This window comes from Microvirgula sp. AG722, assembly GCF_003269145.1.
Taxonomy (GTDB): Bacteria; Pseudomonadota; Gammaproteobacteria; order Burkholderiales; family Aquaspirillaceae; genus Microvirgula; species Microvirgula aerodenitrificans.
The window spans coordinates 171,332-286,674 of sequence record NZ_QLTJ01000001.1 but is presented as its reverse complement, the minus strand read 5'-3'; the positions used below and the strand labels follow the sequence as shown (position 1 = coordinate 286,674).

Here is a 115,343-nt window from a genome sequence, read left to right as displayed (position 1 = left end):
TCGAAGTGCTGGAGCACCGCCTGCGCGGCCGGGGCAAGGACGACGAGGCCACCATGCAGAAAAGGCTCGCCGCCGCGCGCAGCGAGATCGACCATGTGGCCGAATTCGATTATGTTGTGGTCAATGAAGAACTCGATGAAGCGGTCAGGGACCTGGTGTCCGTGGTTCGCGCCGAGCGCCTGACGCAACTGCAGCAGATGGAGCGCCGTGGCCGGCAGATCGCCGCCATGCAGTCGCTGGACTGATCCGCCCACCCTTACACGACACGAACAGGACAAACAGATGGCACGAGTAACTGTAGACGATTGCCTCAAGCGCATCCCGAACCGCTTCGACCTGACGCTGGCCGCGGCCTACCGCGCCCGCCAGATCGCCAACGGCGGCCAGACCCTGATCGACGGCGCCAAGGACAAACCGACCGTGGTGGCCCTGCGCGAGATCGCCGCCGGCCATGTCGGTCGCGAACTGCTCGACCGCGCCCGCAGCTGATCACCGACCGCGAACGATAACAGCATGAACAGCGCCGACGCCCACACCATCGACTATGACGCCATGGTGAATGCCCAGGCGGAAGCGCTGCTTTCCACTGCCGCGACCTACCTGAAGCCGGACGACGTACCGTTCCTGCGTACGGCCTTCGAGTTCGCGCGCGACGCGCATACCGGCCAGACCCGCAAGAGCGGCGAACCGTACATCACCCATCCGCTGGCGGTGGCGCAGATCCTCACCGAATGGAAGCTGGACGCGCAGGGCCTGGCTGCTGCGCTGCTGCACGACACCATGGAGGACACCGGCGTTGCCAAGGCGACGCTGGCCGAGCGTTTCGGCAAGCAGGTGGCCGAACTGGTCGACGGGCTGTCCAAGCTGGAGCGGCTCGAATACCAGAGCAAGGAATCGCGCCAGGCGGAAAACTTCCGCAAGATGGTGCTGGCGATGGCGCGCGACATCCGCGTGATCATCATCAAGCTGGCCGACCGGCTGCACAACATGCGCACGCTGGATTCGATGCGCGAGGAAAAACGCCGGCGCATTGCCCAGGAAACGCTGGACGTCTATACCCCGATTGCCAACCGCATCGGCCTGAACAAGGTGTACCGCGAACTCGAGGACCTGTGCTTCAAGCACCTGTACCCGAACCGCTATCACGTGCTGTCCAAGGCGGTGAAGGCCGCGCGCGGCAACCGGCGCGAACTGGTCGGCAAGATCATGCAGTCGCTGGCGCGCAAGCTGCTGGAAGCGAATATCGAGGCCACCATCCGGGGCCGCGAAAAGAACCTGTACAGCATCTATCACAAGATGCAGGAAAAGCACCTGAGCTTCTCCGAGGTACTGGACATCTACGCATTCCGCGTCATCGTCAACGACGTGCCCGGTTGCTACCTGGCGCTGGGCGCGCTGCACGGGCTGTACAAGCCGATTCCCGGCAAGTTCAAGGATTACATCGCCATTCCGAAGTCGAATGGCTACCAGTCGTTGCACACCACGCTGTTCGGTCCGTACGGCACGCCGATCGAAGTGCAGGTGCGCACGCGGGAAATGCACAAGATCGCCGAAACCGGCGTGGCCAGCCACTGGATGTACAAGTCCGGTGGCCCGACCATGGACGCGGCGCGTCAGCGCACCCACCAGTGGCTGCAGGACATCCTCGACATCCAGGCCGAAACCGGCGATGCGGTCGAGTTCTACGAACACATCAAGATCGACCTGTTCCCGGACGAGGTCTACGTGTTCACGCCGAAGGGCAAGATCCTGGTGCTGCCGCAGGGGGCGACGCCGGTCGATTTCGCCTATGCGGTCCACACCGACATCGGCCATCGCTGTATCGCCGCCAAGGTCAATCACGAGCTGGTGCCGCTGCGCACCGAGCTGAAAAACGGCGACACGGTCGAAGTGATCACCGCCGCACACTCGAAGCCGAACCCGAGCTGGCTGAACTTCGTCGTCAGCGGCCGGGCGCGCTCGGCGATCCGCAGCTATCTGAAGACCCTGCATCGCGAGGAAGCGCGCGTGCTGGGCGACCGCCTGCTGAAGCAGTCGATCCATTCGCTGGCCGCGCAGCCGTTCGTGCTGTCCGATGGCGTGTGGAGTGCGTACCTGAAGGAAGTCGGCGACAAGAACGTCAAGTCGACCGACGTGCTGGCCAGCATTGGCGCCGGCAAGCAGCAGGCGATGGTCGTCGCGGCCCGGCTGCTGGAACTGGCCGGCGAAGTGCTCGGTGGTCCGGCGCGCAGCGGGCCGCTGGTGATTCGCGGCAACGAGGGCAGTTCGATCCAGTACGCGGCCTGCTGCTCGCCGCTGCCGGGCGAACGCATCGCCGCCGCGCTGACCAAGGGCCAGGGCATGGTGCTGCACACCCGCGACTGCGCCCAGCTCAAACGGCTCGACCCGGACCGGGTGCTGGATGCCGAGTGGGAAATCCGCACGCCGCGCCTGTTCAGCGTGCCGGTGACCATCCTGGCGCAGAGTGCGCGTGGCGCACTGGCCAGCGTTGCCGCCGCCATCAGCGAGGGCGGGGCGAATATCGAGAGCGTCGACATGCAGGACGCGCACCATGGCGAAGGCTATGTGCAGATTCATTTCCGCCTGCAGGTCGGCAGCGCCCAGCACCTGAACGAAGTACTGAACCACATCCTGGCGCAGCCGCTGGTCGAGCGCGCCGTGCGCGGCTGAGCCGGCGCGGCGACAAAACGCTTGGGTTGCGCTGCACCGGTGATTACACTTTCCCGCTTTCCATCGTCCGCCAAGTCACACTACCCATGAATATCCTGGTGCTTACCGTCAACGGTGTCCGGCGCGAAGTGTCTGCGCCGCAGACCGTGGCGACATTGCTGGCCCATGAGTCCTTGCGGGAACGCCGCGTGGCGGTCGAGGTCAATGGCGAACTCGTGCCGAAAAGCCGCCATGCCGACACGGCGCTGGCCAGTGGCGATGCGGTCGAGATCGTCGTCGCCGTCGGCGGCGGCTGACCTGCCGCCGCACCCGCATTCGCCCATTTCATTCCGAGGACAGCATGGATTCACTCGTTATCGCCGGCCGCAGCTACGCTTCGCGCCTGCTGGTAGGCACAGGGAAGTACCGGGACTTCGACGAAACCGCCAGGGCGCTGGATGCGTCCGGTGCCGAGATCGTTACCGTGGCCATTCGTCGCGTCAATCTGGGTCAGGACCCGAGCCAGCCGAACCTGCTCGACGCCCTGCCGGCCGACCGCTACACGCTGCTGCCGAATACCGCCGGCTGCTACAGCGCCGACGACGCCGTGCGCACGCTGCGGCTGGCGCGCGAACTGCTCGACGACCACCGGCTGGTCAAGCTGGAAGTGCTGGGCGACCCGAAAACGCTGTTCCCGAACGTGCGCGAAACGCTGAAGGCGGCCGAAGTGCTGGTGGCGGAAGGCTTCGACGTCATGGTTTATACCTCGGACGACCCGATCGTTGCCCGCGAGCTGGAACAGATCGGCTGCTGCGCGATCATGCCGCTGGCCAGCCTGATCGGTTCCGGCATGGGCATTCTCAATCCGTGGAACCTGCAGATCATCATCGACGAATGCAAGGTGCCGGTACTGGTCGACGCCGGGGTCGGCACGGCCAGCGATGCGGCCATCGCCATGGAGCTCGGCTGTGACGGCGTGCTGATGAATACCGCCATTGCCACCGCGCGCGAGCCGGTGCGGATGGCGCGGGCAATGAGGCTGGCGGTCGAGGCCGGGCGCGAAGCCTGGCTGGCCGGGCGCATGGCGAAGAAGCCGTACCAGGCCAGCCCGAGCTCGCCGGTTGACGGCCGCATCGGCAGCGGCAACTAGCGCGGGCGCAGCTCGTGGACCGTCTGAAAAAACAATGTTTTACATTTTGGACGGTGCCCGGCTACAATTACGGACTCAGCCGAATTCTTCGGTTGTTTTATTTTGATCAAACACATCCAAAGGATTGGTGATTCTTCATGCCTAGCGTTCGCGTGAAAGAGAACGAGCCGTTCGAAGTGGCAATGCGCCGCTTCAAGCGCTCCATCGAAAAAACCGGTCTGCTGACCGAACTTCGCGCCCGCGAGTTCTACGAGAAGCCGACCGCAGAGCGTAAGCGCAAAAAAGCTGCTGCCGTAAAGCGCCACTACAAGCGCCTGCGCAGCCAGATGCTGCCGCCGAAGCTCTACTGATTTTTTCGGTACCGCGAGAAGCAAAGCAAGAAACCGCGAGCGCAAGCTTGCGGTTTCGCCGTTTCCGGGCTGGCAAAATCAGCGATGACCGTCGTCTTGTCGTCGCGCTGCATTGGCCCCACATTGTCCTCATTGTTGAATGATCGAGACCGCCATGACGCTGAAAGCACGCATTACCGAAGACATGAAAACCGCGATGAAGGCCAAGGACACCGCCCGGCTGGGCGCGATCCGCCTGTTGCTGGCCGCCATCAAGCAGAAGGAAGTCGACGAGCGCGCGGACATGGACGATGCGGCGATCATCGCCGTGATCGACAAGCAGATGAAGCAGCGCCGCGACTCGGTGTCGCAGTACGAAGCGGCCGGCCGCCAGGATCTGGCCGACAAGGAAAAGGCGGAAATGGATGTGTTCGCCGCCTACCTGCCGCAGCCGCTGACCGATGCCGAGATCGATGCACTGATCCATGACGCGATCGCCGCCACCGCTGCCGCCGGCATGGGCGACATGGGCAAGGTCATGGGCGTGCTGCGCCCGCAACTGGCCGGTCGGGCCGATATGGGCGCCGTGTCGGCCCGCATCAAGTCCGCGCTGGCCGGCCGCTGAGCCGGGCGCCGGGCATGATCCCGCAGGATTTCATCGACCAGCTGCTGTCGCGCACCGATATCGTCGATGTGGTCGAGCGCTACGTGCCGCTGAAGAAGGCCGGGCGTGACTACATGGCCTGCTGCCCGTTCCACAAGGAGAAATCGCCGTCGTTCTCGGTCAGCCAGACCAAGCAGTTCTACCACTGCTTCGGCTGTGGCGCCCACGGCACGGCGATCACCTTCATGATGGAACATGCCGGCTACGGCTTTGTCGATGCGGTCAAGGAACTGGCGCAGCTGGCCGGCATGCAGGTGCCGCAGGTCGCGGCCGAGCTGGCGGCGAAAGAGGCGGAAACCCGCCGGACCGTCGACTCGCTGTCCGAGGTCATGGTCGAGGCGGCCCGCTTCTACAAGCAGCAGCTGAAGTCGTCGCCGGTGGCGGTCGAGTACCTGAAGCGCCGCGGGCTGACCGGTGAAATCGCCGGCCGCTTCGGGCTTGGCTATGCGCCGGCGGGCTGGAACGGCCTGCAGGCGGTGTTTTCCGACTACCTGGACCCGAAGCTGGACGAGGCCGGGTTGCTGATCGTCCGCGATGACGGTACCCGCTACGACCGTTTTCGCGAACGGGTCATGTTCCCGATCCGCGATGTGCGCGGACGGGTGATCGCCTTCGGCGGCCGCATCCTCGACAAGGGGGAGCCGAAGTACCTGAACTCGCCGGAAACGCCGCTGTTCGAGAAGGGGCGCGAGCTGTACGGCCTGTTCGAGGCGCGCGAGGCGATCCGCGAGGTCAACCGGGTGCTGGTGGTCGAAGGTTATATGGACGTGGTGGCGCTGGCGCAGCACGGGGTGTCGTACGCGGTGGCCACGCTGGGCACCGCGACCACGGCCACCCATGTGCACAAGCTGTTCCGCCATGCCGACCGGGTCATTTTCTGCTTCGACGGCGACAAGGCCGGCCGGCGTGCCGCATGGCGGGCGCTGGAAAACGTATTGCCGGAACTTCGTGACGGAAAACGGGTCGACTTCCTGTTCCTTCCGAGCGAACACGATCCGGACAGCTATATCCGTGAATACGGGCGTGAAGGTTTCGAGGCGATCCTGGATGCCGAAACCGTGCCGCTGTCGGCCTACCTGACGCGCGAGCTGTCGCAGCGGGTGGACCTTGGCAGCGACGAGGGGCGGGCCGAGTTCCTGAACCTGGCCAAGCCGCTGGCACTGGCCGTCAAGGCCCAGGCGCTGTCCATCCTGCTGCGCAAGAAGCTGGCCGAGATGGCCCACCTCGACGTCGACGAACTCGACCGCCTGTGGGGGCTGCGGCGCGGCCTGAGCGGGCGGCAGGGCGTGCGCTCGAAGGCAATCGGCAGCCGGCGGGTGGAAGTGTCGCTGCCGCGCTGGCTGCTGCGCGCGCTGATGCTCGACCCGGCGCTGGCCCGCGACACCGTATTGCCGCCGCCGGCGCAACTGGCCGGCGATGCCCAGTTGCTGGGCGAACTGGTGTGTTTCATCCAGACAACAGGCGCAAGCGACAGTGCAGGTCTGCTGGAGCGCTTGCGCGATACTGATCTTGGCCAGCGCATCGAGCCGCTGGTTGCCGAGCTGCTGGTCGATCCGGCTGCGCTGCAGGCGCCGCCGGCGGAGGAATTTGCCGGGGCGATCGACCAGCTCGGTGCACGAATCGCGGGCGAACGCTTTGACCGGCTGAAGCAGAAAGATGCCGAGCAGGGCCTGAGTCCGGATGAAAAGCGCGAGCTGCTTGACTTGCTCGTGCGGATTCGTCCCACGTCCTGACGTGAGACGAGAAATCTGATACAATTTGATGTTTTTCCAGCTCAATTTTGCAGGATTGCACAATGGCGGCCACTCCCAACAGCAACAAAGATTCTGACGCGAAGAATCCGGCGGCAGCCCAGGACAACACCGAAGAGCGCCGCAAGCGGCTCAAGCAGTTGATCGTTCAGGGCAAAGAGCGCGGCTTTTTGACCTATGCCGAGATCAACGACTCGTTGCCCGAGGACGTGCTCGATGCCGAGCAGATCGAAAGCATCATCGGCATGATCACCGACATGGGCATCCAGGTGTACGACGAAGCGCCGGATGCCGAGCAACTGCTGATGTCGGACTCGACACCGGTGGTCGCCGACGAAGACGCGGTGGAAGAAGCCGAGAGCGCGCTGTCGACCGTGGATTCCGAATTCGGTCGCACGACCGACCCGGTGCGCATGTACATGCGCGAAATGGGGACGGTCGAGCTGCTGACGCGTGAAGGCGAAATCGAAATCGCCAAGCGTATCGAAGACGGCCTCAAGCACATGATCCAGGCGATTTCCGCCTGCCCGGGCATCATCCGGGACCTGCTTGCCCAGATTGATCGCGTTGCAGCGGAAGAAATCCGCATCGACGAAGTCATCGACGGCATCATCGACCCGAACGCAGAGGCGGAAGCCGCCGCTGCCGCCGCGCTGGCCGAAGCCACCAAGGCCGAGGAAGCGCTCGCCGCCGCCGAAACCGAAGGCGACGAGGAAGTCGACGAGGAAGAAGAAGAGGAAGACGACGCCGAGGCCGCTGCGGCCGTGGCCGGCGCCAACCTCGAGGAACTCCGTCGTCAGGCGCTGGAACACTTCAGCGGCGTGCAGAAGAACTTCGACAAGCTGATCAAGCAGCTGGAAAAGCATGGCCCGCAGTCGAAGCAGTACCTGGAAGTGCAGCAGGAAATCACCGATGCCTTCATGCTGGTGCGTTTCTCTGCCCGCCAGGTCGAAGGCCTGTGCGACATGCTGCGTACCGAAGTGGACGAGATCCGTCGCCATGAGCGCGAGATCCTCGACATCTGCGTGACCAAGTGCCGCATGCCGCGTGACCTGTTCATCGCCACCTTCCCGGGCAACGAAAGCAACCCGCAGTGGGTCGAGGACGTGATTTCGAGCGGCAAGCCGTTCGTGTCGACGCTGGAACGCTACAAGCACGCCGTGATGGAAAAGCAGCAGAAGCTGTGCGATCTGCAGGACCGCACGATGCTGCCGATCAAGGAAATCAAGGAAATCAACCGGCAGATGGCCACCGGTGAAGCGAAGGCCCGCAAGGCCAAGCGCGAAATGATCGAGGCCAACCTGCGTCTGGTGATCTCGATCGCCAAGAAGTACACCAACCGTGGCCTGCAGTTCCTCGACCTGATCCAGGAAGGCAACATCGGCCTGATGAAGGCGGTGGACAAGTTCGAGTACCGTCGCGGCTACAAGTTCTCGACCTATGCGACGTGGTGGATCCGTCAGGCCATCACCCGTTCGATCGCCGACCAGGCGCGCACGATCCGCATCCCGGTGCACATGATCGAAACGATCAACAAGATGAACCGGATCAGCCGTCAGATCCTGCAGGAATCCGGCCTGGAGCCGGATCCGGCCGAACTGGCCAAGCGCATGGAAATGCCCGAGGACAAGATCCGCAAGATCATGAAGATCTCGAAGGAGCCGATCTCGATGGAAACGCCGATCGGTGACGACGACGATTCGCATCTGGGCGACTTCATCGAAGACCTGCAGACCATGGCTCCGTCGGACGCGGCCATGTACTCGAGCCTGAAGGAAGCGACCAAGGAAGTGCTCGACAGCCTGACGCCGCGCGAGGCGAAGGTGCTGCGCATGCGCTTCGGCATCGAAATGAACACGGACCACACGCTGGAAGAAGTCGGCAAGCAGTTCGACGTCACCCGCGAGCGTATCCGCCAGATCGAAGCCAAGGCCCTGCGCAAGCTGCGTCACCCGACCCGTTCGGAACGCCTGCGCAGCTTCCTCGACGCGGATCCGAGCACGCCGTAAGGCGGGCCGGGGCGGCGGTCGGCATGGCCGTCGCCATGCTGCACACGGAAACAGGGGATTGCCGACACACGGCAATCCCCTGTTTCATTCATGTCTGCCCGGGGGCGCGGACACGGGAATGCCCTGATGCCACGGCGTGCAGGCGGGTTTTCCCGGTAATCCGGTCAGGATTATTGACTTTTCAATCAAGGCATTACTCACCAAACTATGCAAATATTGTAATTTTTTTGCAAAGTGAGCATGTCGACATGGCTGGCAGATTCTCGCTGGAAAACCTGACCGTAAGCCGCAAGCTGGCACTGGGTTTTGGCCTGCTGCTGGCACTGGCCGTGTTGCTGGCCCTGACCGGGCTGTACGGATTGCGCAGTGACGGGCAGTCGCTGACACGCATCAACCGGCTTGGTGCGCTGTTCGACGAGACCGTTTACGCGCGGGAAGCCAACTACGCCTATGCGCTGACGGCGGATCCGGCCCGGCGCGCGGCCCAGGACAAGCATGTGCAGACCCTGCGCCAGGCCCTGATGGCGGTGAGGGCGGAGATCGACAACGGCAGCTGGCCACGGGAAGACCTGGCGGCGATCGATCACCTGCGCGGCGCCCTCGACCGCTATGTCGACGCCCGCCAGCGCGCTCTGGATGCGACCGGTGCCGGTCCGCAGGCGGTCATCCGGCCGAATGCGCTGTTGTCGACGTTGCAGGCCGATATCAACACGCTGTATCTGGCCGAAGAAGCGCGGGCCGCCGTCAGCGTGCATCAGGTGCAGATCGTGCTGCTTGCCGTTACCGCGCTGGCCCTGCTGCTGGGCGGACTGATCGCCTGGCTTATCGGACGCCAGATTACCCGGCCGCTGCAGCAGACGCTGCTGGCCGCCGAGCGCATCGCCAGTGGTGACCTGACGGTGGAGCTGCATAGCCGGCGCACGGATGAGCTCGGGCAGTTGCTGCGCGCCATCGGGCACATGAACGACCGGCTGCGCGAGGTCATCGGCCAGATCCGGGGCGGCTCGCACCAGCTTGCAGCGTCTGCCACCCAGCTGGCCACCATCACCAGCCAGACCCGGGCCGGCATCGACAGCCAGAAGAACGAAACCGGCATGGTGGCGGCGGCCATGGGCCAGATGACCGCCAGCGTGCGCGAGGTGGCGCGCAGCGCCGAGGAGGCCGCGCTGGCTGCCCGTCAGGCCGATGACGAGGCCTGCAGCGCGCTGGCCGTATCGCGGCAGGCGGTCACGCAGATCGAGGCACTGGCCGGCGAGGTCGGCCAGTCGGCGGCGTCACTGACCCGCTTGCACCGTGAGAGCGAACGCATTGCCGGCGTGCTCGAGGTGATCAAGGAAGTGGCCGGACAGACCAATCTGCTGGCGCTGAATGCGACCATCGAAGCCGCGCGGGCCGGCGAGGCCGGCCGCGGCATTGCCGTGGTTGCCGACGAGGTGCGCAAGCTGGCGCTGCGCACCCAGCAGTCTTCGGAGGAGATCGATGCGCTGATCACCGGGTTGCAGCACATTACCGAGGAAAGCGCGCGCATGATGCAGGCCAGCGTGGCCCAGACCCGGGCCACGGTGGATGGCGTGCGCAATACCGGCGAGGCCCTGACGACGATCACCCGCCAGGTGGCCGACATCCAGTTGATGAGCACGCAGATTGCCACCGCGGCAGAACAGCAGAGCTGTGTGGCCGAGGAGGTCAACCGCAGCGTCCTGAACGTGCGCGAAACCACCGACCAGTCGGCGCAGGCCAGTGTCGAGATTGCCACTTCCAGCGTCGAACTGGCGCGGCTGGGGACCGATTTGCAGCAACTGGTCGGGCATTTCCGTACCTGATGCGGATGGCGCATGCCACCGGCCCGCGCGAAACGCATGTTGCCGACACGTATGCTAGAATCACGCCGTGCCCGGCTTGATGCCGGGCCATCCGGTTTTCGGGCCTCTAGCTCATGCCTGGTTAGAGCAGCGGACTCATAAAATTTGTGCCATGCGCGTGGAAACTGCGCATGGGATGGTGTCAAATTCGGTGAAACCTAAGCGCAGCGATGCGTATGGCAATGCCGAGCCAAGCTTCAGGTCGAAAGTCCTGTTGAAGGTGTAGAGACTAGACGGCACCCACCTAAGGCGAAAGCTATGGTGAAGGCATAGTCCGGGGAGTGGCGAAAGTCACACAAACCAGAATCCGTTGGTGCCGAGTTCGACTCTCGGGGGGCCCACCAGACAGCAAAGCCAACCTCTGCACGGGGTTGGCTTTCTTTTTTGTGCCGGCGGCAGGTCAGGGGCAGTGGCTTGCGCAGCCCCCGGCCCATCTCCCTGCCCCCGGTACCGACCTTCCTACAGCGCCGCGCGCTGCGTGCCGCGACCGGCCGGGCAGTAGTCGTTGTTCAGAAAGCGCGAACTGTTGATCCACTGCTGCGACGGGTAGTAGGCGAAGACATAGCTGCCCTGCTGCAGCGTGTCGATCAGCGGCTGGGCCACGGCCGGGCGTACGGCCGGGCAGCCCTCGCTGCGGCCGAGGCGGCCGAGGCTGGGGATCACGCTCGGATCGGCATAGGAGGCCGAGTGGATGACGATGCCGCGCGCTTCGCTGTTGCTGTTGATGCCCTGTTCGAGACCGGCCAGCCGCAGCGACTTGCCGTGCTTGCCGTAGTAGGTTTCCCCGGTGCGGTACAGCCCGAGCGAGGTCTGGTAGCTGTTCGGCTGGTTGGAGAAGTCGGTGGCGACGTCGCCGCCGCTGTTCTTGCCGTGGGTGACCCATTCATCGAATACCAGCCGCATGGCGCGCAGGTCGAACACCCACAGCCGCTTTTCGCGCGACGGGCGGGAAAAGTCGATGACGGTCAGGAAGTTCTCCTTGTCGCCCAGGGTGGCATTCGCGCACTTGACCGCGCCCATGGCCAGTTGCAGCACGTTCAGGCTGATGTCCGGCGCCAGTTGCTGCAACTGCTCGGGCGTCGGCAGGCCGCCGGCGGAGGCCTGCAGCGGCAGCAGCAGCAATGAGGCCATGCCGGCCAGGGACAACAGGGTTTTCTTGCAACGACTCAGCGTCATGTTGGCAACGCTCCAGAAAAAGCCAGAAAAAAAACCGCACCCGGTTCAGGGGGCGGACTGGATGGAATCAGCGGGTGGGAACCGGCGTGGCGGCGGCCGGGCTCTCCTCGACTTCATCGGTGGTGATGACGGTCATGTCCTGGCCGCGTCCGCTGTCGCGGGAAGCCGGCCAGTCGGTCACGATCAGCGTGCTGCCGGTGCCGAGGGTGGACAGGATCCTGCTGGCCAGCGCTTCGGGCACATGGACGGTGCCGAGCACGGCGGCCGGGGTGTCGCCGCGCGCCGGCGCGCCGACGCTGACCGTGGACCAGCGCAGGGCCTGCGCGGCCTCGCCGAGGGACATGCCCGGTGTCGGCTGGTTCAGCAGGGTGAAGACCGAAGTGTTGCCGCTGCCGGTACTGTCGTCGAAGCCGACGACGGCCTCGCCGACCTGCTGGCCGTTGCGATAGGCGTACAGGCGCTGGTCGGCACGGCTGACCAGCAGAGACAGCGTGCCGGAAGCCGGGTCGGGATCATTCCAGAACTCGCGCCCCTCGTTCGGTGCGACCGGCTTGCCGTCGACCACGGTCGGTGCCAGCCAGCCCGGGCTGCCGATATTGCTCGGCGCCGACCGGGTGTTGGCGATGATGACCGTGGTCGACTGGAAGCCGGTGACGCTGAACAGCGCCCTGGCGAAATCCATCGGCAGGCGGATGCAGCCGTGCGAGGCCGGATAGCCGGGCAGGTTGCCGGCATGCATGGCAATGCCGTCCCAGGTCAGTCGCTGCATGTACGGCATCGGTGCGCTGTTGTACAGGCTGGAACTGTGGGTCACTTTTTTCTGCAGGATGGTGAACACGCCGGTCGGCGTGTCCTTGCCCGGCTTGCCGGTGCTGACGGTCGACACGCCGATGCTGATGCCGTTGCGATACACATAGGCACGCTGCTCGTCGAGGCTGACAACGATGGTGACCGGACCGTCCGGCGAGAATTCCGGATGCCACAGGAACTGGCCCGGCTTCAGCGCTTCGACCGGTGTCGGCTCGGCCCGGGTGGCCGGCGTCGCGCGTGCGGCATGGGCTGGCACCACGGCGGTCAGTGACAGCGCGGCGATGGCGGACAGGGCCAGGGCCCGGCGGGGAAAGGACCGCGTGCAGCGGCGGGGGGCAGCAATGAGGCAAGACGTCATCTGGAAAAACCATTCCCGATGGAAGTGAAACGAATCAACCCCGCCAGCCGTGCCAGGCAGATTGCCCGACAAAAATACGGCATGAATGAAAGCGCGACGGGATCAGGGGGGACAGCGGCGATACTAGCATGATTTATCAGGCGGTTTTTCCTGAACGGCTGGCCGGTCGATCCCCTCGCCATCGGCGTGGCCGGAAGGATATTTCAGTGATCCTGCATCAGGCCGGGCCGGCAATCCTCCCCGGCCGGCCATGGCGCTTGCGGCAATGCAACATAAACGGTCGGGCCGGTGCGCCGCAGTGCGGCCGGTCATGCTAGGCTGGCGCCTTGTTCCTGCCGCCCGATCGTCCGATGTCTGCCGTTTCCGTTCTGCTGATAGCCCTTCTCGCCGCGCTGCTGGGCGCAGTGCCGGTTTTCCTGACCCTGCGCAGCCGCACCGCCCAGGCGCTGGCCGAACAGGAGGCCGACTTCGTGGCCGAACTGGCCGCTGCCCGCGAGCGGGTGACGTCGCGCGAGGCCGAATGCGCACGTCTGCGCGAGGCGCTGCTGAACCGTGACGAGGATCTGGCCGCCAGCCAGGCGGTAATCGACACCCTGCGCATCGAGCATGCGCAGCTGGTCGAGCGGGCATCGCGGCTGCCGCAGCTGGAAGCGCAGCGGGTCGCGGCCGAGCAGGCCCGGGCGACCCGCGAGCAGGATGTCGCCCGGCTGATGGCCGAACTCAGCGAATTGCGGACCCGGCTGGAAGGCGAGCGCAATGCGCACGACGACAAACTGCAGACGCTGAACGATGCCCGCTCGCAGATGGGCGAGCAGTTCAAGAATCTGGCCAACGAGTTGCTGGAGGAAAAGTCGCGTCGCTTTACCGAGCAGAACCAGCAGAACATCGGCGCCTTGCTCGGCCCGCTGAAGGACAAGCTCGGCGAGTTCCAGAAGCAGGTCAGCGACAGCTATGCGCGCGAATCGAAGGAGCGCTTCTCGCTGCAGCAGGAAGTGATGCGGCTGGCCGATCTGAACCGGCAGATCAGCGAGGATGCGGTCAACCTGACCCGTGCGCTGAAGGGCGGCAACAAGACCCAGGGCAACTGGGGCGAAGTGGTGCTGGAAAGCGTGCTGGAGTCGTCCGGGCTGCGCCGGGGCGAGGAATACACCATCCAGGAAAGCTTCAATCGCGAGGATGGCAGCCGCCACCAGCCCGACGTGATCCTGCAACTGCCGGAAGGCAAGCAGATCGTCATCGACAGCAAGGTCAGCCTGAACGCCTACCTGCGCTATACCGAGGCCGACGATGATGCCGGCCGTGCGCTGGCGCTGCGTCAGCATCTCGATTCACTGCACGCCCATATCAAGGGGCTGTCCGGCAAGAACTACCATGACCTGTACCAGCTGAAATCGCTCGATTTCGTGCTGCTGTTCGTGCCGGTCGAACCGGCCTTCATGCTGGCGGTGACCTCGGACCGCAATCTGTTCTCCGATGCCTACCAGCGCAATGTGCTGCTGGTCAGCCCGAGCACGCTGCTGGCAACGCTGCGCACCATCGCCAACCTGTGGCGGCAGGAGCAGCAGACCCGCAATGCCCAGGATATCGCCCGCCAGGCCGGGCAGCTGTACGACAAGTTTGCCGGCTTCGTCGGCGATCTGGACGAGGTCGGTCGCCGGCTGGCGCTGACGCAGAAGTCGTACGATGCCGCCCGCAACAAGCTGGTGGCCGGACGTGGCAATCTGGTGCGCCAGGCCGAGCGCTTGCGCGAGCTGGGCGTCAAGCCGAACAAGACGCTGCCGGCCGGGCTGCTGGAAGCGGCCGATGATGCGAGCGCCGACCTGCCGGCGCCGACACCGGACGCGCTCGACGACTGACCCCCGGTTTCTCCATCCCGCGATCTGCCCGGCGCCCGCTTCGCCGGGCAGATCGTCTTTGTGTGTCCCCTCGCTGTAAAAATATCCGCGTGCCGTCAGCTGCGATGCCCGGGCCGACAAACGGTACGCCCTGCGCCGCGCCGGTAAAACGGACCGGCCCGTCATGGTTTTCCATACTCGCGGCATGGGTTTGGCGCGTGCATTTCTGCGCGCCGCACGGACCGTCCGCCGGCATGATCTTGCCTCGTTCTGGCCGGTGGCTTAAAGCGAAAAAAGCGCCGGGCGAGGTGGCCGGCGACGACGATGGCATCCGGTCGCCGACGGCCGGACGACAGGGCTGGCGTGGCAGGGGAGAGACAAATGTCGTGGAAACTGGACAGTGTGACAACGCTGCTGATGGCCGTGCTGATCCTGCTGCTGGGGGCGGCGATCAACCGTCGTGTCGGGCTTCTGGCCCGCTGCAACATTCCGGAGCCGGTAACGGGCGGCATTGTGTTCGTTGCGCTCGTCAGCCTGTTTTTTTCCGTTTCAGGCCACAGCATCGTGCTGGATCCGTCGGCGCGGGGGCCCTTGCTGCTGGCCTTTTTTTCTACCGTCGGGCTCGACTCGGACTGGACGCTGCTGAGGCGTGGCGGGCCGCGCCTGCTGCTGTTCCTGTCGCTGATCGTGCCGTACGTGCTGCTGCAGAACCTGATCGGGCTCGGCCTGGCCTGGGTGTTCGATCTGCCGCCGGCAATGGGGCTGCTGACCGGCTCGATCACCCTGGTTGGCGGCTACGGCAGTGGCGAGGCGTATGCGCAACGCTTTCTTGACCAGTTCAATCTGCAGGGCGCCGAGGAAGTGGCCATGAGCATGGCGACATTCGGGCTGCTGGTTGGCGGGCTGACGGGCGGGCCGGTGGCGCGCTGGCTGATGAAGCGCCACCGGCTGCCAGGTGCCAGCCCGGCCGCCGGCGACCATGAGCGGCCCGACGGTGCGCGGGTGCTGGTCACGCTGGCCCTGGTGCTGGCCTGCGTGGCGGGCGGCCCGGCTGTGGCGCAGCAGTTTGCCGACCGCGCCTTCGAGGTGCCGGCCTTCGTCTGGTGTCTGCTGATCGGCGTACTGCTGCGCAACACCGGGCCGCGCCTGCATCTGTTCCGCGTGCACGGGCCGACGCTGGAGATGTTGTCAGCGCTGTTTCTGTCCCTGTTCCTGGCCCTGTCGATGCTGTCACTGCAGCGCTGGGCACAGCTCGGGCTGACCTTCCCGCTGCTGCTGATGGTCGTGATCCAGACCGGCGTGGCAACCCTCTACGCGATCCGGGTCTGCTTTCGCTGCATGGGGCAGCAGTACGATGCAGCCGTGCTGTCGGCCGGTTTCTGCGGATTCATGGTTGGATCGACCGCGACCGCCGTGGCCGGCATCCAGGCGGTCACCCGCCACTACGGACCGTCGCCGCTGGCGTTCCTGATCGTGCCGCTGGTTGGCGAGTTCTGCGTCAGCCTGGTCAATGCGCTGGTCCTGACCGGTTTTCTGTCCCTGCCTGCCTTCCGGATGCCATGAAACCCGTCTGCCTGCTTCTGCTCCTGCTGCTGGCCGGCTGTTCGCCGTCACCGCCACCGGCACAACTCGTCCACGATCTGCAGCAGCGGCTTGACCGGGACTTTGGCGAGCGGCGGCTGGTGGTGGAGACGCTGGACCGGCTGGGCAGTGCGCCGGACCGCATGGCTCCCGCGCAGCGGGTGGTCTACTTTCGCGTCGCGCTCCGGCTGGGCCAGCCATACGACTTCGGCGCCTGGCGGACGCACAATGTGGCCCGGCTGGCCGAACTGATCGGCTGCGGTCCGCGCGGGCTGTACGGGGTGCGCGCCGGTGGCAACTGGGCCGGCGATACGCTGCGCGCCTTTGGCCGCATCAGCTATCGCCGTGCCGGCAAGGGCTGGCAGGTCGTGGCCACGCCGGTGGCGGAGAGAGCCATGCCGCCAGCGGGCAGGCCGGTACCGCCCGACACCGTCGAGCGGCTGACCCATGCGCTGTCGACTGCCGTACATGCGCTGTCCGGGCCGGCGCGACCGGCATCGGACCGCATTGTCGAAGAGGAGCTGGGCTCCGCACTGCAGAATATCGAGAACCGGCTGGCCCGGCTGCAGCAGGGACTTGCCCTGGCCAGCGGCGAACGCGGCGGCGAATACTGGCGCATCGGCGAGGCCATGGCGACCGTGCGTGGCAGCGCACCGGCAGTGGTCAATATCGCCACCAGTGGCAGCGTGGCGAACCTGGAACTGCTGGATGACGGGACGGTCGGCGTCGCCATTGTCCAGGCCGACGTGCTGCTGGCGGCCGCCAGGGGCGAGGGCGTGTTCAGCGGGCGGCGGCCGGATGGCGGGCTGCGCCTGCTGGCGCGGCTGTATCCGGAGGCGGTGCATGTCATCGTGCGTGACGGGTTGCCCGTGTACCGGATCGCCGACCTGCGCCAGCGACGGGTGGCGATCGGTTCGACCGACTCCGGCGCCCGGCAGACGGTGGTGGAAGTGCTGCGCCGGCATGGCCTGACCGCGGCCAATGGACTGAAGGCCGAATCGATGGCGTTGCGCGATGCGCTGACCCTGTTCGCCGCGGGCCGGCTCGATGCCATCATTCACACCATCGGGGTGCCGTCCGCCGATCTGGCCGTGCTGGCGCGCAGCCAGCGCATCCGTCTGCTGCCCCTGGACAACGCGGTGATCGAGGCGATGCGGCGGGACAATCCGGTGTATCTGGCGTTTTCCATTCCGGCCGACAGCTATGACGGGCAGCGGCAGGCAGTGGCGACACTGGCGGTGCCGGCGCTGCTGGTGGCACGCGACACCCTGAGCGGTGATGCGGTGCAACGTGTGCTCGACCTGCTGTACCGGCAGGCGGATTTCGCAGCGCTGGGCAGTCGCCAGGGGGCGTGGATCCCGCGCGATGCCGCCGGGCAGGCCGGCGGACCGGTGCCGATGCATGTGGCCGCCGTGCCGGCCGTCGAAGGGCCGCCATGAAAAAGCGCCCGACGGCGAGAATCCGTCGGGCGCTTTCTGCGTCAGCCAGCTACGCTCAGCCCGGAATCATCCAGGTGAAGTAGTAGGCCTGCAGGTAGGTGATGATGCCGATCACGGTCGCGAACAGCAGGCTGTGCTTGATCGTGAAGCGGAACAGGTCGGATTCCTTGCCGACCAGGCCCACGGCGGCGCAAGCTACGGCGATCGATTGCGGCGAGATCATCTTGCCGGTCACGCCACCGGTGGTGTTGGCGGCGACCAGCAGCGTGTCGTGGACACCGATCTGGTGCGCGGTGGTGGCCTGCAGCGAGCCGAACAGCGCGTTGGACGAGGTATCGGAGCCGGTCAGGAACACGCCCATCCAGCCGAGGAACGGCGAGAAGAACGGGAACGCCGCGCCGGTACCGGCCAGCACCAGGGCCAGCGTCGACGACAGGCCCGAGTAGTTGGCGATAAAGGCGAAGGCCAGCACCATCCCGATCGAGAACACCGGGCGCTTGAGTTCGTTCAGCGTTTCGCCGAAGGTCTTCAGGCCATCGGCCGGCTTCATCTTCAGCACGAGCATCGAGATGAGGGCGGTCAGCAGAATGGCGGTACCGGTGGCGGAGATCACGTCGAACTTGAACACCGCATCCATCGGCTTGGCTTCGGCGACGATCGGCGCGGCCTTGATCACCAGATTGTGCAGGTACGGCATTTCAAACTTGATGGTCAGGCCGGCGAGTACGCCATCCTTGTCGAACAGGGCCTTGAACGGCTTCAGGCTCCAGATGGTCACCACGGCGGTCAGGATGATGAACGGCGACCAGGCCTTGATGACCTGACCCATCGTGTACTGCAGCTTCGGCTTGTCGGCCTTCGGACGGCTGGCGCTACTGCCGCCCAGCGTCGCGGCGCCCCCTGCCGACACCGACATGGTGGCGAAGGAGAAGGTGTTCTTCGGCTGCCAGACCTTCAGGAAGGCGGTCAGGCACACCAGGCTCACCAGGGCGGAGGTGATGTCCGGCAGTTCCGGCCCGAGGTAGGTGGCGGTCAGGAACTGGGTGACGGCGAAGGTGGCGCCTGCCACCAGCACGGCCGGCCAGGTTTCGCGGATGCCCTTGAGGCCGTCCATCATGAACACCAGCCAGAACGGAACCAGCAGCGACAGCAGCGGCAACTGGTGACCGGCCATCTGGCCGATCAGGTGCGGATCGATGCCCGTCACCTTGCCGGCGACGATGATCGGCACGCCCATCGCGCCGAAGGCCACCGGTGCGGTGTTGGCGATCAGGCACAGGCCGGCGGCGTACAGCGGGTTGAAGCCCAGGCCGACCAGCAGCGCGGCGGTGATGGCCACCGGTGCGCCGAAGCCCGCCGCGCCTTCCAGGAAGGCGCCGAACGAGAAGCCGACCAGAATCATCTGCAGCCGCTGGTCATCGGTGATCGATACCACCGACGCGCGGATGATCTCGAACTGACCGGTCTTGACCGTGATCTTGTACAGGAACACGGCCGTGATGATGATCCACGAAATCGGCCACAGGCCGTAGAGGAAGCCGTAGCCGATCGAGGCCAGCGCCATGCCGACCGGCATGTTGTAGGCGAAAATCGCCACGGCCAGAGCGATCAGCGTGGTCAGGGTGGCGGCGATGTGCCCCTTCATGCGCAGTACCGCCAGCGCGATGAAGAAGAACACGATCGGCAGCACGGCGACGGCGGCCGAAAGGCCGAGGCTGCCGAGCGGCTCGTAGATTTGCGTCCAGGTCTGCATCTTGAAAATTTCTCCCTGGCTGCGGGGCAGGGCCGCGCAGCGCAGTCATTTGGTCATTTAAGTCGTTGAAGCCGCCTGTTGTGATCTTGTGTGGCGGCAGTCGACGTGTTCGTCATCGGGTGACGTCGTCAGCGGCTGTCCGGGTATGACTCTGATGCCATAGGGCGGTGTTCTCCTTTGTAGGTCGTGTAGTGGCGGGGCGCGAGGCCTCTTGTTATCGTCAGGCAGGGAGGGTGTCGGTCTGCCGTGTACAGCTGCACTGGTCGAGCAGTGCTTCGATGCTCTGGTATTCGATGTCGCCGTGCGCCGTCAGTCCGATCTGGCAGGTACGACTCATCGACACGCCGGAATCACAGCCGCCAATGGCCGGCTTCAGTCGTTTCAGGCTGTTGGCGTTCAGTTCCGGGGTGGTGAAACCCTTGTCGCCGGCAAAACCGCAGCAGGCGATGTCCGGCACGGTCACCCGCTCGGCGCACTGCCGGGCCAGCGCCACCAGCTGAGGGCCGACCCCCATCTTGCTGGCGTTGCACGGTACATGGACCGCCAGGCTGGCGACCCTGTGCGGGAAGTCCAGCTTTGGTACCACGAACTTGGTCAGGAAGCTGGCGGCGTCGTACAGCTTCAGTCGCGGGTCGACCAGACCGGCTTTCTGTGCGTCGAGCAGGCGCAGCGCGCACGGTCCGTTGTCGACATAGACCGGAATTTCGCCATTGCGCGACGCGGCCAGCAGCGCGGCGTTGGTGTCGGCGCTGGCGCGGTTGGCGGCCTGGGTGGCGTTCTTGGAATCGAAGGGCTGGCCGCAGCACAGGCTGGCCAGCTGCTCGGGGTAGATCGCGCGCAGGCCGGCCTTGGCGAACAGGCTGACGGTGCTGGCGGCCACGCTGTCGCGACCGTGGCTGCCCTCGGCCAGGGTGCGGTTCACGCAACTGACGAAGTACACGACCGGCTCACCATGCGCGGCCGGGGCCGGCAGGGCGGCGGCGGGGCGCGGTGTCGACGCCGGCAGGATCGGGATGGTCGGGAACAGCTTGTGCGCCAGCCGGGTGGCGCCGATGGCAGTGTCGTCGCCAAGCACGCTGCGGGCGGCATGGAAGGCGCCGAGCCCGGTACGGGCGGCAGCGGTCAGCGTGCGCATGTGGGTGGCCGACCAGGTCGCCATGCCCGGACTGCGCGTCGGTCCCTTGAGCTTTTTCATCAGCTCGCCGGTGTTGATGCCGACCGGGCAGCGGGTCGCGCACATGCCGGTCGCGGCGCAGGTGTCGATGCCGTAATACGGGTAGTCGCGCTCGAAGGCTTCCAGCCGTTCGGCGTCGGCGCCGCTGCGGCGCAGGTCGTTGATCGCCCGCCACAGCACGATGCGCTGGCGTGGCGTCAGTGACAGGCCGTTGCTCGGACAGGCCGGTTCGCAGAAGCCGCATTCGATGCAGCGGTCGACCAGCGGGTCGGCGGCCGGCATCGCCTTCAGGTTCTGCAGGTGGACCTGCTCGTTGGCGCTGATGATCACGTCCGGGTTCAGTACGCCATGCGGATCGAACAGGCGCTTGATGGTCAGCATGATGTCGTAGGCATCGCCGCCCCACTCCAGCCTGACGAACGGGGCAACGTTGCGGCCGGTGCCGTGCTCGGCCTTCAGCGAGCCGCCGAATTCGACCGCAACCAGTTCGCTGACCGCGTCCATGAAGTCGCTGTAGCGGCGGACTTCGTCAGCGGTGTCGAAACTCGGGGTGAAGACGAAGTGCAGATTGCCTTCCAGCGCATGGCCGAACAGCAGCGCCTCGTGATAGCCATAGCGCTCGAACAGCACGTTGAGCCGGCGCACGCCATCGGCCAGGTGCTCGATCGGGAAGGCGACATCCTCGATCACCACCGTGGTGCCGACCGGGCGTACCGCGCCGACCGCCGGGAACAGCCCGGAGCGCACCGACCAGTAGATGGCGGTGACGCCGGCATCGGTGGCGAAACCGCTTTCCGCCGCCGGGGTAAATCCGGCCACCAGCCCGTTGATGGCCGCGCACTGGTCGGCGAGGATGGCGGCGCTCGGCGCGCGGGTTTCGATCAGCAGCGCGGCGGCTGCATCGGGAATCTCGCCGTAGAGGAAGTCCGGCAGACCGGCCTTGTCCTGCACGGCGCGGATGCTCTTGGCGTCGATCAGCTCGACCGCGTCGACCGGCGCCTGCTCGCGCAGCGCCGTCACCGCACGGCAGCAGGCATCGAGATCGTGGAACAGGGTCAGCGAGCTGGCCTTGTGCGGATGATCCGGCACGGTGTCGTAAGTGATGCTGCTGATAAAGGCCAGCGTGCCTTCCGAGCCGATCATCAGGTGGGCCAGCATGTCGACCGGGTCATCAAAGTCGACCAGGGCGTTGATGCCGTAGCCGGTGGTGTTCTTCAGCCGGTACTTGTGGCGGATCTTCTGTTCCAGCGCCGGGTTGGCGCGGATGTCGGCCGCCAGCTGCGCCAGCCCGGCCAGCAGGACGGCATGCGATTCGCGGAAGGCCGCAACGCTGAGGGCGTCGCCGGTGTCCAGCACGGCACCGTCCGGCAGCACGACCCGGATTGCCGACAGCGTGTGGTAGCCATTCTGCTTGGTGCCGCAGCACATGCCGCTGGAGTTGTTGGCCGCCATGCCGCCAATCTTTGCGGTGGCGATCGATGCCGGGTCCGGGCCGATCTTGCGGCCCAGCGGCGCCAGGGTGTTGTTCGCGTGCTGACCGATCACGCCCGGTTGCAGCCGGATGCGCGCGCCGCCATCGAGGATCTGCTGGCCGTTCCAGTTGTCGCCCAGCGTGACCAGCACCGAGTCGCTGACCGCCTGACCGGACAGCGAGGTACCGGCGGCGCGGAAGGTGACGGCCACGCCGACCGCATGCGCCTCGCGCAGCACGGTGCGGATTTCGCTTTCGCTTTCGGCGCGGATGACGATCTTCGGCACCAGCCGGTAAAAGCTGCCGTCGGTCCCGTAGGCCAGGGTGCGGGTCGGGTCGGTAATCAGCCGTTCGTCGGGGATCGACTGGCGGACGGCGGTGTAAAACGCCTGATGCGAGGCGGACATCATCGGATCGGCTTCCTTAACGACGGTTGGCCATGCGCTCGGACAGGGTCCGGGCAGCGGGCTTCAGCGGAACGTGGTTCTGGGTCCAGCCCAGCTGCTTTGCCGGCGTCAGCATGCGGAAACGGGTCGCCAGCCAGCTGAACACCCGGTAGCGGGCGGGACTGGTGAGAATGAAGCGCCACAGGCGCCAGGCGGCGAGCTGGCGCGTATCGCGCCCTGCGCCCTGGCCGCGCAGCGGATGGGCCGGGTGCTCGTGCGGATCGCGGATGGCCTCGGTGCGCAGGCGGATCAGCAGGTCGGGAATCGGAATCCGGACCGGGCAGACCTCGCCACAGGCGCCGCACAGGCTGGAGGCGGTCGGCAGGCTGGCGGTCGCTTCCAGGCCGAGCAGGTGCGGCGAAATGATTTCGCCGATCGGACCCGGGTACACCGTGCCGTAGGCGTGACCGCCGACGCGGGCGTAGACCGGGCAGTGATTCATGCACGCGCCGCAGCGGATGCACTGCAGCGTCTTGCGCAGCTGTTCGTCGGCGTAGGCCTGGCTGCGGCCGTTGTCGAGCAGCACCAGGTGGACTTCTTCCGGGCCGTCGAGCTCGCCGGGCTTGCGCGGGCCGGAGATCATGTTGAAGTAGGTGGTCACCGGCTGGCCGGTGGCGGAGCGGGTCAGCAGCGTATACAGCGGCGGCACGTCGGCCAGCAGCTCGACCACTTTTTCGATACCGGTGATGGCGATGTGCATCGGCGGCACCGTCGTGCACATGCGGCCATTGCCTTCGTTCTCGACCAGACACAGCGTGCCGGTCTCGGCCACGGCGAAGTTCACCCCGGAAATGCCGGCGTCGGCGCTGACATACTTGTCGCGCAGCACATGGCGGCCGATCTGGATCAGTTCGTCGACGTCAGTGGTATACGGGGTGTCGGGAATGTGTTCATGGAACAGGCCGGCAATCTGCTCTTTGGTCTTGTGGATCGCCGGCATGATGATGTGGCTGGGCTTTTCGCCGGCAAGCTGGACGATGTACTCGCCCATGTCGGATTCGATCGCCTCGATGCCGTGTTCGGCCAGATGATGGTTGAGCTCGGTTTCCTCGCTGACCATCGACTTGCCCTTGACCGCCAGTTTGCCGCCACGGCGGGCGATCAGGCCCTGGATGATCGAGTTCGCTTCTTCCGGCGTTTCCGCCCAGTGCACCTGGACGCCGTTGCGGGTCAGGTTGGCTTCCAGCGTTTCCAGCAGTTCGGGCAGTTTGGCCAGGCAGCGCTGGCGGATGGCTTCGCCCAGCGTGCGCAGCTGCTGCAGCTCGGCCTCGTCCGGGAACATGGCCGCGCGCTTGCTCATCAGGAAGTCCATCGCGCCACGGAAACTCTGGCGCAACAGCGGATCGTTCACCGCTTCGTGCGAACGTGAACGGAAGGCGGTGCCGGGATAGACCGTAATCGGCTGGGCGTTCATTGCGCGGTTCCTTCCACGTCGTTGACGGAAACGTCAGTCGGCAGCACGCACAATACAATCAGTTCGCGCGGACCATGGGCGCCGTAGGCGACGGTCTGCTGGATGTCCGAGGTCTTGGACGGACCGGAGATCAGCAGCGAGTTGGTCGGCAGGCCGTTTTTCCAGCCTTCGACCTGCATGGCCTGGTACAGGGTGTCGTACATGCGGCTGGCGTCGAACAGCGCGATATGGACCGGTGGCACCAGACTCATGGTGCGCGGCTCGTCCGGCGTCGGCCAGGCGATCAGGCTGCCGGTACTGCAGATGCCGGCGCGCACGCTGGTGAAGCCGGCATCGACCTCGTTGAACAGTTCGGCCTTCCATTCGTCGATGGCGCGGTCGTAACCGTGCATGCGCGGCGGCTTCGGCTGTGCGGCGAGGGTGTCCATCGCCCGTTTGCCGTGCGCCGTCGCCGGTGCCAGCAGCAGGCGGCCGATCTGTTTGTCGCTGACTACGCGCACCAGTGCGGCGTCCCAGTCCGGTTCGCGGCAGAACACCACCTCGGTGCGCACGGCACGCATCATCATCGCCCATTCGGCAATCATCGCCGTCAGCGGGCGTTGCGGGCGGGCGGCGTAGAACGCCGCAATATCGGGTTCGACCGCTGCGGCTGCCGGGGCGGCGCGCAGCTTGCCGAGAATGCTGTTGCGTGCGCTCATGCCTTGCCTCCGGTGCGTTCGAGCAGGAAGGTGGCCAGGTGCTTGCCGTTGAACGGGGCATTGTCCTTGCACAGCTTGCCGTTGATGTTCATCAGACAGCCGGCATCGGCGGTGACGAACTCGGTGGCGCCGCTCTGCTGCAGCGAGGCGGCCTTGTCCTCGACCATCGCGCCGGCGATATCCGGGTGACGGATGCTGAAGGTACCGCCGAAGCCGCAGCATTCCGACTCATGGCCATGGACCACGCGCTCGACGTTGGCGAGGCGGTCGACCAGCGCCCAGCTGTTCAGGTGGGTGCCCATCTCGCGGCGCGCACTGCAGGAGGTGTGGACCGCGACTTTTGCCGGCGCGCCCTGGTCCTGCGGATGCCAGTCGAGCACATTGAGCAGGAAATCGGACAGCTCGACCACGCGGGCCGACAGCGTACAGGCCAGGGCCTCGTCGCGGTCGCCGGCGAACAGCGTTGGCCAGTGATGCCTGATCATGCCGCCACAGGAACCGGACGGCACCACGATCGGCCAGTCCTGCGGAAACAGCCCCAGCTGCGCCCGGGCCACTTCGCGCGCCTCGTCCGGCACCCCGGTGGTGTAGGCCGGCTGTCCGCAGCAGCTCTGGCCCTGCGGATAGTGGACCCGGATGCCTTCGCGCTCGAGCAGGGCGACGGCATCGACGCCGGCATCCGGCAGGAACAGGTCCAGCAGGCAGGTGCCGAAGAAATACACGTCCTGCGGCCGGGGACAGCTTGCCGTCATGATAGGTTCCTCTGTGGTTGGCTAATTGGTATGACCAATTATTTATTCTGGTTTGGCAATCTATTAAGATTCGCAGGGTCTTGTCAATCGGGATCTACCCCATTTGGCAGTGAATAAGTTATTGTTTATGTAAAGGTAAGACCAATTTCAATGTCCCTCGTCGGGGTGCGGATATGTCGTTACAATGCGCCACCACGCGACGGGCGTCGGACCGACTGGTCGGCTTCGCGCCGCCTGTGGCTGAAAATGCGAGAAAAAATGAGTCATCTGCCCATCAACGTGCCCCGGCTGGCCGATGCGATCGTGCGCGAGCTGGAGGCCAGCATCCTCGATGGCGTGTACAAGCCCGGTGATCGTCTGCCGCCGGAACGGCAACTCGCCGACGAGTTCGGCGTATCGCGCGCTTCGTTGCGCGAAGCCATCAAGCAACTGTCTGCGCGCGGCATGGTCGACAGCCGGCAGGGCGGCGGCACTTTTGTGACCGACCGGCTGGAGCGCAGTTTCAGCGGCCCGTGGGAAGAGCTGCTTGGCCAGCATGTCGATCTGCGCGACGACGTGCTGGAGTTCCGGCGCATGCTCGAAGGCGAAGTCGCCGCGCTGGCGGCGGTGCGGGCGACCGATGCCGACCGGACCCGGCTGGCGCAGCTGTTCGCCGAGCTGGAAGCCAGCTACGCGACCGGTGACCTGGTGCTGCAGTCGACGGCCGACGTCGCCTTCCACAGTGCGCTGGCCGATGCGGCGCACAATGTGCTGCTCGCCCACCTGACCACCAGCCTGCTCGGCATGCTGCAAAGCAATATCCACGACAACATCGCCAATCTGTTCAATATCAAGCCGGTGGCCAGCGATCTGCTGGCCCAGCACCGGGCGATCTGGCATGCGATCGACGGCCGGGACCCGGCCCGTGCCCGCGCTGCGGCAGAGACGCATCTGGACTTTGTCGCCAATACCCTGGCGGCGATGCGGGTCGAGGCGCGCCGGGTCGAGCGGGCGACGCGGCGTCTGGCCGCGCAGTGACTGCTGCAGCGTGAGTGGCGCCTGCGGGGCAGGCCGCTGCTTTACTTGTCCGTTCCCGGTGGCGGAATTCCCGGCTGTCCAGACCATCGGGGACCTCCTTTTGCCATGCCCGCCATGGGCAGACCGCATGCCATAGCTCTTTCGGTCTAGTCCCGTTTAGTTCTCTTGCCTTGGCCCGGACCACCGTCCGGCCAGTTATCGCTGGCGCCCGGCCCGCGTAGCCTTCTGTTCGTCATCAAAGTCATTGGACGGCCTGCTGTGGCGGTGTCGTTCGGCGAATGCGCACGGAGGCAAGATGAGTCACTTTCTCGACCGGCTGAAGTTCCTCAGCAAAACAAAAAGCACCTTTTCCAATGGTCACGGCGCCGTCGTCGACGAAGACCGGACCTGGGAAAACGGATATCGCAGCCGCTGGCAGCACGACAAGATCGTGCGCTCGACCCATGGCGTGAACTGCACCGGCTCCTGTTCGTGGAAGGTATACGTCAAGAACGGCCTGATTACCTGGGAAACCCAGCAGACCGACTACCCGCGTACCCGTCCCGACCTGCCGAACCATGAGCCGCGCGGCTGTCCGCGCGGTGCGTCGTATTCCTGGTATGTGTACTCGGCACAACGGGTCAAGCACCCGATGATCCGTGGTCGCCTGGCGCGACTGTGGCGCGAGGCACGCAAGACCATGGGACCGATCGAAGCCTGGGAGGCGATCAGCCAGGACCCGGCCAAGAGCAAGACCTACAAGCAGGTACGCGGCCTGGGTGGCTTCGTGCGCTCGAACTGGGAAGAAACCAACGAGATCATCGCTGCCGCCAACGCGTTTACCGTCAAGCGCTTCGGTCCTGACCGGGTGATCGGCTTCTCGCCGATTCCGGCCATGTCGATGGTGTCGTATGCGTCCGGTTCGCGTTACCTGTCGCTGATCGGCGGCGTGCCGCTGTCGTTCTACGACTGGTACTGCGACCTGCCGCCGGCCAGCCCGCAGGTCTGGGGCGAGCAGACCGACGTGGCCGAATCGGCCGACTGGTACAACAGTACCTACCTGATGGTCTGGGGTTCCAACGTTCCGATGACGCGGACGCCGGATGCGCACTTCTATACCGAAGTCCGCTACAAGGGCACCAAGACGGTCGCCGTCAGCTCCGACTTCGGCGAAATGGTCAAATTCGGCGACATCTGGCTGGCGCCGAAGCAGGGCACCGACGCCGCGCTGGCGCTGGCAATGGGCCATGTGGTGCTGAACGAATTCCACAAGACCGGCAAGAGCGAATATTTCCGCGATTACGGCAAGCAGTACACCGACTTCCCGATGCTGGTCCGCATCGAGGAAAAGGACGGCAAACTGATCCCGGGATACTTCCTGCGCGCGTCGAATCTGGACGGCAACCTGGGCGAGGACAACAACCCGGAATGGAAGACGCTGTGCTTTGACGAGCGCAGCGGCGAAATCGTCGCGCCGAACGGCTCGATCGGTTTCCGCTGGGGCGAAAGCGGCGACAAGGTCGGCCGCTGGAACCTGGAAATGAGGGATGGCGGCACGCCGCGCGATATCGATCCGCTGCTGTCGCTGGAACACGGCCGCGACGACATGGTGGCGGTGTCCTTCCCGTATTTCGGCAGCGAACATGAAGAACTGCTCGAACGCAATGTGCCGGTGCGCAAGCTGCGCCTGGCCGATGGCGAAGAAGCGCTGGTTGCGACCGTCTATGACCTGATGCTGGCCAACTATGGCATCGACCGCGGCTTTGGCGGCGGCAATGTAGCGCTGAGCTATCAGGACGACGTACCGTACACCCCGGCCTGGCAGCAAAAGCACACCGGTGTCGATCCGCAACTGGTGATCCAGGTGGCGCGCGAGTTCGCCGACAACGCCGATCGTACCCATGGCAAGAGCATGGTCATCGTTGGCGCCGGTCTGAACCACTGGTACCACATGGACATGACCTACCGCGGCATCATCAACCTGCTGGTGATGTGCGGTTGCGTCGGCCAGTCCGGTGGCGGCTGGGCCCACTATGTCGGCCAGGAAAAACTGCGCCCGCAGACCGGCTGGGCCCCGCTGGCGTTCGGCGCCGACTGGCACCGTCCGTCGCGGCAGATGAACGGCACCAGCTTCTTCTATGCCCATACCGGCCAGTGGCGGCACGAAAAACTCGGCGTGAATGAAATCCTTGCGCCGACCGCCGGTGGCGAGATGCAGTCGATGACACTGATCGACTACAACGCCAAGGCCGAACGCATGGGCTGGCTGCCGAGTGCGCCGCAGTTGTCCGCCAACCCGCTCGACGTGACTGCCGCCGCCGAGGCCGCCGGTCGCGACCCGATCGCGTATGCGGTCGACCGGCTCAAGAACGGCAGCCTGGACATGGCCTGCCATGATCCGGACGATCCGCAGAACTTCCCGCGCAACCTGTTTGTCTGGCGCTCGAACATTCTCGGTTCCAGCGGCAAGGGGCACGAGTATTTCCTGAAGTATCTGCTCGGTACGCAGAACGCGGTGCTCAGCAACGAGGCCGACTGCATCAAGCCGCACGACATCAAGGTCCGCCCGGCGCCGGAAGGCAAGCTCGACCTGCTGGTGGTGCTCGACTTCCGCATGTCGACCACCTGTCTGTACGCCGACATCGTGCTGCCGACCGCTACCTGGTACGAGAAGGACGATCTGAACACGTCCGACATGCACCCGTTCATCCATCCGCTGTCGGAAGCAGTGCAGCCGCTGTGGCAGTCGAAGAGCGACTGGGAAATCTACAAGGGCATCGCCGCCAAGTTCAGCGAACTGGCCGGTGACTATATCGGTACCCGCAAGGATCTGGTGCTGACGCCGCTGATGCACGACACGCCGCAGGAACTGGGCCAGGCCTTCGATCCGAAGGACTGGAAGCTCGGCGAGTGCGAACCGGTGCCGGGCAAGACCATGCCGGCGATGACGGTGGTCGAGCGCAACTACGGCGACATCCACCGCAAGTTCACCTCCATCGGCCCGCTGCTGGAGAAGGTCGGCAACGGCGGCAAGGGCATTGCCTGGAAGACCGGTCACGAGATCGACATCCTGCGCGGCATCAACAAGACCGTGACCGAGCCGGGTGTGTCGCAAGGCCAGCCGCGGCTGGATACGGCCATCGACGCCGCCGAGATGATTCTGTCGCTGGCGCCGGAAACCAACGGCCATGTCGCGGTCAAGGCCTGGGATGCGCTGAGCAAGATCACCGGTCGCGACCATACCCACCTGGCCATCGGTCGCGAACACGATTCGATCCGCTTCCGCGATGTGCAGGCACAGCCGCGCAAGATCATCTCGTCGCCGACCTGGTCCGGTCTGGAAAGCGAGGAGGTCAGCTACAACGCCGGCTATACCAACGTCCACGAGTACATCCCGTGGCGCACGCTGACCGGTCGCCAGCAGTTCTACCAGGATCACAAGTGGATGCGTGATTTCGGCGAGGGCTTCTGCGTCTACAAGCCGGCCATCGACCTGAAGACCACGCGTTCGGTGCTGGGCCAGCATGGCAACGGCAATCCGGAGATCGTGCTGAACTTCATCACGCCGCACCAGAAGTGGGGCATCCACAGCACCTACTCCGACAACCTGCGCATGCTGACGCTGTCGCGCGGTGGCCCGCACGTGTGGGTGTCCGAGGTCGATGCGCGCAAGGCCGGCATCGTCGACAACGACTGGATCGAGGTGTTCAACGCCAACGGCACGCTGACGGCCCGTGCGGTGGTGAGCCAGCGCGTGCCGGAAGGCATGACGCTGATGTACCACGCCCAGGAAAAGATCGTGAACGTGCCGGGGGCGGAGGTCAGCGGCAAGCGTGGCGGCATTCACAACTCGGTGACGCGCACGGTGACCAAGCCGACGCACATGATCGGTGGCTATGCCCAGCTCAGCTACGGCTTCAACTACTACGGCACGGTCGGCGCCAACCGCGACGAGTTTGTCGTGGTGCGCAAGATGAAGAATGTCGACTGGCTGGAAGGCCCGCTCAAGGAAGAGGCCTGACCGCCGCCTGATCGCGACTAGTTCTTCCGGCGGACAGGAGTCCCGGAAGGACTAGCGCGAGCGGCGAATGGTGGCGGGCGCCGCCGGACTGCACACTGTGCATACGTACCGGCGCCCCTTGACGCCCTTCCGTACAAGGAATCGCAAATGAAGATCAGAGCCCAAATCGGCATGGTGCTGAACCTGGACAAGTGCATCGGTTGCCACACCTGTTCGGTCACCTGCAAGAATGTCTGGACCAGCCGCGACGGCGTCGAATACGCCTGGTTCAACAACGTCGAAACCAAGCCCGGCATCGGTTATCCGAAAGAATGGGAAAACCAGGAAAAATGGCAGGGTGGCTGGCGCCGCCGCGACGATGGCCGCATCGAGCCGCGTCAGGGCGGCAAGCTGAAGATCCTGGCCAATATTTTCGCCAACCCGAATCTGCCCGAGATCGACGACTACTACGAGCCGTTCACCTACGACTACGAGCGGCTGCAGAACGCGCCGCTGTCGGAAACGCCGCCCACCGCACGTCCGGTGTCGGTCATTACCGGCAAGAAGATGGACAAGATCGAGTGGGGCCCGAACTGGGAAGACGACCTTGGCGGCGAGTTCGCCAAGCGCAGCAAGGACGCGCTGTTCGAAGGGGTGCAGAAGGACATGTACTCGACCTTCGAGAACACGTTCATGATGTATCTGCCGCGGCTGTGCGAACACTGTCTGAATCCGGCCTGCGTGGCCAGCTGCCCGTCCGGCTCGGTGTACAAGCGCGAGGACGACGGCATCGTGCTGGTCGACCAGGACAAGTGCCGTGGCTGGCGCATGTGCGTGTCCGGCTGCCCGTACAAGAAGATCTACTTCAACTGGAAGAGCGGCAAGGCCGAGAAGTGCACGTTCTGCTATCCGCGCATCGAAGCGGGTCAGCCGACGGTGTGCTCGGAAACCTGTGTCGGCCGCATCCGTTATCTGGGCGTGGTGCTGTACGACGCCGACAGGATCGAAGCCGCCGCCTCGGTCGAGGACGAACAGGATCTGTACGAGGCGCAACTGGGCTGCTTCCTTGACCCGAACGCCCCCGGCATTGCCGAGGAAGCGCTGAAGCAGGGCATTCCGCAGTCGTGGATCGACTCGGCCAGGCGCTCGCCGGTCTACAAGATGGCGATGGAGTGGAAGATCGCCTTCCCGCTGCATCCCGAATACCGCACGCTGCCGATGGTCTGGTACATCCCGCCGCTGTCGCCGATCCAGTCGGCGGCCGAAGCCGGCGTGATGGGCATGAACGGCATCATTCCGGACACCAAGAGCCTGCGGATTCCGGTTCGCTACCTGGCCAACCTGCTGACGGCCGGCAAGGAAGCACCGGTGCTGAGTGCGCTCGACCGCATGCTGGCGATGCGCGCCTGGATGCGCTCGAAGACGGTGGACAAGGTTGACGACACCGCCGTGCTGAAGCAGGTCGGGCTGACGCCGGCGATGGCCGATGACATGTACCAGACCCTGGCGATCGCCAACTACGAGGACCGTTTCGTGGTGCCGTCCAGCCACAAGGAAATCGTCGAGGACAGCTTCAACGAGAAGGGCTCCTGTGGCTTCAGCTTCGGCAACGGCTGCTCGGATGGCGTGTCCGAACCCAGCCTGTTCGGCAGCCGCAAGAAGGGCTCGGTGATCCATGTCGATATGCCCAGGTCGCGCAAGAAGCGCGATGCGGCCTGAGGACGGGAGAAATCATGACTGATCACTTTCGCGTGATGTCCGCGCTGCTGAGCTACCCGAGCGCCGAGCTGGTCGACGCGCTGCCGGAACTCGATGCGGTGCTGGACGCGCAACCGGCGGTGAAGGCGCAGCTGCGCCCGCTGTTTGCGCACCTGGCCGGGCACGACCTGATCGAGCTCGAAGAGACCTATGTTGCCACCTTCGACCGCGTGCCGGTCCACAGCCTGCACCTGTTCGAGCATATCCATGGCGAAAGCCGCGATCGCGGCCAGGCGATGGTCGACCTGATCGAAGAGTACCGCAAGCACGGGCTCGAACCGGCGGTCGACGAACTGCCCGACTACCTGCCGCAGTTCCTGGAACTGCTCGGCGTGGTCGAGCCGGCCGTAGCGGACGTGCTGCTGGGCGATGCCGTGCATGTGGTGGCCTATGTCGCCGGCAAGCTGGCCGGCAATGACAGCCCGTATGCCTGTGTACTGGATGCGCTGGCGCAGCTGTCGCCGGTCGCGCCGCTGCCGCTGGCCGAGCCGCCGATTCGCGACATGGATGAAATGCTGGAGACCTTCGGACCGGGTGCGGATGGCACCGAGCCACTGCTTAAACCCGCCGCCGACCCGTCCGGGGTCAGCCCGCTGAACTTCCACCCCCGCCGGACCGCCGCTGCGGCGACCCCGCGTCCCTGAGGAGTGAATGATGGATTACCTGCACAACTTCCTGTTCGGGATTTACCCGTACATTGCGCTGGCCGTGTTCCTGCTCGGCAGCCTGATCCGCTTCGACCGCGAGCAATACACCTGGAAATCCGATTCCAGCCAGTTGCTGCACCGTGGCGCGCTGCGCATCGGCAGCCCGCTGTTCCACGTCGGTATCCTCGGCGTGTTCTTCGGTCACCTGGTCGGCCTGCTGACGCCGCATGCGCTGTACGCGCCGTTCATGGCGGCAGAGACCAAGCAGCTGATCGCCATGGTCGCCGGCGGCGTGATGGGCGGCGTGGCGCTGATCGGCCTGCTGATCCTGCTGGTGCGTCGCTTCGGCAATGAGCGTCTGCTGGCGGTCACGCCGATGCGCGACCGGATCCTGCTGCCGTGGCTGCTGTTCACGCTGCTGCTCGGCCTGTCGACGATTTTCGCCAGCAGTCATCACATGGACGGCAGCGTCATGCTGCTGCTGTGCGACTGGGCCCAGGCCATCGTGACTTTCGACAGCAGTGCCGCCGGTTACATTCGCGGCGTCAGCCTGGCGTACAAGCTGCACATCTTCTTCGGCATGACCTTCTTCCTGATCTTCCCGTTCACCCGCATGGTTCATGTGTGGAGCGGGTTCGGTTCGGTCGGCTACCTCGGTCGTGCCTGGCAATTGGTACGCACGCGCTGAGGAGCGCCTTGCTGCAACGGCTGCCGATGGAGAACATCCACCGGCAGCCGTTTTTTTGTTTTCCCCGCCATCCACGGCTCTTTGTCAGTTCAGTCCGGCCCCTTTTCTCCGGCACGCAGGGTCAGGACCCTGACTCCGTTGCGGGTGACGGCAACGGTATGTTCGAACTGGGCAGACAGCTGTCCGTCGCAGGTGACCACTGCCCAGCCATCGCTTTCGGTTTCCACGTCACGCCTGCCCTGGTTGATCATCGGTTCGATGGTGAACACCATGCCCTCCTGCAGCAGCAGACCGGTGTGCGGCTTTCCCCAGTGCAGTACCTCGGGCGGTTCGTGCATGTCCCGCCCGATGCCATGCCCGCAGTATTCCCTGACGACCGAATAGCCGTTCCGCCGCGCATGCCGCTCGATGGCGTGGCCGATATCGCCCAGTCTGGCACCCGGACGCACGGCCCTGATGCCTTTCCACATGGCTTCGCAGGTCACCTGCACCAGTCGCTTCGCCTGCGGTGACACTTCTCCGACAAGACAGGTCTTGCTGGAGTCGGCGATATAACCGTTTTTCTCCAGCGTGATGTCGAAATTCACGATATCCCCGCTTTGCAGGATCTCGGTCGCGGCCGGTACGCCGTGGCAGACCACATGGTTGCGGGAGGCATTCAGGGCGTAGGCGTAGCCGTACTGTCCCTTGCTGGCCGGCCGTGCGCCAAGTTCATTCACGATGAAGCTGTCGACCAGATCATTGACCTGCAGGGTGGACATGCCGGCCAGGTCCAGTTGATCCAGCCGGGCAAACACGCTGGCCAGCAAGCGGCCGGATTCCGCCAGCAGGGCGATTTCTTCCGGTCGCTTGATCATGTTGCCGCCACCTTGACCGCTTGCGCCTCGACGCCGGCGGCGCGCAGTTCGCGAGCAATGATTTCATTGAAACTCAGCGTCGGATCCATCTCGCACAGCAGGCCCACCTTGATCCAGAACGCTGCCTGCGCATTGATCGATCGGCACGATACGGAGCTTGCCTTGCGCAACTGGTCGTGCAGATCATCGTCGATATTCACAATACCCATACTGGTCACCATATATGAATCATATATGGATCATGTATCCAGTTTGGCCGCAGGGCAAGAGGGAACGTTACCGACCCGCCAATCGGGCGGTGCGTCATCCGCCGCCGTTTCGCTACCGTCCATCCAGCACCCTGATGGGATGAAACCCGGCCTGCCTACACTGAAATCGCACCGGAGCGAATAAGGGGAGGTGTTCCGTGAATCTCAATCTGCTGTATTGCCGCAGCGATACCGTTCATGTTGCCGGTGATCTGCCGCAGGCCGGCATGCAGTTGCCCGGCTTCATGCTGGTCAACGAGCACTTCAACGATATTTCGCTGGAGAGCTTCCGCGACCGGATCAAGGTGATCATGACCGTGCTGTCGGTCGAGCTGGAGGACAGCGCGCGGCTGGTCGACGAACTGGTGGCGAGCAGTGTGCCAGCAGCGAGTGCGCCGGCACTGGTGGCACCGGTGCTGATCGTGGTCAGTGCGGATACGCCGCTGACGCTGAAACGGGTGGCGGCACAGCGCGGCTGGCATGGCGTGGTGCTGCTGTCGACCCTGCGCGGGCGCGATTTCCATCGCGACTATGGCGTAATGGTGGTCGAACACCCGTTCGCCGGACTGACCGCGCCGGCGGTGCTGGTGGCTGACCCGTTCGATGTCGTGCAGTACTCGGCACGACTGCCGGACACCGGCGGGAGTTTCGACTGGAGCGAGGTGGCGCTGGCGCTGGAAGCCCAGCCGGAGTGGATGACGCAGATGACACTCAGATGAAAACCATCGCTGGAAACGACGCCGCAGAAGCGGCGTCGTTCAGGCTGTCCATCAGGGGTTTTCGACCTTTGGCGCCCGGCCGAGCAGGGTTTCCACGACCTGCATCGGGGCCTTGCCATGGAACAGCATCGCGCAGACTGCGGCGGTAATCGGCATGTCGACGCCGAGGCGCTCGGCCTTGGCCTGGACTTCGCGCGTGGTCGGCACGCCTTCGGCGACATGGCCCAGCTCGAGCAATACCTGCTCCAGCGGCTTGCCTTCGGCCAGTTTCAGACCGACCTGGCGATTGCGCGACAGGTCGCCGGTCGTGGTCAGCAGCAGATCGCCGAGCCCGGCCAGTCCCATCAGCGTGGCCGGCTTGCCGCCCAGTGCGGTGGCCAGCCGGGTGATTTCAGACAGACCACGGGTAATCAGTGCGGCGCGGGCATTGTGACCGAAGCCGAGTCCGTCGCTGACGCCGGCCGCGATGGCCATGACGTTCTTGACCGCACCGCCGACCTCGACGCCGATCAGGTCGTCGTTGGCGTAGACGCGGAAGCGCGGGCAGTGCAGGCGGGCGGCAGTGGCAATGGCGAAGGCGCTGTCATCGGAGGCCAGCGTGATGGCGGTCGGCTGACCCCGGGCGACTTCACGGGCAAAACTCGGGCCGGACAGCGCGCCATAGGGCACGCCGGGCGGCAGGATGCCGGCGACGACCTGATGCGGCAGCAGGCCGCTGTCGGCCTCGAAGCCCTTGCAGGCCCACAGGACCGGCGGCGGCACCGGCCGGCGCTCGCAGACGGCGGTCAGCGTGGCGCGCAGGCCGGCGATCGGCGTGGCGATCAGGATCAGGTCGGCATGTTCGAGCGCTGCATCCAGGTCCGACGTCAGTGCCAGCGCATCAGGAAACGGTTCGCCAGGCAGGTAGCGCGCGTTTTCGCGCCGGGCCGCCATGTCGGCAACCTGGGCTTCATGGCGTGCCCACAGTACCGTCGGTTGCTGGCGGGAGAAGGCGATGGCGAGCGCGGTGCCCCAGGCACCGGCGCCCAGTACCGCCAGCCGGGAAGCGGTCTGTCCGGTCATTACAGTCCCCACAGCGCGGCCAGCGGCGCGTAACCGCTGACGCCATCACGATGCCTGACCTTCACCCAGCCGGATTTCGGCGGCTCCAGCAGTTGCAGTGCCACGTCCCTGGTCGCCTTGAACGACACCGACGACTTGACGTCGGGGCTGGTGCGGATCACCGCTTCCGGCGCGGTGACCACCACGGTGCGGGTCGGCGACAGGCTGGCGTACTGGACCCAGGCAATTGCGCCGCTGGCATCGCGGATGCGCGCCCATTCGTTCTGCCGGGTCAGCACTTCCACCGGATAGTAGCGGCTGACCAGGAACAGCTTGCGGCCGGCCAGGCTCGGCGAGTCGTAGAACGCCACGCCGGTGTCCTTGACCGAACGGAATTCCAGCGCCTGCACCGCGCTGGCCACCAGGGCCAGCACGGCAAACAGGGACAACCTGGTCAGGCCGGCAATACCGGTGACGCGGGTGGTCTTAGTGGGTTTCATTGCTCGCTTCGGCAGTCTGGGCGCGCTGCTGGGCGAAGAGGGCGTCGAAGTTGATCGGCGACAGCAGGACCGGCGGGAAGCCGGCGCGGTTGACGATGTCGGACACGGTTTCGCGCAGGTACGGGAACAGGATGTTCGGGCAGGCGACGCCGAGGATCGGTTCGAGGTCTTCTGCCGGGACGTTGCGGATCTGGAAGATGCCTGCCTGGCCGGCTTCGACCAGGAACATCACCTTTTCTTCCGCCTTGGCGGTCACGGTGACGGTGATCGACACTTCATAGATGCCGTCTTCGAGCTGCTGGGCCGAGGTGCCGAGCTGCATGTCGATGTCCGGCTGGGCGCGCTCAAGGAAGATGCCCGGTGCATGGGGAATCTCGAGCGACAGATCCTTGACATAGATTTTTTCGATGGAGAAAACGGGCTGCTGATCCAGCTGATCCTGCTGTTCGCTCATGATGATCTTTCGTTGAGTCGTTCGAAAACGTAAGTTGACACTGGGGCGAATGATCGCAGAAAGCCGCGCCGAGTGCCACGCGGCACAGGCTGTTGTGGCGGATATGCCAACACGCCCGGACGGGTGCCGCGTGCGTTCAGGCGCCGGCCAGCAGCAGGTCCAGCTTGCCGGCGCGCTCGAGGGCGGCCAGGTCGTCGTAGCCGCCGACGTGGGTGTCGCCGACGAAGATCTGCGGCACGGTGCGGCGGCCGGTCACGGTCACCATGCGCTGGCGCGCGTCGGCATCGAGGTCGACGCGGATCAGCGTGACATCGGCCACGCCTTTCTGCGCCAGCAATTGCTCGGCGCGATGGCAGTAGGGACAGGTGGCGGTGGCGTACAGGGTGACGGGCTGCATGGGGTCGCTTATTTGGGTTCGGGGAAAAAAACGCGTATCTCGTTGATCGTATTGTGGGTCAGCGGCCGGGACTTGCCGTTGACGGGGGCTGCCGGATAGCCGTCGAGTCGGACATCCAGGAAGCGGCCGAAACGCGCGAACTGGCCGTTCTGCCAGTCGCTGACCTGGACGCCGCCCTGCTCGCCGAAGGCGCTGACGCCGACCGGCCGGGCATTGGTTTCGACCAGCTTGCGGTACGGAGTGCCGAGCGTCACATTGCCGGGCAGACGCCAGAACGAATGGTTGCCACGCAGGATGGCCGCCTTCAGTTGCCGGCGCGCGGCGTCGTCATGCCAGAGCAGGACGACGCGCTTGGCGTCATCGTGCGGAAACAGCACGGTGGCGGGGACGGATGCCCCGTCGAGCGGGATGGTGGTTCGCTCCACGTTCCAGTTGCCGTAGTCGCGCAGCAGGTCTTCTTCGCTGCACGCCGGCTTGATGAAGGCGAGTGAACGTCCGGGGCTGATGTACCAGGTCACATTCTGCGCCTGCACCAGCAAGGGCAGCAGCAACAGCAGTGACAAGCTTAACAGGCGCCGCATTGGCGTTCCTTACAGTGTGCTGAACAGGATGCCGGCCGGAGAGGGCCGGCGCCCTGTTAACGATGGCGGTTGCCGCCGGAAATGCAAGGCGGCTCCGGCCTTATCGGCCCGCGACGGGGCGGTCTTGAACCTGCTGTGCGTCCAGCGCGGCGGCGATGCGTTCAACTAGCGAATCAAGTGCGCTGTTGCGAATGCCCGACGCATTGACAATGGCGACCAGCGCATAGCGGCGACCTCCGGCATCCAGGTAGCCGGCCAGGGCATGCACGTCATTCAGCGTGCCGGTCTTGAAGCGGGCGCGGCCGGCCAGTGCCGGCAAGCGCTGGTGCAGGGTGCCGGCACCACCGGGGCGCGGCAGCAGGGCGGCAAACTCCCCCCAGAACGGCGCGCGCTGGGCGGCGCGCAGCAATTCGCCGAGGGCGCCGGCCGTTACCCGCTCGCGGCGCGACAGACCGGCGCCGTTCTCGAACACGAAGGCGCGGCTGTCGATGCCGTGGCGGGTCAGCGCCGCGCGGACGGCGGCTTCGGCATTGCGCACGGTATCGCCGCCATTGCCGTCGCTGGCGCCAAGGGTCAGGAACACCTGACGTGCCATCACGTTGTTGCTGTAGTGGTTCAGTCCGACCAGCACTTCGGACAGCGGCGGGGATTCGTGGCTGGCCAGCAGGCGTGCATCGGCCGGCGCGTTGCCGCGCCGCACCGGCAGTCCGGTCTGACCGCTGCGCTCCTGCCAGACGGCGTCGAAGGCGGCAGCCTGGAAGGTGTCGTGGTCGAGCAGTGGCACATAGAGCACGCTGCCGTCGCAGCCGGCCGGTACCTTGCCGTTCAGCACCAGATTGCGTTCCTGCGCGCTGGCGCTGACATGGCGGCCGACACCGCCGGTGCAGGCGCCGGGGGTCAGGGTCAGCCGGTTGCGGGTGTCGATGCCGCGCAGCGGCGGGTCGAGCACGACCTGCCAGCCGCTGTCGCCGGCGTACAGGCGGACGGCGGCGGTCTTGTACTGGGTCAGCAGCGGGTCCGGGCCGACCTGATAGGTGCGCCCTTCGTCCGGGTCCTGCTCGCTGGAGCTGCCCAGCGAGGTGAACGCCGACTTGTCCAGCAGCAGGGCGCCGTCGATACGGCGGATGCCGCGATCGCGCAGTTGTCCGGTCAGGTCGGCCAGGGCGTCGAAATCGAACGCCGGGTCGCCGTTGCCGCGCCAGTACAGATCGCCGGCCAGGCTGGTGCCATTGACCGGCGCACTGCTGTACAGACCGGTCTGCCAGTGGAAATCGGGGCCCAGTGTGTCCAGGGCGGCAAAGCTGGTGACCAGCTTCATGGTTGATGCCGGATTGACCGCGGCGTCGGCACGATGGGTGTAGACCGGCGGCCCGCCGTCGAGTGGCGCGACCCACAGCGCCAGCGTGCCGGCATCGATCGGGCCCAGCGGGGGCAGGGGGGCGGACAGGGCCGGCACGGCAAGAAGGGACAGCAGCAGACAGGACGCGCGATGCAGCAGGGACACGGGCAACAGCCAGAAAGCGGAGAAGCGCGTATCTGAACGCAAAGCCGGGACTTTGCCAAGGGGATAGCCGTGCATGTCCGGCAATGCGACATTTATCCGGAGAAAGACTGGTGCATCTGCCCGTGTGCGACGACAATCGCGCGAATCCAATTGCTGATGAATGCCGAGGGCATCCGATGACATGGCTGCGACGCTGACCCGCTGGTACCCCGAGAACCTGGATTTCTGGCTGACGCGCGGCCGTTTCGTCGCCCGCCGCAATCTGGTCTGCTCCATTTTCGCCCTGCATCTGAACTTCAATGTCTGGATGATGTGGAGCATTGTCGTCATCAATCTGCCGGCGGTCGGTTTCCAGCTGTCCGACGACCAGCGCTTCTGGCTGGTGGCGGCGCCGCCGTTGTTCGGCGCCATGCTGCGCATCGTCTACTCGATGGTGTGGTCCTGGGTCGGCGGCGCAACCTGGCTGGCACTGTCCACGCTGATCCTGCTGTTGCCGGCGATCGGCGTCGGCTTCGTGGTGCAGGACATCTCCACCCCGTTCTGGGTACTGTTCGCCATGGCGGCACTGTGCGGCTTCGGCGGCGGTGCCTCGGCGTCGCACCTGTCGCATACCGGCTTTTTCTTTCCGGCCGCGCGCAAGGGCTACGCACTGGGGATGAATGCCGGCATCGGCAATCTTGGCGTCTCGGTCGCGCAACTGCTGATTCCGCTGGCGATCAGCGTGCCGCTGTTCGGCCATCTGGCCGGCGCACCGCAGATCTGGGGCCATGGCGAGGAAGTGCGCCAGGTGTGGCTGCAGAACGCCGGTTTCATGTGGGTGCCGCTGATCCTGCTGGGGGCCTGGGCCGCCTGGCGCTACGGCAACAATATGGCCGGCGTGCGGCTGACGCCGCGCGACCAGTTGAACGTGATCCGCATCCCGCATACCTGGTATGTGTGCCTGCTGTACATGGGCACCTATGGCACTTTCCTTGGCTTCGCCGCCGCTTTCCCGCTGCTGACCAGTCGCATGTTCCCGCTGGAGGACGTCACCGGCTACCTGTTCGTCGGCCCGATGCTGGCAGCTCTGGCGCGCCCGTTCGGCGGCTGGCTGTCCGACCGGATTGCCGGCAGCGTGGTGACCTGCGGTGCCTATGCGGTAATGGCGCTGTCGCTGGTGGCGCTGCTGCTGACGCTGCCGTCCAGCAGCGACGCGGGGCATTTCACTGCCTTTGTCTGCGTGTCGCTGGTGCTGTTCACCGCGGCCGGGCTGGGCAATGGCTCGTCTTACCAGATGGCGCCGAAAGTGTTCCTGATCGAGGCCGGCCGGCGGGCTGCGCGTGAAGGACTGGACGTGAATACCGCTTATGCGGACGGCAGCCGTGCCGGTACGGCTGCCATGAACGTGTCGTCGGTGATGGCGGCATTCGGCGGTTTTTTCATTCCCAAGACCTTTGGCTGGTCGCTGGCGCTGACCCATGGTGTGGCGCTGGCCGTACTGATTTTTCTGGCCTTCTACCTGGTCGCGCTCGGGGTCTGCATCTGGCAGTACGCCCGGCCGCATGCAGTCGTGCGTGTCTAGCACCGATCCGGCAATGTTGATGTCATTGGGCGTGGCATTGCCTGATGACATCCACGCGCCGGCGCGGTCGTCATCCTGCAAAGCTTGACCGGGGTCAACTCCGGGCTGTCACACGATTGCATCAGTGTTTGCTGATAATGAGAATGTGTCCCATCCCACCTCTTTCTGTCGGAATTGCCATGTCATCGCTTGTTGCGCTTGCCCCCGCCACCCCGGCCGCGGTCTCGGCGCTGAATCTTCCCCGGGACGCAGCGGGCCGCCTGCGCTGTTTCGGTATCGAAACCGGCGCCCATATCCAGGTCGTGCGTCGTGCGGTACTGGGCGGACCGCTGCTGGTCCGTATCGGCTGCACGGACGTGATCCTGCGCCGTGACGTGGCGCGCCAGATCGAGGTGACGCCGCTATGAAGCGCTTCGCCCTGATCGGTCTGCCGAATACCGGCAAGTCCACGCTGTTCAACCGCCTGACCGGGCTGTCGCAACGGGTCGGCAACTGGCCGGGACTGACGGTCGAGATCGCCCGCGCCAAAATCCTGCTTGGCGGCCACATGGTCGACCTGATCGACCTGCCGGGCATCAACGACCTGTCCGGCTATGCCGAGGACGAGGCGGTAGTGCGGCAGATGCTGACCGACAGCGATTTTCACGCCTTCGTCGTCATCCTCAATGCGACCCAGCTCGACCGGCAGCTGCGGCTGGCGCTGCAGCTGCGCGCGACCGGCGTGCCCTTGCTGGTGCTGCTGAACATGTCGGACGAGGCGCGCCAGCTCGGCATCACCGTCGACGAGGCCCGGCTGTCGAAGGAACTGGGCGCGCCGGTGCTGATGACCAGCGCGCGGCGCGGCGAGAACTGGCCGGCCGTGCTGGAGGCGCTGGCCCGGCTGGCCAATGGCAGCGACGAGGCCCGTCATGCGGTGCTGCCGCCGCAACTGGCCGACGAAAGCGACGCCGTCGCCTGGTCGCTGGCGCAGCGTGCGCTGGCCGACGCCACCTTCCATGTGCCGCCCCGGCTGTCCGAAAGCACGACCGAGAAGGTCGATCGCTGGCTGCTGCATCCGTGGCTGGGCCTGCCGCTGTTCTTCGTGCTGATGGCCATTCTGTTCCAGCTGACCTATCTGATCAGTACGCCGATCCAGGACGGGCTGGACGAGGGGCTGGGCGCCCTGCGCGGCGCGGTGCTCGATCCGCTGCTGTCCGGTGCGCCGTCCTGGCTGTCGGGCTTCCTGCTCGACGGGGTCTGGACCGGCATGACCACGGTGCTGACCTTTGCGCCGCTGGTGTTCGTGTTCTTCGTGCTGATGGCGATTGTCGAGGATGCCGGCTACCTGGCCCGCGCCGCCTTCCTGATGGACGCAATGATGAGCCGGCTCGGCCTGGACGGCCGCGGCTTCGTCATGCACCTGATGGGCTTCGGCTGCAATGTGCCGGCCATCATGGGGACGCGCATCATGCGCGACCGCAAGATGCGGCTGCTGTCGATGCTGACCATCCCGTTCTCGGTCTGCTCGGCACGGCTGCAGGTATTCCTGTTCTTCTCCACCACGATGTTCTCGCCGCTGGCCGCGCCGTGGGTGCTGTTCAGCCTGTACCTGGTCAGCTTTGCCGTCGCCATGCTGTCGGCCTGGCTGTTCAAGCGCGGTTTCCACAGTCACGAGCTGTTCGTGCTGGAAATTCCGCCGTACCGGCTGCCGACGCCACGCCATCTGCTGCTGCGTGCCTGGGGTGAAGTGCGGGCGTTCCTGAAGCTGGCATCGACCATGATCCTGATCGGCGTGGTGCTGGTCTGGGCGCTGACCACCTTCCATATCGGGGCGAACGGTCCGACCTTTGCCGAAGCGCTGGGGCACTTCTTCCGGCCGCTGCTGGCACCGATCGGCATCGAGGACCGGCTGGCGGTGGCGCTGATGTTCGGCTTTGTCGCCAAGGAAATCCTGCTCGGTTCGATGGCGGTCATCTATGGCGTGCAGGAGAACAACCTCGGTGACGTGGTCGTCCGCCACATCGACTGGATCTCGGCCTACAGCTTCATGCTGTTCACGCTGATCTATGTGCCGTGCGTCGCCACCGTGGCCGCGATCTACAAGGAGTCGAAGAGTTTCGGCTTCACCACGCTGTCGGTAGCGTGGTCGCTGGGCCTGGCCTGGGTGGTCAGCTTCGTGTTCTACCAGAGCGCGCGACTGCTGGTCGGCTAGCCGCGCGCAGCCCGCAACAGCATGACGCCCGGCGCATCCTGCGCCGGGCGTTGTCGTTCCGGCTCCGCCCGGAAAGCGGGGCGGCAAGATTTGCCGTTGGCACGTCCGGCACTGCGGCATTCGCTGTGCCGGATTTTTGTCGCGTTTGAAAACCCAGCAAAATCAGGGGGCTGGCTGGCCCGATACGCCGGGTTGCATCTGGCACGAAACCTGCTTTAATGTGTCCCGTTCATACTGTCATCGCAGCGGATACCCATGCTCGACAAGATCGCCAAACATTTCGAACTGCAGCAGAAGTCACTCGACCTGCGCGCCAGGCGCAACGAGGTCATTGCTTCGAACATCGCCAACGCCGATACGCCGAACTACAAGGCGGTCGACTTCGACTTCGCCTCGGCACTGAAGGCCGAGCTGGCCGGTACCCAGTCGAGCCTGGGCATGAACCGCACCGATGGCCGCCACCTGAGCGGCAAGCAGACCAGCGGCAGCGACGGCGTGGAAGTGCAGTATCGCCAGGCCGTACAGCCGTCGATTGACGGCAACACCGTGGACATGGACCAGGAGCGCTCCGCCTTCATGGACAACTCCATCCACTATCAGTCCACGCTGACTTTCCTCAACCGTCGGATCAGCGGTCTGTCCGACGCCATCAAGGGTCAATAATCATGTCGCTTAGTCGCGTCCTCGATATCGCCGGCAGCGCGCTGACGGCCCAGTCCAAGCGCCTGAACGTCGTCGCCAGCAACATGGCCAACGCCGACAGTGCGGTGTCCAGCAACGGCGAGCCGTACAAGGCCCGGCGCATCGTGTTCACCCCGATCCCGGTCGACAGCGCCGAACCGAAAATCGCCAAGGTGGCAGTGACCGCCATCGTCGAAGACCAGTCGCCGCCGCGCATGAGCTACGACCCGGGCAACCCGCTGGCCGACAAGAACGGTTACGTGACCATGCCGAACATCAACCCGGTCGAAGAAATGACCGACATGATTTCCGCATCGCGCTCGTACCAGACCAACGTTGAAATGATGAACACGACCAAGCAGCTCTTGCAAAAGACGCTGACCATCGGCCAAGCCTGATCCCGGAGCGAACCCAGATGACCACCGCCGTTACCACCAACCCGTACGACAAGTTCAATACGTCGAGCACGACGACCAAATCCGGTTCCAGCGCGATCCAGGACCAGTTCCTGAAACTGCTGATGGCCCAGCTGCAGTCGCAGGATCCGCTGAACCCGATGGACAACTCGCAGGTCACCAGCCAGATGGCCCAGCTGAGCACGGTCGAAGGGATCGAGAAGCTGAACACCACCATGACCTCGCTGTCGTCGGCCTATGCCGCCAGCCAGAGCTTCGCGGCCGCCGGCATGATCGGTCACGTCGCGCTGACCCCGGGGTCCGGCCTGCCGCTGACGGTCAAGACGGCCGAGGACGGCACCAAGAGCGGTTCGTCGGCCGGTGCCGTCGAGCTGCCGAACGGCGCCGATGCCGTCGTGGTGTCGGTCTACGACAGCAAGGGCAACCTGGTCGACAAGGTCAGCATGGGCGCGCAGGAAGCAGGCACCGCCCACTTCGTCTGGGACGGCAAGACCAGCGATGGCACGCAACTGGATTCCGGCAACTACACGTTCAGCGTCAGCGCCACCAAGGGCGGCGCGGCGACCACGGCGACGGCACTGGCCTATTCGCGCGTCGATGCGCTGACCTGGAAGGACGGCAATGTCCTGCTGGCACTGTCGACCGGCGAGAACGTCGATATCAGCAAGGTCCGCGAACTGATGTAAGCGGTCACGACCGTCCACGCGTTACGCATCTACCGAATATCAGGTTTACAAGGGATTCATCATGGCTTTCCAACACGGTCTGGCCGGCATCAACGCCGCAAACAATCAGCTCGGCGCCATCGGCAACAACATCGCCAACGCCTCCACCGTCGGCTACAAGGGCTCGCGTGCCGAGTTCGCCGACATGTTCGCCGCCAACTTCTACGGCGTGGCCGCGACCCAGAACGGCATCGGCGTGTCGACCACCGCGATCGCCCAGCAGTTCAAGCAGGGCAATGTGAGCACCACCGGCAACCAGCTTGACCTGGCCATTTCCGGCAACGGCTTCTTCGTCATGCAGAACGCCAACGGCACGACCTATACCCGCAACGGCCAGTTCCAGATCGACCGCAACGGCTACATCAACAACAACGGCGACTTCCTGATGGGCTGGGGCGTCGATTCGTCCGGCAACGTGATGAAGGGTTCGATGTCGCAACTGCAGGTCGATACCAGCCTGCTGGCGCCGCGTCCCAGCGACTGGAACAACAGCCCGGTCAAGTTCGGCCTGAACCTCGATTCGCGCGTGACGCCGCCGGCCAATGGCACGTTCTCCCCGACCGACCCGAAGTCGTACAACAACACCACGTCGACCGACATCTACGACAGTCTCGGCAACCCGCTGTCGCTGTCGACCTACTACGTTCGCACCGCAACCGGCTGGGATGTGTACGCGTCGGTCAACAACCCGAACCAGCCGGCCAGCGCGACCAACCCGACCCTGCTGAACGGCGGTGTCGCGCAATCGATGAAGTTCAACTCCGATGGTTCGATGTCGACCTCCGGCATCCTCAACTTCGGCACCTATACCAGCCTGGCCGCCGTGGGCGCCAACCCGCTGAAACTTACGCTGGACTTCACCGGCACCACCCAGTACGGTACCGAGTTCGCGGTCAACAGCACGACGCAGCAGGGCTATGCCCCGTCGGTGCTGACCAACCTGCAGTTCGGCAAGGACGGCATGGTGACGGCGCGCTACTCGAACGGCCAGAGCAAGACGCTGGGCCAGATCGCGCTGGCGAACTTCGCCAACCAGCAGGGTCTGCAGCCGATCGGCGGCAACCGCTGGATCCAGTCGTACACGTCCGGCAACGCCGTGATCAACCAGCCGGGCAGCACCAACGTCGGCCTGATCCAGTCGCAGGCGCTGGAAGATTCGAACGTCGACATGACCGGCGAACTGGTCAACATGATTACCGCGCAGCGTTACTACCAGGCCAACGCGCAGACCATCAAGGTCGAAGACGCGCTGATGCAGACGCTGATTTCGCTGCGCTAACCGAAAAGCGGATCTGACGCATGGACAAGATGCTGTATATCGCCATGAATGGCGCCAAGCATGTGGAACTGCAACAGCAGGTCACGGCGAACAATCTGGCCAATGTGCATACGCCGGGCTTCAAGGCCGAGCTCAGCGCGTTCCGCGCGCTGCCGGTCGTCGGCGACGGGACGCCGACACGGGCGTACAGCGTCGATTCGACCATCGGTCACGACAGCAGCGAAGGCGCGATGATGACCACCGGCAACGACCAGGACTTCGCCATCAAGGGGCGGGGCTGGTTTGCGGTGCAGGACTCGACCGGGCAGGAAGCCTATACCCGGGGCGGCGGTTTCGTCGTCGACGAGAACGGCATCATGCGCACGCCGCTGGGCCGGGTCATCCTTGGCGAGGGTGGCGGCCCGATCACCGTGCCGCAGAACACCAAGATCATGATCGGCGAGGACGGCACGGTGTCGTCGGTGCAGACCGACCAGACCCCGCGCACGGTGGATATCCTCGACCGCATCAAGCTGGTCGGCGAGACCAACGGCGAGTTCTACAAGGGGACCGACGGTCTGTTCCGCCGCAATGACGGCCAGCCGGCCCAGGCCGACGACGGCGTGCGGGTGCAGACCGGGGTCATCGAGCAGAGCAATGTCAGCATGGTCGATTCGCTGACCAAGATGATCAGCCATGCGCGTCACTTCGACATGAGCGTCAAGCTGATGCAGACTGCCGACCAGGACGCCCAGCGTGCCACGCAACTGATGTCCGTGAACAACTAAAACCGCTTAATACAGTGAGCGCGTCCGGCAACGGCGCGCTTGCCGGGGATTCCGATGCTACGCTCCCTCTATATTTCCAAGACCGGGATGGATTCGAGCCAGTTCAAGCTCGATGTGGTGACCAACAACCTGGCCAACACCAACACCACCGCGTTCAAGAAGGGCCGGGCGAACTTCAACGACCTGATGTACCAGGTCGTGCGCCAGCCGGGCTCGCAGAGTTCGCAGAACACCATGCTGCCGACCGGCCTGCTGGTCGGTACCGGTGCCACGCCGGTCGCGACCGAGCGGATCTTCACCCAGGGCAACCCGCAGCAGACGTCCAACAGCTTCGACCTCGACATCAACGGCCGCGGCTTCTTCAACGTCCAGCAGCCGGATGGCACCATCGCCTATACCCGCGACGGCACTTTCCACACCAACGATCAGGGCCAGCTGGTCACGTCGCTGGGCTTCCTGGTCGACCCGGCGATCACCGTGCCGCAGGGCGCACAGAACTTCTCGGTGTCGAGCGACGGCATCGTGACGGTGAAAATGCCGGGCCAGACGGCGCCGCAGCAGATCGGCCAGTTGCAGATTTCGGACTTCATCAACCCGCAGGGTCTGGAGTCGATCGGCAACAACATGTATCTGGAAACCGCTGCCAGCGGCACGCCGACGACCGGCAACCCGACGGCAGATGGTCTGGGCACGATCATGCAGGGCTATCTCGAAGCCAGTAACGTCAACGTGACCGAAGAACTGATCAACATGATCGAGGCGCAGCGTTCGTACGAACTGAACTCGCGCGGCGTCAAGACCAGCGATGAAATGCTGCAGCGTCTGGCGCAGCTCTGATCCGGTTTTTTTTGCGGCTGCCGCCTAAACCGGCGGGCCGGATGGTCGACAAAGCAGAGGAAGGGTTTTGCCACGCGACCCGTTCGCGTGGCCGAAACCGGCCGCCACGGGGCCTGTTCCCCGTCATGTTCCTCAATCCCGGCATCGCCGCCGGCCCGTGCACGGGCAGGAAGGCGAGGTTTGTCAGCGACTTGGAGTTGCGCGACAATCTCCGGGTTTGCCTTGTGAAGTGTATCCGAATGAACATTTGCCGCTCCCTGACCACCGGCGCCGTATGCGCGCTGCTTGCCGCGTGCGCGCTGCCGCCCGGCAGCATCGTCCAGCAACCGCTGACGGCGCGTCCGCAGCAGCAGCCGTTGTCGCGGCCGAGCAACGGCGCGATTTTCCAGGCTGCCGGCAACCGGCCGCTGTTCGAGGAAGGCATCCCGCGCCAGGTCGGCGACACGCTGACGGTGGTGATCGAGGAATCGACCACGACCAAGCAGCAGGAATCGTCGCAGGGCAGCAAGGGCGTCGACGCCAAGATGAACATCCCGGGCTTCAACCTGCCGTTCTCCAACGAGTACCTGAATCCGCTGAACACCTCCGGCTCGCTGAGCGCATCGAGCAAGGGCAGTGGCCAGGCGGCGGCGTCGTCGAGCTTCATGTCCACCATCACCGCGACGGTCATCGACGTGCTGCCGAACGGCAACCTGTCGATCAGTGGCGAAAAGCAGGTGCGCATCAACGGCGAACTCGAATTCATCCGCCTGTCCGGCGTGGTCAATCCACGCGACATCAAGCCGTATTCGCGTGACCGTGGCCTGCAGCAGGGCTACTACATCTCGTCAACCCGCCTGGCCGACGCCCGCGTCGAGCAGCAGAACCAGGGCAACAACAACCTGTTCTCGCAGCCTGGCTGGCTGACCCGCTTCTTCCTGACCATTTCGCCGTTCTGATGACCCACGCCTCCCGCCTCCTCGCTTCCCTGTCGCTGGCGCTCATCGTGCTGGCGACCCCGGCCGTTCACGCCGAACGGCTGAAAGAAATCGCCAATATCGGCGGCATGCGCGTCAACCAGCTGGTTGGCTATGGCCTGGTCGTCGGTCTCGACGGCACCGGTGACAAGGCCAACTCGTCACCGTTCATGCGCCAGTCGATGTCGAACATGCTGAACCAGCTCGGCGTGATGGTGCCGCCGGACCAGAAGATCGACCCGAAGAACGCCGCCGCCGTGATGGTGACGGCGGTACTGCCGCCGTTTGCGCGCTCGGGCCAGCAGATCGACGTCGTCGTCAGCGCCATGGGCGATGCCAAGAGCCTGCGCGGCGGCACGCTGCTGCTGTCACCGCTGAAGGGCGCCGACGGGCAGATCTATGCCATGTCGCAGGGCAATATCATGGTCGGTGGCGCCGGCGCCGGTGGCGGCGGTTCCAGTACCAAGATCAACCAGCTGAATGGCGGTCGCATCCCGAACGGTGCCACGGTCGAGCGCGAAGTGCCGACCACCGTCGGCCAGAACGATATCGTTGCGGTTGAGCTGAAGACCGCCGATTTCAGCAATGCCAGCCGGGTGGTGAATGCCATCAACGGGGCGATGGGCTCGGTGGCCCGCGCCGTCGACGCCGGCCGCATCGACGTGCGGGCGCCGGCCGACCCGAATGCGCGCGTCGCCTTCCTCGGCAAGCTGGAAAACCTGGATGTGGCGATGTCGTCGCCGGTGGCCAGGGTGATCGTCAACGCGCGGACCGGCTCGGTGGTGATGAACCAGACCGTGCGCGTCGAACCGTGCGCCGTCGCCCACGGCAACCTGACGGTTACCGTACAGTCGACGCCGGAAGTCAGCCAGCCGAATGCGCTGAGCCAGGGGCAGACCACCACGACCAACCAGACCAGTACCAGCATCCAGAGCGATGGCGGTCGTCTGGTCAGCGTGCCGCGCGGTACCAACCTGAACGAGATCGTGCGCGCGCTGAATGCGGTCGGCGCCACGCCGCAGGATCTGCTGTCCATCCTGCAGGCGATGAAGGCATCCGGCGCACTGCGTGCCGAACTGGAGGTGATCTGATGGCGTCGACGCCGATCAGCCAGGCCGATGTCAGCCTGGCCTACGATACCCAGCGGCTGGGCAACCTGAAGGTCCTGGCCAAGGATGACCCGAAGGTCGCCGCGCGCAAGGCGGCGTCCGAATTCGAGGCGCTGTTCCTGCAGACCCTGCTGAAGACCATGCGCGAGACCCGCTTCGACGGCGAGGAGGACAGCAATGCGCTGGACACCTACCGCGGCATGGCCGACCAGCAACTGGCACAGACAATGGCCAAGGGCAGTGGCATGGGGCTTGGCGAGGCGCTGTACCAGCAGATCCTGAAGGCGTCCGGCCAGGCTGCCGATGCCGATGCGCCGGTCACGCGCAATGCCGAGCCGGTCAAGTTCAATTCGGTGATTTCGCCGCGACTGCAGGCCGCGCTGAGCCGCGCCCAGGGCGAGGAAAAGCGCTACGAGCCGATGCGAGCGCTCGACGCGCTGGAAGCCCCGCTGGCCGCTCCGGTCGGCCGCGAGGACTTTGTCCAGCAGATTGCACCGCATGCGCGCCAGGCTGCCGCAAATCTCGGCGTCACGCCGAACCTGGTGGTCGCCCATGCCGCGCTGGAGTCCGGCTGGGGCAAGCGCAATATCCGCAATGCCGACGGCAGCAACAGCCACAACCTGTTCGGCATCAAGGCCGGTGGCAGCTGGCAGGGCAAGACCACCGACATCGTCACCACCGAATACGAAAACGGCTCGCCGAAGAAGAAGGTCGAACGCTTCCGTGCCTACGACAACTACGGCGAAGCGTTTGCCGACTACGCGAAACTGCTGCAGAACAACCCGCGCTACGCCGGCGCACTGAATACCGGCGCCGACGCGGTGAGTTTTGCCCGCGGCCTGGCGCGCGGCGGCTATGCCACCGACCCGGCCTACGCCGAGAAGCTGGCCCGCGTCGCGACCGGCACCCGTTCCTGATCCGCAATCCGGGTCAAGAGTGCGTTTGCGCGGTCGATAGAACAGTCATACGAGAAAGACCGAGTCCATTATGAGCCTCTTCAACATTGGTCTGTCCGGCCTGAATTCGGCCGCGGCCGGCATGAGCGTCACCGGGCAGAACATCAACGGCATGAACGTCGCTGGTTACACCCGCAAGGACATCATCCAGCAGACCCTGTACCCGCAATCGGCTGGCTATGGCTATCCGGGCAACGGCGTGCAGGTGACCGATGTGCGCCGGGTGTACGACGGCTTTCTCAACAAGCAGGTGCAGACGGCGACCTCGGCGAGCAACTATTACAGCAGCAAGCTCAGCTACCTGAACCAGCTCGATTCCACGCTGGCCAACTCGTCGACCGGCGTGTCCAGCCAGCTGCAGACCTTTTTCAGCGCGATCCAGACCCTGGCGACCGACCCGAACTCGGTGCCGTCGCGGCAGGCGATGCTCGACCAGGCGTCGTCGATGGTCAACAGCTTCAAGGCCGCCAATGACCGGATCGAGGAATTGCGCAATGGCGTGAATACCGAGGTCAAGTCGTCGGTTACCCAGATCAATGCGCTGGCCAAGCAGATTGCGTCGCTGAACCAGCAGATCAGCCAGCTGTGGCAGGGCGATACCCAGCAGCCGCTGGACCTGATCGACCAGCGCGACCAGGCGATCACCGAACTGAACAAGTACGTGAAAGCCTCGTCGGTGCCGAGTGACAGCGGCAAGGTCAACGTGTTCATCGGCAGCGGCCAGAGCATGGTGCTCGGCGGGACCCCGTTCGAGCTGCAGGTGATGCCGGGCTCGGGCAAGGATCTGCAGATCGGCTACAAGGATGGTTCGCCCCTGCCGTCCGACCTGCTGACCGGCGGCTCGCTCGGCGGCGCGCTCAGCGTGCGCAAGACGCTGGTGCAGTCGCAGGAAGAGCTCGGCGCCACGGCGCTCGGCATGGCGATCAACTTCAACAATCAGCAGAAGGCCGGTCTGGACAAGAATGGTGCCCAGGGTACCGACATGTTCACGCTGAACTTCAATTTCCCGCCGTGGAGTGCGGCGACGCCGGCTGCCAACGCGGCGCTGCTCGACAGCTACAGCAAGACGTTCGCCAATGGCGGCATGGATGATGCGACCCGCTCGGCCTTCGAGAGCGACGCGATCAACGCGCTGTCGCTGGCCATTACCCAGCCGGACAAGATTGCTGCCGCATCGCCGCTGAAGGCCACCGGCACGACCGGCGCCGCCACGGTCAGCGCCACCTCGATCAGCCGCGCCACTGCCCAGGACAACACCCTGGCCGACGACCTGATGGCCGGCACCGCCTCGCTGACCATCAACTACACGGCGACCGGCCTGAGCATCTCTGCGCCGGCGGCCTACAGCGGCTATACCGTTGTCGCCCGCCCGGGCGTGACCGGCGGCTACAAGATCATGAGCAACGGCACCCCGCCCGAGGAGACCGGCGTCAACCTCACCATGAACGGCACACTGGCCGGTGGCGGGACGTTCCAGCTCGGCAAGAACACCAGCTTTACCGAGAAAGCCGACAACAGCAACCTGCTGGAGTTCACCAACCTGCAGACCGCCAACCTGGTGCAGGGCACGAATGGCAGCGCTACCGGCACCATGACCCTTCAGGGCGCGCTGGGCCAGACGGTGACCTCGGTCGGCAGCATCACCAATGAAACCAAGGTCATGAACGATGCGCAAACCAACTCGCTGAAGCAGGTGACGCTGGCGCGGGAAAGCGTATCCGGCGTGAACCTGGATGAAGAAACCATCAATCTGCTCAAGTACCAGCAGGCCTATCAGGCATCCGGCAAGGTGATCCAGACCGCCGGGACGCTGTTCGACACCATCCTGAATGCGGTCGGCGGCTAATAGCGGGAGCTAATGAATCATGCGTATCAGTACGGCAACCAACTATATTCTCGGTGGCAGCAACGTCAGCTACCAGCAGGCGCTGCAGAGCCAGATGCAGACCCAACTGTCGACCATGAAGCGGGTCAACACGCCGTCCGATGATCCGGTCGCGGCCTCACGCATTCTCGACATCCGTCAGGCTGACGGGCGCAACGAGCAGTTCATCAAGAACACCAATGCCGCCGATTCGGCGCTGAGTTTCAGCGACGAAGCGATGCAGTCGACTACCGAACTGATTTCGCAGATCAAGACGCTGGCGATCCAGGCCGGCAGCGGCCAGAACAGCGCGGCCAACCTGAAGCAGATCGACGCCCAGCTGCAGGGCATGTTCGGCCAGCTGATCGGCGCGTCCAACCAGGTCGACGGCAATGGTCAGTACCTGTTCTCCGGCACCAACTCGACCACGCCGCCGTATGTGTCGCAGCAAGTGTCCAATACCAGCGGCGGCATGACCTGGGACAGCTGGAACGTCACCTATAACGGCAATGACGGCCAGAAGACCATTCCGATCTCCTCCACGCGGCAGGTGCCGGTGACCGATACCGGTCCGAGCGTGTTCGGCTCGGTAGGCGGCGGTAGCCTGTTTGATGCGGTCAATACCCTGCACAAGGCCCTGCAGCTCGGAACCGACACCCCGGGCTACAACTTCACGGCCGACCTGCAGAGCGCCATTGGCGGCCTGGACAGCGCGATGACCCGGGTGACCACGGCCAATGCCGCTGTCGGTTCGCGGATGAATGAAACCGAGGCGACCCGCAATGGCAACGGCGACCTGTCGCTTGCTTATGCGGCGACGCTGAGCAAGCTCGAAGACCTCGACCTGCCGAAGGCGGTCAGCGACATGGCCATGGCCCAGCTGGCCCTGCAGGGCTCGATGGCGGCGTTCACCAAGACCCAGGGCCTGTCGCTGCTGAATTACCTGTAATCCCGCCCGGGATTGCCATCAGAAAAACCGGCCGCCATGGCCGGTTTTTTCATGCCTGTCTCAGGCGCTGGCCGTCGGTCGTGTGCCTGCCAGTGCACCACCGACGATCAGCAGCCCGCCAGCCAGTGCCCAGCTGTCCAGCGTGCCGCCACCTGCCAGCACCAGGATGACCGTGGACAGCAGCGGCGTCAGGAAGGCCATCAGGCCCATCTCGCGGGCGTCGCCGGTTTTCATCGCCTTGTCCCACAGGAAGAAGGCGCCGCCCATCGGCCCGGCGCCGAGCAGCAGGATCCAGGGCAGATCGCCAGCCTGCAGCGGCGTGGCCGGTTCGAGCAGAAAGTGGCAGCTCAGCGACAGCAGGCCGGACACCAGGCAGAACCCGCCGACCGCCGCGGTCGGGAACGGCGGCACCCGGCGCGTCAGCAGCGAATAGCTGGCCCACAGCAGCGCGGCAAAAGCGGCGGCGCCATATCCACCCAGATAACTGCTATCGAATCCGGCATGTCCTTTGCTGACGACCAGCATGGCACCGACAAAGCCGGTGGCGGCCGCCAGCAGATGGCGGCGGGTCAGCCGGGTGCCAGGCAGCAGCAGCGGCGCCAGCAGCACGATCAGCAGCGGCCACAGGTAGTTCAGCAGATTGGCTTCGACCGGTGGTGCATTGCGGAAGGCGACGAACAGGAAGAAGTGATAGCCGAACAGGCCGGCGACGCCGATGGCGAAGGTCGAAGCCGGCACTCGCCACTGACGGAGGGTCGGCAGCGTGATCAGGCCGGCAAAGGTCAGCGTGGCACCGACCAGCAGGAACGGCGGCAGATGAGCGAGCTTGACGCCCAGGGCGGCAAGAGATGCCCAGATCAGGATCGCGGCGGCGGCATACAGTCGGGCGGATCGGTTCTGCATGGGATTGGATAGTGGATATGACGGCCGCCCAGCGTAGCGGCAATGGGCTGTCATCCGCAATAGCGACACAAACATACAGTCTCTAGTTGCGCATGTCTTATTCAAACGTCAATACTGCTGTCCACCGCACAGGACGCGGCCGTTTTCGCTGCCCGGCCGTGCCCGTGCCATAAAACCCATAACAAATCAGGGAGAAACGCCGATGTATCCACTCAACCGTTTACGCATCGGTGGCAAGTTGATCGTCGTGCAGATGTTGCTGCTGGCGGTGCTGATCGGTGCGGCGGTCGCCGTCCTGTCGGTGCAGATGGACCGCCTGCTGCTGCGCCGCTCCGGCGAAGTGCAGACCCAGCTGGTCAGCGACGCACTGAACATGATCGATGCCTATCACCGGGCGCTGAAGCTGTCGGCCCAGCAATTCGACCGCGCGTTCCAGAGCGAGCTGTCCGGCGTGTTTGCGCTGAGTGGCCAGGCGGTGGCACTGCCCGCTGGCGGTCAGGCGCCGGGTCTGACCCTGGGCGGCCATCTGCTGAACAACCAGAGCGAGCAGGTCGACCGCTTTCTGCTGCGCACCGGCAATGTGTCGACCATTTATGTGCGCGACGGTGACGACTTCGTGTCGGTGTCGACCTCGCTGCTGAAGGACGATGGCGGTCGTGCGCTCGGTGAAAAAATGCCGCATGGCGATCCGGCCTGGCGTCGTCTGCTCGACGGCTCGCCGTATGTCGGCCAGGACGCGTTCTACGGCAAGCCGTACATCACCAGCTACAACCCGCTGCGCGACGGCAGCGGCAAGGTCATCGGTGCGACCCAGGTCGGCATCGACGTCAATCTCGGCATGTCCGAACTGCTGGCCCGCATCCGCAAGGTCAGGATAGGCGACAGCGGCATGCTGGCCATTATTGACGCCGGCGAAGACAGGCAGCGCGGCCACTTCCTGCAGCATCCGACGCGGATGGGCGAATCCGCGCTCGGCGACAAGGATGTCGACGGCCAGCCGGTCTACGCCCCGCTGCTGGGCAAGGACGGTGAAACCCGTGTCACGCTGGCCGAGGGGGGCGAGCATCTGGTGCGCTACGCCAGCTATCCGGACTGGCACTGGACGCTGGTCAGCATGGAGCGGGTCGATGAGCTGGCCGCCGACAACCGGGCCATGCTCGGCTGGGTGGCCGGCGGTGCGCTGGTCATGCTGCTGCTGGTCGGTCTGTCGGTTGCACTGTCGGCACGTTTCCTGGTCACCCGCCCGGTACGCCAGCTGGTCGATGCCGTGGCAAAAATGGGGGCCGAGCGTAATCTGGGTCAGCGGCTGCCGGAGTCGCGACGTGACGAGATCGGCGACATTGCCCGGGCGCTGAACGGCCTGCTCGGGTCGTTCCGCCAGGCGGTGGTGGCGACGCATCAGGGCACCGGGGAAATGAGCACAGCCGTGCACGGCATGGCCGACAATGCCGAGCAACTGGCTCGGGGGGCCGGGGAGCAGAACGACGCCGCACAGGCGATGTCCGCCGCCGTCAGCCAGCTGAATGCCGACAACGACACCATCTGCGGCGAGACCAGCCGCGCGATGGGGGCATCGCGTGCGGCGGCTGATGCGGCCGTATCCGGCCAGACGGCGATCGACACTGCCGTGGCCGAGGTCGGTCGCATCGCCGAGGCGCTGGGCAATGCCACCACCACCATCGAAGGGCTGGAGGCACGTGGACAGGAGATCCGCTCCATCGTCGAAGTGATTCGCGACATTGCCGACCAGACCAATCTGCTGGCGCTGAATGCGGCGATCGAGGCGGCGCGCGCCGGTGAGCAGGGACGCGGCTTTGCCGTGGTTGCCGACGAGGTACGCAAGCTGGCCGAACGTTCGGGGCAGGCGACGGTGGAAATCGGACGCATGATTGCCGCGATCCAGCAGTCGGCCGAAGAGGCCGCCGGCGTGATGCGCCAGTCGGTGCGTCAGGTCGAGAGCGGGGTGCAGACCACGCACGGGGTGGGCGAGACCATGAACGCCATCCGTGCCCAGGTGGTGGGCGTGGCGGAGATCATCGACCATATCAACGCCTGCCTGGACCAGCAGTCACAGACCACGCGCAATATCGGTACCCGTATCGACAGTGTGGTGCGCATGGCGGGCGAGAACGATGCCGCTGCGGCCTACACCGCGAGCACCGCGCGGCAACTGGAACGGCTGGCCGCCGACCTGCGCTCGGAAGTCGAACAGTTTCGCGTCTAGCATGAAGGCAGGCCGGGCCGGGTGCATGGCGGGCCCGGTTTGCCTGTTTGTGCGGCAGATCGCTGCCCGTGGCCTTGAAATGCCCGAAAACCCTACCCATGTATCGGTCATCCGTTGTTGAAAGGGGCAGTCATGCGTTTTGACAAACTCACAACCAAATTCCAGCAGGCGATCGCCGACGCGCAAAGTCTGGCGCTCGCCAATGACAATCCGGCCATCGAGCCGGTCCACCTGTTCGCCGCCATGCTCGACGATGCCGACAGCGGCGCGGTCAGCCTGCTGGCGCGTGCCGGCGTCAACGTCGGCGCGCTGAAGCCGGCGCTGAAGGACGCGATGGCGCGCCTGCCGAAGGTCAGCGGCAACGATGGCGAAGTCACGGTCGGCCGCGATCTGGGCAACCTGCTGAACCTGACCGACAAGGCCGCCATGCAGCGTGGCGACCAGTTCATCGCCAGCGAGCTGTTCCTGCTGGCCCTGGCGGACGACAAGGGCGAGGCCGGCCGGCTGCTGAAGCAGTTCGGCGGCCAGAAAGCGGCACTGGTCGCCGCCGTCGACGCAGTGCGCGGTGGCGAGAATGTCGGCAGCCAGGATGCCGAAGGCAAGCGCGAGGCGCTGGCCAAGTACACGATGGACCTGACCGAACGCGCGCGCGAAGGCAAGCTCGACCCGGTGATCGGTCGCGACGATGAAATCCGCCGTGCCATCCAGGTGCTGCAGCGGCGTACCAAGAACAACCCGGTACTGATTGGCGAGCCGGGCGTCGGCAAGACCGCCATCGTCGAGGGGCTGGCCCAGCGCATCGTCAATGGCGAAGTGCCGGAGTCGCTGAAGAACAAGCGCCTGCTGGTGCTCGACCTGGCCTCGCTGCTGGCCGGCGCCAAGTACCGCGGCGAGTTCGAGGAGCGGCTGAAGAGCGTGCTGGAGGAACTGTCGAAGGATGAAGGCAATACGCTGATCTTTATCGACGAGATCCACACCCTGGTTGGCGCCGGCAAGGCGGAAGGGGCGATGGATGCCGGCAACATGCTGAAGCCGGCGCTGGCGCGCGGCGAACTGCACTGCCTCGGCGCCACCACGCTGGACGAATACCGCAAGTACATCGAGAAAGATGCCGCGCTGGAGCGCCGCTTCCAGAAGGTCATGGTCAACGAGCCGTCGGTGGAGGACACCATCGCCATCCTGCGCGGTCTGCAGGAAAAGTATGAAATCCACCATGGCGTCGACATTACCGACCCGGCCATCGTCGCGGCGGCCGAGCTGTCGCACCGCTATATCACCGACCGCTTCCTGCCGGACAAGGCCATCGACCTGATCGACGAGGCGGCGAGCCGGATCAAGATGGAAATCGACTCCAAGCCGGAATCGATGGACAAGCTCGACCGGCGGCTGATCCAGTTGAAGATCGAACGCGAGGCGGTCAAGAAGGAAACCGACGAGGCCTCGAAGAAGCGCCTGCAGCTGATCGAGGAAGAAATCGACAGGCTGAGCAAGGAATACTCCGACCTCGAGGAAATCTGGAAGGCGGAAAAGGCCCAGGTGGTCGGCACCCAGTCGATCAAGGACGAACTGGACAAGCTGCGCAACCAGATCGAGGATGCCAAGCGTCGTGGCGATTTTGGCCAGGCCAGCGAGCTGCAGTACGGCAAGCTGCCGGAGCTGGAGTCGCGGCTGAAAGCGGCGGAAAAGGGCGAGGGCAGCCTGCAGCGGCCAAACCAGTTGCTGCGGACCCAGGTTGGCGCGGAGGAAATCGCCGAGGTGGTCAGCCGGGCGACCGGCATCCCGGTCAGCAAGATGCTGGAAGGGGAGCGCGACAAACTGCTGCGGATGGAAGACGTGCTGCATACCCGCGTGGTCGGCCAGCATGAGGCGGTGCGGGCGGTGTCCGACGCGATCCGCCGTTCGCGCTCGGGTCTGTCCGATCCGGACCGGCCGTATGGCTCGTTCCTGTTCCTCGGCCCGACCGGTGTCGGCAAGACCGAACTGTGCAAGGCGCTGGCCTCGTTCCTGTTCGACAGCGAGGATCACCTGATCCGCATCGACATGTCCGAGTACATGGAGAAGCATTCGGTCGCCCGCCTGATTGGTGCGCCACCGGGATATGTCGGTTACGAAGAGGGGGGCTACCTGACCGAACAGGTTCGCCGCAAGCCGTACAGCGTGATCCTGCTCGACGAAATCGAGAAGGCGCACCCGGACGTGTTCAACATCCTGCTGCAGGTGCTGGATGATGGCCGGCTGACCGATGGCCAGGGCCGGACCGTCGACTTCAAGAACACCGTGATCGTGATGACGTCGAACGTTGGCAGCCAGCAGATCCAGGCGATGGAGCAGGACGACTACGAACTGATCAAGCTGGCGGTGATGGCCGAGGTGAAGACCTATTTCCGCCCCGAGTTCATCAACCGCATCGACGAGGTGGTGGTGTTCCACGGGCTGGATTCCAGCCAGATCAAGTCGATCGCCGGCATCCAGCTGAAGCTGCTGGAACGCCGTCTGGCGAAGCTGGACCTGAACCTGCAGGTGACCGACGCCGCACTGGCCTTGATCGCCGAAGCCGGCTTCGACCCGGTATACGGGGCGCGACCGCTGAAGCGGGCCATCCAGAGCGAGATCGAAAACCCGCTGGCAAAAGCGATCCTGGCCGGCAAGTACCTGCCGGAAGCGGTGATCGTGGTCGACGCGAAGGACGGCAAGCTGCACTTCGACTGAAGTGGCGCGGATGCCACGGATTTTGTCCGTGGCATCCGCCGCTCTTGCGCCGGATTTGTCACCGCGGGAAGAAGCCGTCTAGACTCATCGTGCGGTCGGGTTGTCCGCGACGGTTTCATTCCACAAGGAGAGAATCATGCGTGTATTTGTCAGTCTGGTGCCCGATGAAGGCTGGGACCTGTAAGGGGGCGCCTGGCGGATGTCTTCCTCCCGGGCGACGGATGTCGCACTTTACCTTGGCGAAACCCTCGGCTTCTGGCTCCATACAGGAGCCGTTTTCCTGTCCGCCGTGGCCACGGCCGGCCTGTGCCTGTACGCCGCGCGTCAATTGCGGCTGCTGAGAATCCAGTCCGACCGCAACGAGGTCCAGGCGCGGCGCCGGGCCACGGTCGATGTGGTGATCAACGAAAACCGTGATGCGGAGCTGAAAGCGGCGCGTGCCGTTTTTGCCGGCATGCATGAGGATCAGGTGAATTTCACCCCGTTTGCCTGCCGGGACCTGGTCGACCATGCGGAGCAGAACCGGACGATCCTGGCGGTGCTGAACCAGTATGAATTCATTGCCGCCGGCATCCGGGAGGGCGCCTTCGATGAAGGGGTGTACAAGCGGATGAAGCGCTCGCTGCTGATTCGCGACTGGGACGCCCTGGCCCCGTATGTGGTCGAGCTTCGCCGCCAGAGCCGTCGCAACCGGCTGTTTGCCGAAATGGAGTGGCTGGCGAACCGCTGGCGGGATGAGCCGGTCACCGATCCGCCGCATGGCGGCGCCTGCTGCCAGTCCGTCTGAGGGCGCCGCCTTTTCCTGTACAAAGGCGGCGCAGTCTTCAGCCTACCCGGCGCATGCACACATCGACGATCAGCCCCGGCAGTTGCAGTGCCCGCCGCGAAGCGGTGTTGATCACCAGCGGAGCGGACAGGTTTGCCTTCAGCGGCGCCAGTGCCGGATGCGTTGCCTGCTGCACGTCCTTGTAGACCATGACCAGCACCACGGCATCCTCGGCCCGTTCGAGCTGCAGCGCGTCGCGCTCGTTTTCCAGATCCAGTTCGTAGCGGATGCCGAAGCAGGCCGGATCGGTCAGGCTGAACGTGACCGCCGGACTGTCGAGCGACTGCATCCAGTACACATGGCGCGACGTGTCGTCGGTCCCTTCGTCATGGAACAGCTTGAAGCGCGTGCAGTCCTCCAGCCCGGCCAGCGGGGCGGCCAGGGTGAGGACGGAATGCTCGTCGATGTCGACCTGGCCGAGAAGTTGGGAATGGAACAGCATGGCAAGCTCCTGAGTCGTCGTGGATGAAGGTAAATCAGCGTGTAAGCAGATCGGCGATGCGGGCTGCCGGAATGGTGAATTGTGGCATGCCATAAGCGTACGCGGCGACTTCATACTGCCCGAACGCCAGTACCAGATCGCCGGCGGGCGAGAACCAGAATGGTTGCTGCGCATTCAGGTCCCGCGGCATTTCGAACGGCTGCCAGTCGGCCGGCATCTCTGGCGCCTTCTTGCGTTCATCGGCGTTGCGGGCCCGGATCTGAAGCGCCAGTTCGCCCATCACGCGCGGCTTCCACTGCACACCGGGTTTGAACAGGCCGGGCAGGCTGACCGGTGCGCCGGTGCTGCTGTCGAAGTGACGGGTGGCCAGATTGCCGTTGCCGTGCGCACCGCCGGTATAGCTCCACGACACCAGACTGACGCTGACCAGTCCGCGCGGATTGGGCCTGGCTGTGTAGTCATACAGGAATTCGTCCGGCGTGCCCCGGCCGTTGCGGCCGGCAGGCTCGGCGCGATAGTCATGGCGGACGGCAGCGATATCGGCGCGCAGCGGCAGTTCAAGCGCCTGGTTGATGCGCTGTCGTGTGCTGTCGCTCAGGCCGATGACGCGCGGAATCCGCGCATCGAGTTTCAGGGCGCGGGTGCGGAGGGTGACGGAATCGGTAACCAGCCGCCATGCCGGCCTGGCGGGGGACACCCTGTTTGCTGGCGGGGCAGCGGGAGTGGCGGCATGGAGAACGGACGGTGCAAGCAGGCACAGCAGTGTCGCAGCGGCAACGCCGGGCAGAGACCCGGCGGGACGGTTTGCCCGGCAGCGTGGCGCACGGGAAAACGGTATCGGCATGATTTCAGGGTCAGTGTGCAGCAAAACGGCATTGTCCCATGCAATCGTGAACGCCGACAGGCTGCGCGCCAGGCGGTCTCGGCTACAATCGTGGTCCTGCTCACCCTGAGACCGCGCGCGAGCGGGCCGGCCTGATCCGGCATCCGCCTCGCGGCTGATCCCCGCCTGATGAAAACACTGATGTTGCGCCTGTCCCGCCTGCCCAGACTGTTGCTGGTGCTGGCCTTTCTCGTCGGCACGCTGCTGTTCGGCTTCAGCGGCGCGGCCCTGCAGACCCCCGAGTGGGGCGCCTGGCGCGTGTTCGCGCTGCCGGCCATGGCCGCGGGCTTTCTGCTGCAGGCCGTGTCGCTGGTGGCACTGCTCGGCCGGCGCGGCTAAACCCCTGTTTGCGTACGGGTTTTTGCCGGGCTGCGCTTGACGCCTGCGCGCCCGGCGCGGATACTCCGCGCGATCGAGCCGGCCCGCAAGCCTTGCGGGCCTTGTCTTTTCCGCCGTTTTCGCCGTTTCCCGCCATGACCACCAAAGCTCCCGAACTGTTGCTGCCCGCCGGCAACCTCGCCAAGATGCGCGCCGCCTACGACTTCGGCGCCGATGCCGTATACGCCGGCCAGCCGCGCTACTCGCTGCGCGCGCGCAACAACGAATTCAAGCTGGACGAACTCAGGCAGGGGATCGACGAGGCGCATGCACGCGGCAAGCTGTTTTTTGTCGCCAGCAACATTCTGCCGCACAACGCCAAGCTCAAGACCTATATGGCCGACATGGAGCCGGTCATTGCCATGAAGCCGGACGCCCTGATCATGGCCGATCCGGGGCTGATCATGATGGTGCGCGAGAAATGGCCGGAGGTGCCGATCCATCTGTCGGTGCAGGCCAATACCACCAATCTGATGGGCGTGAAGTTCTGGCAGAAAATGGGTCTGACCCGGGTCATCCTGTCGCGTGAGCTGAGCCTCGACGAAATCGCCGAGATCCGCCAGGCCTGCCCGGACATGGAACTGGAAGTCTTCGTTCACGGTGCGCTGTGCATCGCCTACTCGGGACGCTGCCTGCTGTCCGGTTATTTCAATCATCGCGACCCGAACCAGGGCACCTGTACCAATGCCTGCCGCTGGGACTACAAGATGCACGATACCCGCGACGACGACGCCGGCGACGTGCAGCGCATCCAGTTCGATTTCGGCCAGGCCATGGACGAGGCAAACCGGAACTTCGCCGCCTGCGGCGGGGCCGAGCGCCACCCGCTGGCCGATCGCACCTATCTGATCGAAGAGGGCAGCCGTCCCGGTGAACTGATGCCGATCATCGAGGACGAGCACGGCACCTACATCATGAATTCCAAGGATCTGCGTGCCATCGAGCAGGTCGAGAAGCTGGTGAAGATCGGCGTCGATTCACTGAAAATCGAAGGCCGCACCAAATCGGTCTATTACGTGTCGCGCACGGCCCAGGCCTATCGCAAGGCCATCGACGATGCGGCGGCCGGCCGGCCGTTCGACCTGTCGCTGCTGGCCGACCTCGATGGTCTGGCCAATCGCGGCTATACCCCGGGCTTCCTCGAACGCCACCAGACCCAGGATTACCAGAACTACCTGACCGGCCATTCGCAGGCGAAGAAAAGCCAGTACGTGGGCGAAGTGCTGGAGATCGCGGCCGACGGCCGCGCGCTGGTCGACGTCAAGAACCGCTTCGCCGTCGGCGACCGGATCGAGATCGTTCATCGGGCCGGCAACCGCACGCTGACCATCACCGCGCTGCACAAGGACGATGGCAGCCCGCTCGACGTGGCCGCCGGCAACGGCATCCGCGTCTGGATGGATCTCGGCGGCCCGGCTGATGGCGCGCTGATCGTCCGCCTGTTCGACTGAATGGTGGCCGGCGTCCGGCCGCGGTAAGCTGGGTGCCGGTTTTTCCGGAGTGCCCGCCATGACCCCCGTCCTGTCCATCCGCCGCTACGATGCGGAAGTGCGCGTGCACGACCATGATCACACCCAGCTGGTGTTTGGCCTCCGTGGTGGCCTGCGGCTGGAACTCGACGGGCACGGCGGCTGCGTCGGCGAGCGGCAGGCGGCGGTCATCCCGCCCGCCTGCCGCCACGTCTATGCCGGCGACGGACTGTGTCTGGTGGCCGATCTGCCGGCCGACGCCATCTGGCTCGGTGCCGCGCTCGGGCCGGAAGCCGATGCCGGCCAGCGCCTGCTCGACCAGCCGCGCGTGCTGTCACTGCCGGCCGGGCTCGACGGTCTGGTGCGCTGGCTGTCGACCCAGCCACTGCACGACAGCACTCTCGGCAGCCATGCCGCCGCCCTGCTGCTGTCCGGCCTGAGCCGGCCGGCCGAGGCGCCGGGTGCGCTGCCGCTGGCGGCCATTGACGCCCATATCGACCGTTGTGCGGCGCGACCGCTGCAGGTTGCCGATCTGGCCCGTCTGGCCGGGCTGTCGGTGTCGCGCCTGCATCAGCGCTTTCTGACCGAAACCGGACTGACGCCGATGGACTATGTGCGCCGCCACCGGCTGGCGCTGGCCATCGACCTGCTGCAGCAGACGACACTGGCGGTCGGAGAGGTCGCCGCCCGGGTCGGCTACGCGTCGCAAAGCGCGTTTACCGCCGCACTGGTACGCGCGCATGGCCTGACGCCGCGCGATATCCGCCGACGCGAGTCTGCCGGCAAACGACAATAGTGGCGCGACAGACCGACCGGCCGTACCCGCACTAGACTGGCCGTTTCCCGTTCCGGAAGCCTTGCCATGACGCCCCGCCTTGCTTTGTCGATGCTGCATGTCGCCGCGCTGCTGTTCGGTCTGACCGGCATCTTCGGCAAACTGGTGGCCGCTCCGGCCGTGGTCATTGTCTGCGGCCGCGCGCTGTTTGCGCTGCTGGCACTGGCACCCGCTTCGGTCTGGGCCGGCCAGCGGCCGTGGCAGAACGTGTCGCGGCGCAGCCTGGCCTGGCTGGCGCTCGGCGGCGTGTTGCTGGCCGGACACTGGCTGACCTTTTTCCATGCAGTACAGACCGGGGGCGTGGCACTGGCCACACTCGGTTTCGCCAGTTTTCCGGCGCTGGTCGTGCTGCTGGAAGGATTGCTGTTCCGTGAGCGCATCCGTCGTGACGAGATGGCCGTGGTCGCCGTGGTGACCTTCGGCCTGATCCTGGTCACGCCGTCGTTCGAGGCCGGCAGCGGGCTGGCGGGGCTGGCCTGGGGCGTGCTGTCCGGCTTGCTGTTTGCGCTGCTGTCACTCAGCAACCGGGTGATCGCGGCACGTGTCGCGCCGCTGGTGGTGGCGTGGTGGCAGAACTGCGCCGTGCTGCTGTGCGTGCTGCCGTTTGCCGCGACCGGCCTGCCGGCGCTGGGCGCGGCCGACTGGCTGTGGCTGGCGCTGCTCGGCGTGCTGTGCACCGGGCTGGCCCACGGTCTGTTCGTCACCAGCCTGGCGGTGCTGAATGCGCGCACGGCCGCTGCCATCTTTGCGCTGGAACCGGTTTACGGCATCGCCATTGCCTGGTGGCTGTTCGGCGAAACACCGACTGTACGCATGCTGATCGGCGGCGGGCTGATCGTGGCCGCCATCGTGCTGTCGGCGCAGCGGCAGGCAAAGCGGCGCGAGTCCGCGGCCATCGCCGCCACACTGCAATGATGGCGTATTCGCTACCGCCAGACTGCTCATGAAGGTGGGCAGCAACGGTCTCAGTCGTTTTTCGCGGGGGGATTGACGGACAGTCTGACGGCATATTCATCGCCGCGGATCCGGCCCTATTGAAAACGGGGTCTTCCGTTCCCATCTGCCTGTGCATTGGCAACCCTACTCCGATGCAAGAGCGACCTATGAGCGAGAAGCAAACTCTGGGCTTCCAGGCCGAAGTCAAACAGCTGCTGCAGCTGATGATCCATTCCCTGTACTCGAACAAGGAAATCTTCCTGCGCGAGCTGGTCTCCAACGCGTCCGACGCTGCCGACAAGCTGCGTTTCGAAGCCATCGCCAACCCGGCACTGTATGAAGACGACGCCGAGTTGAAGATCCGCATTACCTTCGATGCCGACGCCCGCACCCTGACCATTGCCGACAACGGCATCGGCATGAGCCGCGACGAGGTGATCGAACATATCGGCACCATCGCCAAATCGGGCACCCGTGCCTTCTTCGACAGCCTGACCGGCGACGCCCGCAAGGACGCCAACCTGATCGGCCAGTTCGGCGTCGGTTTCTACTCGGCCTTTATCGTCGCCGACCGGGTCACGCTGACCACCCGTCGTGCCGGTCTGCCGGCCGATGCCGGTGTGCGCTGGGAATCCGCCGGCGAAGGCGAGTACAGCATCGAGGCGGTCGACAAGGCCGGCCGCGGTACCGAGATCGTGCTGCACCTGCGCGAAGACGAGGGTGAGCTGCTGAACGACTGGCGCCTGCGCAGCATCCTGCGCAAGTACTCCGACCATATCGCCATCCCGATCGAGATGCTGAGCACGCCGGAAGCTGCTGACGGTGACGAACCGGCGCCCGCTGCCGTGTTCGAGCCGGTCAACCAGGCGTCCGCGCTGTGGGCACGGCCGAAGAGCGAGATCAGCGACGAGCAGTACCGCGAGTTCTACAAGCACGTCGCCCATGATTTCGAAGACCCGCTGGCCTGGACTCATGCCCGCGTCGAAGGCCGCCAGGAATACACCGAACTGCTGTACATCCCGTCGCGGGCACCGTTCGACCTGTGGGACCGCGAACGCAAGCACGGCGTCAAGCTGTACGTCCGTCGCGTGTTCATCATGGACGACGCCGACAAGCTGATGCCGCTGTACCTGCGCTTCGTCAAGGGCGTGATCGACTCGGCCGACCTGTCGCTGAACGTGTCGCGCGAAATCCTGCAGGGCTCGAAGGATATCGACGCCATCCGCGCCGGTTGCGTGAAGAAGGTGCTGGGCGTGCTGGAAGACCTGGCCAGCAATGAGGCGGACAAGTACGCGACCTTCTGGCAGGCCTTCGGCAATGTGCTGAAGGAAGGCATTGGCGAGGACTTCGCCAACAAGGACCGCATCGCCAGGCTGCTGCGTTTCGCGTCGACCAGCAATGACAGCAATGTGCAGAACGTGAGCCTGGCCGACTACGTCGCGCGGATGAAGGACGGGCAGGACAAGATCTACTACATCACCGCCGACAGCTTTGCCGCCGCGAAGAACAGCCCGCACCTGGAAGTGTTCCGCAAGAAGGGCGTGGAAGTGCTGCTGCTGTCCGACCGCGTCGACGAATGGGTAACCGGCCATCTGACCGAGTTCGACGGCAAGGCACTGGTATCGGTCGCCAAGGGCGAACTCGACCTGGGCCAGCTCGAGGACGAGGCCGAGAAGGAAGCGCAGAAACAGGTCGAGGAAACCCTGCAGCCGCTGATCGAGCGTGTGGGCAAGGCGCTGACCGAACAGGTGCGTGAAGTCCGCGTGACCCACCGTCTGACCGAATCGCCGGCGTGCCTGGTCGCCAGCGAGCACGGCATGAGCACCCATCTGGAACGGCTGCTGAAGTCGGCCGGACAGGAAATCGAGCACCAGAAGCCGGTGCTGGAACTGAACCCGGCCCACCCGCTGGTGAAGAAGCTGGACGCGGAGCAGAGCGACACCCGCTTCGGCGAGCTGGCCCGCGTGCTGTTCGACCAGGCCTTGCTGGCCGAAGGCGGCCAGCTCGATGACCCGGCCAGCTTCGTGCGCCGCGTCAACAGCCTGATGCTGGAAATGGCCGCGTAGCATCGGTCAGGATCAGGTCCTTGCCAAGGCCGGTGGAGTCTCCGCCGGCCTTTTCCTTTCGGGAACCGCCTCGCCGCGACGGGAGAGTTGCGGGACAATGGGCGTTCGTTCCCCAATCCACTGACCCGGAAAGCCAGCCATGTCCTTTCGCCTTCTGTCCCTGCCGTTTGCCTCGATGCTGTTGCTGACCGCCTGCTCGGGCGTGGCACCGGCGCAGGTGGAACCGGCCCCGGTCGCTCCGCCCCCGGTGGCATCACGCTGGATCAACCAGAGTGCGCTGGACACGCTGCGTCAGACCGGCTCGCCACGCCAGGCGCTGGCGTCGCAGCCGGCAGCCGAGCTGCTGCTGCAGCCGGATGGCCGCGCCGAGCGCGGAGATGGCGAGCGCTGGACGCCGGTCCGCTGGCAGCGCGATGGCGAGCGGCTGCTGATCGACCAGCAGGCGTGGCCGCTGGCCGGGGGGCAACTGATGTCGCCGGGCGGGGCACGCTTCGTTCCGGCTGGCGATGTGGCGGCCGGGACGGACGGTGCCTTTCGCGCCGCAGCCAATGCGGCGATGTTTCCGGGGCGCTGGGAAGTGCTGACCGCGCGCGGTCGTGGCACCGGACAGATCGTCACCTTCCATCCGGATGGCTCGCTGCAGGGCACCAACAAGTTCCGCCACTACCGTTTGTGCCTGGCCGGCGACTGTCTGGCGCAAACCCGCGGCGACAGCCTGCGACTGGACGATGGCGGCACGCCGACGACCCTGCTGCTGAGCCGTGACAGGGGGCAGTACGTGTTCCGCCAGGTGCGGGCGGGGGCCAGTGCCGGTGCGCTGCTGCTGCCCGGCGTGGTGTACATGCGCCTGCGTGCGGTGCATTGACGGCGGAGTCTGGCAATGATGGATGTTTCCGCACATGTCTGATTACGGTCTGCACCTGCTGCAACCGGCCCGGCATCTGGTGTCGCGCTGGTTTGCGCTGATCTGGCTTGGCGTGATCGTCGTCGTCAGCCTGTACCCGTTCTCCGGCTGGGAGTGGAGCGGCGAGCCGCTGCTCGATTTCCTCACCTACCCGCTGCCTTACTACCAGCGCGACTTCGACAATGTCGTCAATGTGCTGGCCTACCTGCCATACGGTTTTGCCCTGGCGCGAATGTCACGCCGGCGCTGGCTGGGTTTCCTGTTTGCCTGCGTCGCCGCCAGTGCGACCAGCTTTGCGGTCGAGCTGACGCAGAACTTCCTGCCCAACCGCGTCTCGTCCAACCTCGACCTGATCTGCAACGCCCTTGGCGGTGCCATCGGTGCCACCATTGCCACCGTGCCGCTGTGCCGGCGCATCGGCGCCTGGCTGCTGGCACGGCGCTATCGCTGGTTCGTGCCCGACTCGACGGCGGACTATGCGCTGATGCTGCTGGCGGTCTGGTTCCTGACCCAGATCAATCCGGCGGTGCCGCTGTTCGGCGTGGTGGTGATGCCGCGCGGTCTGCCGCAGCCTTTCCTGTCGCCGCTGACCGATCCGGTGCTGTTCCTGATGCTGCTGGAGGCGGGCGGGGCGATGCTGCATCTGACCGCCACCCTGCTGTTCATTACCGCCTTCCTGTCACGCCGGCGCTACCAGTTGCGCGCCGTGCTGCTGTTTCTTGCCGCCGCCTGGCTGGTCAAGATGCTGGCTGCCGGCATGCTGCTGAAGCCGATGGCGTTCTTTGAATGGATGAACCACAACGTGGCGCTGGGGCTGGTATCCGGCCTGCTGGCCGCCTGGCTGTGCACCCGGTTGCCGCGCGGCGGACAATTGCTGCTGGCCCTGCTGGCGCTGGCCGGCAGCATCTGGCTGACCGAGCTGTGGCCGCTGGCCGAAGCCGGTGACAGCGGCGAGGAACTGGCGCTGTTCCGCTGGAACGAGGGCCATCTGCGCAATCTCAATGCGCTGGCCGACTTTGCCTCGCGCTGGTGGCCGTGGGCCGCCATTGGCTGCCTGTCGCTGGCGCTGTGGCGCATCCTGTGGTCGCGCTTCCGGCCGCCGCGCCCGGACCCGATCGGCTAGCCCGGATTGCTCCCCGCCCTCGCGGGGAAACCCCGCTACGGCCGTTTGCTGTTTGCCGTGGCGCTGTGGGGCAGTCCGAGCAACTGGGCGATATGAGCGATGCGATGGTCGACATAGCCCGGTGTCGCTACCTGGCCGGGCGCGATCCATACCGTGCGCATGCCGAGCCGCTTGGCCGTGCGCAGGTTGACCCGTGCATCCTCGACCATGATGCAGCGTGATGCGGGAGCGCGCAGATGGGCCAGCACGGCACGGTAGCCGCGCACATCGGGCTTGGGCAGAAAATCGGCCGACTCGATGGCGAACTGGGCACTGAAATGCCGGTCGATGCCGAGTCGTTCGAGAATACCGGCGCAGTACCACGACGGGCCGTTGGACAGCAGCACCTTGCGGCCGGGCAGGCGGGCAAAGGTGCGCTGCAGCTGCGGGTCGAACCGGACCAGTGGCAGCAACTCGTCAATCGGGTGGGTGGCCTGCAGGAAGTGCAGCGGGTCGACGGCATGGTGGCGGACCAGCCCGGTCAGCGTCGCGCCGTAGCGGCGCCAGTAGGCGGCGCGCAGCCGCTGCGCCTCGTCCTCGGCGATATCCAGGTGACGCATGATATAGGCGGTCATCATGCGGTTGATATGCGGGAACACCCCGGGTGATGCGTGATGCAGGGTGTTGTCGAGGTCGAAGATCCAGATCGGGGGCATACGGCAGACAAAGGCCGCCGACGGGGACGACGGCGGCCGCAATGGGCGGGGCGACATGATAGGAGCGGAGCGGGGCGCGCTGCAATGTGCAACGCGCTGGCGCTACTGACAGCCGAGCTGGCTGCACCCCATCACATACTTGCTCAGCGAGTCGATCGCGATCTGCTGGTCGGCAATGGTGGCATGCACCACGTCGCCGATCGAGATCATGCCGATTACCTGTTCGTTTTCCACCACCGGCAGATGGCGGATGCGTTCCGCTGTCATCAGCGCCATGCACTGCTCGGCCGTGCGGTCGGGGCTGATCACGTGGACCCGCGCGGTCATGATCTCGGACACCAGCGTATTGCTCGACGTCCGGCCCTGCAGCACGATGCGGCGGGCGTAGTCGCGTTCGGAGAAAATGCCGACCAGCCGCCCGTTGTCCATGACCGCCACGGCGCCGATATCGCGCTGGGCGAGCAGTTGCAGGGCTTCGAACACACTGGCATCCGGGGCAATCGAGATCAGGGCGGCGGTGTGTTTCTCTTTCAGCATTTGGCGGGCGGTGGCGCTCATGGTGGTCTCCTGTCGGACAGTAGGGGTGTTTCCACTATAGTGCGCCCGCGCCCGCCGGCCCGGATCAAGCGGCGCGGATCATGGTGCCGATGCCGGCTGCGGTGAGAATTTCCAGCAACAGCGCATGTTTGACCCGGCCGTCGATGATGTGCACCGAGTTCACGCCGTTGCGGGCCGCGTCCAGTGCCGAGCTGATTTTCGGCAGCATGCCGCCGTGCAGCGTGCCGTCGGCGAACAGCAGGTCGACCTGTGCCGGGGTCAGGCTGGTCAGCAGCTTGCCGTCCTTGTCGAGTACGCCCGGAGTGTTGGTCATCAGCACCAGCTTTTCCGCGTGCAGCGTTTCGGCCAGTTTGCCGGCGACCAGATCGGCATTGATGTTGTATGCCGCGCCATCCGGGCCGACGCCGATCGGGGCGATGACCGGAATGAAGTCCTTCTCGTACAGCAGGGCGACCACGGCCGGGTCGATCGAGTCGACCTCGCCGACCTGACCGATATCCACGGCCGGGTTGCCGTCGGCGGCGACATACAGCTTGCGGGCGCGGATAAAGCCTCCGTCCTTGCCGGTCAGTCCGATGGCATGGCCGCCGGCCTGATTGATCAGATTGACGATTTCCTTGTTGACCAGACCGCCGAGCACCATTTCGACCACGTCCATGGTCTCGCTGTCGGTCACGCGCATGCCGGCGACGAATTCGCCGTGCTTGCCGAGGCGGGTCAGCAGGTCATTGATCTGCGGGCCGCCGCCATGGACGACGACCGGGTTCAGGCCGACCAGCTTCAGCATCACCACATCACGGGCAAAGCCTTCCTTCAGCGCCGGGTCGGTCATGGCATTGCCGCCGTACTTGATGACCAGCGTCTTGCCGCTGAACTGGCGGATATACGGCAGGGCCTCGGCCAGAATGGCGGCCTGCTCCTGGGCATCGAATGGCATGGCGAATCCTTGCTGTCGCAAAAATGCAAATTCTAGCCGTATCCCGGCAACTCGTGTCTGCCCGAGGAGCGCAGATTGCTGCATCAATTAATGAACCAGTATTTATTTTTTATGCACAACAGGGAAAAATGCCGGTAGTCTCCCGCGTCATCGTGATTCATGACGGACGTTTCCGACCATGCAAAACCAGAATGGCACACGCTGGCACCGGCGCAAGGACGCGCGGCCGGACGAGATCCTGGCCGCTGCACAGATCCTGTTTATCGAACATGGCTACAAGGCGACCAAGCTTGAGGACATTGCCCGCGCCGCCGGCGTGACCAAGGGCACGCCCTATCTGTATTTCGAGAACAAGGCCGAAATCCTGAAAGCGGTAGTCCGCAACGGCCTGCTGGCCAATATCACCCGGCTGGAGGCGGCGGCCGAGAACGGCGCCGGTCCGGTCGCCGCGCAGATGCGCCTGCTGATGCAGCGCTGGAATGAGGACGTGCAGGCCAGCCAGAGCAGCGGGCTGGTCAAGCTGATGGTGGCCGAAGCGTGCAACTTTCCCGACCTGGCGCGCTTCTATTACGACGAAGTCATCCTGCGTGCCCGGGCGCTGTTGCGCACACTGCTGACGCGCGGCATGGCCAGCGGCGAGTTCCGCGCCGATCTCGACCTCGATGAAACGGTCCAGATCGTGCTGGCCCCGCTGGTGATGGCCCTGCTGTGGGAACACTCGTTCGCCCGTTTCGAAGCCGAACCGATCGATATGGTGCGCCATATCGACCATATCCACGACCTGCTGACCCGCGGCCTCTGCACCCGCGGCTGAGACACCATGCCCAAGCGAACCCTGCTCATTCCCGTCCTGCTGGCCAGCCTGATACTGGCGGCCTGCAAGGACCGACCTGCCGTTGAAGAAGAAATCCGCCCGGTCCGCACCACTGTCGTCGGCGAGGATGCCGTTGCTGCCACCCAGCGCTTTGCTGCCGACATCCGGGCCCGGCATGAATCGCCGCAAGGCTTCCGCGTGGCCGGCAAGGTGACCGAACGGCTGGTGGACCCCGGCGCCATGGTTCGCACCGGCCAGCCGCTGTTGCGGCTCGATCCGGCCGACCTTGGCCTGGAACTGACCGCCAGACAGGCGCAACTGGCGGCGGCGGAAAGCGACTACCGCCAGCAGGAAACCGATCTGGCCCGCTATCAGGGCCTGCTGGCCCAGCACTTCATCAGCCAGGCCGAATTCGACCGCCGCGCCAGCGGGGTGGTGGTTGCCCGTGAAAAGGTCAAACAGGCGCGTGCCGACCTGGCCGTCAGCCAGAACCGCCGCGCCTATGCGACGCTGACCGCCGAACGCGATGGCGTGGTCAGTCGCATCGACGCCGAACCCGGCCAGGTGGTGCAGGCCGGCCAGACCGTCGTGACCCTGGCCGTACCGGGTGAGCGCGAAGCCGTGGTCAATGTGCCGGAGGCGCGGCTGGCCGCATTCCGCACCGCAAGCGCTTACAGCGTGCAGTTGTGGAATGACGGGCGCCGCTACCCGGCGACCCTGCGTGAACTGGCGCCGGTGGCCGATCCGGTCTCGCGGACCTATCAGGCGCGGCTGTCGATTCCCGCCGCCGACGACGCGGTCAAGCTTGGCATGAGCGCGACCGTGTTCGTGACCGGGCGCGACCAGCCGGCGCAGATGCGCCTGCCGCTGACTGCCGTGCTCGACGAGCAGGGCCGGCATGCGGTGTGGGTGCTGGACGGCAAGACGCTGCGGGTGAAAAAACGGGCCGTAACGCTGGCCGGCATCGACAGCCAGACCGTGACCGTGGCCAGCGGGGTGCGGGCCGGCGAAACCGTGGTGACGGCCGGTGTTCACCTGCTGCGCGACGGCATGCGCGTCAGGCGGCTCGATCCGTCGCCGCGCCCCGGCAAGCCGGCACTGGCCCAGGTCGGCACTGACAAGGCGACGGCCAGCGGTGGCCAGCCATGATGCGCGGTCCGAATCTGTCCGAATGGGCGCTGAGCAATGCGCCGCTGACGCGCTACCTGATCGTGGTGCTGCTGATGGCCGGCGTCTGGGCCTATGCCCATCTCGGCCAGAAGGAAGACCCCGAGTTCACCTTCAAGGCCATGCTGGTGCAGGTGGTGTGGCCGGGGGCGACGGCCAGCGAGGTCGAGCAGCAAGTGACCGACCGTGTCGAGCAGAAGCTGATGGAAATGCCCGAGCTGGACTTCGTGCGCAGCTACTCCAAGCCGGGCGAGGCACAGCTGATCGTCAGCCTGCGCGAGGACGTGCGCGGCCGTGCCGTCACTGATGCCTGGTATCAGGTACGCAAGAAGATCGGGGACCTGAAAGCGCAGGGCGGCCTGCCGTCCGGCGTGCGCGGGCCGTTCTTCAATGACGAATTCGGCGATACCTTCGGCAATCTGTATGCGTTCACCTCGGACGGCTTCAGCCCCGAGGCGCTGCGCCGCTACGTCGAGTACGCCCGGCTGGCCGCCACCCGGCTGCCGGATGTGGCCAAGGTGCAGATCGTCGGCGACCAGGCAGAGAAGATCTATGTCGATATCGACACTGCCCGGCTGGCCAACCTCGGCATCGACCTGTCGACGGTGTGGGAAGCGCTGGCGAAGCAGAACAGCGTCGAGCCGGCCGGCACTTACGAAACGGCCAGCGACCGCATTTTCGTCCGCGTCAGCGGTCCGTACGACTCGGTGGCCGCCGTGGCCGGCACGCCGATTGCCGCCGGCGGGCGATCGTTCACCGTCGGCGACATCGCCCGGGTCGGACGCGCCTATGTCGACCCGGCCACCTTCAAGATGCGCTTCAACGGCAAGGAGGCGCTCGGCCTGGCCATCTCGATGAAGCAGGGCGGCGACGTGCTCAAGCTCGGCCAGGCACTGGATGCCTTCGTGCTCGACCTCAAGCGCACCATGCCGCACGGCATCGAGATCCATGCCGTGTCCGACCAGCCTAAAGTCGTGCATGAGGCGGTCGGCGAATTCATGCGTTCCCTGCTTGAAGCGGTGGCCATCGTGCTGGCGGTCAGTTTTGTCAGCCTCGGCCTGCGTACCGGCGTCGTGGTCGCGCTGTCGATCCCGCTGGTGCTGGCCATCACCTTCCTGGCGATGCTGGCGTTCGGCATCGACCTGCAGCGCATCTCGCTCGGCTCGCTGATCATCGCGCTGGGCCTGCTGGTCGACGATGCGATCATCGCCGTGGAAATGATGTCGCTGAAGCTGGAGCAGGGCTGGAACCGTTTCCGTGCCGCGACCTTTGCCTACACCAGCACGGCCTTCCCGATGCTGACCGGCACGCTGATTACGGCGGCGACCTTCCTGCCGGTCGGCCTCGCCCGCTCGAATGCCGGTGAATACACGTTCAGCCTGTTTGCCGTGGTGGGGCTGGCATTGGTGATTTCATGGTTTGTCGCCGTGCTGTTCACGCCGTACCTCGGTTTCCTGCTGCTGAAGGAACACAAGAATGGCGAGGACGCGCCGCACGTCGATGTGTACCGCAAGCCGTTCTACCTGCGCTTCCGGCGCACGCTGGAATGGTGCCTGGAATACCGCAAGACCGTCATTGCGCTGACGCTGGCGGCCTTCGTGCTGTCGCTGGTCGCGTTCAGGCTGTTCGTGCCGCAGCAGTTTTTCCCGGCCTCGAACCGGGTCGAACTGCTGGTTGACCTGTGGCTGCCGCAGGGGGCCAGCTATGCGGCGACCGAGCGCGAAGTGAAGGCGGTCGAGGCGCGCCTGGCCAATGACGAGCACGTGCTGTCGGTCACCAGCTATGTCGGCAATGGCTCGCCGCGCTTCTACCTGCCGCTGGACCAGCAGCAGCCGAACCTGAACTATGCGCAGCTGATGGTGATGACCCGCGATCTCGCTGCGCGTGAAGCGGTGAAGAAGAAGCTTGAACGCGCGTTCGAGACCGACTTTCCGCTGGTGCGCGGCCGGGTGGTCCGGCTGGAGAACGGCCCGCCGGTCGGCTATCCGGTGCAGTTCCGGGTGATGGGTGACGATCCGGTCGAGCTGCGTCGCATTGCGGCCCAGGTCGAACAGAAGGTGCGGGCGCACACCGATACCCGGCACGTCAACAATGACTGGGGCGAGCAGGTCAAGGCGATGCGGCTGACGGTGGATCAGGACCGGGCGCGGGCGCTCGGCATCGACTCGCAGGCGCTGGCGCGACAGCTGGCGATGCAGATTTCCGGTGCCGCCGTCACCGACTTCCGCGACAACGACCGCAGCATCGACGTGATGGTGCGGCTGTCCGCCGACGAGCGACATGATGTGGCCGCACTCGGCGGCCTGACCGTGCAGACTGCCAGCGGGCGTTTCGTGCCGGTATCGCAGGTTGCGCACATCAGTTATGCACCCGAGGAGAGTATCGTCTGGCGGCGCAACCGGCAGCCGACCATCTCGGTGCGGGCCGACGTGCGCGACGGCGTCCAGGCGTCCGATGTGTCGCTGGCGCTGTGGCCGGCCATGCAGGCATTCGGGAAAACGCTGCCACCCGGCTATCATATCGAGCTTGGCGGTTCGCTCGAGTCGAGCATGAAGTCGCAGCAGGCCATCGGCACCATCGCGCCGGTGATGCTGCTGATCGTGGTGACACTGCTGATGGTGCAGCTGAAGAGCTTCTCGCGCACGGTCATGGTGCTGCTGACCGCGCCGCTGGGCATGATCGGGGTGTCGCTGACGCTGATCCTGTTCGGTGCGCCGTTCGGCTTCGTCGCCATGCTCGGCGTGATTGCGCTGGCCGGGATGATCATGCGCAACAGCGTGATCCTGGTCGACCAGATCGAGCATGACCTTGCCGAGGGCATTGCGCCGTGGGAGGCCGTGATCGGCAGTACGGTCCGCCGCTTCCGGCCGATCATGCTGACGGCCGCGGCGGCGATCCTGGCCATGGTGCCGCTGACGCGCAGCACGTTCTGGGGGCCGATGGCGGTCGCCATCATGGGCGGGCTGCTGGTGGCGACCGTACTGACGCTGCTGTTCCTGCCGGCGCTGTATGCGGCCTGGTACCGGGTGCCGCGGCCGGCACCGGCCGCTGACTGAGACAAGGGATTCGTGTGCAAATGCAACACAGAAGGATACTGGAGTGAAAACGAGTTTTTCCCCGCGCTGGCTGGCGCTGATGATCGCCGTGACGACGACCGGCGCCGGTGCCGCCGACCTGATGGATGCCTGGCGGGCCGCGCGTGACTACGATTCCGGCATTGCCTCGTCCCGTGCCCGGCGTGAAGCGGGCGTCGAGGCGCGCGTGCAGGGCCGGGCGCCGCTGCTGCCACAGATCAATGGCAGCTACAGCGCGACCCGCAACTACCCGAAGACCCCGAACGGCCTGCCCGATTACACCACCCGTGTCGGCGGCATCCAGCTGACGCAGACGGTATTCGACTGGGCCAGGTTCGCCGGCTACTCGATCGGTGAACAGCAGGCGCTGATCGCTGACGACCAGCTGAAAGCCGCCGACCAGGACCTGATCGTCCGCGTTGCCCGCGCCTATTTCGACGTACTGCTGGCGGAAGACACGCTGACCTATACCCGGGGCGCGAAGGACGCCTTTGCCCAGTCACTGGCCGAGGCGAAAAAGCGTTTTGAAGTCGGCAGCGCGACCATCGTCGACACCAATGAAGCGCAGGCCAACTTCGACAATGCGGTGGCGGTGGAAATCCAGGCGGTGAACGACCTCGCCATCAAGCGCAACGCCTTCCTGCTGCTGACCAACCTGCCCGGTGACTCGCTGAAACCGCTGGCGCCGAAGCTGCCGCTGGAAACGCCGTCGCCGGCCAATGTCGACGCGTGGATCAGTCGCGTCGATGGCGGCAACCTCGACGTGGCGGTGCGGCGCAAGCAGGTGCTGATCGCCGACAAGAGCATCGACGTCAGCCGGGCCGGTCACTTGCCGACCCTGAACCTCAATGCCGGGTGGCAGAAAAACGACAGCAACCTGTCGCCGCTGTTCGGCGGCAACAAGACCGAGGGCAACAGCGTCGGTCTGACCCTGACCATCCCGCTGTTTGCCGGTGGTGGCGTGCAGTCGCAGGTGCGGGAGAAAGCCGCGCTGCGCGACGCCGCACGCGAGGATCTGGAGACCAGCCGCCGCACCGCCGAGCAGCAGGTCCGGACTGCCTATCTGGGCGTGACCGCCGGCGCCTCGCAGGTGGTGGCGCGGCAGAACGTGGTCAAGTCGGTGGAAACCCAGCTGGCCTCGACCCGCCTTGGTCGCGATGTTGGCGTGCGGACCAGCCTCGACGTGCTGAATGCCGAGCAGAGCGTGTTCCAGGCCCGGCGCGACCTGGCGCAGGCAAAGTACGCGTACCTGCTGTCGCGACTGCAACTGGCGCAGTCGGTCGGCCAGCTGGAGACGCAGGATCTGGCCGAGATCAATCGTTTTCTTGCCAACTAGCTGCGACGGATGCTGACGCCGCTCACAACACGCCATCCAGCCGTGCATCAAGGCAGTACGCCGCGTTGAAACGCAGCCATTCGCTGCCGGTCTGGCCGGGGCGGAACAGCCGTCCCGGCGCCAGCAGCACCCCGGCCCGACCGGCGTGCTCGGCCCGGGCGACCGGATCGTGGCCCGGCCGGCGTGCCCAGATGAACATGCCGCCCGATTCACTGCCGAAGCACTCATAGCCGGCGGCTTCCAGCCTGGCGCGTGCGCGCGGCTGCGCCTCGGCCAGCCTGGCGCGCAGGCGCTCGATCTGACGGCGGGCGCTGCCATCCTCCAGCAGACTCAGCACCATGCGCTCACCGTATTCGCTGGAGGTCAGGCCGGTGATCATCTTCACGTGCGCCAGCTCGTCGGCCCGGGCGCGGTCGGTGGCCACGAAGCCGACCCGCAGCGCCGGGGACAGCGTCTTCGAGAAACTGCCGATATACATCACCCGCCCGAGCCCGCCCTGGGCCGCCAGCGCTGTCTGCCGGCCGGAAACGAAATCGGCCGACACATTGTCCTCGACCACGGTGAAGTCGAATTCGCCAGCCAGTCGCAGCACGCCGAATGCCGTGGCCGGTGTGTATGAGCAGCCGGTCGGATTCTGCAGCCACGGATTGGTGAAGAACGCACGCGGACGATGCAGGGCGGCAAGGCGGGCCAGCTCGGCCAGATCCGGTCCCTGTGGCGTCCACGGCGCGCCGATCACGTTCAGTCCGCGCAGTTGCAGGCAGGAAATCAGGTTGCAGTAGCCGGGGTCGTCGACCAGCACGGTATCGCCGGGCCGCGCCAGCACGGCGGCGGCGAGGTCGATCGCCTGGCTGGCGCCGTGGGTCAGTACGATATCGCGCGGGCTGGCGGTGATCTCCGCATCGCCCAGCCGGTCGGCGATATGCTCGCGCAGCGGCAGCCAGCCCTGCGGCTGGCCATAGCGCGTGGTCGGCATGCCGTCGCGTGCCAGTGCCCGCAGGGCGCGGGCCAGCGGCACTGCCTCGAACCATGCCGACGGCAGCCAGCCGCCACCGACCGGCAGCAGCATGTCGCCGGACTCGTACACATTGCGCGACAGCCAGTAGGCATCGATGGCCAGCTCGCGCACCGGCGGCGGGTCGGCCGGCGTGCTGACCGGGCGGCCGCCGGCGACAAAGTAGCCGGAACCGCGCCGTGACTCGAGCAGGCCGCGCGCGACCAGCCGCTGATAGGCGTCGGTCACGGTGAACGGGCTGATGGCCAGTTCGCCCGCCAGCTTGCGGATCGACGGCACCCGGTGGCCGGGTGACAGCCGCCGGGCCTTGATCGCCTGGTCGAACAGGGCGATGACGCGTTCGACCAGCGTGGCATGCGCCATCTCCGGCAGCACGTAGTGTTCGAGTGTCATGGTGGATTGGCCAGTACAGTACCGTTGCAATTTGTGCGAACTGTCTCTGTTTTTGTCCCGGCATGCAACCTAGATTGCAGGCATTGCCCCGGCAGCCGCTGAGCGGGCAATGCCCGCGCCATCGCAGCGCAAACCGACATGAGAGAGAGAAACATGAAACCCGCCGACCTCGACGCGCTCTGGATGCCGTTCACTTCCAACCGCCACTACAAGGCCAGTCCGCGCCTGCTGTGTGCGGCCGACGGCATGTATTACACCGATGACAGCGGCCGCAAGGTGCTGGATGGCACCTCCGGCCTGTGGTGCGTGAATGCCGGCCACAACCGGCGCCCGATCGTCGAGGCGATCCAGCGTGCGGCTGCCGTGCTCGATTACGCGCCACCATTCCAGATGGGCCATCCGCAGATGTTCGAGGCTGCGACCGCGCTGGCCGGCATGGCGCCGGCGGGGCTGGACAAGGTGTTCTTCGTCAACTCCGGCTCGGAAGCCGCCGATACGGCGCTGAAGATCGCCCAGGCCTATCACCGGGTACGCGGCGATGCGGCGCGGGTCAAGCTGATCGGCCGCGAGCGCGGCTATCACGGCGTCAACTACGGCGGTGTGGCGGTCGGCGGCATCGCCGGCAACCGCAAGCACTTCCCGGTCGGCCTGGCTGCGGTGGACCATCTGCGCCATCCGCTCGATATCGATCGCAACGCGTTCAGCCGTGGCGAGCCGGCCTTCGGCATCGAGCTGGCCGACGAACTGGAGTCGCGCATCGTCACCCTGCATGATCCGTCGACCATTGCCGCGGTGATCGTCGAGCCGATGCAGGGCTCGACCGGCGTGATTCTGCCGCCGAAGGGCTATCTGAAGCGGTTGCGCGAGATTTGCGACAAGTACGGCATCCTGCTGATTTTCGATGAAGTCATTACCGGCTTCGGCCGCCTGGGCGCGCCGTGGGCGTCGCAGCGCTTCGATGTGGTGCCGGACATTCTGACCTGCGCCAAGGGGCTGACCAATGGCGCGGTGCCGATGGGTGCCGTACTGGTCAAACCGGCCATTCACGATGCGTTCATGGCCGCGGCCGTCGGCGAGCGCGCCATCGAATTCCCGCACGGCTACACCTACTCCGGCCACCCGCTGGCCTGCGCGGCGGCGATCGCCACACTGAAACTGTACCGGGACGAGCAACTGTTCGAGCGCAGCGCCGGCATGGCGCCGGCGTTCGAGGAAGCGGCGCACAGCCTGCGCGGCGCGCCGTTCGTCAAGGACATCCGCAACCTCGGCCTGGTGGCCGGCATCGAACTGGAGTCGCGACCCGGCGAGCCGGGCGCGCGCGGCTATGATGTGTTCCTCAAATGCTGGGAAAAGGGCGTGATGGTGCGCTTTACCGGCGACGTCATCGCCTGCTCGCCGCCGCTGATCATCGACAGCGCCGAGATCGGACGGCTGTTCGCCACCATTGGTGACGTGCTGCGTGAAATCAACTGAGAACACTGGAATCGTGGAGAAAACCATGCAGGAAATCCCCCATTACATTGCCGGCCAGCGGACGACCGGCCGCGGCGTGCGGCGCGGCGACGTGTACAACCCGGCCTGGGGTGAAGTGACTGCCAGGCTGTGCCTGGCCGATGCGGGCGATGTCGACGCGGCGGTGGCCGCCGCGCAGGCGGCGTGGCCGGCGTGGGCGGAAACGCCGCCGCTGAAGCGGGCGCGGGTGATGTTCAGGTTCAAGGAGATCCTGGAACGCGAAGCCCCGGCCCTGGCTGCCCTGATCTCGACCGAGCATGGCAAGACCGTGCCGGATGCGCTGGGCGAGGTCACGCGCGGGCTGGAGGTGGTCGAATTCGCCTGCGGCATCCCGCAACTGCTGAAGGGTGAATACTGCGATCAGGTCGGCACCGGGGTCGACAGTTACAATCTGCGCCAGCCGCTGGGGGTGGTGGCGGGCATCACGCCGTTCAACTTCCCGGCCATGGTGCCGCTGTGGATGATTCCGGTCGCACTGGCCTGCGGGAATACCTTCGTGCTCAAGCCATCGGAGCGTGATCCGTCAGCCGCACTGAAACTGGCCGACTATCTGCACGAGGCCGGTCTGCCCGATGGCGTGTTCAACGTCGTGCATGGCGACAAGACCGCCGTCGACGCGCTGCTTGACCATCCCGACGTGGCGGCCGTGAGCTTTGTCGGCTCGACACCGATCGCCCGTTACATCCACAGCCGCGGCACTGCCGCCGGCAAGCGGGTGCAGGCGCTCGGCGGGGCGAAGAACCATCTGGTGGTGATGCCGGACGCCGACATTGCCCAGACCGCCGACGCGCTGATGGGGGCGGCCTACGGTTCGGCCGGTGAGCGCTGCATGGCGATTTCGGTTGCGGTGGCGGTCGGTGATGCGGCCGATGCACTGGTTGCCGAGCTGGCCGGGCGGACCCGTTCGCTGAAGATCGGCCCGGGCAGCCAGGCTGACGCCGACATGGGACCCCTGGTCACCCGCGAGCACAAGGCCAGGGTGGAAAACCATATCGCGGCCGGCGTGGCCGAGGGGGCGACGCTGGTGGTTGATGGCCGTGGCCATGTGGTGGCCGGTCACGAGAATGGCTTCTTTGTCGGCGGCACCCTGTTCGACCACGTCACGCCGGGCATGAGCATTTATCAGGAAGAAATCTTCGGTCCGGTGCTGGCCGTGGTGCGGGTCGCGTCGCTGGACGAGGCCATCGGACTGATCAACGGCCACGCATTCGGCAACGGCACCGCCATCTTTACCCGAGACGGCGGTGCGGCTCGCGAATTTACCCGCCGCATCCAGGTCGGCATGGTCGGGATCAATGTGCCGATTCCGGTGCCGATGGCATTCATGAGTTTCGGCGGCTGGAAGGCGTCGCTGTTTGGCGATCACCACGTGCATGGCCACGAAGGCGTACGGTTCTATACGCGGATGAAGACGGTGACCTCGCGCTGGCCTGCACGGCTGACGGCCGAGTTCTCCATGCCGACGATGAAGTAAGCGGTTTTCGGGCCCGTTGACCCGCCGTTTGCCGGCGGGCCGGCATCATGAGGCTGGTGCGACAGAACATGTCGCGCCAGCCTTTAATTTTTAGTGAATAATCAGCATCCAGATTAAATAAACCCGAGCCGGGTCCGATGTATCTCAGGCTGGCAGCCATTTTTGCCTGCCGTGCAACGCACCGGACCATGGCCCGGTGCGTTGTGGGCGTACCGCTCATGCAGAACACGACAAAGAATCAAGGGGAAAAGATGTCGGCGAAACGAGAATTATCCATGCGCGCCAAGCTGGGCGCGCTGGTCGGACTGGCCTGCGCCGGCATGGTGATACTGAGCGTGATTGCGCTCAAGGGGCAGCGCGACACCATGCTCGAGGACCGGGTTGCCAAGACCCGCAACCTGGTAGAAGCCGCGGTCACGCTGGTCGGGTACTACGAGAACGAGGCCAGAAGCGGCCGGTTGCCGCTGGCCGAGGCCCAGCGCCAGGCCAAGGCTGCCGTGTCGGCACAGCGCTATGACGGGCAGACCGGCTATATCTTCATGCTCGACAAGGACTTCAACTATGCGGCGATCGGGCCGCGTCCGGAACTGCTCGGCACCAGCATCGAGAAGGTCAAGACGCCGGACGGCCAGCCGATGGGCGACATGTTCCGCAATGCGCTGTCGCAGAATCATGGCCGCATGGAGTATGTCTGGGGCAAGCCGGGCGCCGACAAGCCGGTGCCGAAAGTCTCGTTTGTGGTGACCACGCCGGAATGGAAGTGGGTGGTTGGTACCGGCGTCTATGTCGACGACGTGGACGCGGCATTCTGGAAGAGTGCCCTGGAGCTGTTGCCGATTATCGCCCTGCTGACCGGCGCGCTGCTGGCCGCCGGCCTGATGATCTCGCGGCGGGTGATCCGCAGCCTGGGTGGCGAGCCGGCCTATGCCGCCGAAATCGTCCACGCCATTTCCGACGGCCACCTCGGTTACCCGGTGAAACTGGCCGCCAATGACACCACCAGCCTGCTGGCGTCGATTGCCGGGATGCAGAAGAAGCTGCGCACACTGATCTCCGACGTCATCAACAGTGCCGACAGTCTCGGACAGATGGCCGGTGAAATCGAGAAGCATGCCGACGTCAATGCAGAGAACTCGGAAAACCAGAGCCAGGCCGCGGCAGCGATGGCTGCCGCCATCGAGCAGCTGACCACCAGCATCACCCATATTGCCGACAACGCGCAGCTGGCGCGGGAGCAGTCGGCGGCCTCGGGTGAAATTTCCGAGCAGGGCGCGACGGTCATCAACGGCACGGTGGACGAGATCACCCGCATCAGCCAGGAAGTGGAAGTCGCATCGGATTCGATCCGCGAACTGGCCGAGAAGACCGAATCAATCAAGAGCATCATGAGCGTGATCCGCGATGTGGCCGACCAGACCAATCTGCTGGCGCTGAATGCCGCCATCGAAGCGGCACGGGCAGGTGAAAGCGGTCGCGGCTTTGCGGTGGTGGCCGACGAAGTGCGCAAGCTGGCCGAGCGTACGACCCAGGCGACCCAGGAAATCGGCAACATGATCGGTGCGATCCAGACCACGTCGGATGCGTCACGCAACAATATTGCCGATGCGGTGAAGCGGGCGCAGACCGGGGTGCAACTGGCAGGGCAGGGCGGCGAGGCGATCGGGCGCATTCGTGCCAGCTCCGCCTCGGTGGTCGGCGTGGTCAACGATATCTCGCACTCGCTGCAGGAGCAGAGCCAGGCCAGCAACGATATCGCCCAGCATGTGGAGCGGATCGCGCAGGGCGCGGCCAGCAATGCACTGGTGGCCAAGGAGACGGCGACCTCTACTGTCGAACTGCATCAGCTGACCTCGCGTCTGCGGGAAACGGTGTCGCGCTTCCAGGTGTAAGGGGCAGTGCAGCCAGCAACGACAAAGGGGCCCGCGGGTCCCTTTGTCGTTGGGTCAGCATGCAGGCTTAGCGTGCGGCCCGGGCAAGGCGGACATTGTCCGGCAACCGGTGATAGTCCAGCTTGCGTCGGGCCGCATTCAGTACAGTGATGGACGATGGCGGCGCGTAGCAGTCCGACAGCGGTGACGCACAATCCCTGACGCCGGTCCGGATGCCGAGCCAGTTCATCATCAGGTAGTAATTGTCCGCCGTCGAATACGGCGCATTGACCTGTCCGGTCCTGGTCCGGTTACGCGGAACGGCGTCGCTATACCAGATGAACTGCGGGACGCGATAGGCCTCCTGGCTGGGGTACTCGCCACCGTGGTAATAGGTACCGCCATTGTCCGGGGTTCTTTCCTGACCATGGTCCGAGTAGTAAAGCACGGAGGCCCGCTGGCCTTTCAGCCGTGCAAAGACCTGTCCGAGCAGGGAATCGGTATAGCGGATCGAATTCACGTAGCAGCTGTCGTAGCTGCCTTGCTCGTGTAGTACGGCAGCCCCGGACGGAAACCGCTTGCAGGCCGAGTTGTGGCTGCCCATCAGATGCAGAAAAATGACCTTTCTGCCCGGCTGCTGCAGTGCCTTGTCCAGATGTGGAAGGAGATCTGCATCATAGGCACCGGCAATCCAGGCTTTTTCATTCGAGCTCATTGCGACTGCCGTAATGGCGTTGGCATTGTTGCCATTGGTTTCCTGGGCACTTAGCCAGTAAGTCCGGTAGCCTGCCTGATTGGCCAAGTTGATGATGTTGTCGGCATAATCGTTGACGTCAAAGCGGACAGGAGAAGCTGCGCTCAGTGACATCGGTACGGCAAGCATAGTGATCGGTGCGGCTGCGATTGCATCGTTGAACAGCAGCATGTTTTTCCGCTGCGCATTGGCAGCCGGTGTATCAGGCAGGGGATAACCGTACAGGTTCATGCTCTGGCGCCGGGCTGATTCACCGATCACGACTACATAAACACTAATGCCGGTGGACCGCTGCGTGATGTGATGCCTGACCTTGCGCTGATTGATCTTTTCGATCAGCTGGCGGTCATTCAGTGCGGTAATGAAGTAGCTGGCATTGAACAAGGCACTTTTTTCCATCAGGTAAGCACTGGGTACCCAGCGCCTGTTCTGCGACGGATCGTGATACGCCGCCTTGGTGTAGGTGACCGACATAAAGACAGCGAGAAGCAGCGAGCCAGCCTGCAGCGCGCGGCTTGGCAGGTGGCTGGACAGCGTTCGGATCAGAAGAATCAGTATGATGCCAAAGACGACTGTAGCAGCCAGATAGGGCCAATATATCGTCAGCATTTCGAGGGATTCGCTGGGATGGGTTTCGAGAATGCTAACAGCGAAACCATCATTAAACGGCGCCTGGTAGAGACTGTAGCTGAACAGCGAAAGACCGAAATTGGCGGCAAGCAGCGCACACAGCAGCAACGACAGGGGCTGGGTCAGCCTATGCCGCCACAGCAGGGCGCACAGCAGCAGCATGGTGATGCTGGTCACGTAAATTTTCAGGACCACACTGTTGCCGGTATGACCGAGCATGAACAGACAGGGGAGCAGGCTGCAGAACGCGAGCAAGAACAGGGGAAGCAGACGGCCAGGCATCAAGCGCCATACGGATGGGGTAAAGTGAATCAATCATTTTATCATTTTGTCATAGTTTTGAAACAAATCCGGCTGTGCATGTTGACGCGGGTCAGGGAGGGGCGGCCCTCCCTGACTGTCTCAAAGACCGTTGATCCAGATAATGCCGATGGCGACCGGGGCGACCAGGCCGCACAGCAGCCACATGCCGTGCAGCCACAGGGGCCGCTGGCCGGGGCCGGCCAGCTCGTTCGCCAGTCGTGGCCAGGAAATCCAGGCGGTGAACAGTGCGACCCCGGCACCGACGGCCGGCATCAGGATGTTCGAGGCGAGGAAGTCCATGCAGTCGAAGATTGTCTTGTCACCCAGCCGCACGCCGTTCAGCATGCCGAACGACAGCGAAGCCGGCACGGCAAAGCAGAACACCAGTGCGGACACCAGCAACGACGCGCTGCGGCGGCTGAGATGGAACTCATCGATCAGGAAGCAGGACACCAGTTCCAGCATCGATACCGATGACGTCAGCGCGGCGACGATCAGCAGCGCGAAGAAAGCGATGGCGAAGCCCTGGCCACCGGGCAGAGTGGCGAACACCGCCGGCATGGTCATGAAGGTCAGCCCGGGGCCTGCCTGCGGGTCGAGCCCGACGGCGAACACGGCCGGCAGCACCATCAGCCCGGCCAGCAGCGATGCCAGCGTAGCCAGACCCACCACCCAGGCGGCCGAATTTGCCAGGCGCACCTCCTTCGGCAGATAAGAGCCGTAGGCCAGCAGCGTGCCATTGCCCAGCGACAGGGAGAAGAATGACAGGCCCAGCGCGCTGATCAGCATGTCGGCCGTGACCTTGCTGAAGTCCGGGCGCACGAAGTACAGCAGGCCGGCCATCGCACCGGGCAGGGTTAGTCCGCGGACGATCAGCGCCAGCATCAGCAGGAACAGCAAGGGCATCAGCAGCTTGCTCATCTGCTCGATGCCCTTTTGCACGCCGGCGAGCACGACCGCCAGCGTCAGACCGATAAAGGCGCTCAGCGCGGCGATCGGCCAGACCGGATCGGCAATGAAGCTGTCGAGCATGTGGCCTAGCTGCACCGTGTCGCGGGTGATGATGTCACCCTGCAGGGCGCGGACGAAGTAGGCGATGGTCCAGCCGCCGATCACACTGTAGAAACTGAAAACAACGAAACCGCCGAGCACGCCGAGATAGCCGAGCACCGGCCAGCCGCCGCCTTTCAGTGTCCGCAAGGCGCCGACGATGCTTTGCTGGGTGGCGCGTCCAATGGACATTTCTGCCAGCATCAGCGCAAGACCAAGGGTAAAGGTAATGGCAAGGAAGATAAGCAGGAAGGCGCCACCCCCATTTTGCGCGGCGACGAACGGAAATTTCCAGATAGCGCCAAGTCCGACGGCGGAACCGGCAGCGGCGAGAATGAAGCCCAGGCGGGAACCCCATTGCGAGCGGGTCATCAGGTGATCCTTGATACGAGTGGTGTGAAGACGGAAACAGCCGCCGCCCCGCCATGACCGGGGCGGCGGCCGGAAAATCAGCGGGTCAGGCGGGTGCGGCCGGCTTCGAGCAGCGACAGGGCGTCGGCGGCATCGAAGGCCAGGGCGGCGGGGGGCAGGGCGTCAAGCGACAGCAGGTGGAAGGCTTCGCCTTCCGGCAGGTCGATACCGGCTGCGCTCAGGACGTCAATGACATCGAGGCGTTCGCATTCGTCGGCCGGCAGGCCGCCGGCGACCAGCGAGGCTGCGGCCAGGCGGGCGGTGGCCGGTGCCAGGCCGGGCAGGCGGGCGCGCAGGGTATGGGTCAGCGTGTACAGCTCGGGCAGGCGGCTGGTTGCGGCCAGTGCATGGTGATCCGGCTGGTGCAGACCAAGGGTAATCAGGTGGGTGACGGTGCCGAGCAGACGGGCGCGGCACTCGCTGACGCGGTCAGGGGCCTGGTCAAGAAACGCGGCATCGTCGATCAGTACGGTGCGGGCCGGATTGGCACGTAATCGGGACAGGGCCTGCGGTGTTGCCGGCGTCATCAGCCGGGTGAGGATGGGGTCGGTCATGGCGTGCTCCACTTCGGTTTTTGTGAACCGCGCGGTCTGGAGTATTCGCCACTGCCTGAAAACACGAACGCCGCCTGACCGCGGCGGCATTCATGTCGGTTAAATCTGTTGCTCGTGACTTAACGCGGTAGCCGCCCCGGGGAGGTGCGGTACCAATAAAAGGAATAAGTCTGGAAAGTCACGGAGTTCATGACACCCAGTGTGGTCGAAGGCGCAGCCCGCTGTCAAGCCGGAATTGCGGACGCTATCTGGCCCGGGATTGCGCCGTGTCTTTGACCGCTTGGCCATCGGCCTGTATTTTTAGCTATCCTGCCACTTCCCTTTCCTGCGCATGGCACGATCGCCGATTCCCCTTTTTGTCGTTTCGCTCGTCCTGGCCGTGCCGGCAGTCGCCGCGCCGGTGTACGAGGTCGCCGTCACGGCCCCGGGTGATGTCCGCGATCTGCTAGCCGAGCATCTCGACGTCATGAAATGGCGTGAATACGACGATATGACGCCCGAACAGCTCGAACGGCTGTACCAGGCAATGCCGGCTGATGCGAAGGACCTGCTGTCGACTCGTGGCTATTTCAACCCCCGGATCGAGACGGCCTTCACCCCGGCCAGCGGCAGTACGCCGGCCGAAATCACCCTGACGGTCGAGCCGGGCGAGCCGGTCGTCATCGACAAGGTCGACCTGCGTCTCGACGGCCCGATCCGCAATGACGACGATATCGAGCGCCGCGAGCGCCGCGCCCTGCGGGCATGGACACTGAAGGAAGGCGAAACTTTCAGCCAGCCCGGCTGGGACGGTTCGAAAAAGGCCGCGTTGCTGACCCTGCTGGCAGACCGCTATCCGACGGCAAAGCTGGCGGAAAGCCGGGCGGTGGTCGACCCGGGTACCGACAAGGCGCAACTGTCCGCACATTACGACAGCGGGCCGCGCTATGCGCTTGGCGCGCTGTCGGTCACCGGACTCAACAGCTACCCGCGCCAGATCGTCGAACGACTGGCCGGCTTCTCCGAAGGGGACCCGTACCGGCAGCAGACCCTGCTCGATTTCCAGACCCGGCTGCAGAACACCCCGTATTTCGCCAGCGTCTTCGTTCGTGCCGATCTGGACCCGGCCACCGCCGATGCGGCGCCGGTCAATGTCGATGTGGTCGAGGGACCGCAGCAGAAAGTCAGCTTTGGTCTTGGCTACAGTACCGACTCCGGCGAGCGCGGCGAAATGAATTATCGCCACGTGAATGTGCTCGATCGCGGCTGGATCTTCGATGCCGGCGCGCGGCTGGAACGTGACAAGCAGTCGGCTGGCGTGCAACTGGCGTTGCCGCTGGACGAGAAGCTGTACACCTGGGGCGGCTTTGCCCGCTATGAACATGAAGACGCGAACAACCTGACCACCGATCTGTATCGCTATGGCGTCAGCCGTTCGCGTACCAGCAGGGATATCGATCGCAGCATTTCCCTGACCTACGTCGGCGAACGGGCCTCGATCGACAGCGAACCAGGCAGCAATTACCGCGAAGCGCTGATGCTGGGCTGGGCCTGGACAAGGCGCGACCTCGACAATCCGCTGAATCCGCGCCGGGGTTATGCATGGCGGGTCGAGCTGGCCGGGGCGGTTGAGGGGGTACTGACCGATACCTCGTTCATCCGCAGCTACGGCAAGGGCGCGTGGTACCTGCCGCTGGGCAAGAAGATGGGGCGCATGATCCTGCGTGGCGAAGTCGGTCAGGTCTTTGCCCGGGACGGCAACGACGTGCCCAACGACGTGCTGTTCCGTACCGGTGGCTCCGGCTCGGTACGCGGCTACGGCTATCAGGATCTCGGCGTCAAGGAAGGCAATGCCATCGTGGGCGGACGGGTGCTGGGCGTGGTCAGTGCCGAGTACCAGTATCCGGTGATCAAGGACTGGGCCGCCGCCGTCTTTGCCGATGCCGGCAACGCGGCCGAAAACTGGCAGAATTTCGACTTTGCCGTCGGCTATGGCGTTGGCGCGCGCTGGAGCAGCCCGGTCGGACCGCTGGCTCTTGACCTGGCCTATGGCCAGCGTGACGCCAGGATCCGGCTCCACTTCTCGCTGGACATGAGCTTTTGATGCCGACCCTTCCGCCGCCGCCCCCGACCGAATCCCCGGCAGCCGCGCCTGCCCGGCGCCGCCGTCTCTGGCCGTGGCTGCTGGGTGCCATTGCCGTATTGCTGGTGCTGCCGCCGTTGCTGGTGGCCGGACTGGCGTTCAGTGCCCGCGACAGTGCCGGCCTGCAGCGTCTGGCCGGCTGGGCCAGCCGCCTGTCCGGCGACACGCTGTCGATCGGCGGTGCACAGGGCGACTTGCTGTCGCGCTTTACCCTGACCGATATCCGGGTCCACACCCGCTACACCGACGTCGACCTGAGCCGGTTGACGCTGGACTGGCAGCCTCGCGCGCTGTGGCAGCGCGAGTTGCGGATCGACACGCTGGCGCTGGGAGCGCTGAAGCTGGACCTGCGGCCCAGCCCGGACGAACCGCCGAGCCCGCCGCCGGCGTCGCTGACCCTGCCGCTGGGCGTCAGCCTGCAATCGTTCACCCTGAAGTCGCTGGCGCTGTCGTCGACCGCTGCCCCGGTCATGAGCCAGCTGTCACTGCGGCTGGACAGTGATGGCCGGCGTCACCGGCTGGTGATTGATACGCTGAGCACGCCATGGGCGCAGGCGCATGGTGAAGCCACGCTGGATGGTCGCAAGCCGTTTGCGCTGACGGCCAGCCTGTTTGCCCTGGGCCAGGTGCCGGCGCCGGTGGAAAAACCGATCGACACGCGGCTGGCACTGACCGGCTCGCTGACCGAGCTGCATGTCGGCGGCGCGTTTGCCGCCGGCAGTGCCAGTGGTTCGCTGGTGGCCACCCTGGCCCCGTTCGCCACCCTGCCGTACCAGCGCGTGCGCCAGGTCCAGCTGGGGGTCGATCATCTCGACCTGGCCGAATTCCTGGCCAGCGCACCGCACAGTCTGCTGACGCTGGCGGCCGATATCGCGCCGCAACCGGGCAAGTTGCGCGCGGCAGGCCGCATGACGCTGACCAATGCGCAGCCGGGTTCGTTTTCTGCGCAACGGCTGCCGCTGAGTTCGGCGGGGCTGGCATTCACCATTGATGCACAGTCGCTGCAGCTGCAGCCGAGCCATGTCGATGCTGCCGGGGGCCGGATCACGCTTGGCGGTGGCATTCGCGAGCAGAAGCTGGCGCTCGATGTCTCGCTGGCCGGCATTGATGCCGCCGAGGTAGTCGACAGTTATCGCAGCGCGATCGACGGCACCCTGTCACTGCGCGGCACCCTGTCCGAACCGGCCATGCGCGCAGCACTGCGAGACGGGCCGCGCCGGCTGGACATGGAGGTGGCGCTGAGCGGCATCGGTGCCGCGCGTCAGCTGCGGATTCCGAAAATCGCCTTCCATGAAGGCAACAGCCGGCTCGATGCCAGCGGGCAGCTGTCGCTGGTTGACGATCAGCGCTTCACTGCCAGGGCGGCCATGGCGCATCTGGACCTGTCACGTTACTCGCCTGCAGTCCCGCAAACCGACCTGAACGCCCGATTGAATGTCGATGGCGCCATCACGCCGCTGACACTGAAGCTTGCCCTCGACCTGCTCGACAGCCGGCTGGCTGGCGAGTCGCTGACCGGCAAGGGCAAGCTGACCTGGCAGGATGCCCGCCTGTCCGATGTCGATATCGGCCTGCTGGCTGCCGGCAACCGGCTGGCGGCCAAGGGGGCCTTCGGTCGCCGGGGTGACGTGCTGGACTTCCGCCTCGACGCGCCACGTCTGGCCTCGTTCGGCAAGGGCTTTGCCGGCAAGGCGCAGGGGCAGGGCCGGCTGGTCGGCACACTGGATGCGCCGCAAGTCGATGCCACGCTGAAAGCCGACGGCGTCGCCACCCCGTTCGGCATCGGCGTGCGCCATCTGGACCTGAGCGCCAAAGTGGCGCGGGCGGCCACGGCGCCGTTGCTGCTCAAGCTGAATGCCGCCGGTATCGAGGCGGCTGGCCAGCGCATCGACAGTGCCACGATCGACCTGGACGGCAGCCGGCAGGTGCACCGGCTGCGCGCCGCCGTGCGCGGCCGGATTGCCGATCAGCAACTGGATGCCATGCTGGCCCTGCGCGGCGGACTGGACGACAAGGCGCTGCGCTGGCGTGGCCGGGTCGAACAACTGGAAAACCGGGGCAGCTGGCGTCTGGCACTGGCCGCGCCGGCCGAGCTGGACCTGGCCGCCGACCAGGGGCATATCGGGCGTCTGCAGATTGGCGTGCTCGATGCACGGCTGGACCTGGCCGAAACGCGCTGGGCGCCCGGTGGCGTTATTGTCAGCCGGGGCTCGGCGACACGGGTCGACGTCGGCCAGTGGCTGGGCAAGTTGCCGTCACCGCCGCCGGTACGGACCGATCTGGTGCTGGGCGCCGACTGGGATATCCGCATTGCCGAGCGACTGCAGGGACGCTTCCGCATCGAACGCAGCGCGGGCGACCTGACCGTGACAGATCGTGATCTGGCGCGACCGATCGCGCTGGCACTCAGCGCCGCGCGTCTGGATGGCGAGCTGGCCGGCGACCGGATCCAGACCCGGGCCTCGCTGCGGTCGACCCAGTTCGGTCAGGCCGATCTGGAAGCCACAAGCCGGGTGCCGCGCCGTGACGGCGTCTGGCGCTGGGCCGAGATGGGCATGCCCGATTACCACCTGAGCGCCAATATGCCATCCCTGAAATGGGCCAGCGTGTTCGCCGGACCGACGTCCACCGTCGATGGCCGGCTGGCGCTGGATCTGCGCGCGAGCGGCAGCGGCAAGGCGCGACGGCTGAGCGGCAGCTTTGATGGCGCCGGTCTCAGTTACCGCGATGCCGAGCTGGGCGTGGCGGCGCGCGATGGCCAGTTCCATGTCACGCTGGCCGATCGTCGCCTGCTGCTGTCCGGGCTGGAGTTCACCGGTGGCCGCGGCAAGATGACTGGTTCCGGCTGGCTGGGTTTCAGCGAGCGGGAACTGTCCGAAGGGCTGCTGGCGCTGCAGTTCGAGCACTTTGACGCGCTGGCGCGACCGGAACGCAACCTGACCGTGTCCGGCGGGCTGCAGGCCCGGCTGGAACCGCGCGGGGTGGTGATCGACGGCAAGCTGAATGTCGACAAGGGGCGGATTGACATTCCGAAGGGCGACAAGCCGAAACTCGGTGATGACGTGATCGTGGTCGGGCGCACCGAGGCCGAAGCCCGCAAGCGCAAGACCTATCCGTACTTCCTGGACGTGATGATCGACCTCGGCAGCCGGCTCAAACTGTCCGGGCGCGGGCTGAATGCCTCGCTGGGTGGAGCGATCCGGGTGCGGGCAACGCCGACCGAGCCGCTGGCGGCGACCGGCGCCGTGCGGGTGACCGAGGGCGCCTATCGCGCCTATGGCCAGAACCTGAGCATCGACCATGGCGTCGTGACCTTCCAGGGGCCGATCGACAATCCGGGCCTGGATATTCTTGCCGTGCGCAAGGGGCTGGCGGTCGAAGCCGGGGTGCAGGTGTCCGGCACGGTCAACCGGCCGCTGGTGCGGCTGGTCTCCAGCCCGAACGTGTCCGATACCGAGAAACTGGCGTGGCTGGTACTTGGCAAGCCGACGCTGAGCGGCGGCAGTGAGGATGCCGATGTGCTGTTCACCGCCGCCAGCGTGCTGCTGTCCGATGCCGATGCGGTGCCGGTGCAGCAGCAGATTGCCAACGCGGTCGGCCTGGACGAGATTTCGGTCTCAAGCCGGACCACGTCGTCGACCACCGGCAGCACCGGCGGCTTCTCGTACCGCGGCGGCGAATCGGACTCGGTGACGACCCAGGTGGTGACACTCGGCAAGCGCCTGTCCGACAAGCTGTACCTGAGCTACGAACAGGGGCTGGCCGATGCGACCCAGACGGTGAAACTGACCTACCAGTTGTCGCGCCGCTGGTCCGCCGTGGCGCGGGCCGGTGACGACAATGCGCTGGATTTCTACTACACGCTGTTCTTCGACACGCCCAGCGGGGGCAAGGCACCATAGGCACCTGCCATTGCGATCAGGGAATGGCCTTGAGACCCTTGCTGGCGATGATGTTGAGCAGTTTGAGCGCCGGCCCGGCCGGCCGGGTCTCACCTTGCTCCCACTTGCGGACGGTCGATGCCGAGGTGTGCAGGTGATGTGCGAACACTGGCTGGCTGAATTTCAGCACCTCGCGCAGATGCCTGATGTCGCTGGCGCTGAACGCCTTCACCGGGGAGGGACAGATCGTGTCGAACTCGCGCATTGTCACCTTGCTGATTGCGCCCGCTGCGTGCAGCGCTTCCAGATCGCTGCGCAGTGATTCAATGATCTTGCTTGTCACAATGCACCTCCAGCAAAACGCCTGCCTGCAATGCCGTGGACAACGCGGCCCCTGTGTTGCAAGAGAGGTCCTCACAGGCATGAAAAAACCGGCCTGCGGGGCCGGCTGGAGTGCGAAGCCGCGGGTCGTCAGCCGAACTTGCCGGTAATGTAGTCTTCGGTCGCCTTCTGCTTCGGCGTGGTGAAGATCGAATCGGTGTGGCCGAACTCGATCAGCTCGCCGAGATACATATAGGCCGTGTAGTCCGACACCCGGGCCGCCTGCTGCATGTTGTGGGTGACGATGGCGATGGTGTAGTTCTCTTTCAGCTCGTGCACCAGTTCCTCGATCTGCGCAGTCGAGATCGGGTCGAGCGCCGAGGTCGGTTCGTCGAGCAGCAGCACTTCCGGCTTCGAGGCGACCGCGCGGGCGATGCACAGCCGCTGCTGCTGGCCGCCGGACAGCGAGTTGCCGGACTGGTTCAGCTTGTCCTTCACCTCTTCCCAGATGGCCGCCTTGCGCAGCGCCCATTCGACCCGTTCGTCCAGCTCGCTCTTGTTCATCCGCTCGTACAGCTTCACGCCGAAGGCCACATTGTCGTAGATCGACATCGGGAACGGAGTCGGCTTCTGGAACACCATGCCGACCTTGGCGCGCAGCAGGTTCACGTCGATATCGCTGGCCAGCAGGTTCTTGCCGTCGAGCAGGATTTCCCCTTCGGCGCGCAGGCCGGGATACAGCTCGAACATGCGGTTGAAAGTGCGCAGCAGGGTCGACTTGCCGCAGCCGGACGGGCCGATGAACGCAGTGACCTTGCCTTCGGGGATGGTCATGTCGATATGCTTCAGCGCGTGGAAGGCACCGTAGTAGAAGTTCAGGTCCTTGACCTGGAGCTTGATGGTATTGCTGTCGATCATGGTATTTCGGGGCCTTATTTCAATGCGTTCTTGCTGCCGAGTACGCGGGCGACGATGTTGAGGGCGAGGACGCTGAAGGTGATCAGCAGCGCGCCGGCCCAGGCCAGCGTGTGCCAGTCCTCGTACGGGCTCATGGCGAACTGGAAGATCACGATCGGCAGGTTGGCCATCGGCGCATTCATGTTCGAATTCCAGAACTGGTTGTTCAGCGCGGTGAACAGCAGCGGAGCGGTTTCGCCGGAGATGCGGGCAATCGCCAGCAGAATGCCGGTCAGCACCCCGGTCTTCGACGCGCGCAGCGTGACCTGCATGATGATCTTCCACTGCGGGGCACCCAGTGCCGCTGCCGCCTCGCGCAGGCTGTTCGGCACCAGACGCAGCATGTTCTCGGTGGTGCGGACCACAACCGGGATCACCAGCAGCGCCAGCGCCAGCGAGCCGGCCCAGCCCGAGAAGTGGCCGACACTGACGACGTACACCTCGTAGATGAACAGGCCGATGACGATGGACGGTGCCGACAGCAGAATGTCATTGATGAAGCGCGTCGCCGGAGCCAGCCAGCCACGGGTGCCGAATTCGGCCAGATAGACCCCGGCCAGAATGCCGATCGGTGTGCCGATCAGCGTGCCGAAGAAAGTCATCAGCAGGCTGCCGTAGATGGCGTTGGCCAGACCGCCGGTCGAGCCAGGCGGTGGCGTGACCTTGGTGAAGGTGTCCAGCGTGATGCCGGCCAGCCCGTGCGACAGCAGCGTGTAGAGAATCCAGGCCAGCCAGAACAGGCCGAAGGCGACAGTCGCCATCGACATGGCCAGATTGAACAGGTTCAGCAGGCGGCGACGTTGATAGAGCGCTTTGTTCATGGGATTTCGCTCCGGATCAGCTTTGCTTGCCTTCGGACTGCTTGAGCTTCAGCAACAGCAGTTTCGAGCAACCGAGCACGACGAAGGTGATGAAGAACAGGATCAGGCCGAGTTCGATCAGCGAGGACAGGTAGAGCTCGCCATCGGCTTCGGCGAATTCGTTGGCCAGCGCCGAGGCAATCGAGTTGCTGGCTTCGAACAGGGCCGGGGAGATCTGGTACGCATTGCCGATGACGAAAGTCACCGCCATGGTCTCGCCGAGCGCGCGGCCGAGGCCGAGCATGATGCCGCCAATGACACCGGTCTTGGTATACGGCAGCACGACGTAGCGGACGACTTCCCAGGTGGTGGCGCCGAGGCCGTAGGCCGATTCCTTCAGCATGGGGGGCACCACCTCGAACACGTCACGCATGACCGAGGCGATAAACGGGATCACCATGATGCCGAGGATCAGGCCGGCGGTGAAAATGCCGATACCCATCGGCGGTCCCTGGAACAGCGCACCGATGATCGGGATCGGGCCGAGATTGTCCAGCATCCAGGGCTGGATGTGCTCGGCGAAGAACGGGGCGAACACGAACAGGCCCCACATGCCGTAGATGATCGACGGAATGCCGGCCAGCAGTTCGATGGCGATGCCGAGCGGGCGCTTGAATGCAGCCGGGCACAGCTCGGTCAGGAACAGCGCGATGCCGAAACTGACCGGTACGCCGATCAGCAGGGCAATGGAGGAGGTGACCAGCGTGCCAAAAATCGGCACCAGTGCGCCGAACTCCTCGTTGACCGGGTCCCAGGTGCGGCTGGTCAGGAAGCCGAGGCCGAACTTGTCGATCGACGGCATGGCGCCGATGACCAGCGACAGCAGAATGCCGAGCAGCAGGGCCAGGACCAGAAAGGCGAAAAATCGGGTGGCGGTGCGGAAGACCAGATCCAGCCGCCGTTGGGTGGCCAGCTGGCGTTCGAATTGGCTGAGGTCCATAGGGTTCTCAAAGAGCCTGTCATCAGGTTGGACGGAAGCCGCACAGGGCCCGCGGGCCGAGGCAACAGGGCGGAACCGGCTCCGCGACGGGCGCGGGGTGTTGCAATCGGCAGAACAGTGCAGCGAAAAAGCCGGGAAGCATACCTCCCCGGCCCAGGCGGCTCAACGCGGCGCATGACGATGTGTCATCGGGCTGCGCCGCGTCCGGCGCTTACTTCCAGACCGGCTTGCCGGCAGCGTCAGTAATGTGGCTCTTCCAGCTGTCGCGGATCATCTTCTGGACATTGTCCGGCAGCGGGATGTAGTCGAGATCCAGCGCGATCTTGCCGCCGTTGCCATAGGCCCAGTCGAAGAACTTCAGCGCTTCGACCGACTGGGTCGGCTTGTCGGCCTTCTTGTGCATCAGGATGAAAGTGGCGCTGGTGATCGGCCACGAACCCTTGCCCGGCTGTTCGGTCAGGATCTGGTAGAAGCCGTCCTTCGGGCTCCAGGTGGCGTTGGCGGCGGCCGCCTTGAAGCTGTCTTCGCTCGGAACGACGAAGTGAGCGTCCTTGTTCTTCAGCGCGCCGTAGGAAATCTTGTTCTGCTTCGCATACGCGTATTCGACGTAGCCAATGCCACCCTTGATGCGGGTCACATAGTTGGCAACACCTTCGTTACCCTTGCCACCCACACCGATCGGCCAGTTGACGGCCGTGTTTTCGCCGACCTTCTGCTTCCACTCGCTGGAGACCTTGGACAGGTAGTTGGTCCAGACGAAAGTGGTGCCGGAGCCGTCGGAGCGACGTACCACGGTGATCACCTGGTCCGGCAGCTTCACGCTCGGGTTCAACTGGCGAATGGCCGGGTCATTCCACTTCTTGACCTTGCCCAGGTAGATGTCGGCCAGCAGCGGGCCGGTAAACTTGATCTGGCCGGCGGCGACGCCCGGCACGTTGAAGACCGGTACCACACCGCCGACCACGGTCGGGAACTGGGTCAGGCCTTCCTTTTCCAGCTCTTCGGGCTTCAGCGGCATGTCGGAGGCGCCGAAATCGACCGTCTTCGACTTGATCTGCTTGATGCCACCACCGGAGCCGATCGACTGGTAGTTCATCGCGTTGCCGGTCTTGGCCTTGTAGGCTTCAGCCCATTTCGCGTACAGCGGGTAGGGGAAGGTGGCGCCGGCGCCAGTGATGTCGGCGGCGTAGGCGGTGGCGAAGCTGCTGGCAAGGGCGGCTGATGCGGCCAGGCGAATCGTCAGTTTCATCGGTTGAGCTCCCGTGGAGAACCAGGTTGAGGTGAAACGCATGGTAGGCGGTGGCCTTTTCAGAAATATTACAACTTTGCCGTCATGTGCAATGTGGAATGCCGCCATCGCCCCGGCGCACTCTTTGCAAGCAGGGAGGGACTCATCTATATAATGCGCGGTTTACTGAATTTGCCTTTGATGCAGGAGAGATCGCAACGATGACCAAGCTCGTGATCGGGAACTGGAAGATGAATGGCCGTCTGGCGAAGAATGCGGCGTTGCTGTCCGAACTTCTGGCCGACCCGGCATGCGACGCAGTCAACGTGGCGGTCGCGGTGCCGGCAGCCTATCTGGGGCAGGTCGGCGCCCTGCTGGCCGGCCGCAACATGGGGCTGGCGGCACAGGATGTCAGCCATTTTGCAAACGACGGGGCCTTCACCGGCGAAACGTCCGCCGCGATGCTGGCCGATGTCGGCTGCCGCTATGTGCTGGTCGGCCATTCCGAACGGCGGCAGTACTTTGCCGAGTCGGCTACGACACTGACACAAAAACTGTTGTGCTGTTACGATGCGGGCATGCTTCCGGTGTATTGTGTCGGTGAGTCACTGGCGGATCGCCAGGCCGGTCATCCGGTCGAAACCGTGCTTGCGCAACTGGATGAAGTGGCTGATGCACTGCGCGGTCGCGAGTCGGTTCTGGTCGCGTACGAACCGGTCTGGGCGATCGGTACCGGACAGGTCGCAACGGTCGCCCAGGTGGCGGAAATGCATGAGGCAATACGGCGGAAACTCTTTGACATCGTCGGGGGTTCGTGTAACATCACGCTCCTTTACGGCGGGTCAGTCAAGGCTGATAACGTCGTGGAAATTTTCACGCTGCCGCAAGTAGATGGTGCATTGGTTGGCGGGGCATTTCTGGATCCGCTGCAGTGCAAAAATATTTGTCATGCGGCAGCTGAATAGATAGAATATGGAAATTCTTAAGACGCTGATTTGGATCGTTAATCTCATCTCGGCCTTCGCGGTAATCGTGCTGGTTCTGATGCAGCACGGCAAGGGCGCGGACATGGGTGCAGCTTTCGGGAGTGGGGCTTCCGGCAGCCTGTTCGGTGCGACCGGTTCTGCGAACTTCCTCAGTCGCACGACCGCCGTCCTTTCGACGATCTTTTTTGCGACGTGTTTGGCCCTTGTGCTGCTGTCGAGCGGCAGCAAGCAGCAAGACCTCGGTGTGATGGCCAAACCGATTGAACAGACTGTTGCGCCGTCGACTGCTCCGGCTGGCGCGACAAACAATCAGAATCCTGTGCAGAACGGAAAAATTCCGGACTGACAAGTTTTTCTGATGCCGACATGGTGGAATTGGTAGACACGCTATCTTGAGGGGGTAGTGGCCATAGGCTGTGTGAGTTCGAGTCTCACTGTCGGCACCAAAAATCAAAGCCGGATTGACCGGTGTGCAAATAAAGGGAGCCAGGCTCCCTTTTTTTTGGGGGTAACACGGGAAATGTTGGAGAACTACTTTCCCATCCTCATGTTCGTCATTATTGGCGTCGTGGTGGGTGTCGTTGCAATGCTTCTGGGCAAGCTGATCTCTCCCAGCCGTCCTGACCCGGAAAAAAACTCTCCTTACGAGTGCGGCTTCGAGGCGTTTGAAGACGCCCGCATGAAGTTCGATGTCCGCTACTACCTCGTGGCCATTCTTTTCATTCTGTTCGATCTCGAAATTGCTTTCCTGTTCCCGTGGGCCGTCGTGCTGCGGGAAATCGGCATGTTCGGCTTTGTCGCCATGCTGGTGTTCCTCGCGATTCTCGTGGTCGGTTTTATCTACGAGTGGAAAAAAGGAGCGCTGGAATGGGAATAGAAGGCGTACTGGAAAAGGGCTTCATCACCACGTCGGCCGACAAGGTCATCAACTGGACCCGCACCGGCTCGCTGTGGCCGATGACGTTTGGCCTGGCGTGCTGTGCTGTGGAAATGATGCAGGCCGGCGCGGCGCGCTACGACCTTGACCGTTTCGGCATCATCTTCCGGCCCAGTCCCCGCCAGAGCGACCTGATGATCGTCGCCGGCACCCTGTGCAACAAGATGGCTCCGGCCCTGCGCAAGGTGTACGACCAGATGGCCGAGCCGCGCTGGGTACTCTCCATGGGTTCCTGTGCCAATGGCGGCGGCTACTACCATTACTCGTACTCGGTGGTACGCGGTTGCGATCGCATCGTTCCCGTGGATGTTTACGTGCCCGGCTGTCCGCCGACGGCCGAAGCCTTGCTCTACGGCATCATTCAGCTGCAAAGCAAGATCAAACGTACCTGTACCATCGCCCGTTAAAAGGTAAACGCCCATGGCATCGTACCTGGACGCGTTGAAGGCGCAGACCGAATCGCTTCTTGGCGACCGGCTTGTGTCGGCGACCACTGCCCTCGGCGAGCTGACGCTCGTCTGCAAAGCCTCCTCCATCGTCGAATCCTGTCGCCTGCTGCGCGACGAAGCCGGTTTCGAACAGTGCATCGACCTGTGCGGGATGGATTACAGCACCTACAAGGACGGCGCCTACGACGGCGCCCGTTTCGCGGTCGTGCTCCACCTGCTGTCCGTCGCGCACAATCTGCGCGTTCGCGTGCGCTTCTTCGCTGAAGACGACAGTTTCCCGGTCGTGCCGTCGCTGGTCGACATCTGGCCGGGCCTCAACTGGTTCGAGCGCGAAGCGTTCGACCTGTTCGGCATCGTCTTTGACGGTCACCCGGACCTGCGCCGCATCCTGACCGACTACGGTTTCGTCGGCCACCCGTTCCGCAAGGACTTCCCGGTTTCCGGGCATGTGGAAATGCGCTACGACCCGACCGAAGGCCGCGTCATCTACCAGCCTGTGACCATCGAGCCGCGTGAAATCACGCCGCGCATCATCCGCGAGGAGAACTACGGTGGCTGAAATCCGTAACTACACGCTGAACTTCGGTCCGCAACACCCGGCCGCTCACGGCGTGCTGCGGCTGGTGCTCGAACTCGACGGCGAAGTCGTCATGCGTGCCGACCCGCACATCGGGCTTCTGCATCGCGGCACCGAGAAGCTGGCCGAACAGAAGACCTTCATCCAGAGCGTGCCGTACATGGACCGTCTCGACTATGTGTCGATGATGTGCAACGAGCACGCCTATGTGATGGCGATCGAAAAACTCATCGGGGTCGAGGTGCCGCTGCGCGCCCAGTACATCCGGGTGATGTTCGACGAAATCACGCGCATCCTGAACCATCTGCTGTGGATCGGCGCCCACGCGCTCGACATTGGCGCGATGACGCTGTTCCTGTACGCGTTCCGCGAACGCGAAGACCTGATGGACTGCTACGAAGCCGTCAGCGGCGCGCGGATGCACGCGGCGTACTACCGTCCGGGCGGCGTTTATCGCGACCTGCCGGACACGATGCCGCAGTACACTTTCTCCAAGCTTAAGAATGATCGCGAACTGGCACGCCTGAACGAAAATCGTCAGGGCAGCCTGCTCGACTTCATCGACGATTTCACCCGCCGCTTCCCGGCCTGTGTCGACGAATATGAAACGCTGCTGACCGACAACCGGATCTGGAAGCAGCGTACGGTCGGCATCGGCGTGGTATCGCCGGAGCGTGCACTGGCACTGGGCTTTACCGGTCCGATGCTGCGTGGCTCGGGCATCGCCTGGGACGTGCGCAAGAAGCAGCCGTACGAAGTCTACGATCGCATGGATTTCGACATCCCGATCGGCGTCAACGGCGACTGCTACGACCGCTACCTGGTCCGTATCGAAGAATTCCGTCAGTCGAACCGCATCATCAAGCAGTGCGTCGACTGGCTGCGCAAGAATCCGGGCCCGGTCATCACCGACGACCACAAGGTTGCGCCGCCGTCGCGCGAGTCGATGAAGACCAACATGGAAGAGCTGATTCACCACTTCAAGCTCTTCTCCGAAGGGATGCACGTGCCGGAAGGCGAAGCCTACTGCGGCATCGAGCACCCGAAGGGCGAGTTCGGCATCTATCTCGTTTCCGACGGCGCAAACAAACCCTATCGTCTGAAGATCCGCGCCCCCGGCTATGCGCATCTCGCCGGCATGGACGAAATGTCCACCGGCCACATGCTGGCCGACGTGGTGTCGATCATCGGCACGCAGGACATCGTATTCGGGGAGATTGACCGCTGATGTTGTCGCCAGAAGCCCTCAAGCAGATCGACCGCGAGGTCGCCAAATACCCGGCCGACCAGGCCCGTTCGGCCGTCATGTCGGCGCTGCGCATCGCGCAGACCGAGCGTCACGCCACCGGCAGCACGCCGGCGGAGCGCGCGCTGACCACCGAACTGATCGAGTTCGTTGCCGATTACCTCGGCATCCCGGCGGTCGCCGCCTACGAAGTCGCAACGTTCTACAACATGTATGACCTCAAGCCGGTCGGCAAGTACAAGCTGACCGTGTGCACCAACCTGCCCTGTGCGCTGTCGGGTGGTGTGGACACCGGCGACTACCTGAAGCACAAGCTCGGTATCGGTTATGGTGAGACCACCGCCGACGGCAAGTTCACGCTGGTGGAAGGGGAGTGCATGGGCGCCTGTGGCGACGCACCGGTCATGCTGGTGAACAACCACAAGATGTGCAGCTTCATGAATCGTGAAGCCATCGACAAGAAACTGGCGGAGTTCGAATAATGGCCGTCTACACTTCCGGCGTCATTTTCGACGGCGTGGACACCTCGGATCCGAACTGCTGGACGCTCGACGCGTATCTGCAGCGCGGCGGCTATGTCGCGCTGAAGAAGATCCTCGACAGCAAGATCCCGCAGGAAGACGTGATCGCCGAGGTCAAGGGATCCAACCTGCGCGGCCGTGGCGGCGCAGGTTTCCCGACCGGCCTCAAGTGGTCGTTCATGCCGCGTTCGTTCCCGGGCGACAAGTACCTGGTCTGCAACACTGACGAGGGCGAACCGGGCACGTTCAAGGACCGCGACATCCTGCGCTTCAATCCGCATGCGCTGATCGAGGGCATGATCATCGCCGGTTATGCGATGGGCGTGAAACGCGCGTACAACTACATCCACGGCGAAGTGTTCGAGGATTACCTGCGCTTTGAAGCCGCACTGGACCAGGCCCGCGCGGCCGGCCTGCTCGGCGACAACATCAACGGTTCCGATTTCTGCTTCGACCTGTTCGGTCACCACGGTTACGGCGCCTACATCTGTGGCGAGGAAACCGCGCTGCTCGAATCGCTGGAAGGCAAGAAGGGCCAGCCGCGCTTCAAGCCGCCGTTCCCGGCCAGCTTCGGCCTGTACGGCAAGCCGACCACGATCAACAACACCGAATCGTTCGCGTCGGTGCCGTTCATCATGCGCGACGGCGGGCAGAACTTCCTCGACAAGGGCAAGCCGAACAACGGTGGCACCAAGCTGTTCTCGGTATCCGGCCACGTCAACCGCCCCGGCAACTACGAAGTCCCGCTCGGCACGCCGTTCGCCGAACTGCTGGAAATGGCCGGCGGCATGCGCGATGGCAAGAAGCTCAAGGCGGTGATCCCGGGTGGTTCGTCCGCTCCGGTGCTGCCGGCCGAGATCATGATGAACTGCACGATGGACTACGACGCGATCGCCAAGGCGGGATCGATGCTCGGTTCCGGCGCGGTCATCGTCATGAACGAGGACGTGTGCATGGTCCGGGCGCTCGAGCGTCTGGCCTATTTTTACCACGAGGAATCGTGCGGCCAGTGCACGCCGTGCCGTGAAGGCACCGGCTGGCTCTACCGCGTGATTCATCGCATCGCCAACGGCGAAGGCCGTCCGGGCGATCTTGAATTGCTCGATTCGGTCGGCAACAACATGGCAGGTCGCACCATCTGTGCGCTGGCTGATGCCGCCGTGTTCCCTGTTCGCAGTTTCACCAAGCACTTCCGCAATGAGTTCGAGTACCTGATCGAACACAAGAAGCCGCTGGTGAATCACAAATGGTGTTGAGCGATGCTTGAAATCGAAATTGACGGTAAGAAACTGACGGTGCCGCAAGGCAGCACCGTGATGGAAGCCGCCCACTCCGTCGGCACCTACATCCCGCACTTCTGCTACCACAAGAAGCTGTCGATCGCTGCGAACTGCCGCATGTGCCTGGTCGAAGTGGAAAAGGCGCCGAAGCCGCTGCCGGCCTGTGCCACCCCGGTGACCGACGGCATGAAGGTGTTCACGCATTCCGATCTGGCCACCAAGGCACAGAAGGGCGTGATGGAATTCCTGCTGATCAACCACCCGCTCGACTGCCCGATCTGTGACCAGGGCGGCGAGTGCCAGTTGCAGGATCTGGCGGTCGGCTACGGTGCCGGCGCGTCGCGCTATCAGGAAGAGAAGCGCAGCGTCGCAGGCAAGGACATGGGTCCGCTGGTCTCGGCCGAAGAAATGAGCCGCTGCATCCATTGCACGCGCTGCGTCCGCTTCACCGAGGAAATCGGCGGCCTGCAGGAAATCGGCATGGCCAACCGTGGCGAGCACTCGGAAATCCTGCCGTTCCTCGGCAAGACCGTGGACTCGGAAATCTCCGGCAACGTGATCGACCTGTGCCCGGTCGGCGCCCTGACCTCCAGGCCGTTCCGCTACAGCGCCCGGCCGTGGGAACTGTCGCGTCGCCGTTCGGTCAGCCCGCACGACGGCCTCGGCAGCAACCTGATCGTTCAGGTCAAGAGCCATGAGGTCAAGCGCGTCCTGCCGCTGGAAAACGAAGAACTGAACGAGTGCTGGCTCGCCGACCGCGACCGCTACTCGTACGAAGCCCTGAATGGCGCCGACCGCCTGACCCGTCCGATGGTCAAGCAGGATGGCAAATGGCTTGAGACCGACTGGGCCGGCGCACTCGATTATGTGTCGCATGCGCTGAAGGACATCGTCGCCCGCGACGGCGCCGACGCCATCGGTTTCCTGGCCTCGAACCATTCGACGCTGGAAGAATTGCTGCTGGTCAAAAAACTGGCCAGTGCGCTCGGGACCGGCAACGTCGATACCCGTGGCCGCCGCGCCGACTTCCGTGCCGACGGAAAACAGCAGGGCGCATTGTGGCTCGGCCGCAGCGTCGCCAGTTTGAGCACGCTCAAATCTGCGCTGCTGATCGGCTCGAATCTGCGCAAGGAGCAGCCGCTGATCGCTGCCCGCCTGCGCCAGGCGGTGAAGAAGGGCACGCAACTGAATGTGCTTGCGCTGGCCGACGACGCGCTGCTGTGCGACACCCGGGTCAAGACCGTGGTCAAGCCGTCGGCGCTGGTCGACACGCTGGCCCGCGTGCTGCGTGCCGTGGCCGAAGCCAAAGATGCCTCGCCGACGGTTGACGTGCGCAATATCGAAGCCGATGACGATGCCCGCGCCATTGCCGCCAGCCTGATCGCCGCCGAAGGCGATGCCGCCGTGCTGCTGGGTGCCCAGGCCGAACATCATCCGCGCTTCGCCGAACTGCTGGCGCTGGCCAACGACATCGCCCGCCTGAGCGGCGCCACTGCCGGTGTGCTCGGCCAGGCTGCCAACTCGGTCGGCGCCGAACTGGTCTGCCGCCCGGCAACGGGCGGTCGTCATGCCGGTGCAATGCTGTCCGAGCCGCGTCAGGCCTATGTGCTGCTGAATACCGAACTCGACTTTGACACCGCGAACGCCCGCCAGGCGCGCGCCGCCGTGGCCAATGCGAAGATGGTTGCCGCCCTGACCGCGTTCAGGACGCCGGAACTGCTCGAATACGCCGACGTGCTGCTGCCGATCGCGCCGTTCAGCGAAACCGCCGGCAGCTTCATCAATATGGAAGGCCGCCTGCAGACCTTCAACGGCGTGGTGCGTCCGCTGGGCGAAACCCGTCCGGCCTGGAAGGTACTGCGCGTGCTGGGCAATCTGCTCGGTGCCGCCGGCTTCGACTACGAGACGGCCGAAGACGTTCGCGTCGAAGCGCTCGAAGTCGCCGGCGACCTTGCCACCCGCCTGAACAATGGCGTGAACGGCGTTGCCGTGTCGCTGGCCGTGCCGGCAGCGGCGGGGCTGGAACGCCTGTCCGACGTGCCGCTGTATGCGACCGATGCGCTGGTCCGCCGCGCCCCGAGCCTGCAGCAGACCCGCGAAGCGCGTGAAGCCGCCCTGGCCCGCGTCCATCCGGACACGCTGGCGCAACTCGGTCTGGAACACGGCGCGCAAGCGCTGGCGGTCCAGCAGGGTGGCGAAGCCCGGGTGACGATCGAGGCCGATGCCGGCGTCCCGCCCGGCGTGGTCCGCCTGGCGGCCGCGCTGGCGGAAACGGCCGCGCTCGGCGGTTTCTTCGACACCATTGAACTGAAGCGAGGGTAAGCCGTGGAACTCCTGCAAAGCCTGCTCGGTCAGGACCTCGGCCTGGCCGCCTGGACGCTGTTGAAGATCGTGGTCATCGTGTTGCCGCTGATGGGCTGCGTGGCCTACCTGACGCTCGCCGAGCGCAAGGTCATCGGCTACATGCAGCTGCGGATCGGCCCGAACCGCGTCGGCATCAAGGGTGTGCTGCAGCCGATCGCCGATGCGCTGAAGCTGCTGACCAAGGAAATCATTTTCCCGACCAAGGCCAACAAGGGCCTGTTCATCCTCGGTCCGCTGCTGTCGATCGGACCGGCACTGGCCGCCTGGGCGGTGATCCCGTTCTCGCCGGAACTGGTGCTGGCCAATATCGACGCCAGCCTGCTGTACATCATGGCCATCACGTCGATCGGCGTGTACGGCGTGATCGTGGCCGGTTGGGCCTCGAACTCGAAGTATGCATTCCTCGGCGCCATGCGCTCCGCGGCGCAGATCGTGTCGTATGAAATCGCCATGGGCTTTGCCCTGGTGTGCGTGCTGATGGTGACCGGCTCGCTGAACCTGGTCGACATCGTTACCCAGCAGGGCCACGGCATGGCAGGCGGTTCGCTGCTGTCGTGGAACTGGGTGCCGCTGTTCCCGATGTTCGTGGTCTACCTGGTCTCGGGTGTGGCCGAAACCAACCGCGCGCCGTTCGACGTTGCGGAAGGCGAATCGGAAATCGTTGCCGGCTTCCACGTTGAATACTCGGGCATGGCCTTCGCGGTGTTCTTCCTGGCCGAATACGCGAACATGATCCTGATCGCGATGCTGACCTCGCTGATGTTCCTCGGCGGCTGGCTGTCGCCGTTCCCGGCATCGGTTCCGTTCCTGGGCGCTGGCGGTTTCCACTGGCTGGTGCTGAAGATCGCATTCATCCTGTTCTGCTTCCTGTGGTTCCGCGCCACCTTCCCGCGCTATCGCTATGACCAGATCATGCGTCTGGGCTGGAAAGTGTTCATCCCGGTGACCCTGGTGTGGCTGGTGTTGGTGGGTGTGTGGATGATGAGCCCGCTGTCCATCTGGAACTGAGGCGGGAGAAAAGACCATGATCAAGAACTTTTTCAAGACCTTCCTGCTGACGGAACTGGTGAAGGGGCTGGCGGTTACCGGCCGCCACTTCTTCTCCCGCAAGATCACCGTGCAGTACCCGGAAGAAAAGACCCCGATCAGCCCGCGTTTCCGCGGCCTGCACGCGCTGCGTCGCTACCCGAACGGTGAGGAGCGCTGCATTGCCTGCAAGCTGTGCGAAGCCGTCTGCCCGGCGATGGCGATCAATATCGAGTCGGAAAAGCGCGAGGACAACACGCGCCGTACCACCCGCTACGAGATCGACCTGACCAAGTGCATTTTCTGTGGCTTCTGCGAGGAATCTTGTCCGGTGGACTCCATCGTCGAGACGCACATCCTCGAATACCATGGCGAAAAGCGCGGCGACCTCTACTACACCAAGCCGATGCTGCTCGCCGTCGGCGACCGCTACGAGGCCGAGATCGCCAAGAACCGCGAACTCGACGCGAAATACCGCTAAGGGGAAAGCATGTCGTTCCAGCTGATTCTGTTCTACGCGCTGTCCGCGCTGCTGCTGTTCGCCGGGGTGAGGGTCATTACCTCGAAAAACCCGGTGCACGCGGCGCTCAACCTCGTGCTCGCCTTCTTCGTGTCCGCCGGCCACTGGCTGCTGCTGCAGTCCGAGTTCCTGGCCATCGCGCTGGTGCTGGTCTATGTCGGCGCGGTGATGGTGCTGTTCCTGTTTGTGGTCATGATGCTCGACATCAACTTCGACAAGCTGCGTGAAGGGTTCTGGAAGCATCTGCCGTTCGCGCTGGTGGTGGCCGTCGTGCTGATCGCCGAGATGGTCTACGTGCTGGGCGGCCCGAATGCCCAGCTCGGACTCGAAGTGCCGGCGCCGCTGGCTGCCGATTACAGCAACGTCCGCGACATCGGCCTGCAGCTGTACACCACCTACCTGTATCCGTTCGAGCTGGCCGCCGTGCTGCTGCTGGTCGGTATCGTTGCCGCGATTGCGCTGACCCAGCGCCAGCGCAAGGAAACCAAGTGGGTCGATCCGGCTACCCAGGTAGTGGTCAAACGCGATGACCGCGTCCGCCTCGTCAAGATGGCGGCCGTAAAGCGCGACGACGCCGAAGACGCGCCGACAACCGACAACAACGCCTAAGGCGCGAAAGGGAGGAAAAACACATGCTCACACTGACGCACTTCCTCGTGCTGGCCGCGGTTCTGTTTGCGGTAAGCGTGCTCGGCATCTTTCTGAACCGCAAGAACGTGATCGTGCTGCTGATGGCGATCGAACTCATGCTGCTCGCGGTCAACTTCAACTTCATCGCCTTCTCGCATTACCTCGGTGATACGGCAGGGCAGATCTTCGTGTTCTTCATCCTGACCGTGGCCGCGGCGGAATCCGCGATCGGTCTGGCGATTCTGGTTGTGCTGTTCCGCAACCTGAACACGATCAACGTTGAAGACTTGGGCAGCCTGAAGGGCTAAGCACACAGGGAATAGAGACAAAAAAATGGACATGAAAAGCCTCTATCTGCTGATCGCGCTGGCGCCTCTCGCGGGTTCCGCGATTGCCGGCCTGTTCGGCTGGGCGATCAGTCGGCGCGCCGCACACATGGTGACCATCCTCGGGGTGGCCGTGTCGTGCGTCGGTTCGATCAGCGTTCTGAGCGGCATCCTGAACGGCGCGCAACCGTTCAACGGTGACGTCTACACCTGGCTGACCGTTGCCGGCCATACCTATTCGGTCGGCTTCCTGATCGACTCGCTGACGGCGATGATGATGGTCGTGGTGACCTCGGTGTCGCTGATGGTGCACATCTACACCATCGGCTACATGGCGGAAGACCCCGGCTACAACCGCTTCTTCAGCTATATCTCGCTGTTCACCTTCTCGATGCTGATGCTGGTGATGAGCAACAACTTCGTCCAGCTGTTCTTCGGCTGGGAAGCGGTGGGCCTGGTGTCCTACCTGCTGATCGGCTTCTGGTTCAAGCGTCCGACCGCGATCTTCGCCAACCTGAAGGCCTTCCTGGTCAACCGGGTCGGTGACTTCGGCTTCGCGCTCGGCATCGGCATGGTGCTGTACTACTTCGGCGGTTCGCTGAACTACACCGAAGTGTTTGCCAACGCGCCGGCACTGAAGGACGCGACCATCCAGCTGATCCCTGGCACCGACTGGTCGCTGATGACCGTGACCTGCATCCTGCTGTTCATCGGCGCGATGGGCAAATCGGCCCAGTTCCCGCTGCATGTGTGGCTGCCTGACTCGATGGAAGGTCCGACGCCGATCTCGGCGCTGATCCACGCCGCCACCATGGTGACGGCCGGCATCTTCATGGTCGCCCGCATGAGCCCGCTGTTCGAACTGTCCGATACCGCGCTGTCCTTCGTGCTGGTCATCGGCTCGATCACGGCGCTGTTCATGGGCTTCCTCGGCATCGTGCAGAACGACATCAAGCGTGTCGTCGCCTACTCGACGCTGTCGCAACTCGGCTACATGACCGTCGCGCTCGGCGCCTCGGCCTACAACGTCGCCGTGTTCCACCTGATGACGCACGCGTTCTTCAAGGCGCTGCTGTTCCTGGCCGCCGGCAGCGTGATCATCGGCATGCACCATGATCAGGACATGCGCAACATGGGTGGCCTGCGCAAGTACATGCCGATTACCTGGATCACCAGCCTGATCGGTTCGCTGGCGCTGATCGGCACCCCGTTCTTCTCCGGCTTCTACTCGAAGGACTCGATTATCGAGGCCGTGCATGCCTCGACGCTGCCGGGCGCGCAGTTCGCGTACTTCGCCGTCATCGCCGGCGTGTTCGTCACCGCGTTCTACAGCTTCCGCCTGTACTTCCTGGTCTTCCATGGCAAGGAACGCTGGATGCAGAAGGGCCACCATGACCATCATGGCGACGACCACGGCGAGCATCACCACGGTCTGGGCCCGAACGACAAGCCGCATGAAAGCCCGTGGGTCGTGACGCTGCCGCTGGTGCTGCTGGCGATCCCGTCGCTGCTGATCGGCTACTTCACCATCGAACCGATGCTGTATGGCGACTTCTTCAAGCAGGCCATCTTCGTCAACGCCGAACTCCACCCTGCGATGTCCGTCATCGCCGAAGAGTTCCATGGCGCGGCGGCGATGAGCATGCATGCCCTGTCGACGCTGCCGCTGTGGCTGGCCATCGCCGGGGTGGCAACTGCCTACGTGTTCTACATGGTCGCGCCGCAGATTCCCGCCGCGATCCGCAAAGCCGCCAGCCCGATCTACACCCTGCTGGACAACAAGTACTACATGGACGATCTGTACTTTGCCGTATTCGCCAAGGGCTCGCGCCTGCTCGGTACCGGCTTCTGGAAGATCGGCGATCAGACCCTGATTGACGGACTGATCGTCAACGGCTCGGCCCGCGTGGTCGGTTCGCTGGCCGCGGTGGTACGCAAGGTGCAGACGGGCTTCATCTACAGCTACGCCACCGCCATGGTCATCGGCGTGCTGGTGCTGCTCACCCTATTCGTGGTCGGCTTCTAAGACCTGTAGACGATTTAGAAAGAAAAGCTAGGTTCGAAAATGAGTGAGAATCTGCTCAGTCTGGTGATCTGGGTCCCGATCGTGGCCGGGTTGCTGACTTTGGCTACCGGAGGGGACCGGAACGCATCGCTGGCGCGAGTCATCGCGCTGGTCGGTGCACTGGCTGGCTTCGCATTGTCGTTGCCGCTGTACTTCGATTTCACGCCGCTGCATGGCGGCATGCAATTCGAGGAGTTCACCCCGTGGTTCGCCAGTCTTAACATCAACTACCATCTGGGTGTCGACGGCATCTCGATGTGGCTGGTCATCCTGAACAGCTTCACTACCGTACTGGTGGTGCTGGCCGGCTGGCAGGTGGTCGAGAAGCGCGTCGCGCAGTACTTCGCCGCCTTCCTGATCATGTCCGGGCTGATCAACGGTGCGTTCGCCGCACTGGACGCCGTGCTGTTCTACGTGTTCTTCGAAGCGATGCTGATCCCGATGTACCTGGTGATCGGTGTATGGGGCGGACCGCGTCGCGTGTATGCGTCGATCAAGTTCTTCCTGTACACGCTGCTCGGCTCGCTGCTGATGCTGGTGTCGTTCATCTACCTGTACTTCCAGGCCCAGGGGAGCTTCGAGATCCTGAAGTTCCACATGGTGCCGCTGTCGATGACGGCGCAGATCCTGCTGTTCGTGGCCTTCTTCTTCTCGTTCGCGGTCAAGGTGCCGATGTTCCCGGTGCACACCTGGCTGCCGGACGCACACGTGGAAGCCCCGACCGGCGGTTCGATGGTGCTGGCCGCCATCACGCTGAAGCTCGGCGCCTACGGCTTCCTGCGTTTCCTGCTGCCGATCGTGCCGGATGCCGCGCGCGAACTGCAGTGGCTGATGATTGTGCTGTCGCTGATTGCGGTGGTGTATATCGGCCTGGTGGCGCTGGTACAGACCGACATGAAGAAACTGGTCGCGTATTCGTCGATCGCGCACATGGGCTTCGTCACCCTGGGCTTCTTCATGTTCACGCCTGACGGCCAGCTGAACCAGTGGGCAGTCGAAGGCGCGCTGGTGCAGATGATCTCGCACGGCTTCGTGTCCGCCGCCATGTTCATGAGCATCGGCGTGCTGTACGACCGCCTGCACAGCCGCAATATCGCCGACTACGGCGGTGTGGCCAACAAGATGCCGATCTATGCCGCGTTCGCGCTGCTGTTTGCGATGGCCAACGCCGGCCTGCCGGCCACGTCGGGCTTCGTCGGCGAGTTCATGGTCATCATGGGCGCGGTGCAGGTCAACTTCTGGTTCGCGTTCTTCGCCGGCACCACGCTGATCTTCGGCGCTGCCTACACGCTGTGGATGTACAAGCGGGTGATCTTCGGTGACGTTGCCAACGAAAAGGTGGCCGAGCTGAAAGACGTGAACAAGCGCGAGTTCCTGATCCTGGCGGTGCTGGCCATCGCGGTGCTCGGCATGGGCCTCTATCCGCAGATGTTCGTGGAGGTGATGCACACCAGCGTCAACGATCTTCTGAGCCACGTGGCTCAGAGCAAGCTGATGTAAGTCGCCAACCCGCAACAAGGAAACACATCAAATGAGTTGGGCTGATTTGAATCTGATGCCGGCCTTGCCGGAGATCGTGCTGCTGTGCGCGGCGCTGGCGATCCTCATCATCGACCTGTTCGTGAAGAGCGAACGCCGCGGCGTCACCTATGCACTGTCGATGCTGACCCTGATCGGCACCGCCGTCGCCGTGGTCGCGTCCTGGGTCCCGTACCCGGTGCTGACCTTCAGCGGCATGTACATTGCCGACCCGGTGTCGAGCCTGTCCAAGCTGGGGCTGCTGGTCGCCGTCGGCGCCACCTTCGTCTATGCGCGGCAGTATGCGCATGACCGCGGCTTCCTGAAGGGCGAACTGTTTACCCTCGGGCTGTTCTCGCTGCTGGGCATGTTCGTCATGGTGTCGGCCAGCCACTTCCTGACCCTGTACATCGGTCTGGAGCTGCTGTCGCTGTCGCTGTACGCCATGATCGCCATGTCGCGCGAATCGATTCCGGCCACCGAAGCGGCGATGAAGTATTTCGTGCTTGGCGCGCTGGCGTCCGGCCTGCTGCTGTACGGCATCTCGATGGTGTACGGCGCAACCGGTTCGCTGCAGATCAGTGACGTGGCGCACGCCATCGGCGCCGGTCAGGCAAATACCACCCTGGTCAGCTTCGGTCTGGTGTTCATCATTGCCGGCCTCGCGTTCAAGCTCGGCGCCGTGCCGTTCCACATGTGGGTGCCGGACGTGTACCAGGGGGCGCCGACGGCGGTCACCGTGCTGATCGGCTCCGCGCCGAAGCTGGCGGCCTTCGTGTTCACCTTCCGCTTCCTGGCCCAGGCCCTGGCGCCGGCGGCGGTGGCATGGCAGCCGATGCTGGTCATCCTGGCCGTGGCCTCGCTGGTACTCGGCAACCTGGCCGCGATCATGCAGACCAACATCAAGCGCATGCTGGCCTACTCGACCATCTCGCACATGGGCTTCCTGCTGATCGGCATCCTGGCGGCCAGCCCGTCCGGCTACACCGCCGCGCTGTTCTACGCGATCACCTACATGCTGACCGCGCTGGCCAGCTTCGGCATCCTGGTGGCGCTGTCGCGGGCCGGTTTCGAATGCGAAACCATGGATGACCTCAAGGGTCTGAACCAGAAGAATGCCTGGTACGCGCTGCTGGTGCTGTTTGCCATGTTCTCGATGGCCGGTATCCCGCCGATGGTCGGCTTCTACGCCAAGTTTGCGGTGCTGAAGGCTGCCGTCGACGCCGGTCTGCTGTGGCTGGCCGTGGTCGGCGTGATGATGTCGCTGATCGGTGCGTTCTACTACCTGCGGGTGGTCAAGGTGGTCTACTTTGACGACGCGACCGACACCAGTAGTGGCGACAACCTCACCATCGGTGGCGACATGAAACTGGTGCTCGGCCTGAACGGCCTGGCCCTGCTGGTCCTCGGCGTGCTGCCGAACGGCCTGTACGCCGCCTGCCTGGAAGCCATGCGTCAGTCGCTGGGCGGCATGTAAGCGCTGCCAGCAACCGACAGACGCCCGCGGGATCGCTCCCGCGGGCGTTTTTGCGTCGGCGTGCCATATCGTTATGCGAACGGATACCTTGTCTATGGCGGGCGCTTTAGGCACAGTTCAGGACAAGTGCAATCATTCGCAGAGATCCAGGTATGTCGTCGGTCAAACCCACCATCAGTTTCGAGTTCTTTCCGCCCAAGACCGAAGAAGGGCATGCCAGACTGGCCACGGCGCGCAAGCAGCTGGCCCACTTCAAGCCGGCCTTCTTCTCGGTGACGTTCGGCGCCGGTGGCACCACGCGCGAGGGCACCCTGCGTGCCGTGCTCGATATCCGTGACGCCGGCTATGCCGCCGCTCCCCACCTGTCCTGCATTGGCTCGACCCGGGACAATATCCGCTCCATCCTCGACGAATACCGCGAGAAGGGCATCCGCCACGTGGTGGCGCTGCGCGGTGACATCCCGTCCGGCATGGGCGAAGTCGGCGAGTTCCGCTATGCCAACGAGCTGGTTTCGTTTATCCGCGATACCCACGGCGATCATTTCCATATCGAGGTGGCGGCCTACCCGGACTATCACCCGCAGGCGGTCAATGCCCGTGCCGACCTCGATGCCTTCGCCGGCAAGGTCCGTGCCGGTGCCAACTCGGCGATCACCCAGTATTTCTTCAATGCCGACGCCTACTTCGCCTTTGTCGACGAAGCCAGTGCGCGCGGCGTCGACATCCCGATCGTGCCGGGCATCATGCCGATCTACAACTTCAGCCAGCTGGCCCGCTTCTCCGACCTGTGCGGCGCCGAAATTCCGCGCTGGCTGCGGCTGAAGCTGCAGGCCTATGGCGACGATGTCGCCTCGATCCGCGCGCTGG

Annotated in this window: 99 protein-coding genes and 1 tRNA gene (2 of these 100 running past the window's edge); 70 read left to right on the top strand and 30 right to left on the bottom strand. The window is 64.6% G+C overall.

The window, feature by feature from the left end; translation table 11 throughout:
- The 10 genes from gmk to DFO50_RS01240 form a co-directional block, all read left to right on the top strand.
- A protein-coding gene (gmk, locus tag DFO50_RS01285) for a guanylate kinase (RefSeq protein WP_107888821.1) crosses the window boundary here: on the top strand, positions 1-245 show its final stretch. 376 nt of this gene lie to the left of the window's left edge; 245 of the gene's 621 nt are visible here — the last part of the coding sequence; its start codon lies beyond the left edge, outside the window; it ends in the stop codon at positions 243-245.
- 37 nt (positions 246-282) lie between these two features.
- Positions 283-489, top strand: a complete 207-nt coding sequence (gene rpoZ / locus DFO50_RS01280; RefSeq protein ID WP_028498089.1) for a DNA-directed RNA polymerase subunit omega — start codon at positions 283-285, stop codon at positions 487-489.
- A 24-nt stretch (positions 490-513) separates the two neighbouring features.
- Positions 514-2,670: a bifunctional (p)ppGpp synthetase/guanosine-3',5'-bis(diphosphate) 3'-pyrophosphohydrolase gene (locus tag DFO50_RS01275; RefSeq protein ID WP_028498088.1), complete on the top strand. Its 2,157-nt coding sequence runs from the start codon at positions 514-516 to the stop codon at positions 2,668-2,670.
- An 86-nt stretch (positions 2,671-2,756) separates the two neighbouring features.
- The gene (gene thiS / locus DFO50_RS01270; RefSeq protein ID WP_199489709.1) at positions 2,757-2,966 is read left to right on the top strand and encodes a sulfur carrier protein ThiS; all 210 of its coding nucleotides are present in this window, start codon (positions 2,757-2,759) and stop codon (positions 2,964-2,966) included.
- A gap of 44 nt (positions 2,967-3,010) precedes the next feature.
- Positions 3,011-3,799: a thiazole synthase gene (locus DFO50_RS01265; RefSeq protein ID WP_028498086.1), complete on the top strand. Its 789-nt coding sequence runs from the start codon at positions 3,011-3,013 to the stop codon at positions 3,797-3,799.
- Between the two features lie 137 nt (positions 3,800-3,936).
- Positions 3,937-4,149 carry a 30S ribosomal protein S21 gene (gene rpsU, locus DFO50_RS01260; protein WP_028498085.1) on the top strand — a complete coding sequence of 71 codons (213 nt, stop codon included), beginning with the start codon at positions 3,937-3,939 and terminating at the stop codon, positions 4,147-4,149.
- A 154-nt stretch (positions 4,150-4,303) separates the two neighbouring features.
- Positions 4,304-4,753: a GatB/YqeY domain-containing protein gene (locus tag DFO50_RS01255; RefSeq protein WP_028498084.1), complete on the top strand. Its 450-nt coding sequence runs from the start codon at positions 4,304-4,306 to the stop codon at positions 4,751-4,753.
- Between the two features lie 14 nt (positions 4,754-4,767).
- A complete protein-coding gene (dnaG, locus tag DFO50_RS01250; protein ID WP_028498083.1) occupies positions 4,768-6,525 on the top strand; it encodes a DNA primase in 1,758 nt (585 codons plus the stop codon).
- A gap of 62 nt (positions 6,526-6,587) precedes the next feature.
- The gene (rpoD, locus tag DFO50_RS01245) at positions 6,588-8,552 is read left to right on the top strand and encodes an RNA polymerase sigma factor RpoD (protein WP_028498082.1); all 1,965 of its coding nucleotides are present in this window, start codon (positions 6,588-6,590) and stop codon (positions 8,550-8,552) included.
- Between the two features lie 248 nt (positions 8,553-8,800).
- Positions 8,801-10,375, top strand: a complete 1,575-nt coding sequence (locus DFO50_RS01240; RefSeq protein WP_112691926.1) for a methyl-accepting chemotaxis protein — start codon at positions 8,801-8,803, stop codon at positions 10,373-10,375.
- A gap of 498 nt (positions 10,376-10,873) precedes the next feature.
- Here the strand turns inward: DFO50_RS01240 and DFO50_RS01235 are convergent, their stop codons facing one another.
- Positions 10,874-11,590 (bottom strand): murein L,D-transpeptidase catalytic domain family protein, encoded by a 717-nt coding sequence (locus DFO50_RS01235; protein ID WP_028498080.1) that lies wholly within the window; start codon positions 11,588-11,590, stop codon positions 10,874-10,876.
- Between the two features lie 67 nt (positions 11,591-11,657).
- Positions 11,658-12,758 carry a L,D-transpeptidase gene (locus tag DFO50_RS01230; RefSeq protein ID WP_051528637.1) on the bottom strand — a complete coding sequence of 367 codons (1,101 nt, stop codon included), beginning with the start codon at positions 12,756-12,758 and terminating at the stop codon, positions 11,658-11,660.
- Between the two features lie 350 nt (positions 12,759-13,108).
- On the opposite strand from DFO50_RS01230, the gene rmuC reads away from it, so the two are divergent.
- The 3 genes from rmuC to DFO50_RS01215 all read left to right on the top strand — a co-directional run bounded on the left by rmuC (position 13,109) and on the right by DFO50_RS01215 (position 17,613).
- Positions 13,109-14,614, top strand: a complete 1,506-nt coding sequence (gene rmuC, locus DFO50_RS01225; protein ID WP_028498078.1) for a DNA recombination protein RmuC — start codon at positions 13,109-13,111, stop codon at positions 14,612-14,614.
- A gap of 360 nt (positions 14,615-14,974) precedes the next feature.
- The gene (gene gltS, locus DFO50_RS01220; RefSeq protein WP_028498077.1) at positions 14,975-16,156 is read left to right on the top strand and encodes a sodium/glutamate symporter; all 1,182 of its coding nucleotides are present in this window, start codon (positions 14,975-14,977) and stop codon (positions 16,154-16,156) included.
- Positions 16,153-17,613 carry a TAXI family TRAP transporter solute-binding subunit gene (locus DFO50_RS01215; RefSeq protein WP_028498076.1) on the top strand — a complete coding sequence of 487 codons (1,461 nt, stop codon included), beginning with the start codon at positions 16,153-16,155 and terminating at the stop codon, positions 17,611-17,613. Before gltS ends, DFO50_RS01215 begins: the two co-directional genes overlap by 4 nt.
- A 55-nt stretch (positions 17,614-17,668) precedes the next feature.
- Here the strand turns inward: DFO50_RS01215 and DFO50_RS01210 are convergent, their stop codons facing one another.
- From DFO50_RS01210 to DFO50_RS01190, 5 genes are all read right to left on the bottom strand, one after another.
- The gene (locus DFO50_RS01210; RefSeq protein WP_028498075.1) at positions 17,669-19,366 is read right to left on the bottom strand and encodes a lactate permease LctP family transporter; all 1,698 of its coding nucleotides are present in this window, start codon (positions 19,364-19,366) and stop codon (positions 17,669-17,671) included.
- Between the two features lie 220 nt (positions 19,367-19,586).
- Complete coding sequence (locus DFO50_RS01205) at positions 19,587-22,421, bottom strand: FAD-binding and (Fe-S)-binding domain-containing protein (RefSeq protein ID WP_084299797.1); 2,835 nt, start codon at positions 22,419-22,421, stop codon at positions 19,587-19,589.
- Positions 22,422-22,434: 13 nt separating this feature from the next.
- Positions 22,435-23,871 (bottom strand): LutB/LldF family L-lactate oxidation iron-sulfur protein, encoded by a 1,437-nt coding sequence (locus tag DFO50_RS01200; protein ID WP_028498073.1) that lies wholly within the window; start codon positions 23,869-23,871, stop codon positions 22,435-22,437.
- Positions 23,868-24,569 (bottom strand): lactate utilization protein, encoded by a 702-nt coding sequence (locus DFO50_RS01195; protein ID WP_112691925.1) that lies wholly within the window; start codon positions 24,567-24,569, stop codon positions 23,868-23,870. The genes DFO50_RS01200 and DFO50_RS01195 overlap by 4 nt, the downstream gene beginning before the upstream one ends.
- Positions 24,566-25,321, bottom strand: a complete 756-nt coding sequence (locus DFO50_RS01190) for a (Fe-S)-binding protein (protein WP_028498071.1) — start codon at positions 25,319-25,321, stop codon at positions 24,566-24,568. The genes DFO50_RS01195 and DFO50_RS01190 overlap by 4 nt, the downstream gene beginning before the upstream one ends.
- 258 nt (positions 25,322-25,579) lie before the next feature.
- On the opposite strand from DFO50_RS01190, the gene DFO50_RS01185 reads away from it, so the two are divergent.
- From DFO50_RS01185 to narI, 5 genes are all read left to right on the top strand, one after another.
- Entirely contained in the window at positions 25,580-26,338 is a 759-nt protein-coding gene (locus DFO50_RS01185; RefSeq protein ID WP_028498070.1) for an FCD domain-containing protein, read from the top strand.
- Between the two features lie 295 nt (positions 26,339-26,633).
- Positions 26,634-30,338, top strand: a complete 3,705-nt coding sequence (locus DFO50_RS01180; RefSeq protein ID WP_028498069.1) for a nitrate reductase subunit alpha — start codon at positions 26,634-26,636, stop codon at positions 30,336-30,338.
- A gap of 147 nt (positions 30,339-30,485) precedes the next feature.
- Positions 30,486-32,036: a nitrate reductase subunit beta gene (narH, locus tag DFO50_RS01175; RefSeq protein ID WP_028498068.1), complete on the top strand. Its 1,551-nt coding sequence runs from the start codon at positions 30,486-30,488 to the stop codon at positions 32,034-32,036.
- Positions 32,037-32,050: 14 nt separating this feature from the next.
- Positions 32,051-32,719 (top strand): nitrate reductase molybdenum cofactor assembly chaperone, encoded by a 669-nt coding sequence (gene narJ / locus DFO50_RS01170; RefSeq protein ID WP_028498067.1) that lies wholly within the window; start codon positions 32,051-32,053, stop codon positions 32,717-32,719.
- A 10-nt stretch (positions 32,720-32,729) separates the two neighbouring features.
- Positions 32,730-33,410 (top strand): respiratory nitrate reductase subunit gamma, encoded by a 681-nt coding sequence (gene narI / locus DFO50_RS01165; RefSeq protein WP_028498066.1) that lies wholly within the window; start codon positions 32,730-32,732, stop codon positions 33,408-33,410.
- 89 nt (positions 33,411-33,499) lie between these two features.
- On the opposite strand, the gene map is transcribed toward narI, so the two are convergent.
- Positions 33,500-34,267 (bottom strand): type I methionyl aminopeptidase, encoded by a 768-nt coding sequence (gene map / locus DFO50_RS01160; protein WP_028498065.1) that lies wholly within the window; start codon positions 34,265-34,267, stop codon positions 33,500-33,502.
- Positions 34,264-34,476 carry a ParD-like family protein gene (locus tag DFO50_RS01155; protein WP_112691924.1) on the bottom strand — a complete coding sequence of 71 codons (213 nt, stop codon included), beginning with the start codon at positions 34,474-34,476 and terminating at the stop codon, positions 34,264-34,266. Before DFO50_RS01155 ends, map begins: the two co-directional genes overlap by 4 nt.
- A gap of 197 nt (positions 34,477-34,673) precedes the next feature.
- Between DFO50_RS01155 and DFO50_RS01150 the strand changes: the two genes are divergently transcribed.
- Positions 34,674-35,234, top strand: coding sequence for a thiol peroxidase (locus DFO50_RS01150; RefSeq protein ID WP_112691923.1), 561 nt, complete (start codon positions 34,674-34,676; stop codon positions 35,232-35,234).
- Positions 35,235-35,285: 51 nt separating this feature from the next.
- On the opposite strand, the gene DFO50_RS01145 is transcribed toward DFO50_RS01150, so the two are convergent.
- The 6 genes from DFO50_RS01145 to dacB form a co-directional block, all read right to left on the bottom strand.
- Positions 35,286-36,296: an NAD(P)H-dependent glycerol-3-phosphate dehydrogenase gene (locus DFO50_RS01145; protein WP_036385098.1), complete on the bottom strand. Its 1,011-nt coding sequence runs from the start codon at positions 36,294-36,296 to the stop codon at positions 35,286-35,288.
- Complete coding sequence (locus tag DFO50_RS01140; RefSeq protein ID WP_112691922.1) at positions 36,296-36,775, bottom strand: SH3 domain-containing protein; 480 nt, start codon at positions 36,773-36,775, stop codon at positions 36,296-36,298. Before DFO50_RS01140 ends, DFO50_RS01145 begins: the two co-directional genes overlap by 1 nt.
- Positions 36,762-37,229: a protein-export chaperone SecB gene (gene secB, locus DFO50_RS01135; protein WP_028498060.1), complete on the bottom strand. Its 468-nt coding sequence runs from the start codon at positions 37,227-37,229 to the stop codon at positions 36,762-36,764. The genes DFO50_RS01140 and secB overlap by 14 nt, the downstream gene beginning before the upstream one ends.
- Before the next feature lie 136 nt (positions 37,230-37,365).
- Entirely contained in the window at positions 37,366-37,626 is a 261-nt protein-coding gene (gene grxC, locus DFO50_RS01130; RefSeq protein WP_028498059.1) for a glutaredoxin 3, read from the bottom strand.
- Between the two features lie 8 nt (positions 37,627-37,634).
- Positions 37,635-38,207: a hypothetical protein gene (locus DFO50_RS01125; protein ID WP_107888812.1), complete on the bottom strand. Its 573-nt coding sequence runs from the start codon at positions 38,205-38,207 to the stop codon at positions 37,635-37,637.
- A gap of 100 nt (positions 38,208-38,307) precedes the next feature.
- Positions 38,308-39,711: a D-alanyl-D-alanine carboxypeptidase/D-alanyl-D-alanine-endopeptidase gene (gene dacB / locus DFO50_RS01120; protein WP_233495156.1), complete on the bottom strand. Its 1,404-nt coding sequence runs from the start codon at positions 39,709-39,711 to the stop codon at positions 38,308-38,310.
- Between the two features lie 181 nt (positions 39,712-39,892).
- Between dacB and DFO50_RS01115 the strand changes: the two genes are divergently transcribed.
- The 14 genes from DFO50_RS01115 to flgL all read left to right on the top strand — a co-directional run bounded on the left by DFO50_RS01115 (position 39,893) and on the right by flgL (position 54,002).
- Entirely contained in the window at positions 39,893-41,272 is a 1,380-nt protein-coding gene (locus DFO50_RS01115; protein WP_028498057.1) for an MFS transporter, read from the top strand.
- A gap of 179 nt (positions 41,273-41,451) precedes the next feature.
- The gene (locus tag DFO50_RS19065) at positions 41,452-41,679 is read left to right on the top strand and encodes a FeoA family protein (RefSeq protein WP_028498056.1); all 228 of its coding nucleotides are present in this window, start codon (positions 41,452-41,454) and stop codon (positions 41,677-41,679) included.
- The gene (gene feoB / locus DFO50_RS01105) at positions 41,676-43,463 is read left to right on the top strand and encodes a ferrous iron transport protein B (protein ID WP_028498055.1); all 1,788 of its coding nucleotides are present in this window, start codon (positions 41,676-41,678) and stop codon (positions 43,461-43,463) included. Before DFO50_RS19065 ends, feoB begins: the two co-directional genes overlap by 4 nt.
- Before the next feature lie 255 nt (positions 43,464-43,718).
- Positions 43,719-44,126, top strand: coding sequence for a flagellar basal body rod protein FlgB (flgB, locus tag DFO50_RS01100; protein ID WP_028498054.1), 408 nt, complete (start codon positions 43,719-43,721; stop codon positions 44,124-44,126).
- Positions 44,127-44,128: 2 nt separating this feature from the next.
- On the top strand, positions 44,129-44,542 hold the full coding sequence (gene flgC, locus DFO50_RS01095; RefSeq protein ID WP_028498053.1) for a flagellar basal body rod protein FlgC: 414 nt from the start codon (positions 44,129-44,131) through the stop codon (positions 44,540-44,542).
- A gap of 17 nt (positions 44,543-44,559) precedes the next feature.
- Positions 44,560-45,246: a flagellar hook assembly protein FlgD gene (locus DFO50_RS01090; protein ID WP_028498052.1), complete on the top strand. Its 687-nt coding sequence runs from the start codon at positions 44,560-44,562 to the stop codon at positions 45,244-45,246.
- Positions 45,247-45,307: 61 nt separating this feature from the next.
- Positions 45,308-46,564, top strand: a complete 1,257-nt coding sequence (gene flgE, locus DFO50_RS01085; RefSeq protein ID WP_112691921.1) for a flagellar hook protein FlgE — start codon at positions 45,308-45,310, stop codon at positions 46,562-46,564.
- A gap of 20 nt (positions 46,565-46,584) precedes the next feature.
- Positions 46,585-47,331: a flagellar basal-body rod protein FlgF gene (gene flgF, locus DFO50_RS01080; RefSeq protein WP_028498050.1), complete on the top strand. Its 747-nt coding sequence runs from the start codon at positions 46,585-46,587 to the stop codon at positions 47,329-47,331.
- A 54-nt stretch (positions 47,332-47,385) separates the two neighbouring features.
- The gene (gene flgG, locus DFO50_RS01075) at positions 47,386-48,168 is read left to right on the top strand and encodes a flagellar basal-body rod protein FlgG (protein WP_028498049.1); all 783 of its coding nucleotides are present in this window, start codon (positions 47,386-47,388) and stop codon (positions 48,166-48,168) included.
- A 239-nt stretch (positions 48,169-48,407) separates the two neighbouring features.
- Entirely contained in the window at positions 48,408-49,106 is a 699-nt protein-coding gene (locus tag DFO50_RS01070; RefSeq protein WP_028498048.1) for a flagellar basal body L-ring protein FlgH, read from the top strand.
- Complete coding sequence (locus DFO50_RS01065) at positions 49,106-50,215, top strand: flagellar basal body P-ring protein FlgI (protein WP_036385090.1); 1,110 nt, start codon at positions 49,106-49,108, stop codon at positions 50,213-50,215. The genes DFO50_RS01070 and DFO50_RS01065 overlap by 1 nt, the downstream gene beginning before the upstream one ends.
- A complete protein-coding gene (gene flgJ, locus DFO50_RS01060; RefSeq protein ID WP_051528636.1) occupies positions 50,215-51,150 on the top strand; it encodes a flagellar assembly peptidoglycan hydrolase FlgJ in 936 nt (311 codons plus the stop codon). The genes DFO50_RS01065 and flgJ overlap by 1 nt, the downstream gene beginning before the upstream one ends.
- Before the next feature lie 70 nt (positions 51,151-51,220).
- The gene (gene flgK, locus DFO50_RS01055; RefSeq protein WP_107888807.1) at positions 51,221-53,035 is read left to right on the top strand and encodes a flagellar hook-associated protein FlgK; all 1,815 of its coding nucleotides are present in this window, start codon (positions 51,221-51,223) and stop codon (positions 53,033-53,035) included.
- Between the two features lie 19 nt (positions 53,036-53,054).
- Complete coding sequence (gene flgL, locus DFO50_RS01050; protein ID WP_107888806.1) at positions 53,055-54,002, top strand: flagellar hook-associated protein FlgL; 948 nt, start codon at positions 53,055-53,057, stop codon at positions 54,000-54,002.
- A 60-nt stretch (positions 54,003-54,062) separates the two neighbouring features.
- Here the strand turns inward: flgL and DFO50_RS01045 are convergent, their stop codons facing one another.
- Positions 54,063-54,905 carry a DMT family transporter gene (locus tag DFO50_RS01045; RefSeq protein ID WP_036385088.1) on the bottom strand — a complete coding sequence of 281 codons (843 nt, stop codon included), beginning with the start codon at positions 54,903-54,905 and terminating at the stop codon, positions 54,063-54,065.
- 202 nt (positions 54,906-55,107) lie between these two features.
- On the opposite strand from DFO50_RS01045, the gene DFO50_RS01040 reads away from it, so the two are divergent.
- From DFO50_RS01040 to DFO50_RS01030, 3 genes are all read left to right on the top strand, one after another.
- Positions 55,108-57,129, top strand: coding sequence for a methyl-accepting chemotaxis protein (locus DFO50_RS01040; protein ID WP_028498042.1), 2,022 nt, complete (start codon positions 55,108-55,110; stop codon positions 57,127-57,129).
- 132 nt (positions 57,130-57,261) lie between these two features.
- Entirely contained in the window at positions 57,262-59,838 is a 2,577-nt protein-coding gene (gene clpB, locus DFO50_RS01035; RefSeq protein WP_028498041.1) for an ATP-dependent chaperone ClpB, read from the top strand.
- Between the two features lie 199 nt (positions 59,839-60,037).
- Positions 60,038-60,625, top strand: coding sequence for a DUF4760 domain-containing protein (locus DFO50_RS01030; protein WP_084299787.1), 588 nt, complete (start codon positions 60,038-60,040; stop codon positions 60,623-60,625).
- Positions 60,626-60,662: 37 nt separating this feature from the next.
- On the opposite strand, the gene fliW is transcribed toward DFO50_RS01030, so the two are convergent.
- Together fliW and DFO50_RS01020 are read right to left on the bottom strand one after the other, a co-directional pair.
- Positions 60,663-61,106, bottom strand: a complete 444-nt coding sequence (gene fliW / locus DFO50_RS01025) for a flagellar assembly protein FliW (RefSeq protein WP_112691920.1) — start codon at positions 61,104-61,106, stop codon at positions 60,663-60,665.
- Between the two features lie 34 nt (positions 61,107-61,140).
- A complete protein-coding gene (locus DFO50_RS01020; protein ID WP_158537385.1) occupies positions 61,141-61,803 on the bottom strand; it encodes a DUF3298 and DUF4163 domain-containing protein in 663 nt (220 codons plus the stop codon).
- A 315-nt stretch (positions 61,804-62,118) separates the two neighbouring features.
- Here DFO50_RS01020 and DFO50_RS01015 point away from each other — a divergent pair, with 315 nt between their 5' ends.
- The 7 genes from DFO50_RS01015 to DFO50_RS00985 all read left to right on the top strand — a co-directional run bounded on the left by DFO50_RS01015 (position 62,119) and on the right by DFO50_RS00985 (position 69,700).
- On the top strand, positions 62,119-62,328 hold the full coding sequence (locus DFO50_RS01015; protein ID WP_028498038.1) for a hypothetical protein: 210 nt from the start codon (positions 62,119-62,121) through the stop codon (positions 62,326-62,328).
- Positions 62,329-62,462: 134 nt separating this feature from the next.
- Positions 62,463-63,818 carry a tRNA 5-hydroxyuridine modification protein YegQ gene (yegQ, locus tag DFO50_RS01010; protein ID WP_028498037.1) on the top strand — a complete coding sequence of 452 codons (1,356 nt, stop codon included), beginning with the start codon at positions 62,463-62,465 and terminating at the stop codon, positions 63,816-63,818.
- 58 nt (positions 63,819-63,876) lie between these two features.
- Complete coding sequence (locus DFO50_RS01005; RefSeq protein ID WP_112691918.1) at positions 63,877-64,632, top strand: AraC family transcriptional regulator; 756 nt, start codon at positions 63,877-63,879, stop codon at positions 64,630-64,632.
- Positions 64,633-64,698: 66 nt separating this feature from the next.
- Complete coding sequence (locus DFO50_RS01000; protein ID WP_028498035.1) at positions 64,699-65,586, top strand: DMT family transporter; 888 nt, start codon at positions 64,699-64,701, stop codon at positions 65,584-65,586.
- Positions 65,587-65,774: 188 nt separating this feature from the next.
- Positions 65,775-67,673, top strand: a complete 1,899-nt coding sequence (htpG, locus tag DFO50_RS00995; RefSeq protein WP_028498034.1) for a molecular chaperone HtpG — start codon at positions 65,775-65,777, stop codon at positions 67,671-67,673.
- Positions 67,674-67,812: 139 nt separating this feature from the next.
- Positions 67,813-68,538 (top strand): hypothetical protein, encoded by a 726-nt coding sequence (locus tag DFO50_RS00990; protein WP_112691917.1) that lies wholly within the window; start codon positions 67,813-67,815, stop codon positions 68,536-68,538.
- Between the two features lie 34 nt (positions 68,539-68,572).
- Positions 68,573-69,700 carry a VanZ family protein gene (locus tag DFO50_RS00985; RefSeq protein WP_051528652.1) on the top strand — a complete coding sequence of 376 codons (1,128 nt, stop codon included), beginning with the start codon at positions 68,573-68,575 and terminating at the stop codon, positions 69,698-69,700.
- Between the two features lie 35 nt (positions 69,701-69,735).
- On the opposite strand, the gene DFO50_RS00980 is transcribed toward DFO50_RS00985, so the two are convergent.
- From DFO50_RS00980 to argB, 3 genes are all read right to left on the bottom strand, one after another.
- Complete coding sequence (locus tag DFO50_RS00980) at positions 69,736-70,395, bottom strand: pyrimidine 5'-nucleotidase (protein ID WP_107888800.1); 660 nt, start codon at positions 70,393-70,395, stop codon at positions 69,736-69,738.
- A gap of 102 nt (positions 70,396-70,497) precedes the next feature.
- On the bottom strand, positions 70,498-70,953 hold the full coding sequence (locus tag DFO50_RS00975; protein WP_028498031.1) for a CBS domain-containing protein: 456 nt from the start codon (positions 70,951-70,953) through the stop codon (positions 70,498-70,500).
- 64 nt (positions 70,954-71,017) lie between these two features.
- Positions 71,018-71,890 (bottom strand): acetylglutamate kinase, encoded by an 873-nt coding sequence (gene argB, locus DFO50_RS00970; RefSeq protein ID WP_028498030.1) that lies wholly within the window; start codon positions 71,888-71,890, stop codon positions 71,018-71,020.
- 178 nt (positions 71,891-72,068) lie between these two features.
- Here argB and DFO50_RS00965 point away from each other — a divergent pair, with 178 nt between their 5' ends.
- The 4 genes from DFO50_RS00965 to DFO50_RS00950 are packed head-to-tail and all read left to right on the top strand — an operon-like array spanning position 72,069 to position 78,281.
- Positions 72,069-72,704 (top strand): TetR/AcrR family transcriptional regulator, encoded by a 636-nt coding sequence (locus tag DFO50_RS00965; RefSeq protein ID WP_107888798.1) that lies wholly within the window; start codon positions 72,069-72,071, stop codon positions 72,702-72,704.
- A gap of 6 nt (positions 72,705-72,710) precedes the next feature.
- Positions 72,711-73,853: an efflux RND transporter periplasmic adaptor subunit gene (locus DFO50_RS00960; protein ID WP_107888797.1), complete on the top strand. Its 1,143-nt coding sequence runs from the start codon at positions 72,711-72,713 to the stop codon at positions 73,851-73,853.
- Positions 73,850-76,927: an efflux RND transporter permease subunit gene (locus tag DFO50_RS00955; protein ID WP_107888796.1), complete on the top strand. Its 3,078-nt coding sequence runs from the start codon at positions 73,850-73,852 to the stop codon at positions 76,925-76,927. Before DFO50_RS00960 ends, DFO50_RS00955 begins: the two co-directional genes overlap by 4 nt.
- A gap of 43 nt (positions 76,928-76,970) precedes the next feature.
- Positions 76,971-78,281, top strand: a complete 1,311-nt coding sequence (locus tag DFO50_RS00950) for a TolC family outer membrane protein (RefSeq protein WP_158537384.1) — start codon at positions 76,971-76,973, stop codon at positions 78,279-78,281.
- 22 nt (positions 78,282-78,303) lie between these two features.
- On the opposite strand, the gene DFO50_RS00945 is transcribed toward DFO50_RS00950, so the two are convergent.
- Positions 78,304-79,689, bottom strand: a complete 1,386-nt coding sequence (locus DFO50_RS00945; RefSeq protein ID WP_107888794.1) for a PLP-dependent aminotransferase family protein — start codon at positions 79,687-79,689, stop codon at positions 78,304-78,306.
- A gap of 153 nt (positions 79,690-79,842) precedes the next feature.
- Between DFO50_RS00945 and DFO50_RS00940 the strand changes: the two genes are divergently transcribed.
- From DFO50_RS00940 to DFO50_RS00930, 3 genes are all read left to right on the top strand, one after another.
- Entirely contained in the window at positions 79,843-81,162 is a 1,320-nt protein-coding gene (locus DFO50_RS00940; protein WP_028498025.1) for an aspartate aminotransferase family protein, read from the top strand.
- A 25-nt stretch (positions 81,163-81,187) separates the two neighbouring features.
- A complete protein-coding gene (locus tag DFO50_RS00935; protein ID WP_112691916.1) occupies positions 81,188-82,675 on the top strand; it encodes a CoA-acylating methylmalonate-semialdehyde dehydrogenase in 1,488 nt (495 codons plus the stop codon).
- A gap of 275 nt (positions 82,676-82,950) precedes the next feature.
- Positions 82,951-84,564, top strand: coding sequence for a methyl-accepting chemotaxis protein (locus tag DFO50_RS00930; RefSeq protein ID WP_233495155.1), 1,614 nt, complete (start codon positions 82,951-82,953; stop codon positions 84,562-84,564).
- A gap of 67 nt (positions 84,565-84,631) precedes the next feature.
- On the opposite strand, the gene DFO50_RS00925 is transcribed toward DFO50_RS00930, so the two are convergent.
- The 3 genes from DFO50_RS00925 to DFO50_RS00915 all read right to left on the bottom strand — a co-directional run bounded on the left by DFO50_RS00925 (position 84,632) and on the right by DFO50_RS00915 (position 88,245).
- Complete coding sequence (locus DFO50_RS00925) at positions 84,632-86,242, bottom strand: phosphoethanolamine transferase (protein WP_146744997.1); 1,611 nt, start codon at positions 86,240-86,242, stop codon at positions 84,632-84,634.
- A gap of 87 nt (positions 86,243-86,329) precedes the next feature.
- Complete coding sequence (locus DFO50_RS00920) at positions 86,330-87,652, bottom strand: sodium-dependent transporter (protein ID WP_107888791.1); 1,323 nt, start codon at positions 87,650-87,652, stop codon at positions 86,330-86,332.
- A 77-nt stretch (positions 87,653-87,729) separates the two neighbouring features.
- On the bottom strand, positions 87,730-88,245 hold the full coding sequence (locus DFO50_RS00915) for a hypothetical protein (RefSeq protein WP_028498021.1): 516 nt from the start codon (positions 88,243-88,245) through the stop codon (positions 87,730-87,732).
- A gap of 331 nt (positions 88,246-88,576) precedes the next feature.
- Here DFO50_RS00915 and DFO50_RS00910 point away from each other — a divergent pair, with 331 nt between their 5' ends.
- Both DFO50_RS00910 and DFO50_RS00905 read left to right on the top strand, forming a co-directional pair.
- Positions 88,577-90,328 carry an autotransporter assembly complex family protein gene (locus DFO50_RS00910; RefSeq protein WP_112691914.1) on the top strand — a complete coding sequence of 584 codons (1,752 nt, stop codon included), beginning with the start codon at positions 88,577-88,579 and terminating at the stop codon, positions 90,326-90,328.
- Positions 90,328-94,269 (top strand): translocation/assembly module TamB domain-containing protein, encoded by a 3,942-nt coding sequence (locus DFO50_RS00905; RefSeq protein WP_107888789.1) that lies wholly within the window; start codon positions 90,328-90,330, stop codon positions 94,267-94,269. Before DFO50_RS00910 ends, DFO50_RS00905 begins: the two co-directional genes overlap by 1 nt.
- Before the next feature lie 16 nt (positions 94,270-94,285).
- On the opposite strand, the gene DFO50_RS00900 is transcribed toward DFO50_RS00905, so the two are convergent.
- The 5 genes from DFO50_RS00900 to pstS all read right to left on the bottom strand — a co-directional run bounded on the left by DFO50_RS00900 (position 94,286) and on the right by pstS (position 98,575).
- Positions 94,286-94,591, bottom strand: coding sequence for a DNA-binding transcriptional regulator (locus DFO50_RS00900; protein WP_107888788.1), 306 nt, complete (start codon positions 94,589-94,591; stop codon positions 94,286-94,288).
- A gap of 128 nt (positions 94,592-94,719) precedes the next feature.
- A complete protein-coding gene (gene pstB / locus DFO50_RS00895) occupies positions 94,720-95,487 on the bottom strand; it encodes a phosphate ABC transporter ATP-binding protein PstB (protein WP_028498018.1) in 768 nt (255 codons plus the stop codon).
- Positions 95,488-95,501: 14 nt separating this feature from the next.
- Complete coding sequence (gene pstA, locus DFO50_RS00890; protein WP_036385077.1) at positions 95,502-96,347, bottom strand: phosphate ABC transporter permease PstA; 846 nt, start codon at positions 96,345-96,347, stop codon at positions 95,502-95,504.
- Positions 96,348-96,363: 16 nt separating this feature from the next.
- The gene (gene pstC, locus DFO50_RS00885) at positions 96,364-97,326 is read right to left on the bottom strand and encodes a phosphate ABC transporter permease subunit PstC (protein WP_107888787.1); all 963 of its coding nucleotides are present in this window, start codon (positions 97,324-97,326) and stop codon (positions 96,364-96,366) included.
- A gap of 211 nt (positions 97,327-97,537) precedes the next feature.
- Entirely contained in the window at positions 97,538-98,575 is a 1,038-nt protein-coding gene (gene pstS / locus DFO50_RS00880; protein WP_028498016.1) for a phosphate ABC transporter substrate-binding protein PstS, read from the bottom strand.
- Between the two features lie 200 nt (positions 98,576-98,775).
- Between pstS and tpiA the strand changes: the two genes are divergently transcribed.
- The 18 genes from tpiA to metF form a co-directional block, all read left to right on the top strand.
- The gene (gene tpiA / locus DFO50_RS00875; protein WP_107888786.1) at positions 98,776-99,519 is read left to right on the top strand and encodes a triose-phosphate isomerase; all 744 of its coding nucleotides are present in this window, start codon (positions 98,776-98,778) and stop codon (positions 99,517-99,519) included.
- 7 nt (positions 99,520-99,526) lie between these two features.
- Positions 99,527-99,886, top strand: a complete 360-nt coding sequence (gene secG / locus DFO50_RS00870) for a preprotein translocase subunit SecG (protein WP_028498014.1) — start codon at positions 99,527-99,529, stop codon at positions 99,884-99,886.
- A 14-nt stretch (positions 99,887-99,900) separates the two neighbouring features.
- Positions 99,901-99,986: transfer RNA gene (locus DFO50_RS00865), tRNA-Leu, on the top strand.
- A gap of 74 nt (positions 99,987-100,060) precedes the next feature.
- Positions 100,061-100,417, top strand: a complete 357-nt coding sequence (locus DFO50_RS00860) for an NADH-quinone oxidoreductase subunit A (RefSeq protein WP_028498013.1) — start codon at positions 100,061-100,063, stop codon at positions 100,415-100,417.
- Complete coding sequence (locus DFO50_RS00855) at positions 100,408-100,884, top strand: NADH-quinone oxidoreductase subunit B family protein (RefSeq protein ID WP_028498012.1); 477 nt, start codon at positions 100,408-100,410, stop codon at positions 100,882-100,884. Before DFO50_RS00860 ends, DFO50_RS00855 begins: the two co-directional genes overlap by 10 nt.
- A gap of 13 nt (positions 100,885-100,897) precedes the next feature.
- Positions 100,898-101,485 (top strand): NADH-quinone oxidoreductase subunit C, encoded by a 588-nt coding sequence (locus DFO50_RS00850; protein WP_028498011.1) that lies wholly within the window; start codon positions 100,898-100,900, stop codon positions 101,483-101,485.
- The gene (locus tag DFO50_RS00845) at positions 101,478-102,731 is read left to right on the top strand and encodes an NADH-quinone oxidoreductase subunit D (protein ID WP_028498010.1); all 1,254 of its coding nucleotides are present in this window, start codon (positions 101,478-101,480) and stop codon (positions 102,729-102,731) included. The genes DFO50_RS00850 and DFO50_RS00845 overlap by 8 nt, the downstream gene beginning before the upstream one ends.
- The gene (nuoE, locus tag DFO50_RS00840) at positions 102,731-103,231 is read left to right on the top strand and encodes an NADH-quinone oxidoreductase subunit NuoE (RefSeq protein ID WP_028498009.1); all 501 of its coding nucleotides are present in this window, start codon (positions 102,731-102,733) and stop codon (positions 103,229-103,231) included. Before DFO50_RS00845 ends, nuoE begins: the two co-directional genes overlap by 1 nt.
- Entirely contained in the window at positions 103,231-104,526 is a 1,296-nt protein-coding gene (nuoF, locus tag DFO50_RS00835; RefSeq protein ID WP_028498008.1) for an NADH-quinone oxidoreductase subunit NuoF, read from the top strand. Before nuoE ends, nuoF begins: the two co-directional genes overlap by 1 nt.
- 3 nt (positions 104,527-104,529) lie before the next feature.
- The gene (gene nuoG, locus DFO50_RS00830) at positions 104,530-106,872 is read left to right on the top strand and encodes an NADH-quinone oxidoreductase subunit NuoG (RefSeq protein WP_112691913.1); all 2,343 of its coding nucleotides are present in this window, start codon (positions 104,530-104,532) and stop codon (positions 106,870-106,872) included.
- A 3-nt stretch (positions 106,873-106,875) separates the two neighbouring features.
- Positions 106,876-107,922: an NADH-quinone oxidoreductase subunit NuoH gene (nuoH, locus tag DFO50_RS00825; RefSeq protein ID WP_051528632.1), complete on the top strand. Its 1,047-nt coding sequence runs from the start codon at positions 106,876-106,878 to the stop codon at positions 107,920-107,922.
- Between the two features lie 16 nt (positions 107,923-107,938).
- Entirely contained in the window at positions 107,939-108,421 is a 483-nt protein-coding gene (gene nuoI / locus DFO50_RS00820; RefSeq protein ID WP_028498005.1) for an NADH-quinone oxidoreductase subunit NuoI, read from the top strand.
- 9 nt (positions 108,422-108,430) lie between these two features.
- Positions 108,431-109,069 carry an NADH-quinone oxidoreductase subunit J gene (locus DFO50_RS00815; protein WP_112691912.1) on the top strand — a complete coding sequence of 213 codons (639 nt, stop codon included), beginning with the start codon at positions 108,431-108,433 and terminating at the stop codon, positions 109,067-109,069.
- Between the two features lie 23 nt (positions 109,070-109,092).
- Positions 109,093-109,398, top strand: a complete 306-nt coding sequence (gene nuoK / locus DFO50_RS00810) for an NADH-quinone oxidoreductase subunit NuoK (protein WP_028498003.1) — start codon at positions 109,093-109,095, stop codon at positions 109,396-109,398.
- 25 nt (positions 109,399-109,423) lie between these two features.
- Positions 109,424-111,442: an NADH-quinone oxidoreductase subunit L gene (nuoL, locus tag DFO50_RS00805; protein ID WP_107888784.1), complete on the top strand. Its 2,019-nt coding sequence runs from the start codon at positions 109,424-109,426 to the stop codon at positions 111,440-111,442.
- Positions 111,443-111,481: 39 nt separating this feature from the next.
- Complete coding sequence (locus DFO50_RS00800; RefSeq protein ID WP_028498001.1) at positions 111,482-112,981, top strand: NADH-quinone oxidoreductase subunit M; 1,500 nt, start codon at positions 111,482-111,484, stop codon at positions 112,979-112,981.
- A gap of 31 nt (positions 112,982-113,012) precedes the next feature.
- Positions 113,013-114,476, top strand: a complete 1,464-nt coding sequence (gene nuoN, locus DFO50_RS00795) for an NADH-quinone oxidoreductase subunit NuoN (RefSeq protein WP_112691911.1) — start codon at positions 113,013-113,015, stop codon at positions 114,474-114,476.
- A 152-nt stretch (positions 114,477-114,628) separates the two neighbouring features.
- On the top strand, positions 114,629-115,343 hold the 5' portion of the coding sequence (gene metF / locus DFO50_RS00790; RefSeq protein ID WP_028497999.1) for a methylenetetrahydrofolate reductase [NAD(P)H]. The gene runs 122 nt beyond the window's last position; only the first 715 of its 837 coding nucleotides appear in the window; its start codon is at positions 114,629-114,631; its stop codon lies beyond the right edge, outside the window.

Excerpts from the sequence above, each read along its gene's own strand:
- rpoZ (WP_028498089.1), top strand. The coding sequence starts at position 283 with ATGGCACGAGTAACTGTAGACGATTGCCTCAAGCGCATCCCGAACCGC.
- DFO50_RS01275 (WP_028498088.1), top strand. The coding sequence starts at position 514 with ATGAACAGCGCCGACGCCCACACCATCGACTATGACGCCATGGTGAAT.
- thiS (WP_199489709.1), top strand. The coding sequence starts at position 2,757 with ATGAATATCCTGGTGCTTACCGTCAACGGTGTCCGGCGCGAAGTGTCT.
- DFO50_RS01265 (WP_028498086.1), top strand. The coding sequence starts at position 3,011 with ATGGATTCACTCGTTATCGCCGGCCGCAGCTACGCTTCGCGCCTGCTG.
- rpsU (WP_028498085.1), top strand. The coding sequence starts at position 3,937 with ATGCCTAGCGTTCGCGTGAAAGAGAACGAGCCGTTCGAAGTGGCAATG.
- DFO50_RS01255 (WP_028498084.1), top strand. The coding sequence starts at position 4,304 with ATGACGCTGAAAGCACGCATTACCGAAGACATGAAAACCGCGATGAAG.
- dnaG (WP_028498083.1), top strand. The coding sequence starts at position 4,768 with ATGATCCCGCAGGATTTCATCGACCAGCTGCTGTCGCGCACCGATATC.
- rpoD (WP_028498082.1), top strand. The coding sequence starts at position 6,588 with ATGGCGGCCACTCCCAACAGCAACAAAGATTCTGACGCGAAGAATCCG.
- DFO50_RS01240 (WP_112691926.1), top strand. The coding sequence starts at position 8,801 with ATGGCTGGCAGATTCTCGCTGGAAAACCTGACCGTAAGCCGCAAGCTG.
- DFO50_RS01235 (WP_028498080.1), bottom strand. The coding sequence starts at position 11,590 with ATGACGCTGAGTCGTTGCAAGAAAACCCTGTTGTCCCTGGCCGGCATG.
- DFO50_RS01230 (WP_051528637.1), bottom strand. The coding sequence starts at position 12,758 with ATGACGTCTTGCCTCATTGCTGCCCCCCGCCGCTGCACGCGGTCCTTT.
- rmuC (WP_028498078.1), top strand. The coding sequence starts at position 13,109 with ATGTCTGCCGTTTCCGTTCTGCTGATAGCCCTTCTCGCCGCGCTGCTG.
- gltS (WP_028498077.1), top strand. The coding sequence starts at position 14,975 with ATGTCGTGGAAACTGGACAGTGTGACAACGCTGCTGATGGCCGTGCTG.
- DFO50_RS01215 (WP_028498076.1), top strand. The coding sequence starts at position 16,153 with ATGAAACCCGTCTGCCTGCTTCTGCTCCTGCTGCTGGCCGGCTGTTCG.
- DFO50_RS01210 (WP_028498075.1), bottom strand. The coding sequence starts at position 19,366 with ATGCAGACCTGGACGCAAATCTACGAGCCGCTCGGCAGCCTCGGCCTT.
- DFO50_RS01205 (WP_084299797.1), bottom strand. The coding sequence starts at position 22,421 with ATGATGTCCGCCTCGCATCAGGCGTTTTACACCGCCGTCCGCCAGTCG.
- DFO50_RS01200 (WP_028498073.1), bottom strand. The coding sequence starts at position 23,871 with ATGAACGCCCAGCCGATTACGGTCTATCCCGGCACCGCCTTCCGTTCA.
- DFO50_RS01195 (WP_112691925.1), bottom strand. The coding sequence starts at position 24,569 with ATGAGCGCACGCAACAGCATTCTCGGCAAGCTGCGCGCCGCCCCGGCA.
- DFO50_RS01190 (WP_028498071.1), bottom strand. The coding sequence starts at position 25,321 with ATGACGGCAAGCTGTCCCCGGCCGCAGGACGTGTATTTCTTCGGCACC.
- DFO50_RS01185 (WP_028498070.1), top strand. The coding sequence starts at position 25,580 with ATGAGTCATCTGCCCATCAACGTGCCCCGGCTGGCCGATGCGATCGTG.
- DFO50_RS01180 (WP_028498069.1), top strand. The coding sequence starts at position 26,634 with ATGAGTCACTTTCTCGACCGGCTGAAGTTCCTCAGCAAAACAAAAAGC.
- narH (WP_028498068.1), top strand. The coding sequence starts at position 30,486 with ATGAAGATCAGAGCCCAAATCGGCATGGTGCTGAACCTGGACAAGTGC.
- narJ (WP_028498067.1), top strand. The coding sequence starts at position 32,051 with ATGACTGATCACTTTCGCGTGATGTCCGCGCTGCTGAGCTACCCGAGC.
- narI (WP_028498066.1), top strand. The coding sequence starts at position 32,730 with ATGGATTACCTGCACAACTTCCTGTTCGGGATTTACCCGTACATTGCG.
- map (WP_028498065.1), bottom strand. The coding sequence starts at position 34,267 with ATGATCAAGCGACCGGAAGAAATCGCCCTGCTGGCGGAATCCGGCCGC.
- DFO50_RS01155 (WP_112691924.1), bottom strand. The coding sequence starts at position 34,476 with ATGGGTATTGTGAATATCGACGATGATCTGCACGACCAGTTGCGCAAG.
- DFO50_RS01145 (WP_036385098.1), bottom strand. The coding sequence starts at position 36,296 with ATGACCGGACAGACCGCTTCCCGGCTGGCGGTACTGGGCGCCGGTGCC.
- DFO50_RS01140 (WP_112691922.1), bottom strand. The coding sequence starts at position 36,775 with ATGAAACCCACTAAGACCACCCGCGTCACCGGTATTGCCGGCCTGACC.
- secB (WP_028498060.1), bottom strand. The coding sequence starts at position 37,229 with ATGAGCGAACAGCAGGATCAGCTGGATCAGCAGCCCGTTTTCTCCATC.
- grxC (WP_028498059.1), bottom strand. The coding sequence starts at position 37,626 with ATGCAGCCCGTCACCCTGTACGCCACCGCCACCTGTCCCTACTGCCAT.
- DFO50_RS01125 (WP_107888812.1), bottom strand. The coding sequence starts at position 38,207 with ATGCGGCGCCTGTTAAGCTTGTCACTGCTGTTGCTGCTGCCCTTGCTG.
- DFO50_RS01115 (WP_028498057.1), top strand. The coding sequence starts at position 39,893 with ATGGCTGCGACGCTGACCCGCTGGTACCCCGAGAACCTGGATTTCTGG.
- DFO50_RS19065 (WP_028498056.1), top strand. The coding sequence starts at position 41,452 with ATGTCATCGCTTGTTGCGCTTGCCCCCGCCACCCCGGCCGCGGTCTCG.
- feoB (WP_028498055.1), top strand. The coding sequence starts at position 41,676 with ATGAAGCGCTTCGCCCTGATCGGTCTGCCGAATACCGGCAAGTCCACG.
- flgB (WP_028498054.1), top strand. The coding sequence starts at position 43,719 with ATGCTCGACAAGATCGCCAAACATTTCGAACTGCAGCAGAAGTCACTC.
- flgC (WP_028498053.1), top strand. The coding sequence starts at position 44,129 with ATGTCGCTTAGTCGCGTCCTCGATATCGCCGGCAGCGCGCTGACGGCC.
- DFO50_RS01090 (WP_028498052.1), top strand. The coding sequence starts at position 44,560 with ATGACCACCGCCGTTACCACCAACCCGTACGACAAGTTCAATACGTCG.
- flgE (WP_112691921.1), top strand. The coding sequence starts at position 45,308 with ATGGCTTTCCAACACGGTCTGGCCGGCATCAACGCCGCAAACAATCAG.
- flgF (WP_028498050.1), top strand. The coding sequence starts at position 46,585 with ATGGACAAGATGCTGTATATCGCCATGAATGGCGCCAAGCATGTGGAA.
- flgG (WP_028498049.1), top strand. The coding sequence starts at position 47,386 with ATGCTACGCTCCCTCTATATTTCCAAGACCGGGATGGATTCGAGCCAG.
- DFO50_RS01070 (WP_028498048.1), top strand. The coding sequence starts at position 48,408 with ATGAACATTTGCCGCTCCCTGACCACCGGCGCCGTATGCGCGCTGCTT.
- DFO50_RS01065 (WP_036385090.1), top strand. The coding sequence starts at position 49,106 with ATGACCCACGCCTCCCGCCTCCTCGCTTCCCTGTCGCTGGCGCTCATC.
- flgJ (WP_051528636.1), top strand. The coding sequence starts at position 50,215 with ATGGCGTCGACGCCGATCAGCCAGGCCGATGTCAGCCTGGCCTACGAT.
- flgK (WP_107888807.1), top strand. The coding sequence starts at position 51,221 with ATGAGCCTCTTCAACATTGGTCTGTCCGGCCTGAATTCGGCCGCGGCC.
- flgL (WP_107888806.1), top strand. The coding sequence starts at position 53,055 with ATGCGTATCAGTACGGCAACCAACTATATTCTCGGTGGCAGCAACGTC.
- DFO50_RS01045 (WP_036385088.1), bottom strand. The coding sequence starts at position 54,905 with ATGCAGAACCGATCCGCCCGACTGTATGCCGCCGCCGCGATCCTGATC.
- DFO50_RS01040 (WP_028498042.1), top strand. The coding sequence starts at position 55,108 with ATGTATCCACTCAACCGTTTACGCATCGGTGGCAAGTTGATCGTCGTG.
- clpB (WP_028498041.1), top strand. The coding sequence starts at position 57,262 with ATGCGTTTTGACAAACTCACAACCAAATTCCAGCAGGCGATCGCCGAC.
- DFO50_RS01030 (WP_084299787.1), top strand. The coding sequence starts at position 60,038 with ATGTCTTCCTCCCGGGCGACGGATGTCGCACTTTACCTTGGCGAAACC.
- fliW (WP_112691920.1), bottom strand. The coding sequence starts at position 61,106 with ATGCTGTTCCATTCCCAACTTCTCGGCCAGGTCGACATCGACGAGCAT.
- DFO50_RS01015 (WP_028498038.1), top strand. The coding sequence starts at position 62,119 with ATGAAAACACTGATGTTGCGCCTGTCCCGCCTGCCCAGACTGTTGCTG.
- yegQ (WP_028498037.1), top strand. The coding sequence starts at position 62,463 with ATGACCACCAAAGCTCCCGAACTGTTGCTGCCCGCCGGCAACCTCGCC.
- DFO50_RS01005 (WP_112691918.1), top strand. The coding sequence starts at position 63,877 with ATGACCCCCGTCCTGTCCATCCGCCGCTACGATGCGGAAGTGCGCGTG.
- DFO50_RS01000 (WP_028498035.1), top strand. The coding sequence starts at position 64,699 with ATGACGCCCCGCCTTGCTTTGTCGATGCTGCATGTCGCCGCGCTGCTG.
- htpG (WP_028498034.1), top strand. The coding sequence starts at position 65,775 with ATGAGCGAGAAGCAAACTCTGGGCTTCCAGGCCGAAGTCAAACAGCTG.
- DFO50_RS00990 (WP_112691917.1), top strand. The coding sequence starts at position 67,813 with ATGTCCTTTCGCCTTCTGTCCCTGCCGTTTGCCTCGATGCTGTTGCTG.
- DFO50_RS00985 (WP_051528652.1), top strand. The coding sequence starts at position 68,573 with ATGTCTGATTACGGTCTGCACCTGCTGCAACCGGCCCGGCATCTGGTG.
- DFO50_RS00980 (WP_107888800.1), bottom strand. The coding sequence starts at position 70,395 with ATGCCCCCGATCTGGATCTTCGACCTCGACAACACCCTGCATCACGCA.
- DFO50_RS00975 (WP_028498031.1), bottom strand. The coding sequence starts at position 70,953 with ATGAGCGCCACCGCCCGCCAAATGCTGAAAGAGAAACACACCGCCGCC.
- argB (WP_028498030.1), bottom strand. The coding sequence starts at position 71,890 with ATGCCATTCGATGCCCAGGAGCAGGCCGCCATTCTGGCCGAGGCCCTG.
- DFO50_RS00965 (WP_107888798.1), top strand. The coding sequence starts at position 72,069 with ATGCAAAACCAGAATGGCACACGCTGGCACCGGCGCAAGGACGCGCGG.
- DFO50_RS00960 (WP_107888797.1), top strand. The coding sequence starts at position 72,711 with ATGCCCAAGCGAACCCTGCTCATTCCCGTCCTGCTGGCCAGCCTGATA.
- DFO50_RS00955 (WP_107888796.1), top strand. The coding sequence starts at position 73,850 with ATGATGCGCGGTCCGAATCTGTCCGAATGGGCGCTGAGCAATGCGCCG.
- DFO50_RS00945 (WP_107888794.1), bottom strand. The coding sequence starts at position 79,689 with ATGACACTCGAACACTACGTGCTGCCGGAGATGGCGCATGCCACGCTG.
- DFO50_RS00940 (WP_028498025.1), top strand. The coding sequence starts at position 79,843 with ATGAAACCCGCCGACCTCGACGCGCTCTGGATGCCGTTCACTTCCAAC.
- DFO50_RS00935 (WP_112691916.1), top strand. The coding sequence starts at position 81,188 with ATGCAGGAAATCCCCCATTACATTGCCGGCCAGCGGACGACCGGCCGC.
- DFO50_RS00930 (WP_233495155.1), top strand. The coding sequence starts at position 82,951 with ATGCGCGCCAAGCTGGGCGCGCTGGTCGGACTGGCCTGCGCCGGCATG.
- DFO50_RS00920 (WP_107888791.1), bottom strand. The coding sequence starts at position 87,652 with ATGACCCGCTCGCAATGGGGTTCCCGCCTGGGCTTCATTCTCGCCGCT.
- DFO50_RS00915 (WP_028498021.1), bottom strand. The coding sequence starts at position 88,245 with ATGACCGACCCCATCCTCACCCGGCTGATGACGCCGGCAACACCGCAG.
- DFO50_RS00910 (WP_112691914.1), top strand. The coding sequence starts at position 88,577 with ATGGCACGATCGCCGATTCCCCTTTTTGTCGTTTCGCTCGTCCTGGCC.
- DFO50_RS00905 (WP_107888789.1), top strand. The coding sequence starts at position 90,328 with ATGCCGACCCTTCCGCCGCCGCCCCCGACCGAATCCCCGGCAGCCGCG.
- pstB (WP_028498018.1), bottom strand. The coding sequence starts at position 95,487 with ATGATCGACAGCAATACCATCAAGCTCCAGGTCAAGGACCTGAACTTC.
- pstA (WP_036385077.1), bottom strand. The coding sequence starts at position 96,347 with ATGAACAAAGCGCTCTATCAACGTCGCCGCCTGCTGAACCTGTTCAAT.
- pstC (WP_107888787.1), bottom strand. The coding sequence starts at position 97,326 with ATGGACCTCAGCCAATTCGAACGCCAGCTGGCCACCCAACGGCGGCTG.
- pstS (WP_028498016.1), bottom strand. The coding sequence starts at position 98,575 with ATGAAACTGACGATTCGCCTGGCCGCATCAGCCGCCCTTGCCAGCAGC.
- tpiA (WP_107888786.1), top strand. The coding sequence starts at position 98,776 with ATGACCAAGCTCGTGATCGGGAACTGGAAGATGAATGGCCGTCTGGCG.
- secG (WP_028498014.1), top strand. The coding sequence starts at position 99,527 with ATGGAAATTCTTAAGACGCTGATTTGGATCGTTAATCTCATCTCGGCC.
- DFO50_RS00860 (WP_028498013.1), top strand. The coding sequence starts at position 100,061 with ATGTTGGAGAACTACTTTCCCATCCTCATGTTCGTCATTATTGGCGTC.
- DFO50_RS00855 (WP_028498012.1), top strand. The coding sequence starts at position 100,408 with ATGGGAATAGAAGGCGTACTGGAAAAGGGCTTCATCACCACGTCGGCC.
- DFO50_RS00850 (WP_028498011.1), top strand. The coding sequence starts at position 100,898 with ATGGCATCGTACCTGGACGCGTTGAAGGCGCAGACCGAATCGCTTCTT.
- nuoE (WP_028498009.1), top strand. The coding sequence starts at position 102,731 with ATGTTGTCGCCAGAAGCCCTCAAGCAGATCGACCGCGAGGTCGCCAAA.
- nuoF (WP_028498008.1), top strand. The coding sequence starts at position 103,231 with ATGGCCGTCTACACTTCCGGCGTCATTTTCGACGGCGTGGACACCTCG.
- nuoG (WP_112691913.1), top strand. The coding sequence starts at position 104,530 with ATGCTTGAAATCGAAATTGACGGTAAGAAACTGACGGTGCCGCAAGGC.
- nuoI (WP_028498005.1), top strand. The coding sequence starts at position 107,939 with ATGATCAAGAACTTTTTCAAGACCTTCCTGCTGACGGAACTGGTGAAG.
- DFO50_RS00815 (WP_112691912.1), top strand. The coding sequence starts at position 108,431 with ATGTCGTTCCAGCTGATTCTGTTCTACGCGCTGTCCGCGCTGCTGCTG.
- nuoK (WP_028498003.1), top strand. The coding sequence starts at position 109,093 with ATGCTCACACTGACGCACTTCCTCGTGCTGGCCGCGGTTCTGTTTGCG.
- nuoL (WP_107888784.1), top strand. The coding sequence starts at position 109,424 with ATGGACATGAAAAGCCTCTATCTGCTGATCGCGCTGGCGCCTCTCGCG.
- DFO50_RS00800 (WP_028498001.1), top strand. The coding sequence starts at position 111,482 with ATGAGTGAGAATCTGCTCAGTCTGGTGATCTGGGTCCCGATCGTGGCC.
- nuoN (WP_112691911.1), top strand. The coding sequence starts at position 113,013 with ATGAGTTGGGCTGATTTGAATCTGATGCCGGCCTTGCCGGAGATCGTG.